This is a genomic window from Streptomyces sp. 130, from assembly GCF_007096885.1.
Taxonomy (GTDB): domain Bacteria; phylum Actinomycetota; class Actinomycetes; order Streptomycetales; family Streptomycetaceae; genus Streptomyces.
In genome coordinates this window covers 1-115343 of sequence record NZ_VJNO01000002.1, presented here as the reverse complement: position 1 = coordinate 115343, position 115343 = coordinate 1, and the positions used below count along the sequence as shown (strand labels likewise).

Here is a 115343-nt window from a genome sequence, read left to right as displayed (position 1 = left end):
AGAGGGACCGAAGGACACGTCCGGGGTGCGCGGCGCGGGCGCCGCCGCCATGCCGTGGCCCTCGCCCTGACCACCGCCCTCGCACTGGTGACCGGCGGGGCGGTCGCGGGGAGCGCCGACGCGGCCTCGGTCTGCGCCGGGCGCCCGAAGAAGACCGTCAAGTTCGCGACGGGCGAGGTGCGCGTCTACAAGTCGCGTGCCTACGCCTGCGTCACCGCCGTCGCCGCCGGACCCGGCAAGCGCCGCCCCATGGCGGTGACCATCCAGCCGCGCGGCGGCCTCCCCGTCACCGACAGCGGCCGTTACACCCGGCGGGCCGGCCCGGTGACCGTCCACGCGCTGAACCGGTGCGTGCGGGTCTCCGGCAAGGTCGACGGCAAGGGCGCGCGCACGGGGTGGATTCTGTGCTGACGGGGTGACACCTCCCGCGGCCCGGCAACGGGGTCTGGTGGTGCGCGTGCCGCCCCGCTAGGTTCACCGCGTCAGCTGTGGACCGAGAGGCGTCTCACGGGACTCCGGAGGCGGCTCAGGGGAGGACACGTATGCGCAAGGCGCTCAGAGGAATCCTGTCGCTCGCGGTGCTCATCGGCACGGTGAGTGCGACGGGTGCCTCCGCCGGGGCGGCCACCGCCGCCGTACCGGCACCGTTCGGTACCGCTGTGAGCGACAGCGGGACGAGCACGGACATCAAGGACCGCATCCTGGCCATCCCGGGCATGAGTCTCATCGAGGAGAAGCCCTACGCGGGCTACCGCTACTTCGTCCTCAACTACACCCAGCCCGTCGACCACCGCCACCCGTCCAAGGGAACGTTCCAGCAGCGCATCACCCTGCTGCACAAGGACACCTCCCGCCCCACGGTCTTCTACACCGGCGGCTACAACGTCTCGACCAACCCCAGCCGCTCCGAGCCCACCCGGATCATCGACGGCAACCAGGTCTCGCTGGAGTACCGCTTCTTCACCCCGTCGCGCCCCTCGCCCGCCGACTGGTCCAAGCTCGACATCTGGCAGGCGGCCAGCGACCAGCACCGCGTCTTCACCGCGCTCAAGCGGATCTACTCCGAGAACTGGCTGACCACCGGCGGCTCCAAGGGCGGCATGACCGCCACGTACTACGAGCGCTTCTACCCGAAGGACATGGACGGTGTCGTCGCCTATGTCGCCCCCAACGACGTGGTGAACAAGGAGGACTCGGCGTACGACCGGTTCTTCGCGAGCGTCGGCACCAAGGAGTGCCGCGACAAGCTCGGGGGCGTACAGCGCGAGGCACTGGTGCGCCGCGCGCCGCTGGAGGAGAAGTACGCCCGGTACGCCGCCGACAAGGGATACACCTTCGACACCGTCGGCTCGCTGGACAAGGCGTACGAGGCCGTCGTCATGGACTACGTGTGGGCGTTCTGGCAGTACAGCCTGCTCGCCGACTGCGACGGCCTCCCGGCCGACGCGAAGAAGGCCACCGACCAGGAGATCTGGGACTCGGTCGACGCGATCTCCGGCTTCTCCGCCTACACCGACCAGGGCCTGGCCAACTACACGCCGTACTACTACCAGGCGGGCACCCAGCTCGGCTCGCCCGACATCGAGCAGCCCTGGCTGGGGAAGCTGAGCCGCTACGGCTACCAGCCGCCGCGCAACTTCGTACCGCGCTCGATCCCGATGAAGTTCCAGCCGTCGGTGATGCGCGACGTCGACACCTGGGTGAAGCACCACGCCACGCACATGCTGTACGTCTACGGCGAGAACGACCCGTGGGGCGCCGAGCGCTTCCGGCTCGGGGCGGGCGCCCGTGACAGCTATGTGTTCACCGTGCCCGGCGGGAACCACGGCTCGAACGTCGCGGGCCTCACGCCCTCGGAGAACGCCACGGCCACCGCCGCGATCCTGCGCTGGGCGGGCGTCGCCCCGGCCGCCGTGCGGCAGGACGAGTCCAAGGCGAAGCCGCTCGCGAAGTTCGACGCGCGGCTCGACGGCAAGGAGCTGACGACCGACCACCGCCTCGGCGTCCGGCGCCCCTGACACGGACCCGCCCCGGCGGCCGTGTCACCACGGCCGCCGGGGCGGGAAGCGGTCAGTACGTCAGCCCGTACCCCACCGGATACAGCACCTGCGACGGGTCGTCCGCCCGCTGCACCGGCACCGGGAGCTTCCCCTCCGGCCGGGCCCGGCCCGCGATCACCCGGGCCGCCGCGCGCAGTTCGACGTCGGTCCAGGAGTACGCGGCCAGGTGCGCCTTGTGCCCGGTGCCCGCCAGCCGCGCGATGTCGTACGGATTGCGGATGGCGATCGTGACCACCGGGACGCCCGTCGCGGCCAGCGCGCTGACCAGGGTGCGCTGCGAGCTGGTCGCCGAGACGTTGTACGTCCCCACCACCACCGCGTCCTTGCCCCGCGCCGCCGCCACCGCCGCGTCGATGGCCGCCTTGCCGGGCGCGGTCCCGGTGGACAGCGCGGTCGCGGTGAAGCCCAGCTCGTTGAACGCCTCGGCCAGCGTCGTCGTCGGCGGGCCCGTGGTGCCCGAGGGCGAGGCCGGGTCGGCGCCCACCACCAGCAGGTTGCGGTGCGAGCGGCGCGACAGCGGCAGCAGCCCGCCCTCGTTGGCCAGCAGGGTCGTCGTGCGCTCGGCGATCCGGTCGGCGGCGGCCAGATGCGCCCGGGTGCCGACCGTACGGTCCACCCCGTGCCCGGAGACGAACGGCTGGTCGAAGAGCCCCAGCTTCGTCTTCAGGCGCAGGATGCGCAGGATCGATTCGTCGAGCCGGGCCTCGCTGACCTCACCGCTCTTCACGGCGGCCAGCAGCGCGTTCCACGAGACGTCCAGGCTCGGCGGGTTCAGCAGCTGGTCCACGCCCGCCTGGAGCGCGAGCACCGGCACCCGGTCGTCCCCGTACTTCGTGCGCACGCCCTCCATGCCGAGCGAGTCGGTGACCACGACCCCGTCGTAGCCCAGCTCCTCGCGCAGGATGCCGGTGAGGATCGGCTTCGAGAGGGTCGCCGGGTCCTCGGCCGGGTCGAGCGCGGGCACCACGATGTGCGCGGTCATGATCGAGTCGATGCCCGCCGCGATGGCCGCCCGGAACGGCGGCGCGTCCAGCTCCGCCCACTGCTCCCGGGTGTGGCCGATGACCGGCAGGCCCGTGTGGCTGTCGGTGCTCGTGTCGCCGTGGCCCGGGAAGTGCTTGGCCGTGGAGGCGATCCCGGCGCTCTGATACCCCTTCACCTGCGCGGCGACCATCCCGGCCACGGACTGCGGGTCCGAGCCGAAGGAGCGGACGCCGATGACCGGGTTGGCCGGATTCACGTTGACGTCGGCGTCCGGCGCGTAGTTCTGGTTGATCCCGATCGCCGCCAGCTCGGCGCCCGCGATCTGCCCGGCCCTGCGGGCGTCGGAGCGCGAACCGCCCGCGCCCAGCGCCATCGCGCCCGGCATCAGCGTGGCGGGCTCGCCGACGCGGCAGACGATGCCGTGCTCCTGGTCGGTGGAGATGAGCAGCGGGATGCGGGACGGGCCGGCGAGGCCCGCGCGCTGGATGCCGTTGGAGAGCTCGGCGATCTGGTGCGGGTCGCGGGTGTTGTGGGCCCAGGCGAAGTAGATGATCCCGCCGACGTGGTACTTGGCGATCAGCTCGGCGGCCGTGCGCACCCCGATCTCGGCGAGGTTGGCGTCGATGTCGGCCTGGTCGGGCTCGGTGGCGGAGTGCCCGTACACCCGCATGACGAAGAGCTGGCCGACCTTCTCCTCCAGGCTCATCCGGGAGATGAGCCGCTTCAGCCGCCGGGTCGTGGCGGCGGAGTCGTGGCTGCTGTGCGCGGAGCCCGGGGAGGCGAGGGCTCCTGGGGCGGTCGCCATGCCCGCCGCCGCCGCGACGGCGGTGGCGGCGGTGGCGGTGAGGAGGGTGCGTCTGGAGGTGCGGTGGTGCACGTGAGCTCCTTCGGCCGTTCTCGGTGACGAGGGGGTGAAAGAAACTTCCAAGGAGCACGGATATCCAGAAAATAACTTCCGGTCAAGGGTGCGGGCCGTTTCGAGCGCGTCCGGGGCCCCGCCGCCCGGCCCGTCCGGTACCGCTTACTGCTTGGGCGCGCCCAGCCGCAGCAGGTGCTCGCGCCCCGCGCCCAGCAGCCCCGGCAGCTCCGCCGCCCCCGGGTACCAGCGCTTCTCGTACTCCCAGCAGACCCAGCCGTCCGGGTCCAGCGTGTCCAGGCACGCCCGCAGCGGCAGCACCCCGGCCCCGAGCGCGAGCGGCGCGGTGCCGTCCGCCGACGCGATGTCCTTCACCTGTACGTAGCCGAGGTGCGGGGCCAGCACCGCGTGACTGGCCACCGGCTCCTCGCCCGCCAGCCAGGTGTGCATGACGTCCCACAGCGCGCCGATGCTCTTGTGCCCCACCGTGCCGGCCACCCGCGCCACGTCGGCCCCCGCCCGGTGCGAGTCATGGGTCTCCAGCAGGACGCGTACGCCCAGGTCGGCGGCGTACGGAGCGGTCGCGCCCAGCCGGCGCGCGGCGACCGCGTCGGCCTCCTCCGGGTCCTGGCCGCCGCCGCCGGGGAACACCCGGACGTACGACGCGCCCAGGTCCCGGGCCAGCTCGGTCAGCGCGGCCAGCTCGTCCAGGACCGGCTGGTCGTCGCCCCCGGCGGCGACCTTCGCGTACCCGGCGACGGCCAGGACCTCCACCCCGCCCCGCTCGAACTCCGCGCGCACGGCGGCCCGTTCGGACGCGCCGAGCCCCAGGTGCACCGGCTCCTCGGGGTGGGCGCGCAGCTCGACCCCCTGGTAGCCGTGGCCGGCGGCCAGCCGGACGACCTCGGGCATGGGCAGCCCCGGCACCCCGAGGGTGGAGAAAGCGAGCTTCACGTGCGTGGTCCTTCCGTCGATGCACGAGGGCGGTGGCCCTCACGTGTACCCCGGCACGCGGCCCGGACTCACCCCCGGGGCGCCCCCGTCGAGCCGCGCACCATCAGCTCGGCCGGGATCAGCGCGATGCCGCCCGGCGGCGGGTCCTCCTTGCCCATGGCCAGCCGGCCCGCCCGCGCCCCCGCCTCGAAGAGCGGCAGCCGCACGGTCGTCAGGGCCGGGACCGCGTCCACGGAGAACGGCAGGTCGTCGAAGCCGGCCACCGAGATGTCCTGGGGGATGCGCAGCCCCCGGTCGCGGATCGCCGCCGCCGCGCCGAGCGCCACCGTGTCGTTCGCGGCGACGACCGCCGTGATCCCCGGTTCGCGGCGCAGGAGTTCGACCGTCGCGTCGTAGCCGGAGCCCCGGTCGTACGAGCCGTGCACGGTCAGCCGGTCCTCGTCCCCGGCCGCCCCCGCCGCACGCATCGCCTCCCGGTGACCGGCCAGGCGGTGGCGGGTGGTGGTCCGTTCCAGCGGGCCCGCGGCATAGCCGATCCGGTGGTGGCCCAGGGAGAGCAGATGGTTGGTCAGGCGCCGGGCGCCGCCCTGGTTGTCGAAGGCCAGCGCGGTCGGCACGGACGCCCCGTCCGGCAGCGGGGGCCGCCCGCACAGCACCACCCGGGTCCCCGCCTCCGCGAGCTTCGCCAGCTTCGCGGCCATCGCGGCCTGGTGCTCCGGGTTCTCCACCGCGCCCCCGGTGAGGACGACGGCGGCGGCGCGCTGGCGCTGGAGCAGGGTGAGGTAGGTCAGCTCGCGGGCGGGGGAGCCCCCGGTGTTGCAGACGACCGCCAGCTTCTCGCCGCCCGCCCGCGCCGACCCGTCGCCCGGCCCGCCGATCTCGGTCTGCGCGGCGCCCGCCATGATCCCGAAGAACGGGTCCGCGATGTCGTTGACGAGGATGCCGACCAGATCCGAGGTCGCCGCCGCCAGGGCGCTGGCCTGCCCGTTCAGCACGTAGTCCAGGTCGTCCACCGCGCGCAGGACGCGCTCCCGGGTGGACGCCGCCACCGGGTAATTGCCGTTCAGCACACGGGAGACGGTGGCCGGGGACACCCGGGCGCGGGCCGCCACGTCCGCCAGGGTGACTGTCATCGCTTTCCTCCGTGGCCGGTGACCGATTGACGGGCCCCCTCTTGTCCGGGCCGCTGTCGGCAGGCTAGCGTCATCCCGCATAGAAAGCGCTTGCTACGGCTGTACGGAGGGAACTTTCGTGACACGCAGGACAGTGCGCATCGCCATGAACGGCGTGACGGGACGCATGGGATACCGGCAGCACCTGGTGCGCTCGATCCTCGCGATCCGCGAGCAGGGCGGCCTCGACCTCGGCGGCGGCGACGTGCTGTGGCCCGAGCCGATCCTGGTCGGCCGCCGCGCCCACGCCCTGGAGGAGCTGGCCGCCCGCCACGGCCTGACCGAGTGGTCCACCGACCTGGACGCGGTCCTCGCGGACGAGACCGTCGACATCTACTTCGACGCCCAGGTCACCCAGGCCCGGGTCGAGGCGATCAAGAAGGCCGTCGCCGCCGGCAAGCACGTCTACACCGAGAAGCCCACCGCCACGGACGTCGAGGGCGCCCTCGACCTGGCCCGCCTCGCCCAGGAGGCCGGCATCAAGCACGGCGTCGTCCAGGACAAGATCTTCCTGCCGGGCCTGCTGAAGCTGAAGCGCCTCATCGACGGCGGCTTCTTCGGCGAGATCCTGTCCGTGCGCGGCGAGTTCGGCTACTGGGTCTTCGAGGGCGACTGGCAGGAGGCCCAGCGCCCCTCCTGGAACTACCGCGCGGAGGACGGCGGCGGCATCGTCGTGGACATGTTCCCGCACTGGGAGTACGTGCTCCACGAGCTGTTCGGCCGGGTCACCACGGTCCAGGCGCACGTCCAGACCCACATCCCGGAGCGCCGGGACGAGCGCGGCGAGCCCTACGCGGCGACCGCCGACGACGCCGCCTACGGCATCTTCCAGCTGGAGGGCGGCGCGGTCGCCCAGATCAACTCCTCCTGGGCGGTCCGGGTCAACCGGGACGAGCTGGTCGAGTTCCAGGTGGACGGCACCCACGGCTCCGCCGTCGCCGGCCTGCGCAACTGCCGCGTCCAGCACCGCTCGGCCACCCCGAAGCCGGTCTGGAATCCGGACCTGCCGGTCACCGAGTCCTTCCGCGACCAGTGGCAGGAGGTCCCGGACAACGCGGTCTTCGACAACGGCTTCAAGGCCCAGTGGGAGCTGTTCCTGCGCCACATCGTGCTGGACGAGCCCTACACCTGGGACCTGATGGCGGGCGCCCGTGGCGTGCAGCTCGCGGAGCTCGGCCTGAAGTCCCACGCGGAGGGCCGCCGCCTGGACGTCCCGGAGCTCTCGCTGTGACCCGCCGCCCCCCTCACGGACCCCAGGAGCCGTCCCCGTGACCATCCATCTCCCGCAGGGCCCGTACGAACCCCGGGCCACCCCGCTCGACCTCGCCCCGACGGGGACGCCGCTCGCCTCCCGTACGGTCTTCTCCGCCGCGCACGTCGTGGCCGACCCGTACGCCGACACCACCCCGGACTCCCCGGCCGCCGTCGACTGGGACGCCACCCTCGCCTTCCGCCGCCACCTCTGGTCGCACGGGCTGGGCGTGGCCGAGGCCATGGACACCGCCCAGCGAGGCATGGGCCTGGACTGGGCGGGCGCCGAGGAGCTGATCCGCCGCTCGGCCGCCGAGGCGAAGTCGGTCGGCGGGCGCATCGCCTGCGGCGTCGGCACGGACCAGCTGCCGCCCGGCCCGGCGACGCTCGCCGAGGTGCGCTCCGCCTACGAGGAACAGCTCGCCGTGGTCGAGGAGAGCGGCGCCCAGGCCATCCTGATGGCCTCCCGCGCGCTCGCCGCCGCCGCGAAGGGCCCCCAGGACTACCTGGACACGTACGCCCATCTGCTGCGCCAGGCCACCGAACCGGTCGTCCTGCACTGGCTGGGCCCGATGTTCGACCCGGCGCTCGAAGGCTACTGGGGCTCCACCGACCTGGACCTGGCCACCGACACCTTCCTCCAGGTCATCGCGGAGCACCCGGACAAGGTCGACGGCATCAAGATGTCGCTGCTCGACGCGGACCGCGAGATCGACGTGCGCCGCCGGCTGCCGGGCGGGGTCCGCTGCTACACCGGGGACGACTTCAACTACCCGGAGCTGATCGCGGGCGACGACCGGGGCTTCAGCCACGCGCTGCTCGGCATCTTCGACCCGCTGGGCCCGCTGGCCGCGCACGCGGTACGGGTGCTGGACACCGGTGACACCAAGGGCTTCCGCGAACTGCTCGACCCCACGGTCGAGTTGTCCCGCCACCTCTTCCAGGCGCCGACCCGCTTCTACAAGACGGGCGTGGTCTTCCTGGCCTGGCTGGCGGGCCACCAGGACCACTTCACGATGGTGGGCGGCCTCCAGTCGGCCCGCTCGCTCCCGCACCTGGCGAAGGCGTACGAACTCGCGGACGGGCTCGGCCTGTTCCCGGACCCGGAGCTGGCGGAGTCGAGGATGCGCGCGCTGCTGACCGTGCGGGGAGGCACCCGATGAGCGACGGCCGTCTCTCCGTCAACCAGGAGACCATCAAGCAGTGGTCGCTGCCGGAGCTGGCCGAGGGCTGCGCGAAGGCGGGCATCGACAAGGTCGGCCTCTGGCGGGCCCCGGTGCAGTCGTACGGGATCGAGGCGACGGCCCGGCTCCTCGCCGACCACGGCCTGACCGTCACCAGCCTGTGCCGGGGCGGCTTCCTCACCGCGCTGGACCCGGCGGAACGGGCCCGCGCCCTGGACGACAACCGCGCCGCGCTGGACGAGGCGGCGGGCGTGGGCACGGACACCCTGGTCCTCGTCTCGGGCGGCCTCCCGGAGGGCAGCAAGGACCTCTACGGCGCCCGCGAACGCATCGCGGACGCCCTGGCCGAGCTGGCCCCCTACGCCGCCGAACGCGGGGTGCGGCTGGCCATCGAGCCCCTGCACCCCATGTTCGCCTCGGACCGCTGCGTGGTCTCGACGCTCTCCCAGGCCCTGGACCTCGCCGAACGCTTCCCGGCCGACCGGGTGGGCGTGGTCGTGGACACGTACCACCTGTGGTGGGACGACCAGGCCCCCGCCCAGATCGCGCGGGCCGGCGCGGCGGGCCGCATCCACTCCTTCCAGCTCGCGGACTGGATCACCCCGCTCCCGGCGGGCGTCCTGCTCGGCCGGGGCCAGCTCGGCGACGGCAGCGTCGACTTCCGCTTCTTCCGCGAGGCGGTGGAGGCGACGGGCTTCGACGGCCCGGTCGAGGTGGAGATCTTCAACGAGGCGCTGTGGGCGAGGGACGGCGCGGAGGTCCTGGCGGAGGTGGCGTCCCGCTACGCCGAGCACGCCTGCTGAATACGGTCGCCCCGGGGCCCGCCTGTGCGGTGCGGGTCCCGGGGCGGCCGGCACCCTCGGCTTCGGCCTTTTCGATGTCCTCGTGGACGGGCGACGAACGGCCTATGAGACCGCCAAGCAGTCGATCGAGCTGTGGCGCATCGCCACGGACCGGAAGCAGCACGACAAGGCGGCGAAGGTGGTCCGGGTGGCCTGGGACCGCCCGCTCGCGGACGTCCTGGCCGGAATGCTCCACCAGTCCGGCCATCCGGCCGCGGAGCTGCTGTTCAGCGGCGAGGAGGAAACCCTTGGGCTCCTCAGGGACCAGGAATTGCGGGAGGCGTTCCTGTCCCGCGTGTGATGGTGTCCCGGCGAATCCGGCTGTGGTGAGCGCGGGTTCGCCGGGATGTGTTGTCGCTCAGGCGCCCAGGCGGCCGTCCTTGAGGGCGGTGACGAAGGAGGTCCAGCCGCCGGCGGAGAAGACGACGGCGGGACCGTCGGCGGCCTTGCTGTCACGGACGGGGACGGAGGCGTGGCCGCGGGCGGCTTCGAGACAGTCGCCATTGTTGCCACCGCTGTAGCTGGACTTGAACCATCCGGACACGGAACGGGAGTCAGCGTAGGGGCGGTTGTGGCTGTGCATTTTCGTGCTCCTCTGCGATGGCCCGGATGAGATCGATCGAAGCCCGTTGGGGCGCCGCGTCACCCAGGGCGAGAGTGTAGGACTCCTGGCAGGCGGCCACCAACGCCGGATCATCCATCAGATTGCCCGTCTGAAGTCCCTCCACGTACGCGAGTGGAGGGCCGTCCGCGAAGTCGAGCATGTAGAGCGCGCTCTCCATGAGCGCGTGGGCCCCTACGGCAAAGGGCAGTACATGCAGACGCAGGCGCCCGGAGACTGCCATGTCCGCGATCTTGCGCAACTGCTCCGCCATGACCTGAGGGCCACCGACGCGCCGTCGGAGAGACGCTTCGTCGAGGAGCGCCCAGACGACCGGACGCGCCGACTCCGCGAGCATCCGGCCGCGCTCCAGACGGTTGACGACAAACGTGTCAAGCTCGTCCGGCTCAAAGTTGGTTCTGTACGCCTCGAAGACGGCACGGGCGTACGGGCCGGTCTGGAGAAGCCCGGGGATCAGCGACAACCCGTACAGGCGCACCTCGGTGGCCTGCCGCTCCAACTCGGCCACGAGTGCGAAGTACTGGACGAATTTGGAGTCCAAATCCTCAAGCCACCGCACGAAGAACCCGCCCGTATTCAACGCCCGGTCGATCCTCGCCGCGTCCTCCGGGGTCGGCAGCCGCCGCCCTGCCTCGTAGTGGCTGATCAGCGTGGGCGAGCAGACCACCATCTCGCTCAGCGCCTCCTGTGTCAGGTTTGCCGCGACGCGTTGCAGCCGCAGCTCCGCGCCGTACTTCTGCCGCGGTGAACGCGGCACCCGCTTCGTACCCATGCGGCTCAACTCCCCGTCTTGACGTACCCGCTGTCATCCCCGACCCCCTGGCAGCGTAGCGACGCGCGACCCCACTCTGTGATGGGTTCGCTACCGAACGCAGACCCCCGGAAGGAAGCAGGCAGACGTGAAGGAAAACGAGGCGCAGACGATCAGGCTGCTGCCATGGGAGAGCCAGGGCGGCAAGCCCTGTTACGTCCTCGGGGACGGCAACGGCTACGTCTCGCGGCTGGCCGACAACATCGAGAGCGTCCAACTCGGCATGGCCGACGACCTCCTGGGCCACGCGGCCGACCTCCTGGCCGACCGGAAGGTCACGTGGCCGGAGCTGCACTTCCTGGCGAGCCGCCTGACCGAGTCCCTGCGGGACGTCAGGCGCGTCGCGGAGAGCCGGGGCTCCCGGGCGGTGGCAGCGTCACGGCAGCACCCCGACCAGCTGTAGCGACGGCGCTGACGGCGCACTGGAGACGGCGGAGTGGGATCGGGGAGGTGGCCGCGACGGGTTTCATTCGTCTCTTCCGCCGTCCTCGGCCGTCGCCTCGGCAATGGACGCGCGGAGGCGGCGGGCGTTGGTCGGCGAGCGCAGCAGGTAGTGCGTTTCCTCCCAAAGGGAGGCTACCTCCGCCCGTTGCTCCCGGGTCAGCTCGATCTCGTCACCGGCCCATGTGAGACCGGCCTCCGCCGCGTGCTGCCTGATCCGGGCACCGACCTCGGAGCATGCTGATCGAGATCCGCTCGGTCGCCATGCCCTCACCGTAGCGCCGCCAGGCACCCGCGTACCGCTGTCGCACCCACCCGATACCGTCGCCCCATGGCCACCACCACGCCCCACACACCCAACCTGGCCGTCTTGGAAGGCGTACTCGAACGCATCACGTACGCCAACGAGGAGAACGGCTACACCGTCGCCCGCGTCGACACCGGGCGGGGGGCCAACGACCTGCTCACCGTCGTCGGGGCGTTGCTCGGGGCGCAGCCCGGGGAGTCCTTGCGGATGGAGGGGCGCTGGGGCTCCCACTCGCAGTACGGCAAGCAGTTCCACGTCGAGAACTACCGGACCGTGCTCCCCGCCACGATCCAGGGCATCCGGCGCTACCTCGGCTCCGGGCTGATCAAGGGCATCGGGCCGGTCATGGCCGACCGGATCACGACCCACTTCGGCGTGGACACCCTCGACATCATCGAGCGGGAGCCCAAGCGGCTCATCGAGGTCCCCGGGCTCGGCCCGAAGCGGACGAAGATGATCGCCGCCGCGTGGGAGGAGCAGAAGGCGATCAAGGAGGTCATGGTCTTCCTCCAGGGCGTCGGCGTCTCGACGTCCATCGCGGTGCGCATCTACAAGAAGTACGAGGACGCCTCGATCTCCGTCGTGAAGAACCAGCCCTACCGGCTGGCCGCCGACGTCTGGGGCATCGGCTTCCTGACCGCCGACAAGATCGCCCAGGCCGTGGGCATCCCGCACGACAGCCCGGAACGGGTGAAGGCGGGGCTGCAGTACGCACTGTCGCAGTCCACCGACCAGGGCCACTGCTTCCTGCCCGAGGAGCGGCTGATCGCGGACGCGGTGAAGCTGCTCCAGGTGGACACCGGGCTCGTCATCGAGTGCCTGGCGGAGCTGGCGGAGGAGCCGGAGGGCGTCGTACGGGAGAAGGTGCCGTCGCCCGAGGGCGGAGAGCCGGTCACGGCGGTGTATCTGGTGCCGTTCCACCGGGCGGAGATCTCGCTCGCCGCCCAGGTGCGGCGGCTGCTGCGGACGCCGGAGGAGCGGATGCCGGCCTTCGCGGACGTGGACTGGGAGAAGGCGCTGAAATGGCTCGGGGGCCGGACCGGGGCCACGCTGGCTCCCGAGCAGGAGGCCGCCGTGCGGCTCGCGCTCACCCGGAAGGTCGCCGTGCTCACCGGCGGCCCCGGCTGCGGCAAGTCGTTCACGGTCCGGTCCATCGTGGAGCTGGCACGGGCCAAGAAGGCGAAGGTGGTGCTGGCCGCGCCCACCGGGCGGGCGGCCAAGCGGCTGTCCGAGCTGACCGGGGCCGAGGCCTCCACCGTGCACCGGCTCCTCGAACTGAAGCCGGGCGGCGACGCGGCGTACGACAAGGACCGCCCGCTCGACGCCGATCTGGTCGTCGTGGACGAGGCGTCGATGCTCGATCTGCTCCTCGCCAACAAGCTGGTGAAGGCCGTGGCACCGGGTGCCCACCTGCTGCTCGTCGGCGATGTGGACCAGTTGCCGTCGGTGGGGGCCGGGGAGGTGCTGCGGGACCTCCTCGCGGAGGGCGGGCCCGTGCCCGCGGTCCGGCTGACCACGATTTTCCGCCAGGCCCAGCAGTCGGGCGTCGTCACCAACGCGCATCGCATCAACTCCGGCATACCGCCCCTCACTCAGGGGCTCAGTGACTTCTTCCTCTTCGTGGAGGACGAGACGGAGGACGCCGGGGTGCTCGCGGTGGACGTCGCCTCCCGCCGTATTCCGGCCAAGTTCGGGCTGAACCCGCGCCGGGACGTCCAGGTGCTCGCGCCCATGCACCGGGGCCCGGCGGGGGCGGGGCATCTCAACGGTCTGCTCCAGCAGGCCATCACCCCGGGCCGGCCGGGCGTGCCGGAGAAGCGGTTCGGTGGCCGGGTCTTCCGCGTGGGGGACAAGGTCACCCAGATCCGTAACAACTACGACAAGGGGGAGAACGGGGTCTTCAACGGCACGGTGGGTGTCGTCACCGGCCTCGACCTGGACGAACAGCGGCTGACGGTCCTCACCGACGAGGACGAGGAGATCGGCTACGACTTCGACGAGCTGGACGAGCTGGCCCACGCGTACGCCATGACGATCCACCGCTCGCAGGGCAGCGAGTACCCCGCCGTCGTCATTCCGGTGACGAAGAGCGCCTGGATGATGCTCCAGCGGAACCTGCTCTACACCGCCGTGACCCGGGCCAAGAAGCTCGTCGTCCTGGTCGGCTCGCGGCAGGCGATCGGGCAGGCGGTCCGCACGGTTTCCGCAGGCAGGCGCTGTACGGCGCTGGATCACCGGCTCCGCGGCGGCGGCGACGGAGGATCGTCGGCGGATCGTCGGTAAAAATGATCGATCAAAACGGTGGGAAACATCACGGAGGTCTTCCGGAACCGCAGTCAAGGGGGCAGGATGGCTAAGTTCGCGGCACTCAGTGCCGCGAGTAGGTCCAATGGACGACCCCGAGTGCACTCTCCTGAGCCAAATGGGGGAGGGTGGAGACAGTCAGGGAACCTCGAAGAAGAGGCACTACGTCGGTGAGGGATGACGTGAGCGAGCACACCAACAACGCTGTGGTACTGCGGTACGGCGATGGCGAGTACACCTACCCGGTGATCGACAGCACCGTCGGCGACAAGGGCTTCGACATCGGGAAGCTCCGGGCGAACACCGGTTTGGTGACGCTGGACAGCGGATACGGCAACACCGCTGCCTATAAATCGGCCATCACCTACCTCGACGGCGAACAGGGCATCCTGCGCTACCGCGGCTACCCGATCGAGCAGCTCGCGGAGCGTTCGACCTTCCTCGAGGTCGCGTACACGCTGATCAACGGTGAGCTTCCCAAGGTCGACGAGCTGTCGGCCTTCAAGAACGAGATCACCCAGCACACGCTGCTGCACGAGGACGTCAAGCGGTTCTTCGACGGCTTCCCGCGCGACGCCCACCCGATGGCCATGCTGTCCTCGGTCGTCAGCGCGCTGTCCACGTTCTACCAGGACAGCCACAACCCGTTCGACGAGGAGCAGCGCCACCTCTCCACGATCCGGCTGCTCGCCAAGCTCCCGACCATCGCCGCGTACGCGTACAAGAAGTCGATCGGTCACCCGTTCGTCTACCCGCGCAACGACCTGGGCTACGTCGAGAACTTCCTGCGCATGACCTTCTCGGTCCCGGCCCAGGAGTACGAGCTGGACCCGGTCGTCGTCTCGGCGCTCGACAAGCTGCTCATCCTGCACGCGGACCACGAGCAGAACTGCTCGACCTCCACCGTCCGCCTGGTCGGCTCCTCGCAGGCGAACATGTTCGCCTCGATCTCCGCCGGCATCTCGGCGCTCTGGGGCCCCCTGCACGGCGGCGCCAACCAGTCCGTCCTGGAGATGCTGGAAGGCATCCAGGCCAACGGCGGCGACGTCGACTCCTTCATCCGCAAGGTGAAGAACAAGGAGGACGGCGTCCGCCTGATGGGCTTCGGCCACCGGGTGTACAAGTCCTTCGACCCGCGCGCCAAGATCATCAAGGCCGCCGCGCACGACGTGCTGTCCGCCCTCGGCAAGTCCGACGAGCTGCTGGACATCGCGCTCAAGCTGGAGGAGCACGCGCTCTCCGACGAGTACTTCGTCTCGCGCAACCTCTACCCGAACGTGGACTTCTACACGGGCCTCATCTACCGCGCGATGGGCTTCCCGACCGAGATGTTCACCGTGCTCTTCGCGCTCGGCCGGCTCCCCGGCTGGATCGCCCAGTGGCACGAGATGATCAAGGAGCCCGGCTCCCGCATCGGCCGCCCGCGCCAGATCTACACCGGCGAGGTCCTGCGCGACTTCGTCCCGGTCGAGGGCCGCTGAACACTCCCTCACGCATCACCCGGCCCTGACTGACGCCGGACCCCGCGCCCCCGCCTTGCCGCGCCCTCGCCCCGAGCGACGCGGCGAGCGGGGGCGTCGGGCGTTCTGGGGGCGTACGGGAGCGGGGCTGGGCGCGTACGGGAGCGGCTGGGCGCGTACGGGGGCGGAGCGGGCGTGTACGCCGGGGTGCGCGCCGGTCTGGGAGCGCTCCCGCGTAAGAGGGAAGCGCCTCGCCATCGATCCCCCCACGGGCCGACGGCGAGGCGCTTCCCATGTCCCGGAGCGGATTCCCCCCACGGGATCCGGCCGGGCGTTCAGTGGGAGCCGTAGCTCCTGGGCTGTGCCTCGGTACTGCTGGTCCTGCTCACTGCGCTGTGGTCTGCCGGGGTACGTACCGACGGGAGGGCCGCTCAAAGCTCCCCGGTGTACGTGCCCCGGCCCACTCTTGCCCGGAGCATCCCCCAAGATGCTCCGCCGGACGTCCCCCAAGACATCCTTGGCATCGCACTCTAAGACCTACGAACCCATCGAATGGTTACCCTGAAACCGATGTGATCTGGATCTCATTGTGGATATTAAGTGAAGGAGCGCAGGCGCAGGCTGTTCGTCACGACGAAGACCGATGAGAAGGCCATCGCCGCTCCGGCAATCATAGGGTTGAGCAGCCCAAATGCCGCAAGGGGTAGGGCGGCGACGTTGTAGCCGAATGCCCAGAAGAGGTTGCCCCTGATGGTGGTGAGGGTGCGCCGGGAGAGGCGGATGGCGTCCGCTGTCACCTTGAGATCTCCACGAACCAGCGTCAGATCGCTCGCCTCGATCGCGGCGTCCGTGCCGGTGCCCATCGCCAGCCCCAGGTCCGCGGTGGCGAGTGCGGCGGCGTCGTTGACCCCGTCGCCGACCATGGCGACGACCCGTCCCTGCGCCTGGAGACCCCGGATGACGTGCGCCTTCTCTTCCGGCAGCACCTCGGCGCGGACCTCCTCGATCCCGACCTCGCGGGCCACGGACTCCGCCACGGCGTGGTTGTCACCGGTCAGCAGGATCGGTGTGAGGCCGAGTCCCCGGAGCGCGGCGACGGCCTCGGCGCTGGTGTCCTTGATCGCGTCGGCGACCTCCAGGACCGCGCGCGCCGCACCGTCCCAGCCGACCGCGACCGCTGTACGCCCCTGAGCGGCGGCGTCCGTGACGGCGGCGGCCAGGGTGTCGGGGAGGGCGATTCCGGCCTCGGTGAGCAGCCGGGGGCGCCCGACGAGGACCGTGTGGCCGTCGACCACGCCCTGGACGCCCAGGCCGGGGACGTTTGCGAAGTCCTCCGGGGTGGGAAGGGCGGTGCCCGTGCGCTCGGCGGCTCCGGTCGCCACCGCTTGGGCGATGGGGTGTTCGGAGGCGTGTTCCAGGGCGCCGGCGAGGCGGAGGACGTCGGACTCGGTGGTGTCGGGGGCGGTGTGGACGGCCTGGAGGGTCATGCGGCCGGTGGTGACGGTGCCCGTCTTGTCCAGGACGATCGTGTCGGCCCGGCGGGTGGACTCCAGGACCTCGGGGCCCTCGATCAGGATGCCGAGCTGGGCGCCGCGCCCCGTGCCGACCATGAGCGCGGTCGGTGTGGCGAGGCCGAGCGCGCACGGGCAGGCGATGATCAGGACCGCCACCGCCGCCGTGAACGCGGCCGTCACGTCGTCGGTGGCCAGCAGCCAGCCGATGAGGGTCCCGAGCGCGATGAGCAGGACGACCGGGACGAAGACCGCCGAGATCCGGTCCGCGAGGCGCTGCACCGCCGCCTTGCCGTTCTGCGCGTCCTCGACCAGCTTCGCCATCCGGGCCAGCTGGGTGTCCGCGCCGACGCGGGTCGCCTCGACGACGAGGCGGCCGGAGACGTTCACGGTGGCCCCGGCGACCCGGTCCCCCGTGCCCACGTCCACGGGGACGGACTCGCCGGTGAGCATGGACGCGTCCACGGCGGAGGCGCCCTCGACCACGATGCCGTCCGTGGCGATCTTCTCGCCGGGGCGGACGGTGAAACGGTCGCCCACGGCGAGCCGGCCGACGGGCACGCGGACCTCGGCGCCGTCGCGCAGGACGGCCACGTCCTTGGCGCCGAGGTGCATCAGGGCTCGCAGCGCGGACCCGGCCCTCCGCTTGGACTTCGCTTCCAGATAGCGGCCCAGCAGGATGAAGGTGACGACGCCCGCCGCGACCTCCAGGTAGATGGTGGCCGAGGCGTCGGCCCGGGAGGCCGTCAGGTCGAAGCCGTGCCGCATGCCGGGCATGCCGGCGTCCCCGAGGAACAGCGCCCACAACGACCAGCCGAAGGCGGCGAGGGTCCCCACGGACACCAGGGTGTCCATGGTCGCCGCGCCGTGCCTCAGGTTGGTCCAGGTGGCCCGGTGGAAGGGGAGCCCGCCCCAGACCACGACGGGCGCGGCGAGGGTGAGCGAGAGCCACTGCCAGAAGTCGAACTGGAGGGCGGGGATCATCGCCAGGGCGACCACCGGGGCGGCGAGCACGGCCGACACGACGAGCCGCTGCCGGAGGGCGGTGAGGGCGGGGCCGGGGGTGCCGTCGGGGGCGCCGTCGGGGGTGCCGTCGGGGGTGGCGACCGGGTGGGGCGGGGCCTCCGGGCCGGATTCCGCTTCCGGTTCTAGTTCCGGTTCCGGTTCCGGTCGGGGCGTGCGTGGTGCGGGCTCCGGGCGGGAGGTCCCGGCGGGCTGCGGGGCCGGGGCGGGGGTGGGCTGCGGGGCGGCGGTGGGCTCGGGGGCTTGTGGGGCGGCGGTGGGTCCGAGGGCCTGCGGGCCGGCGGCCGGCTCCGGGGTCCGGGGGGCTTCCACGGCGGCGGGGCCGGGGGCGTGTACGGCGGCCCCGGGCACCGGCTTCGCCGTATAGCCGGTCTTCTCCACCGTGGCGACGAGATCCCGCACGGAGACGGCGGCGCCGTCGTAGCTGACGCGGGCCTTCTCCGTGGCGTAGTTCACGGTGGCCGTGACGCCGTCCATCCGGTTGAGCTTCTTCTCGACGCGGGCCGCGCACGAGGCGCAGGTCATCCCGCCGATCATGAATTCGGCCCGGGAAGGCTCCGCCGCCGGGGCGGCGGCCTCCGTCGCGCTGTGGGTGTCCGATGCGCTGTGCATGTCCGAGCTCCTGGAACGCCGACCGGGCCGTACCCCACCAGTATCTGCTGGTCGGTGCGGCCCGGTCGGAACGGGGTGACGCGGATGGGGCCCCTGGCGGTCAGGCGCGCCCGGTGAGCTCGTAGCCCGCCTCGTCGACGGCGGCGCGTACGGCCTCGTCGTCCAGGGGGGCCTGCGAGACCACCGTCACCAGCCCGGTGGACGCCACGGCCTGCACGGAGGTGACACCGTCGATGGCGGAGACCTCCTTGGAGACGGCGCCCTCGCAGTGGCCGCAGGTCATGCCGGTCACCTGGTAGACGGTGGTCACGCCGGACTGCCCGGCGTCCGCGCCCGCGCTGTCGTGGCAGGAACCGCTGGGCGAGCAGCAGGAGCCGGTCGCCTGGGGGAGCTGGGTCTCGGCGGTCATCGTGTTCTCCTCTTCGACGGGCACACAGGGATGAAGGGGCGCACGCCGGTGCGCCTCCACGACCCCCACTTTATACCCCTAGGGGGTATGGCGCGAGTGGGGGCCCGGTGTCGTGTCGTCGGGGACCATGGGTTCGAGGTACCGGCGGAGGACCGTCTTCAGCTCCCGGATGTACGCCTCCCGCTCGTCCCCCTCGTGCTCCATGATCACGTCCAGTCCGGACTTGAAGATGCTGAAGATCATCGTGGCGATGCGGGTGACCTCGGCCGGCGGCCTGTCCGGCAGGTATCCGGCGAGGATCGCCTCGACGCGGCTGAGCATCGTGACGTGGACGGCGTCGTGCTCCTTGGAGGGCATGCCGGGGATCTCGGGGCCGTGCATCAGGACCGTGAAGGCCGGGTTCGCGCAGTTGAACTCGATCAGCGGGTCGAGGGTGGCGTCGAGCATCCGCTCCAGGGGGAGTTCCAGGTGGTCGGCCAGGAGGGCGGCCCCGTAGGTCTCCCGCCAGCGGGTCAGGAGGTGGTCGCCGAGCTCGACCGCGATGGCCTCCTTGTTGGGGAAGAACTGGTAGAGCGTGCCGGGGGAGACCCCGGCCTCACGCGCGATCGCGTTGGTGCTCGCCGCGGTGTAGCCGGTCGTGCAGAACACGTTGGCGGCGGCCTTGAGCAACTGCGCGATACGGGCCTCCCCCCGGGCCTGCCGCCTGCGCGGCCGGGCGGGAGCGGCGGCCTTGCCGGCCGCCCCGGCGTCTGCGGCGGCCCCGGCGTCTTGGGCGGTCCCGGCGCCTTCGGTGGCCCCGGCGTCTTGGGCGGTCCCGGCGCCTTCGGTGGCCCCGGCGTCGTGGGCGCCCGCCGCTCTGGACTGCGACACGGTGAATCCCCAGCTTTCGTGCGCGGTTGACAAACACGAGTGGTCGCTCGCATTCTAGAAAAACGCGAGCGATGACTCGTGTTTGCCAGTGTATGTGGCAATGACTGATCCATGCTGCCCTGCGCGGCTGCCTCGTGCTGCCGCCCCGTGCGCCCGGATCCGGGGGAAAAGGGGACCTCGCACCATGCCTGAAGTCAACGACCCGCAGCGACTGGGCGGCTGGACGCGCTTCGTCACCGCGCGCCCCCGGCTCTCGCTGCTGGCGGCTCTGGTGATCACCGCGCTCGCGGTCCTCGCCGGCAGCGGGGTGGCCGACCGGATGGGCAGCGGTGGCTGGGAGGCCCCGGCCGCCGAGTCGACGTACGCCACTAAGGCGCTGGAGCGCGAGTTCCCCGCCTCCCAGCCGAATCTGCTGCTGCTCGTCGACAGCGGCGGCGCCTCCGTCGACGATCCGGCCGTGGCCGCCGAGGCGGCGCGCCTGGCCGAGCGACTGGCCGGTGAGGCGGATGTGGTGGGCGTCCGCTCCTACTGGCAGGACAAGGCCCCGGCGCTGCGCGCGAAGGACGGCAAGGAGGCGCTGATCGCCGCCCGGATCGAGGGCGACGACAAGGCGTCGGGCGAGGTGCTGGACCGGATAGCCCCGGCCTACCGGGGGGACCACGGGCCGGTCCGCGTCACGGTCGGCGGGCCCGTGGCCGTGCGGCACGAGATGCAGACGATCATCCAGGACGACCTGCTGAGGGCCGAGATGATCGCCCTGCCGGTGACGCTGGTGCTGCTCGTCATGGTCTTCGGCAGCGCGATCGCCGCCCTGCTGCCCCTGGGCGTGGGCATCGTCGCCATCCTGGGGACGAACGCGGTGCTGCGCGGCATCACCGAATTCACCGATGTCTCCGTCTTCGCCCAGAACCTCACCACGGCTCTCGGGCTCGGCCTGGCCATCGACTACGCCCTGTTCATCGTGCGCCGCTACCGCGAGGAGCTGGCGGCGGGCGCCCCGACCCGGACGGCCATCGGGACGACGCTGCGCACGGCGGGCCGGACCGTGCTGTTCTCCGCGCTGACGGTCGCGGTGTCGCTCGCCGCGATGCTGGTCTTCCCGCAGTACTTCCTGCGCTCCTTCGCGTACGCGGGCATCGCCGTGGTGCTCCTCGCCGCCGCGGCCGCCCTGATCCTGCTGCCGGCCGCGCTGATGCTCCTCGGCCACCGGGTCAACTCCCTGGACCTCAGGAAGCTGCTGCGGCGGGGGCGCCCGAAGCCCCGGACGGAGGCCGGTGCGGGGTGGGCCCGGTTCACCGCACTGGTGATGCGCAGGGCTCCGGTCTTCGCGGTGGTCACGAGCGTCGGGCTCATCCTCCTCGGACTTCCCTTCCTGGGCGTGAGGTTCGGTACGGCCGACGACCGGCAGCTGCCCGCCTCCTCCGAGTCCCACGTGGTGCAGCAGCACCTGCGGGACGGCTTCCCCGGCAGCCCCGGCGGGAGCCTCGACATCCTGGTGGAGGGCGAGGCGACGCCCGCGCAGTACGCCGAATACCGCGACCGGCTCGCCGGACTTCCCGGGGTCCTCCGGGTGGACGGCCCGGTCATCGAGGGGCGGAGCGCCTACTTCAGCGTGCTGGGCGAGGGGGAGCCGGTGGGGGAGGCGTCCCAGCGCCTGGTGAAGGACCTGCGTGCCGAACCGGCCCCCTTCGACATCTCCGTGACGGGGACGGCGGCGGTGCTGGTCGACTCCAAGGCCGCCATCGGCGACCGGCTGCCGTGGGCGGTGGGCATCATCGCCGTGGTGACGCTGGTGCTGGTGTTTCTGCTGACCGGCAGCGTCCTGATCCCCTTCCAGGCCGTCCTGCTCAACGCCCTCAGTCTCACCGCGATGTTCGGGGCCGTCGTCTGGGTCTTCCAGGACGGACACCTGTCGGGGCTGCTCAATTTCACCAGTACCGGTGACATAGAGACGACGCTCCCGGTCCTCATGTTCTGCGTCGCCTTCGGACTCTCCATGGACTACGGGGTGTTCCTGCTCTCCCGGATCAAGGAGGAGTACGACCGCACCGGTGACCACGAGCAGGCGGTCTCCTTCGGGCTGCGGCGGACCGGCGGGCTGATCACCGCCGCGGCCGTGATCCTGGCGGTCGTGATGGTCGCCATCGGTACCTCGCGGGTGACCAACACCAAGATGCTCGGCCTCGGCATCGCGCTCGCCGTGCTCATGGACGCGATGGTGGTCCGCAGCCTGCTCGTCCCGACGGTGATGAAGCTGACGGGCCGGGCGAGCTGGTGGGCACCGGCACCACTGCGGAGGCTTCATCAGCGGTTCGGCCTGAGCGAGGGGGAGTCGGGGCGGCCGGAAGCGGCCCAGTCCATACCGGAGCGGGATGCCGAGGCGGAGCGGGTGCCCAGCGGGGCGTGACCCGGGCAGGGCGGAGGGGGGGCCGGCACGGGGGCGGGGGCGGGGCCCGGTACGGGGGCGGAGGGCAGTACGGGGATCCTCCGCCCGCCCGGCCCCCCGGCGGCCCCGCCTCGGCGCCCCCCGCCGTCACACCGCGCCGTCGACCGGGACGTCACCACGCCAGAGCGCGGCCCAGGTGTCCGCGTCGACCAGGCCCGTGCCGAGCAGGGGCGGGTGGTCGGCCTGGAAGCGCCGCACGGCGTCCAGGGTGCGCAGACCGAACGTCCCGTCCACCGCGTCCCACGGCAGGTAGCGCCGGTTGGCCAGCATGCACTGCACCTGGAAGGCGCGGTCGCCCTGGTCGCCGAAGACGGTCAGCCCGTCCCCGTCGTAGAAGGCGCACACGGGGCTGGAGCCGGCCGGCGGCACGTTCTCGGCGTCGGCGGCGGCCCCCGGGGCCACGGCCACCGAGGCCGCCAGCGCGAGGGCGGCCAGCAGCCCGCCGGTCAGGGCCGAGGCGCCCGCGGACCGGCGAGCGGCCCGCGGGGACTGAGCGGCCCGCGGAGACGAGGTGGACGAGGTGGACGAGGTGGACAAGGGGGTGCTGGACATGGAGGTCGCTCCTCGGTGAGTGCGGGGGGTCGGGGCCCGGGGGCCCGTTCTCACCGAGGACAACAGCCCGCACCCGCCTCACGTCACCGCCCAGGGCCGGGCGAGCCCCGGAAGGGTGTCAGGGCCGCCCGCAGGAGCGGAGGTAGTCGCGGGTGCGGCGGGCGATCGGGAAGGGCCGGTCGGGCGGGCACGGGTACATGTCCTGCTCGACGATGGCGAACAGGTCGACGTCCAGCCGGCGGGCGGCGGCGAGCACGGGCTCCAGGGCCGGGACCCCGCCCGGCGGTTCGCACATCACGCCGCGCGCCACGGCAGGACCGAACGGCACCTCGTCCGCCACCACCTGGGCGAGGACCGCCGGGTCCACCTGCTTGAGGTGGAGGTAGTCGATGCGCTCGCCGTACGTCTCGATCAGCTCGACGCTGTCGCCGCCGCAGTACGCGTAGTGCCCGGTGTCCAGACAGAGCGAGACCAGGTCCGGGTCGGTGGCGTCGAGGAAGCGGGCGACGTTCTCCTCGGTGTCGATGTGGGTGTCGGCGTGGGGGTGGACGACCACGCGCAGCCCGTACCGGTCCCGGACCTCGCGCGCCAGCCGCTCGGTCTGCGTGGTGAGGTGGCGCCACTGCCCGGCGGTGAGGACCCGGTCCTCCAGCACCTCGCCCGTCTTGTCGTCGCGCCAGAAGGAGGGGATGACCACGAGGTGGCCGGCGCCCATCGCCCGGGTGAGTGCCGCGATGCCGGCGACATGCGCCCAGGTCCGGTCCCAGACGTCCGGCCCGTGGTGCAATCCGGTGAAAACGGTGCCCGCCGAGACGGAGAGCCCCCGGCTGGCGGTCTCGTCCGCGAGGCGGGCCGGATCGGTCGGGAGGTAGCCGTACGGACCCAGCTCGATCCACTCGTAACCCGCGGCGGAGACCTCGTCCAGGAAGCGCCGCCACGGCACCTGCCGGGGGTCGTCGGGGAACCACACCCCCCAGGAGTCGGGCGCGGAGCCGATGCGGATGCAGGGCGATGCGGAAGCCGAGGAGGACGTCATGCCCAAGCCTCACCACGCGGGGAGACGGGTGTCAAGAATTAGTCACTATGTCCGTACAAATGATTGACGATGATCCAAGCGGAGATGATCCGGGTACAGGCGCCCAGTCGAAGGGATGTCGCATGCCTGAGCAGCCGTACGACGTGATCACCATGGGGCGGATCGGGGTGGACCTCTACCCCCTGCGGACGGGAGTGCCGCTCGCCCGGGTCGACACCTTCGGGAAGTTCCTCGGGGGCTCCCCGTCCAACGTGGCCGTCGCCGCCGCCCGCCTCGGCCGGCGCACCGCCGTGGTGACGCGCACCGGCCAGGACCCCTTCGGTGACTATCTGCGCGAGCAGCTGCGGGAGTTCGGGGTCGACGACCGGTGGGTGACGCCCGTCGCCGCCTACCCGACCCCGGTCACCTTCTGCGAGGTCTTCCCGCCCGACGACTTCCCCCTCTACTTCTACCGGCAGCCCAAGGCCCCGGACCTGGAGATCCACCCCCGCGAGCTGGACCTCGAAGCGGTCCGGGCCGCCCGGGTGTTCTGGATGACCGGTACCGGCCTGTGCGCCGAGCCGAGCCGTACGGCGACCCTCACCGCGCTGCGCGCCCGCGACCGCTCCGGCATCACCGTCTTCGACCTCGACTGGCGCCCGGTGTTCTGGCCGCCGGACACCTCCGGGCCGAGCCCGTCCGCCCGTTACCACGAGGCACTGGCGTACGCGACGGTCGCCGTGGGCAATGTGGACGAGTGCGAGATCGCCACGGGTGAGCGCGAACCGTACGCCGCGGCCCGCGGCCTCATCGCCGCCGGCGTCGAGCTGGCCGTCGTCAAGCAGGGCCCCGCCGGCGTCCTCGCCGTGCACCGGGACGGGACCGTCGCCGACGTGCCGCCGCTCCCCGTCGACGTGGTCAACGGCCTCGGCGCGGGGGACGCGTTCGGCGGCGCCCTGTGCCACGGGCTGCTCGCCGGCTGGGACCTCGCGCGCACCGTGCGGTACGCCAACGCGGCGGGCGCACACGTCGCCGCCCGGCTCGCCTGCTCCTCCGCCATGCCGTTCCCGCACGAGGTCGAGGCCGCGCTCGCCGAAGGCGCGGTCACCGCACACGGCGAAAGGGCATGAACATGCGAGGCGAACCGGCGTACCACCTCCCGGCGGGCTCCACCGCGCACGGCCCCTACACCCTGGACATCGGCCCGGACCAGGCCGGCTGGGAGCGGTCCGGGCTGCGCGTCCTGGAGCTGGGACCGGGAGGAGTTCACACACTTGTCACCGGGGAGAGCGAGTGGATCGTACTGCCGTTGACCGGCAGCTGTACGGTGCACATCTCAGATGAGATCTTTGAACTGCTGGGCCGTAGGAGCGTGTTCAGCGGCGTGTCCGACTTCGCCTATGTACCGCGCGACGCCCACGCACAGATCGCCTCCGGCGCAGGCGGCCGCTTCGCCCTGGCAGGAGCGAAGTGCGAGCGACGACTCCCCGCTCGCTACGGCCCCGCGCCGGAGGTACGCGTGGAACTGCGCGGCGCCGGCGACTGCTCCCGCCAGGTCCACGACTTCGCCGCCGCCGACGCCTTCGAATGCGACCGGCTCATCGCCGTGGAAGTCCTCACGCCCGGCGGGAACTGGTCCTCCTACCCGCCGCACAAACACGACGAGCACCACCCCGGCGAGGAATCCGTCCTGGAGGAGATCTACTACTTCGAGATCGAGGACGGCGGCCTCGGCTACCACCGGGTCTCCCCGTCCCGCCCCGGCGGTACGGACGTGCTGGCCGAGGTCCGCGGCGGTGACGCCGTCCTCGTCCCGGACGGCTGGCACGGCCCGTCCATCGCCCCGCCCGGCCGCACCCTGTACTACCTCAACGTCATGGCGGGCCCGGGCGAGAAGCGGGAGTGGCTGATCCGCGACCACCCCGACCACCGATGGGTGCGCGACACCTGGCCGTCCCAGCCGGTCGACCCCCGGCTGCCGTTCCACGGACCGGAGGACCACGCATGACCGCGACGCCCGGCACGACCGCACCGGCCGGACCGGCCGGGGAGGGCACCCGCCGCCTCACCACCGCCCAGGCGCTCGTCGCCTTCCTCGCGCGCCAGTACGCCGAGCGCGACGGCGAACGCCACCGGCTGATCGCCGCCACCTGGGGCGTCTTCGGCCACGGCAACGTCGCCGGGATCGGCCAGGCGCTCCTGGAGACCGGTCCCGCGATGCCGTACCTCCAGGGCCGCAACGAACAGGCCATGGTGCACGCGGCCGTGGGCCACGCCCGCCAGTCGGGCCGGCTGTCCGCCCACGCCGTCACCACGTCCATCGGCCCCGGCGCCACCAACCTCGTCACCGGCGCCGCCCTCGCCACCGTCAACCACCTCCCCGTCCTGCTGCTGCCCGGCGACACCTTCGCGACCCGCCCCGCCGCCCCCGTACTCCAGCAGTTGGAAGTGGCCTACGCGGGCGACGTCTCCGTCAACGACTGCCTGCGCCCGGTCTCCCGCTACTTCGACCGGATCACCCGCCCCGAGGCACTGATCCCGGCCGCGCTGCACGCCATGCGGGTGCTGGCCGACCCGGCGGAGACCGGCGCGGTCACCCTCGCGCTGTCGCAGGACGTCCAGGCCGAGGCGTACGACTGGCCGGCGGAGTTCTTCGCGGAGCGCGTCTGGCACGTACGCCGCCCCGCCCCCGACCCGTACGAACTCGACCGGGCGGTCCGGGCCGTGCGCGCCGCCCGCCGTCCCCTGGTCGTCGCAGGCGGCGGGGTCCACCACAGCGCGGCCGAGGACGCCCTCGCCGCGTTCGCCGGAGCCACCGGCATCCCCGTCGCCTCCACCCAGGCCGGCAAGGGCTCGCTGCGCCACGACCACCCCGCCGACGTCGGCGGCATCGGCCACACCGGGACCGCCACCGCCGACGACCTCGCCCGCACCGCCGACCTCGTCATCGGAGTCGGCACCCGCTACACCGACTTCACCACCGCGTCCGCGACCCTCTTCCAGCACCCCAACGTGCGCTTCCTCAACGTCAACCTCACCGGCTTCGACGCCCACAAGCTCGCCGCGCTCCCGCTCGTCGCCGACGCCCGCACCGCACTCGACGCCCTCACCGAGGCCCTGGCCGGACACCGTACGGACCCCGCGTACGCGGCCGAGTACACCGAGGCCAAGGCCCGCTGGGAGCGGCGCGTCGACGCCGCCTACGCCACGCCCGACCCCCGGGCACGCCCCGTCCAGACCCAGGTCCTCGGCCTCCTGGACGAGCTGGTCACCGACGAGGACATCCTCGTCAACGCGGCCGGTTCGCTCCCCGGCGACCTGCACAAACTCTGGCGGACGCGCTCCCCGCGCCAGTACCACGTGGAGTACGGCTACTCCTGCATGGGCTACGAGATCCCGGCCGCGATCGGCGTGTGCCTGGCGGCCCCGGACCGCCCGGTCTGGGCGCTCGTCGGCGACGGCACCTACCTCATGAACCCCACCGAGATCGTCACCGCCGTCCAGGAGAACCTGCCGGTCAAGCTGGTCGTCCTGCAGAACCACGGCTACGCCTCGATCGGCGGCCTGTCCGAGGCGACCGGCGGCGAGCGCTTCGGCACGGACTACCGCCACCGGTCGGCGGACGGGGAGTTCACCGGCCCCCCGCTCCCCGTGGACCTCGCCGCCAACGCCGCCTCGCTCGGCATGCGGGTCCTGCGCGCGGGGACCGTGGCCGAGCTGCGGGCGGCCCTCGCCGAGGCCCGCGCGGCGGACCGGCCCGTCTGCGTACACGTCGAGTTGGAAACGCCCGGCGACGGACAGGGCCCTCCCGAGGCGCAGGCGTGGTGGGATGTCCCCGTGGCCCGGACGGCCACCCGCCCCGCGGCGGTCGAAGCACGGAAAGAGTACGAACGACACAGCGCCGGCCGACGCCGTCACCTCTGAAGGAGCCACAGCATGAAGACCGTGAACCACTGGATCGGTGGCAAGACCGTCGAGGGCACCTCGGGCAACTACGGCGAGGTCACCGACCCCGCCACCGGCGCCGTCACCACCCGGGTCGCGTTCGCCTCGCCGGACGAGGCCGATACGGCGGTGGCCGCCGCGAAGGACGCGTACCGGACCTGGCGGGACTCCTCGCTGTCCGCCCGTACGGCGGTGCTGTTCCGCTACCACGCGCTGCTGGACGCCCGCCGGGACGAGATCGCCGCCCTGATCACCGCCGAGCACGGCAAGGTGCACTCCGACGCGCTGGGCGAGGTGGCGCGCGGCCTGGAGATCGTCGAGCTGGCCTGCGGGATCACGACGCAGCTCAAGGGCGAGCTGTCCACCCAGGTCTCCAACCGGGTCGACGTGTCCTCGATCCGTCAGCCGCTCGGCGTGGTCGCGGGGATCACCCCGTTCAACTTCCCGGCCATGGTGCCGATGTGGATGTTCCCGCTCGCCATCGCCTGCGGGAACACCTTCGTGCTCAAGCCCAGCGAGAAGGACCCGTCCGCCGCCAACCTGCTGGCCGAGCTGGCCGCCGAGGCCGGGCTTCCGGACGGTGTGCTCAACGTCCTGCACGGGGACCGGGTCGCCGTCGACGCCCTCCTGAACCACCCGGACGTCGCCGCCGTCTCCTTCGTCGGCTCGACGCCCATCGCCCGCCACATCCACGCCACCGCCTCGGCCAACGGCAAGCGCGTGCAGGCGCTCGGCGGCGCGAAGAACCACATGCTGGTGCTGCCCGACGCGGACCTGGACGCCGCGGCCGACGCCGCCGTCTCCGCCGCCTACGGCTCGGCGGGGGAGCGCTGCATGGCGATCTCGGCCGTCGTCGCCGTGGGGGCCGTCGGCGACGAGCTGGTCGCCCGGATCAAGGAGCGGGCCGGCCGGATCAGGATCGGCCCCGGCACGGACCCCGCCTCCGAGATGGGCCCGCTCATCACCGCCGCCCACCGCGACAAGGTCGCCTCCTACGTCACCGGCGCCGCCGCCCAGGGCGCCGAAGTGGTCCTCGACGGCACCGGGTTCACCGTCGACGGCTTCGAGAACGGCCACTGGATCGGCCTCTCGCTCCTCGACCACGTCTCCACCGACTCCGACGCCTACCGGGACGAGATCTTCGGCCCGGTCCTGTGCGTGCTGCGCGTGGAGACGTACGAGGAGGGCGTCGCCCTCATGAACGCCTCGCCGTACGGCAACGGCACCGCGATCTTCACCCGCGACGGCGGCGCGGCCCGCCGCTTCCAGCTGGAGATCGAGGCCGGCATGGTCGGCGTCAACGTGCCGATCCCGGTCCCGGTCGGCTACCACTCCTTCGGCGGCTGGAAGGACTCCCTCTTCGGCGACCACCACATCTACGGCAACGACGGCGTCCACTTCTACACCCGCGGCAAGGTCACCACCACCCGCTGGCCCGATCCGGCGGACGCCCCGGCGGGCGTGGACCTGGGCTTCCCCAGGAACCACTGACCCGGTGCCAACGGCCCGAGCACGGGCCGGGAGCGCCCGGCCCGTGCTCAGCCCAGCTCCAGCACCCCGACCGTCTGGCCCCCGCTCGTCTCACCCGTGGGCCGGAAGCCGAGCCCCAGGTAGAAGCCCTCCGGGCCGTCGTCGCCCGGGTGCCAGGTGACGTACATCCGGGTGCCGCCGCGCCGGCGTATCTCGGCGGCGACGGACTCGACCGCGAACCGGCCGTGGCCGCGCCCCTGTTCGTCCGCCGCGATGTTCAGGCGCCACAGCCCGGAGCGGATGTGGTGCTCCCCGGCGTCGTTCTCGAAGTGGATGTCCAGGAAGGCCATCAGGAAGCCGACGAGCCGGTCGCCGTCGAGGACGAGCCGGGGCCAGGCGACCGCCTGATGCACGTACGCCTCGGCGAGGGACGTCGCGACCGGCTCCACCAGATGCTCCTGGTCGGGCCGGACTCTGAGGGCGATCGCGGCGTCGACGTTGTCGGCGGTGATCTCGGCCAGTCTCGGCGAAGTAGTCATACGAAAACGGTAGATGGCGAGGTCAAGCGAATTCCGGGGCGCGAATGACCGCGGGGCCACTCCCTCGAAGCGGCCCCGCGGATTTCTGGTGGGCGGTCAGCTGTCAGCGGTCCGAGGCGGCGGCGGCCTCGGCCGCGATCATGTGCTCCATCGGGACGACGCCGAAGCGCCCCGAGACGAGGAACGCCAGCACCATCGTGGCGATCATGAGCACCGTCCCGGCCCACACCATCGTCTCCACCGGCACGGTGTAAGCGCCCACCGCCCGCACCGCGCACTCGGCGAGCAGCGCCCCGCCCCAGATCGCCGAGAACCGGGTCTCGGCCCTGCGGAAGTCCGGCGAACCCGCGGAGAGCCGTTCCCAGGCGGCCGTCTTGGCGGCCTCGCCCCGGGTCAGCCACGGCCGCAGGCCCGCCGACAGCATCGGCCGTCCCCGCAACGCCGTCACCAGGAACGTCAGCCCGACGATGCTGCTGACCCCGCTGTCCTTCAGGAGCATCAGCCGAGGGTCCCCGGCCACCAGACCCAGCAGCAGCGAGACCGCGTTGACCGACACCATCAGCGCCGCCAGACCGTTGAGCCGGCGCTCGCGCACCACACCCCACACCGTCCGGACCGCCGGAAGAACGCTGCTCCAGGCCAGCGCGCCGAACGTGCCGAGCCCCGCCGCCTTCAGCGCGTAGTACGCGGCGAGCGGCAGCGCGACGTCCACCAGCAGCGGCTTCAGGCTGTCCACGAGGGCCTTGCGGGGCGCGATCGGGGCGGCGCCGGCCGGGGCGTCGACGCCGGGGGCGGTGAGTGTGGCGGCCGGGCTGCTCATGTCGGTTCCTCCCGTTGCGGCGGCGCCTTCGTGGCTCCCGCTCTCGACACGTACAGACTGCCGACGCGGACCCCTTCCCCGGCAGAGCCGCGTGTACCGACCTCCGCATGACGAATGTCATGGCATTCGCATGCGGTCCAACGGTCCGAGCGCGCCGCCGGAGGAAACCGTTCGCCGTCCCCCACCGCACGGTGCTGTGATGCTCGTATGACCGCACCCACGCCCGCGTCCACACCCGTATCCACCCCGCCCCAGCACCAGATCCGCGCGCTCCACACCGCGGGCACCGTGACCGTCTACCAGGCGTACACCCCCTCGCTCGGACTGCCCGCCGCCCGCGACGGGCGTTTCCCGGCCGCCTGGAAGCGCGACCGCATGACGTGGATCAAGCCGAGCTTCCTGTGGATGATGTACCGCTGCGGCTGGGGGACGAAGGAGGGCCAGGAGACCGTCCTCGCCGTCGAGATCACCCGCGAGGGCTTCGACTGGGCGCTCGGGCACGCCGAACTCTCCCACTACGAAGCCGGCGTGCACCCGGACCGCGCCACCTGGCAGCGCGACCTGCGCCGGGCTCCCGCCCGCGTCCAGTGGGACCCCGAGCGCGACCTCCACCTGAACCGGCTCCCGTACCGCTCGCTCCAGCTCGGCCTGGCCGGGGAGGCGTCCCGGCGGTACGCGGACGAGTGGACGGTCTCGATCCGCGATGTCACCCCGCTCGCCCGGGAGATCCACGCGCTGGTCAGGGCGGGCGGGACGGACGCCGCGACCGCGCTGCTCCCCGCCGAGACGCCGTACCCGCTGCCGCGGCGCACCCCGCTGCCGGTGCCCGCTGTCTAGGACCACCACCCCGTCAGCTCCACGAGCTGCCGCGCGATGTCCGGCACCGCCCGCCCGTCGGTCGCCACCCGGACGGTGTCCGCCGGGGCCCGTGCGTCGAGCAGCCGGGCCTTGCGGTGGCTGCTTCGCAGTTCGTGCTCCAGCTCGGAACCGATCTCGCGGCCGGCGAGCCGCTGCGCGGCCGTCGCGTCGGTCGCGGTCAGCAGCACCCGCACGCACCGCACACCGGGCCCCATCGCACGCTCGAACATGGGCGCGGTGTCGGCCAGTACGCACACCGTGTTGGTGTAGACGAGGCGGCGCACGCCCAGGGCCGCGTAGTTGGCCCAGACCGCCGTCAGATTGCGTTCGGTGATCAGGGAGCGGTGCGGGTCGCCTTCCGGCGCGGGATGCACGGCGCCCATGAAGTCCCCGTCCACCACCGCGTGCACGGCCCCCGCCTCGCGCAGCCGCGCCGACACCTCCCAGGCCACCGTGGTCTTCCCGACGCCCGCACGGCCGCCTATCAGCAGTACTTCCGGCTGTTCCATGCGGGCAGCGTCCCAGAGCGCGAGGGCGTCGCGCGACGCGATCGCGGTACGGGGGCGTACCGCGTCCGGAGTACGAGGCCCGCTTCCGTACGCCTTGAGGATGCCCGGGAGTTCCGCCCGGCGGCAGGCGGGACGGGGCGGCGGGCCGCATAGGGTCGGACGCATGGACTCCCCCGACGCGCGTACGTCCCGGTGGCGGCGACCGCTGCCCCGCACCCGAGGCCGATGGGCGGCGGCCGGTGCCGCGCTCCTCGTGCTCGCCGGTGCGGGCACCTGGACGGCGGTCGCCGACGACAGCGGGCCCGCCGTGCACCGCCAGGACCGGATGATGCGCGTCGACGGAGTCTCCCTGGACACCTCTTACTTCACGGCCGGGGGCGGCGGGCGCCGGCCCGCCGTGCTCATCGGCCACGGTTTCGGCGGCAGCAAGGCGGAGACCCGGGCGCAGGCCGAGGCCCTGGCCCGCGACGGGTACGCCGTCCTCACCTGGTCCGCGCGCGGCTTCGGCAAGTCGGGCGGTGAGATCGGGCTGAACGCGCCCGACCGCGAGGTCAAGGACGTGTCCCGGCTGATCGACTGGCTCGCCGGCCGCCCCGAAGTACGGCTCGACGCCGAGGGCGACCCGCGCGTCGGCATCACCGGGGCCTCCTACGGCGGCGCGGTCTCGCTGCTCGCCGCCGGATACGACCGGCGCGTCGACGCGATCGCCCCGCAGATCACCTACTGGAACCTCGCCGACGCGCTCTTCCCGGACGGGGTGTTCAAGAAACTCTGGGCCGGGATCTTCGTCAACTCCGGCGGCGGCTGCGGCAACTTCGAGAAGGAGCTGTGCGACCTGTACGAGCGGGTCGCCGTCAGCGGCAAGCCGGACGCCGCCGCCCGCGCCCTGCTCACCGAGCGCTCCCCGAGCGCCGTGGCCGACCGCATCAAGGTTCCCGCGCTCATCGTGCAGGGCCAGACCGACTCCCTGTTCCCGCTGGGTCAGGCCGACGCCATGGCGAAGGCCATCGCCGCCAACGGCGCCCCCGTCTCCGTCGACTGGGTGGCCGGCGGGCACGACGGGGGTGACATGGAGACCGGCCGGGTACAGAAGCGGATCACCACCTGGTTCGACCGCTATCTGAAGGGGGAAGGGGGCGCCGACACCGGCCCCGCCTTCCGCGTCACCCGGACCGGCGGCATCGACTCCACGGACGGCGCCGCCCTCACCCGGGGCGCGAGCGGCGACACCTACCCGGGGCTGCACAGCGGCCCCGAGACCGTCGCACTGCACGGGCGCACCCAGAAGATCGGCAACCCCGCCGGGGCCAACCCGCCCTCGGTCTCCGCCGTGCCCGGCGCCGGAGGCTCGCTCGCCCAGCTCTCCGCCCTCGGCGTCGGCGGCCTCGCCCTCGACTTCCCCGGCCAGTACGCCCGCTTCGACTCCGCCCCGCTGCCCACCGCCCGCCGCGTCACCGGCGCCCCCACGGTCCGGGTGACGGTGAAGGCCGACCACGGCGACGCCGTTCTCTTCGGCAAGGTGTACGACGTGTCGCCGGACGGGAAGCGGCAGGTGCTGCCCGCCCAGCTCGTCGCGCCGTACCGGATCACGCCCGAGCGGCAGGGCGAGCCGGTCGAGCTGACCCTGCCCGCCGTCGACCACGAACTCGACGCCGGCCACCGCCTCCGCCTCGTCCTCGCCGCGACCGACCTCGGCTACGCGTCCCCGGCCGAGCCGGCCACGTACACCGTCTCCCTCGACGGGCCCCTCACGCTTCCCACCGCGCCCGGCCTGAAAACCGCCTCGGCCGCACTGCCCTGGTGGACCTGGGCGCTGCCGGCCGCCGCCCTGGTGATCGCCGCCGCCCTGCTGCTCACCGCCCGGCGCCGTACCGCGACGCCCGCACCCGACCCCGCGCTCGCCGACGTACCGCTCCAGATCACCGGCCTGGCCAAGAAGTACGCCAAGTCCTCCGACAGGTACGCCGTGCGCGACCTCTCCTTCCGCGTCGAGAAGGGCCAGGTGCTCGGCCTGCTGGGACCCAACGGCGCCGGCAAGACCACCACCCTGCGCATGCTCATGGGGCTCATCACCCCCGACGCCGGCGAGATCCGCGTCTTCGGGCGGGCCATCCGCCCCGGCGCGCCCGTGCTGTCCCGGGTCGGCTGCTTCGTGGAGGGCGCGGGCTTCCTGCCGCACCTGTCCGGGCGCGCCAACCTGGAGCTGTACTGGAAGGCCACCGGCCGCCCCGACGAGGACGCGCGCATCGACGAGGCCCTGGAGATCGCCGGGCTCGGAGACGCCCTGGCCCGCGCCGTGCGCACGTACTCCCAGGGCATGCGGCAGCGGCTCGCCATCGCCCAGGCCATGCTCGGCATGCCGGACCTGCTCATCCTGGACGAGCCGACCAACGGGCTGGACCCGCCGCAGATCCGCGAGATGCGGGACGTGATGATCCGGTACGCCGCCGGCGGTCGCACCGTGATCGTCTCCAGCCACCTCCTGTCCGAAGTCGAGCAGTCCTGCACGCATCTGGTCGTCATGGACCGGGGCAGGCTCGTCCAGGCGGGCCCCGTCGCCGAGATCACCGGTTCCGGAGACATGCTCCTGGTCACCGCCGCCGACCCGCTCACCGAACCCGTCGTGGAGAAGGTCGCCGCCCTGCCGGGCATCGGCTCCGCCGTCCGCACCGACGACGGGCACGGGCTGCTCGTCCGGCTCGACGGCGCGACCTCGCCGCAGCTGATCGCCGAGCTGGTCCGCCTCGACGTGCCGCTGACCGGCGTCGGCCCGCACCGCCGCCTGGAGGACGCCTTCCTCACCCTGATCTCCGGAGGCTCCGCATGAGCACCGCCGCCGGCCTCACCGAGGCCCCCGAGGCGCCCGGCTACCGGGCCCGCCACACCCTCCCGCTGCGCGTCGAGGCGGTCCGGCAGCTCCGCCGGCGCCGGACCCTGCTCATGGGCGGGGTGCTGGCCGCGCTGCCGTTCGTCCTGATCATCGCGTTCGCGATCGGCGGCACCCCGGACGGGGGGCCCGGCGGCGGCGACCGGATCACCCTGATGGACACGGCGACCGCGTCCGCCGCGAACTTCGCCGCGACCTGCCTGTTCGTCTCGGCGGGCTTCCTGCTCGTCGTCCCGGTCGCGCTGTTCTGCGGCGACACCGTGGCCTCCGAGGCGAGCTGGTCCTCGCTGCGCTATCTGCTGGCCGCGCCCGTGCCCCGGGCCAGGCTGCTGTGGAGCAAGCTCGTCGTCGCGCTGGGCTTCAGCCTCGCCGCGATCGTCCTGCTGCCGCTCGTCGCGCTCGCGGCGGGCGCGGCGGCCTACGGCTGGGGGCCGCTCCAGCTGCCGACCGGCGGAGCGCTGCCGGCCGGGGACGCGGTGCCGCGCCTCGCGCTGGTCGTCGCGTTCGTCTTCGTGTCCCAGCTGGTGACCGCCGGGCTCGCGTTCTGGCTGTCGACCAGGACGGACGCCCCGCTCGGCGCGGTGGGCGGGGCGGTCGGGCTGACCATCGTCGGCAACGTGCTCGACGCCGTGACCGCGCTCGGCTCCTGGCGCGACTTCCTGCCCGCCCACTGGCAGTTCGCCTGGGCGGACGCGCTCCAGCCCGCCATCGAGTGGGGCGGCATGGCGAAGGGCGCGGCCGTATCGGTGACGTATGCCCTGATCCTGCTCGCTTTCGCGTTCCGCGGGTTCAGCCGTAAGGACATCGTGTCCTGACCTCGGCCTTCCGCCGGCTGGCGCCCGTCGTTGCCGCATCGAGACCGTTCCGCAACGCTTTCGTCCGGTCCGGACCGCCCCCTCGCACGTCACATCCACACGTGCTGACGTGACGACACAGGGGGTACGGCATGGCACACCGCACACGGAAGTACCGGGCCGGAGCAGGGCTGCTGCTCGCGGCGGGCGTCCTGCTCACCGGCTGCTCGGGAACGGACGACGAGGGCGTGACGACCACCGACAAGCGGCGGCCCGTGGCGCCCGCGCCCCCCCTACACGGGCGGGGCGAAGAACGACGAGGGCGGCGCGGACCGGCTGAAGGAGACCGCCCGGCCCGACTACCTCTCCACCTTCGCGCTGGACGTGGACACCGCCTCGTACGGCTACGCCCGCCGCACCCTCGCCGACGGCCTGCTCCCCGGACCGGAGACCGTACGGCCCGAGGAGTTCGTCAACAGCTTCCGCCAGGGCTACCACCGCCCCGAGGGCAACGGCTTCTCGGTCTCCATGGACGGGGCCCGGGCCGCCGGCGAGGACGGTGACTGGTCGCTGGTCCGGGTCGGCCTGGCGACCAAGGCGGCGCCGGCCACCGCCGAACGGCCCCCGGCCGCCCTCACCTTCGTGGTCGACGTCTCCAGCTCGATGGACTCGCCCGACCGGCTCGGCCTGGTCAGGACCTCGCTCGGCATCCTCACCGACGAACTGCGCGACGACGACTCGATCAGCCTGGTCACCTTCAGCGACGAGGCGGAGACCGTCCTGCCCATGACCCGGCTGAGCGGCCACAGGCGCGAGATCCGCGACGCGGTCGACTCGCTGGAACCCGCCGCCTCCACCAACGTCGGGGCGGGCATCGAGCGCGGTTACGAGGAAGCGGTGGAGGGCCGCCGCAAGGGCGTCAACAACCGCGTCGTCCTGCTCTCCGACGCGCTGGCCAACACCGGCGACACCAAGGCGGACGACATCCTGGAACGGATCGCCTCGGCCCGCCGCGAGTACGGCATCACCCTGTTCGGCGTGGGCGTCGGCAGCGACTACGGCGACGCGTTCATGGAGGAGCTGACCAACAAGGGCGACGGCCACACCACGTACATCGCCGACGAGGAGCAGGCCCGCAAGGTCTTCGTGCACCAGCTCCCCGCCCACCTCGAACTGACCGCCCGGGACGCCAAGGCCCAGGTCGCCTTCGACCCGGAGACCGTCGAGAAGTTCAAGCTGCTCGGCTACGAGGACCGCGAGGTCGCCGACGACGACTTCCGCGACGACACCGTGGACGGCGGCGAGGTCGGCCCCGGCCACACCGTCACCGCCCTGTACGCGGTGCGGCTGCGCGACGGCGCCTCCGGCCATGTCGCCACCGCGACCGTGCGCTGGCTCGACCCGGAGACCCGCGAGCCGCACGAGAAGACCGGCTCCGTGGCGACCGGGGCGATCACCGGCAAGCTCTGGGGCGGCCGGAGCTCCCGCCTCCAGGTGACGGCTGTCGCCGCGTACTTCGCGGAGAACCTGCGCGGCACCGGCCTGCCGGGCACCCCGGGCCTCGGCGAACTCGCCGACCGGGCCGAGAGGCTGGCCAGGACGACCGAGGACGCCTCGGTCACGAAACTGGCCGACGCCATCGGCCGCGCGGACCGGCTGAAGAGGAGCGGTCACACCGTGGAGGACGCGGGCGAGGGCGAGATGGACTGACGGGGAGGAGCCCTGGGAGAGCGGCGCGCTCTCCCAGGGCTCCGGCGGCGTTTACGCCGTCACTACACGGTCCGCGCTAGCGTGCTGTGCCCCGCGGAAAAAGGAGCCTCCCCCGGGGGGAGGTCCGGCGCGGACGGCTGCGCCGAGGCGCCCCCGGCAGGACTCGAACCTGCGGCCAAGCGCTTAGAAGGCACTTGGTGGATGGGGGAGTGGGGTCCCTCTGACCTGGGCGAATGTGCTCAGTCGCTGGCCGCTCCCGAAAACTTCGGGCGTTTTCGGGACGGGCGTGCAAACAGTAGCGGCCATAAGCCTGCCGGGTTGGAGAGCTGCCGGTTGCTGGTAGCCCTCCTTCCTCGGCGGTGGAACGAGACTAAAATGGAGTTGCTCTTCGGTCTGCGCGGCGTCATGCAGAGCGTCGCTCAGTGCCTGCTCTGCCTTCGACTCCCCTTTCCCGGCAAATTCTTTGAGGTGGGCGTGGAGGGCGGGGACGCGGTAGTGCCGGGCCAGGCGCGCGTGGCCGCGGATCTCCTCGCGGGCCTCGGCCGGGTCGCGGGTGTATTTCAGGAGCAGTGGGCGGCCGAGGAGTCGACGGGGCTGAGCAGGTTGCGGGTGAAGCGCCGTACCGGACCCAGGCGGAGGAGAGACTGGAAGGTCATGGCCTCACCCCGTTGAGTAGTTCGATGCAGACCTGGGCCAGTGCGGCTGGCGGGAAAGCGTCCATGTGGATGTTCGTGTCCGGAGTGATGGCGTCGCGGACGGGGCAGAGGTCGCCCTGGTGCATGCGGTCGGACAGGTCGGTGGCGACGGCGTGGTGGTGCGGCAGGCCGGTGCGCCACTTGCTGTGGCTGTGGTGCGCGTACAAGCCGATGTCGGGCGGGGAGGTTCCGTCCCGGCCGGGGGCCATTGCGGCGAGGTGGGTGAGGCCAGTGTCGTTGTCGACGCTCAGGTGGCAGTGCGGGAAGAGTTCGGCGAGGTGGTCGGCCGGAGGCGGAGGACCTGCACGTGGCGTCGGGGAGCCTCCGCGGTGATGCGGAGGCCGTCGCCCGGGTTGCCGCCGATGAGCAGCAGCCGGGCTTGGGCCTGGTGGGCCTCGGCGACGTGCTCGGCGAGGGTGATGTAGCGCTGGGCGGTGTAGTCCTTGCGCTCCGGACAGCTAGTGGCGGTGATGGCGGCGAGGTTCAGGCCACCGAGCGCAGTTCCTCCACGAGGTTGTTCGGGCCGGTCGCGAGGGTCGGAGCGAAGGGTGCCGTGTCGGGCAGGCGGATGCCGAGGCGGCGCTCCAGGGCCAGGTAGTGGCGGGCCGGCAGGTCCGGGTGGGCTCGACCGTCGCTCGACCAGCACGGTGGAGCGGCCGGGTCGAGCACCAGGCTCACCGCTGCCTCCGAGCCGTGTGCCTCGATGCCGGGACGGTCGCCGATCACGGCACGCCAGCCGCTGGGCGTAGTGGCCTAAGGCTGCCGGATCAGCCCGGTGCGGGCGATGAGCCCCGCGTACGGACCCGCCGCCTGAACAGCCACGCGGACTCACCGCAGCCGTAGCCAGTCGAGGACGGCGCGGACACCCGACAGGGCGAGGAGGGTGTCGCCGAGCTTCCCCTCGAAGGCCCCCATGACCTCACCGCACCCGCTCAGGCGGTGGACGAGCTCGGCGGAGGCGGCAAGCGGGAGCGGTGCGCCGATGGGGAAGCAGTCACGGTCGTACTAGAGCGGGGTGGTGTGCACCGCCCCGGCGGGGATGACCAGGGAGCCGTGGTGGAACCGGATCCCCGCCGGGGCGACCGCTGTCACGCCGCGCCCTCGATTGTGGTGAGCGAGACCAGCGGCAGACCGAGGTCGGCGAGCAGGTCGCGGGCTCCGCGGGTGGTGTCCTCCACCAGGCAGGCCGCCGCCAGCGGAACGGCGCCGGCCTCGCGGAGGCGGCGGGTGAGGTCGGCCAGGGTCCGGCCGGTGGTGATCTCGTCGTCCACGATGACGATGCGCTGGCCGGGGGGCGATGCCGTACGCGAAGACGTCGGTGCGCATCGCGTGGGGCTCGCTGAAGCGAACTGCGCCGCCGAGCGGGAGGTGCAGTTTCCAGGCGATCTTGTACGGGAGGTGGGCGGCGCCGGCGAGGGAGACGGTCGGCAGGACGCCGCCGGCATCCAGGCCGAGGAGGAAGTCCACGGAGTTGAGCCCGTCCGGCACCTGTTCCTGGAGCAGACGCCACAGGTCGGCCCCGGTGTTGGCGAGTGCGTCGGGGTGGATCGGGTCCTCCAGGCCGTCGAGGGAGTGGATGACGCGTTCGCGGCGGCTCGTGGCTCCGACGCTCAGGCGTTCGACGATCCGGGCGGAGAAGGAGGGCACGGCGATGGTTTCGGGCATGGCGAAGCTCCTGTCGGATGGAGAGGGAGGAAGGAGAGGGGAGGCCGTTCAGGCGGCGAGCTGGGCGGCGTACCAGGGGAGGAGCTGGTCGACGGCCGCGGTGACGGGCTTGAGAATGAGTTCGGTCTCCCCGTCGCGCCGGCGCTGGGGATCTCCGCCAGGGAGGGCATACGGGAGGCCGCGGGCGAGGATCCGGTCGGGGCCCGACTCCCACTGGTTGTGCTCGCGCAGGAGGAGGCGGCAGCCGAGCACGAGGTGCTTGTAGGGCTGCCGCAGGGTAGCCGGTCCCCGCGTCGGCCCGTAGGCGACGCATGGTCAGGACGACCTGGGGAAGTTCACGGACGGCGGCGAAAGCAAGCTCGTCTCGGCTGATCGTCGGCAGTTCGAGGTCGGGTGTGGCGTGCAGGACGGGACTGTCCTGCTGGAACTGGTGGAGGACGAACGCCAGGCGCGGGGTGAGGTGCCGACCGGTCAGTTCGCCGGGCGTGACGAGGGTGGGGCCGAGGGAGGCCGCACCGTTCAAGGCAGTCCGGTACTGCTGCAGGGCCTCCTGGACCCGGCCGATGGCGTCGTGCTCGGCAACCAAGAGGAGGTCCAGGTCGGACCAGCCGGCGATCCAACCGCCCTCGCCGCAGCTGCCGGTCAGGGCGGCAAGCCGTACGCCAGGCCCGTATATCCGTACCGCGTCCGTGAAGTCGGCCGTCGCCGCCCGAAAGGCCGTCCTGCCCGAGCACGAGTACGACTCGCCCGTCGGTAAGCGCGTGTACGACCTCCGCCACACCTGCCTGACCACCTGACTCAACAACGGCATCCCGCCCGCCCAGGTCGCCGACTGGGCCGGCGACAGCGTCCCGGTCCTGCTCCCCACCTACGCCCGCTGCATCACCGGCCAAATCGCCGAACTCCAGCAGCACATCGAAGGGCCCCAGGCCCCCCGGACCACGGTTGCCTTCGAGCGTCGGCCCTGTTCGTGCCGCAGTCTCTTCGGCGAGAGACGCTCGGGCACGGTGACGCTTCGACGGACGCTTATCGTGCGTTGCCGACCGAGCGGCGCCTTGAAGGCCGTTGGGCCCGATAGGCCGTCGCGTGACGCGCCCGGTTACTGCGACCAGTGGGAAGGATGCCCAAGGAGCCTTGCAGCTGGCTGCAGGTGGCTCTGTCAGGGGCGGGTGGCACCATAACCCGCATGGATCTCGTACACCCGCTCGATGGCCTGGACGCTGTGCCCTGGGCTTCTTCCTCCCACGCGTACGGCAGCGCGGAAGACCTTCCCGACCTGCTCCGGGCTTTTACAGGTACGGACGCCGCTGCGGCGTCCGAAGCGTTGTCGGAGCTGTACGGGAGCGTGCTGCATCAGGGGACGGTCTACGCGGCCAGCGCGGAAGCGGTGCCGTTCCTCGCCAGGATCGCGGCGGCGGGCCACCGTACGGCTGACGTCCTGGGGTTGCTCGGTGGCATGGCCGAGAGCGAGGACGAGTACGGGGTGGCGCCGGGTGGTGTTCGGGCGGCCGTGGCCGCGCAGTTGGAGCTGCTTCTGCCGTTGCTGGCCGATGCCGAGTCGGACGTCCGGCAGACCGCCGCCTGGGCGGTTTCACACACCCGCGACGGCAGAACCGCCCTGCCCGCCCTGGAGATCCGCTGGGCGGAGGAGACAGAGCCCGCAGTCCGGGCCGAGGTCCTGGCCGCGATCGCTCGGCTCGACCCGGAGCGTGCAGCGGCTGAGGCGGTTTCCGTCCTGGACCCGTCCCAGCCTGCCGTGGTGCGGCTGGCCGCCCTCTTCGCCTGCCTCGACTCAGGCGCTCCGTGGTCTGATTCCCTGCACGCGACGATGCTGTCGCTCCTGCCGGCCGACTCCTTGCGCTCCGACTTCGACCTCGAACGCGGCGAGCCGCTGGCCGCTGTCGTCGAGGCTCTCCTGGGGCGGGATCACGGACCGGAGCGGGAGGCGGCGTTCGCCCTGGTCGACGCGGCCCTGCGCGACAGCCGGGCCGAGGTTCGGGCCGAAGGCACCTGGGCAGCCGACCGCGCCTGCATGCTCTCCCGCAGTGCCCCGCAGCAGTTGGCGGAGAGCCTGCGTGCGGCGGCTGTCGACGACAAGGCAGTGGTGGACATGGCGTCTCTCCTGGCGCGGCTGGGCCGCGCCGCCGAACCCGCTGCGGACGTGCTCGCCCCTCTTGCCGGACGGAACCTGGACCGGGAGGACGATCATGCCGACCGTGCTCTGGCCGCACTCGTGCTCGTCGCACCCGAGCAGGCTGCCCCGCTCCTCGCCGCCGGCCTCGGGCACCGCCCGCGTGCCCTCGACGCAGCGACCGGACTGTGGGACGCGGAGAGCGCGGCCTTCCCGTTCGACAGGGAACTCCTCGATGCCGTTCGCTCCCGCCTCTCCCAGCCCGCGGCGCTCAGCGGCAACGAACCATGGCAGCTGACCAGCCTGTTGGCCGGGTGGGGCGCCGAGGCGGCGGCTGCGCTGCCCGAGCTGTGCGCAGCGATCCCCCATATTCCCGGCCAGGCCACCCGTGCCCTTGCCTCCGTCGCGGCAGACTGCGCTCCAGCGGATCGCGACACGGCCGTCACCGCGCTGCGAGCTGCAGCACAGCGGGACGTCCTCCCGGCGGTGAAGGCCCTGTACGACCTCACGGGCGAACCCGCGCCGCTACTGCGATGCCTCGAACAGGAACTCGGCCGGGGTGGCCGCGACCCGCGCAACGCAGCCAGGACCGCTGCCGTACTCGGTTCCTGCGGAGCGGCTCTGGCACCACGCCTGCGTGAGGCGCTCAGTGATCCGGGCAAGGACACCACGCTCGCGCTGGACACGGACACGGCCCTCGCCGAAGCCCTGTGGCGCGTCACAGGAGACCCTGAACCTGTCGTCGCCGTCCTCGCGTCGGTCTTCGACCGCGCCGCGCAGAGCCAGTGGGCCCGCTGGTCGGTGGTGAGGGCCGCCCGGGCGACCGCGCTCCTCGGCCCCGCCGGCCGTCCGCTCACCGCCAGGCTGGAGGCGGCCCTCAGCGATCCGGTGCAGGCGCCGGCCGTCGTCCTGGCCCTCGTAGCCGTGGCGGACCCTGCCGCTCTGGACCACGCCGCACTCGCCTCCGCCGTCCTGGCCTCGGCCGAGTGGGACGCCGATCCGGCAGGGGCCTGCGACGCTATGGAAGCCCTCGGAGGCGCAGCCCTGAACGGCGACCACCTGCGCCGACTCGAAGTCCTCGCCGACGGCGACGCCCGTGTCGTCCGCTCGGGAGTCGAGAACCGCATCATCCGCCAGGACGAAGCCTTCCGGGGCCGCGCCCGAGCGCTCCTCGCCACGTTCAGGAACGCCGCGACGTCCTGAGCGGACGACCACGAGCGTCGTGCCGGCGGCGCGGGACGTTCCCCTGCGCCCCGGCCTACTCGGGCGCCCCGGTCGACTTGGGTTCCGGCATGTGAACGGGTATGACGCCGAGAACGAGGTTCTCCATGGCCTCGGGCATCCGGCCGAATCGGGCCGGCCAGTCGTCGACGACGTACAGTTCACCAGGTACGCGCAGTGCATCAGTGGCCAGGAGCAAGACCTGCGGCGGCGGCCCGACGAGATGCGGAACGCCTCGGCCACCTTGGCGGCATGACAATCGAGAATGGGTGGGTCACCGCTCTCGCCGGTAGGGATCCGTGTACGGCTCCATGGACTGGCGGACCTCGTCCCGGACCGGGTCCATGAGGGGCCCGGGGGCGTAGTAGCGGGCGCGCGCCTTGCCATGGGGGATGAGCCAGCCGCGGGTGACGAGCTCGCGGATGTCGCGGATGGCCTGTTGGTCGCTGAGGTCGGCGTCCTGCTGGTAGACCGTGCGGCGGACCTTCGCGTCCGAGAAGGCGGGTAGGAGGGCGTAGACGACACGCTCGTCCATGCCCGTCGCTTCGACGGATTCGACCAGACGGGTCCAGGCGCGGGACATCACGTCGAAGCGCCGCTGGGCCTGCTGGGCCTGGCGGTGGTGAGCGGTCAGGCAGAACCGGATCCAGGGGCGAGTGTCCCGTTCGGGGCTCCAGTGCGGGCCGCCCACATCCTCCAGGACCTGGTAATAGGCGTAGGTGTTCTGCCCCCGGCCGAGCCATTCCTCGATGGAGGAGAATTCGGGCGGCATCAGGGCCTCGCGGGAGAACACGAGGGTGGACAGGGCACGGGACATGCGTCCGTTGCCGTCCTTCCATGGGTGGATCTTGACGAGGTTGAGGTGGGCCATGGAGGCGCGGACATGGACGGGGGCGTGGAGGTCGCCCTCGTTGAGCCAGTCGATGAACTCCGACATCAGCGCGGGGACGTCTGCATGGTCCGGAGCGGTGTACGCCGGGACCAGCGGATCGTCGGGGCTGGTGACGTAGACGGGTCCGTCGCGCCAGCGGCCGGGGCGCTTGTCGAGGTGGTGGCCTTGGAGCATGAAGTGCAGGCCGTTGAGTAGGCCGGCGTCGTAGCGGAAGTCGTCTCCTGCGTCGGCGAGGGCCTGGATGTAGGTCATGCCGCGCTGGTAGCCCTCCAGCTCGGCGCGGGTCCGTTCGCCGGTCTCCAGCGGTTCCTCGCCGGACATGAGGGCTTCTACGTCGTCGACCGTCGCGGCGTACCCCTCGATGGTGTTCGACCCGGCGATCGCGCGGGCGGTGAGGTTGCGGCGCAGCTGGCGGGTCCAGCGAGGGGTGGCGCGGAGCATGTGGCGCAGGGAGCGGCGCATGCTCTCGATCTCGTCGAGGGCTCGCTGGTCGTCGGCGTCCAGGGAGGGAGTCGCATACAGCATGACTCAATGACATGATAATTGTGTCACGAAGTCAACCTGGCGCTGATGTGAGGCTTTGCCCGGGTCCGCAGCTCCGTCGCTGCTGTGAGCTTCTGGCTGTGGCGTGCAGCCTCCCCTTCTTCCGCAGCGCAGGTGGTGGATGCAGGCATTAGCCCGGCTGACCCGGTCGTGAAGGTCTTGCCCATGAGCGGACCGGACGTGCATTCGGCCCCATCGGGTGACGGAAGGGGCGCAGTGGGTCGACCTCGGCCCAGGGAGTGAGTGCAGCTGCCGGGGCGCCGCGTTTGGGGAGCCAGGTGGCAAGCCGCCGCCAGACCCCGCCGGCGTGGAACGGGCGGTCGTCCGGCGTTTTGGAGAGAAGTTCGAGCGCGGGTTTCCAGGTCCCGAGGGGTGTCGGGACACGGGTTGCGCAGAGGGGCCGCAGCCCAGCCGTGCTGTCTGTGGATCTCCTGCCCACCGAGCGCCGCTCGCGTACGTCACGGCCGGACAATACGCGTACAAGTCAGGCCGACCACCCGGACGGCCTGCCCGCACCGCCGGACGGCCATGCTCCCCACGGAAGATCGGGCACGTCGGGGCCGTGGCCCCCAAATCAGGCGCGCATGCCGACCTCTGGAGCTTCACGTCTCTCTACGCCACCACACGTCGCGGCGCCCGGGCGTCCGCCGCGTCGCCGGGGACTGGCTCGCCGTGCCCCAGTCTCCGTACGATCTTCGAGACGGCGGCCTCATCACCACTGTCACCTTCCTCATCGCCGAGCCGACCGCGAACGCCTGGGCGACAGGTGACCGACGCCACAACACCCCGGTAGTACTGGCGAGTCGGGGCGTGGATTGTGCCTCGTCGAGGCGCTCGCTGACGACTGGCGGGACACGGCCCGCACCACCCCGGAGACAAGATGGTGTGGGTCGTGTGCTGCCAGTGAGGGGCGATGGTCGAGTCAGAAGCGAAACCCGAACAGTCCGCCTTCGTCGTAGGCGTCGGTCAGGCGGGGCTCGATGAGGTAGGGGGAGGGGTCGAAGCCGCCCAGGCGGGCGCGTTCCAGCTTGTCCGAGTTGAACGTCACGATGTACTGGAGACCTTCCTCCTCGGCGACCTCGGACGCCAGCATCAACGCCTCAGTCACCTGGCGGTCGTCCACCCCGTCGAAGAGATGGCTGTCGTGGACTAGGAAGCCGGGCCCACGGTCGTGGCGGAGGGCGATCACCGCGGTCGTGAGATCAAGGCAGAAGATCACCATTTTGTTGATGCCGACGCTGCCTTGACTGTCGACATGTGCGGAGATTTCCAAGCTGCTGGTGCCGGCCCTGATGGTGAGGTATGCCTGTCGGTCCTGTCCGTAGAGGCGGCGAGCGAAGCGAGCGAAGAGCCAGGTGGCCTCCCGGGTCTGCTCGCCGCGCTCCTCCAGGTCGAGCTCCAGTTCCTCCTGGAGCTCGACGCGCTGCGCCGTGATCTCCCGCTGGCTGGCCTCCATGAACTGCGCCGTCTCATGCTGTTTGCGCAGCGCTTCGAGCGCCGCCTGTTTCTGGGCAAGCAACTGCTGGAGCGCCGTGAGGCCGTCGAGGGCACCTCCGTCGCGCAGTGCGCTCAGTGTCTCGGTGAGCTCCTCACCGAGACGGGCGCGCTCGTGTTCGCGCGCCGTGAGTCTGGCCTGCGTCTCCTCGATCTCGTCGGCGAGGTAGCGGCGGCGGTTGCGGACGATGGACGCGTGGAAGCCGCGTACGTCCTCGAAGGAGCGGTGTACCCGGTCGGGCAGAACAACGCCCATTTCCCGGTACATGGCGTCCACGTACGCCGTGTCTGGTTCGTTTGCCTCCTCCACCGCCCGCCGTAGTTCCGCCAGGTTCCGACGGTCGATCACGTCCTGCTCCGGGAGCGAGCGGACTCTCTTGTCCAACCCGTCGGCACGCGCCTGAAGTTCTGCGTAAGCGGGCACAACGCGGAAGGAGGCAATTTGCTCGCGGAGCCGGTTCACGTCACCCTCCGCGACGATGATCCGGCCGCGCAGGTCCGCCGTCGTGCCAACGACCTGGTGCCAGGACGGGTCGTTCATCGCTGACCGCAGCTGCCGTCGGGTCGCTTCCCGTGCGGCGATGTCGCGGTAGCCGGCGGCGAGCCGCCAGTCCAGGCCGAGGAGGTAGGCGAGGTTGGCCGCAGCCTCGGCTGTCGGCTGCTGCGGATAGGTCCGCACCGGGTCGTTGAAGGCGTGTGATCCGACGCGGCGTACGAGAAGCGACAGCAGGGCGCGCCCCGAGATGCCGGGGTGGTCGGCGGGCAGCCGGAAGAGGTTCGTCTCGATCCGTGTTCTCCACTCCGTCACAGGCATCTCACGGGTGAGGTTGAACGCGAAGAGCCCTCCGGCCTCGCCCTCGATGCCGTCTGGAGCGTCGGTCAGGACGATGCCCTGCTGGGCACCGCGCCTGCTCACTCGTACCGGCTCCTCGTGCCCGGGCCAGTCCATGGTCAGCGTGAAGAGAGTGCGCCGAAGCCGGGTGTGGCCGGGCAGGCTGCGTTTACCGGCCTGAGCCCCCAGGGTGAAATGCAGCAGCTCTACCAGGCTGGACTTGCCGGTGCCGTTGCGACTGTCCGTCTTTCTCGACCCGGGGTGGGCCTCGGCGACCAGAAGATTGAGACCGCGCCGGAACTCAACGGGGCGGAACCGAGGATCGTCAGCGCTCAGACGACGCAGCATCGTCCCTCCTTCTGGTCGGCGAGTCGGCTCGCCTTCTCGTCAGCAGATCGTCGCGGAATTCGATCACACCGAGCGTGTACAGCACATCGAGCCCGAGGACGAACCACTGGAAGGAGACCGGAGAGTGGTGGCCGAGCCGGACACGTTCGGCGCGGAATCTCGACCAGGTCTGGGTAACGGTCATCGGCATGTCGAGGACCCGCAGGATCTGCGCACCGACGGCGAGCAGGGAGCGGTCCGGGGAGATGCCCTTCGTCGGCGTGATCACGCAGCGCTCCGGTCCACCGCGCCCGGAATCCAGCCGTCGGGTGGTACGTCGAAGACGTCGCACCGCTGGAAGAAGTGGGCGATGACGATCCAGGCGCAGTACATCGAGTTCAGGCTCGGTGCGGCGTTTCCGAGGATGTACTCCTGCAGTGCGGCCCACAGCCTGTCCTGGTCATCGGTGTCGGCTCGGACCTGGTCGTAGTACACCCGGAACCCCTGGGCGACCCGGTCCGCCTCGTCCGGTGCACCGAGCCCGGCGTAGTACCCCTCGACGAGGTGGCTATGCCCGATCCCCTGGATCAGCGCGCCGCGGACGTCACCGGACAGACCGTTCCACTCGATCTTGTACTTGTTGACTTCAGGGAGGGCCGCGAGCGGCTGCGACGTGCGCCGCTGCTCACCGAGCCGGGCAAGCAGCGCCTCGAGATCGGTGAGTCCGATGCCGTACGTCTTGTCCTGGACCGGCAGCTCACAGCCGAGGAGATCTTCCGTGGCGATTCTGTCCAGTCGCATGACGTCGTTCCACAGGCGGTGCCAGCCGTAGTGCTCCACCCGGCGCGGGCGCAGCTTTTCCTGAGCCTCGGACATCATCACGCTCAACTCCGGATGCACGCCCTTGAGATCGTTGACCGCGAAGCGGAAGATGTCGAAGGCATCCGGCCGTTTCACGAGCGCCTTCTCCAGATCCGAGGCGAACTTGCGCTTGACCCGGGCGATGTCGTCGGTCTGCGGTGAGTAGCACGCCCAGAGCACTCGGTCCCACAGGAGCAGCCCGTCGGCGCCCATGTCGCCGAGATTTCCGTGTGTGCGTACGGGCACGAAGTCGGGGTGCCGCAGGCTCAGAAGCTTGTGGATCAGCTGCTCGAAGCTCTCGCCCGGTATATCCGTGAGCTGCTGGCGCAGGGTGAGCTGTGCCAGCATGCGCTGAGTGAAGTCCACGTGGTCGATTCCCCCGTCGAAGTGGTCAGACTCTGCCGCGAAGAGCGCTCAAGGAAGTGCCTTCGTCCGTGTGCCAGGCATCCCAGCCGTTGGCCTTTGCTCCGGTCACCGCCTCGCACGCACCGGACGGCGAGGTGCAGATCCGACCGTCCTCCAGGCGAAGGCTTCCCTCGGCGGTGATGTGTGCGTGGTGCTCCTGGCCGAGGTTGCGGCGGCGCCAGGTCAGCCGCTGCCCCGGCCGTAGCAGTCCTGATGTGATCAACTTGGCGAGCGCGCCTGGCTGGATCGTCACCTCGTCCAGGGCAAGCAGGCGTCTCAGCACGCTGTTCGGTGTGTCGATCAGCGGCTTGGCCTCGCGCTGCAGGCGCGCGAAGACTTCTGCGTCAACGGTAATGCTGTGCTCGGGCACCCCTCCTCCTTTCTTCGGAGCATTTCTCTCTCCGATTTATGTCGAGAAAAAAAGTTGTACCGGCCTCGCGATGGGTTGTCAACCCTCGGTGTGCGGAGTGCGGGCTATGGCTTGTCTGATCCTGAGCTGAAAGGCGGTCAGTGGTCACGAACAGAGCAGGCGCCACTTTGACGCTCGCTCTGTGTGTGCCCGATGGGCCATCAGGATGGCTCTGACCAGGTATTACTCTCTCGCGGTTGGAGACTGACCGTGAAATGTCCCCCGAGTGGGGGGGGTGTATGTGGGACGGGCGGCTCGCAACGAAGGTGTAAAACGGTACAAAATTTGCCCTCAGGCAACGTAAAGCCCTCTGCAAGTGATCTTGCAGAGGGCTTTACGTTGCCTTTGACCTACATAAACGTGCGCCCCCGGCAGGACTCGAACCTGCGGCCAAGCGCTTAGAAGGCGCCTGCTCTATCCACTGAGCTACGGGGGCCGGGTGGTGGCTGCGGTGGTCAGGAGCCCCGGGGCCCGGGCGGTCCGTGACCTTGCCGGGACAAGGATAGGGCTCCGATCGGCTCGACCTCATTGCTTCACCTGCGTGGCACGATGTGGAGGTTCGGTGAAGCGAAACGATAATCGCAGGTAGGTGCGGATCACGCACCGCTTTTGACGCTTCACGCCTCGGGTGTTGTGCACTCGTTATGCCTGCGCCCCACTCGTCCCCTCTGTCGGACGGAGGAACCGGCGCGCAGAGGTGGCTATACGCTTCAAAAAGGCTCCAAAATTGGGCATTCTTCGCATGTGGTGACCTTGGACGTACGGCCTCAGCTCATCGACGCACTCTCCGCCCTGCGCGACCGTGTCGCCGCCGTGCGTCTCCCACTCCCGCTCCCAGGGGCCCCCCGCGCCAGGCAGACCCGGACCGAGCTGCTCGCCCAGCTGGACGACTACCTGCTGCCCCGGCTCAAGGACCCCGACGCGCCCCTGCTCGCCGTCATCGGCGGCTCGACCGGCGCCGGCAAGTCGACGCTCGTCAATTCCCTGGTGGGGCGCCGGGTCAGCGAGGCAGGGGTGCTGCGGCCCACCACCCGCACGCCCGTCCTCGTGTGCCACCCGGACGACCAGCACTGGTTCGCGGGCGTACGGGTGCTGCCGCAGCTCACCCGGGTCTGGCTGCCGCCCGAGGAGTACGCCGAGCCCGGCCAGTGCGACGACTTCGACGGCCCCGACGGCCACGCGGCCGAGGAGGGCACCGCGCTGCGCGTCGAGACCGCGGCCGGGCTGCCGCGCGGGCTCGCCCTGCTGGACGCCCCCGACATCGACTCCCTCGTCGTCCGCAACCGGGTCCTGGCCGCCGAACTCATCTGCGCCGCCGACATCTGGGTCATGGTCACCACGGCCTCCCGGTACGCCGACGCCGTGCCCTGGCACCTCCTGCGCACCGCGAAGGAGTACAACGCCTCGCTCGTCACCGTCCTCGACCGCGTCCCGCACCAGGTGATCGCCGAGGTCTCCCGCCAGTACGGCGCCCTGCTCGCCAAGGCCGGGCTCGGCGAGGTGCCCCGCTTCACCATCCCCGAGCTGCCCGAGTCGGCGGGCGGCGGCAGCGGGCTGCTGCCCACCACCGCCGTCGCCCCGCTGCGCGCCTGGCTCGCGCACCGCGCCCAGGACCCGGCCGCCCGCCAGCAGGCCGTCGGCCGGACCGCCGCCGGGGTCATCGACTCCCTGGACGTCCGCATGCCCGCGCTCGCCGGAGCCGTCGCCGCGCAGTACGCCGCCGCCGTACGGCTTACGGGTGTGGTCGAGGAGGCGTACGGGAAGGAGGGCGCCCGGCTGCGACGCCGGCTGAAGAACGGCGGCGCGCTCGCCGGCGACGCCCGGACCAGGTGGCGCGGCTACCCCACGTACAGCACCTCCGAGGAGGTGCTCGACGCGCTGGTCGAAAGCCTGGCCGCGCTCCTGGAGTGCGGCGTCGCCGCCGCCGACGAGCAGATCCGCGCCGTCTGGCGCAAGGAGCCCGCGGCGGCGGCCTTCGCCTTCGAGGCGGCCGGCCGCGAGGAGGGCGGCTGGGGACCGGCCGAGGACATCCGGGGCCGGATCGCCATGACCGTACGCAGATGGCGCCGCATCCTGGAGGAACTGGCCGAGGAGGAGCTGCGCCTGCTGGAGCGCAACACCGCCCCGGACCCCGAGACCGTCGCCACCCTGCTGGCCGCCGCCCTGCTCGGCGGACGCCGCGCCCGCACCGCCGGCGAACAGCTCGCCGAACGCATCGGGGCGCAGGGCGCGCTGCGGCTGCGCGACAAGGGCGGCGCGCTGCTCACCAACTGCCTCGACCACGTCCTGAACGGCGAGCGCGACCGGCGGCTCGCCCCCCTGGACGCCCTCGACGTGGCCCCCGAACCGCAGGCCGAACTGATCGCCGCGCTGTCCCTACTGCAGAAGGAGAGGTGGCAGCGATGACTGCCGTCACTGACGAGAATCCGGGGCAGGGCGGGACCGGGGAGCAGCTGTCCGAAACCTCCCCCTCCGCGGCCTCCCCCTCCGCGGCCTCCCCTTCCGGCACTTCCGGCACTTCCGGCACTTCCGGCACTTCCGGCACTTCCGGCGTCTCCGGCGCCTCTGGCACTTCCGGCCGTTCCGGCGCTTCCGGCTCCTCTGGTGCCTCCGGCCCCACCAGCCCCAACGGCTCCTCCGGCTCCTCCAGCCCCTTCGGTCCCACCGGCCCCTCCGACACGTCCTCCCATTCCGGCACCGGCTGGGACGACGGGCTGATCGCCCGGCGGGCGCGGGCCGCCCGGAAGGAGGCCGAGCGGACCCCGGACCAGGCCCCCGCGGAAGAGGACGACGGACGGCCGCAGGTCGAGGCGTACGTGGACTCCGGCAGCCCGCTCCGGCCGCGCCTGGACGCCCTGCGCGAGCTCGTCGGCCTCTCCCGGGCCCGCCTGGACCGCGCCGCGCTCGCCGAGGCGGGCCGGGTGCTGGACGAGGCGGCGGCCCGGCAGCGGCTCTCCTCCCGGCACACCGTCGTGGCCATCGCCGGGGCGAGCGGCAGCGGGAAGTCGGCCCTCTTCAACGCGCTCGCCGGCGCCCAGCTCTCCGAGACCGGACTGCGCCGCCCCACCACCTCCTCCCCGCTCGCCTGCTCCTGGACCGACGGGGCCGCCGGACTGCTGGACCGCCTCGCCGTGCCCGGGAGGCTCCGGCGCAGGCCGCAGCCGGGCGCCGCGGCGGACGACGAGGCGCTGCAGGGCCTGGTCCTGGTGGACCTGCCCGACCACGACTCGGCGGCGAAGGGCCACCGCGAGCAGGTGGACCGGGTGCTCGCGCTGGTCGACGCGGTGATCTGGGTGGTGGACCCGGAGAAGTACGCGGACGCCGCCCTGCACGAGCGCTACCTGCGGCCCCTCGCCGGCCACGCCGAGGTCACCTTCGTGGTGCTCAACCAGATCGACCGGCTGCCCGGAGAGGCCGCCGACCAGGTCCTGGACGACCTGCGCCGGCTGCTGGACGAGGACGGCATGGCGCTCGGCGAGCACGGCGAGCCCGGCGCGACCGTCCTGCCCCTGTCCGCCCTCACCGGCGAGGGCGTCGGCGAACTGCGCGAGCTGCTGGGCCGGTTCGTCCAGGAACGCACGGCGGCGACGCGGCGCCTGTCCGCCGATGTGGACGCGGCGGCGGCCAGGCTCCGCCCGGTGTACGTCGCCGAGGGGCGGCCGGGTCTGGGGGAGCGGGCCCGGGAGGAATTCGCGGACCGGCTCGCGGAGGCCGTGGGCGCGGCGGCGGCCGGCCAGGCGGCCGAACGCGAGTGGCGCCGCAACGCCGGACGGGCCTGCGGCACGCCGTGGCTGCGGCTGTGGCGCTGGTACGAGGCCATGCGGCAGCCCGGCAGCCGGGACCGCGTGCCGCTCGCCGCCCCGCCCGAGGAACGGCTCACCGCGCGCCAGCGCGTCGAGCAGGCCGTGCGCACGGTCGCGGACGACGCCGCGGCCGGACTGCCCGGGCCCTGGGCGCAGGCGGTGCGCGAGGCCGCGGTGCACGGGGCGAAGGGCCTGCCGGACGCGCTGGACGAACTGGCGGGGCGCGTGGCGGGCGGGGGTGCGGAGGCGGCCGGGGCCGTACGGGGCGCGGGCGGCGCCGCGGTGTGCGCGTCGGCCTCGGAGGCCGCGGGCCGTACGCCGGGCAGGGGCGAGGGCCGGGGCGGGCGTGCGGCCGGGAAGCCGCCGCGCCCCGCGTGGTGGCCGGCGGCGGTGCTGGCGCAGGTCGCGATGACGCTGCTGCAGATCTTCGGCGGCCTGTGGCTGGCCGGGCAGATCATCGGGGTGGTGGAGCCGGGACTGCTGACGCCCGCGCTGGTGATGCTCGGGGGCATCGTGGGCGGCCCGCTGGTCGAGTGGTCGTGTGCCGCGGCGGCCCGGGGGCCCGCCCGGCGGTACGGGCAGGAGGCCGAACGGCGGTTGCGCGAGGCGGCGGCGGCCTGCGGGCGGGCCAGGGTGCTCGACCCGGTCGCGGCCGAGCTGATGCGCTACCGCGAAGTGCGGGAACGCTATGTGGCGGTGACGGAGTTTTCCACAACGGGCCGTTAGTCCACAGCCTCCGGCAGGATTTCCGCCTCCCCTCCAGCATGGGACCGGTGACCGCGCGCACGGCGCGGCCACGGGACCCGGGCGAAGGGGAGGCGGAGTCATGAACGAGACCTTGGTGACGCTGGTGGGCAACGCGGCGACGGCGGTGGAGTTCCGGGAGACGGCGAGCGGGGGGATGGCCCGGTTCAGGTTCGCGGTGACGCCCCGGCGGTGGGACCGGGTGAAGGAGGTCTGGGCCGACGGGCACACGAGCTTCTACACCGTGTGGGCGTGGCGCACGCTGGCCGCGAATCTGACGGGCTCGGTCGCGGTGGGGGAGCCGTTGGTGGTGCACGGCAGGCTCAAGGTGCGCGAGGAGGAGTTGGAGGGGCGGCGCCGGACCTTCGTGGACATCGAGGCGGTGGCGGTGGGCCACGATCTGACCCGGGGCACGGCCGCGTTCCGCCGGGTGGTCAGGGGCGAGCCGGGGCTGACGTCGAGGTACGGACCGGCGCCGGCCGCGGCGGGCCCCGATCCGTGGGCGGTGCGGGAGGCGCCGGAGGAGCGGGCCGCGGGCGGCGAGGCGGAGGAGGCGGGCGGCGGCGTGGAGCCGGGCGGGCCCGACGGGACGGCGGAGGAGCGGCCGGTGGCACGGCCGGCGGCGCGGCGGCGGACGGCGCGTCAGAAGAGCGGCGCCGCGACGGCGAAGACCGGGCCCGGGCTGGTGACCGCGTGACGAGGGGGAGTGCCGGGTGGCCGGCGGGCGCACGGGGAACGGCAGTTACCCGTGATAACGATTCCGAGTCGGAATGGTTGTCGGGTGGTATGACGGGGGACTGTCCTTGGCTCGCTCCATAGGATCTCACCGTACTCACAAGGCACTTGAGTAGCAGGCGGGACAATCCCCACACGCGTACCGGGCGCGAGTGTCTCGCCCGGAGGGGAAATTAGTGTTTTCTGCTTCTTCAGCGACCGCCTCGTCATCCAAGGCGACGGCCCCGACCGCACGGCGCGGGCGAATAGCCCGGCTGACCGCTTCCGCGATGGCGTCCGGCCTGGTCGTGGCCGGGGCACTCGTCGGCGCCGGCAGCGCGACCGCCGACGAGGTGCCCGCGCACCAGGGCGGGGCCACCGCCGTACTGGACGGGCTGAAGACCTACGGCACCGCGCTGCTGAACGACGGCGGCAAGAAGCGCAAGGTGTCCGCCGGTCTGTTCGAGATGAACGTCGACGGCGGCGGCACGCTCAAGACGTACTGCATCGACATCCACAACCCGACCCAGGACCGGGCGAAGTACCTGGAGACCCCCTGGAAGCAGACCTCGCTCGGCGGCAACGACGACGCCGGCAAGATCCTCTGGATTCTCCAGCACTCCTACCCCCAGGTGAACGACCTCTCGCAGCTCGCCGAGGCGGCCGGTACCGGGACGCTCACCGACGAGACCGCGGCGGCGGGCACCCAGGTCGCGATCTGGCGCTTCTCCGACCACGTCGACGTGACCGCCCAGGACGAGCAGGCGGAGAAGCTCGCGGACTGGCTGGAGAAGTCCGCCACCGGCATCGCCGAGCCCGAGGCGTCCCTGACGCTCGACCCGGTCGCGGTCTCCGGCCGCTCCGGCGAGCGCGTCGGCCCGGTCACCGTCCGCACCAACGCGGCCCAGGCCACGGTGACCCCGCCGGCGGACCTCGCCAGCGGTGTGAAGGTCACCGACAAGGCGGGCAAGCCCGTCACCACGGCCTCCGACGGCGACCAGCTCTACTTCGAGGTGCCCGCCGGCTCCGAGGAGGGCACCGCCGCGCTGACCGTCCAGGCCGCCACCTCAGTCCCGGTCGGCCGCGCCTTCGCCGGCGTCACCAAGAGCCAGACCCAGATCCTGGCCGGCTCCAGCGAGTCGACGGTCTCCGCGGCCGCCACCGCCACCTGGGCCAAGAAGGGGCCGATCCCGACGGCCACCGCCGAGAAGAACTGCGCCAAGGGCGGCGTCGACATCACCGTCGGCAACAAGGGCGACGAGGCGTTCACCTTCGCGCTCGACGGCAAGGAGAACACCGTCGAGGCCGGCAAGACGGTGACCGTCACCGTCCCGGTCGCCGAGGACCAGGCGTACGACGTCACGGTCACCGGCCCGGGCGGCTTCTCCAAGACCTTCAAGGGCGTCCTGGACTGCAAGACCACCAGCAGCGGCACCGGTGGCACGGAGACCCAGACCGCTGGCGGGGAGCCCACCCCGACCACCGCCACGGCCGGCGGCAGCACCACGGGCGGCGACGACACCAACCTCGCCGAGACCGGCAGCTCCAGCGCCACCCCGATGATCGCGGGCATCGCCATCGCCCTGGTCGTCGTCGGCGGCGGCGCGGTCGTCCTCCTGCGCCGCAAGGGCCACACCAGCAGTGAGTGACCAGCGGTAGCGCACCGTCCCACGCAGTGATCAAGGCCCCGGCGGGCTTCGTCCCCGCCGGGGCCTTCGCGCACCCCCGCCGCACGACCCCGTCCGGCCCGCACGTACCGCGACCCGGGACCGCGCGTATCGCGCACCGGACCGGTTTCCGTCAAGAGGCGGCCGTCAGGCAAGATGGGGTGTATCTGCCCACACATCGATTGCCGGACGGTTTCTCTTGGCTGAGTTCATCTACACCATGCGCAAGACGCGCAAGGCGCACGGCGACAAGGTGATCCTCGATGACGTCACCCTGAACTTCCTGCCCGGCGCGAAGATCGGTGTCGTGGGGCCCAACGGCGCCGGTAAGTCCACGGTGCTGAAGATCATGGCGGGCCTGGAGCAGCCGTCCAACGGTGACGCGTTCCTGTCGCCCGGCTTCAGCGTGGGCATCCTCATGCAGGAGCCGGAGCTCGACGAGAACAAGACGGTCCTGGAGAACGTGCAGGACGGCGCCGCCGAGGTCATGGGCAAGCTCAAGCGCTTCAACGAGGTCGCCGAGCTGATGGCGACCGACTACTCCGACGCGCTCATGGACGAGATGGGCAAGCTCCAGGAGGACCTGGACCACGCCAACGCATGGGACCTGGACGCCCAGCTGGAGCAGGCCATGGACGCCCTGGGCTGCCCGCCCGGCGACTGGCCCGTCGTCAACCTCTCCGGTGGCGAGAAGCGCCGCGTCGCGCTCTGCAAGCTGCTCATCGAGGCGCCCGACCTGCTGCTCCTCGACGAGCCCACCAACCACCTCGACGCCGAGTCGGTGAACTGGCTGGAGCAGCACCTCTCCAAGTACGCGGGCGCCGTCGTGGCCGTCACCCACGACCGCTACTTCCTCAACAACGTCGCCGAGTGGATCCTCGAACTGGACCGCGGCCGCGCGCACCCGTACGAGGGCAACTACTCCACGTACCTCGACAAGAAGGCCGCCCGCCTCAAGGTCGAGGGCCGCAAGGACGAGAAGCGCCAGAAGCGGCTCAAGGAAGAGCTGGAGTGGGTGCGGTCCAACGCCAAGGGGCGCCAGACCAAGTCCAAGGCCCGTCTCGCCCGGTACGAGGAGATGGCGGCCGAGGCGGACAAGATGCGGAAGCTGGACTTCGAGGAGATCCAGATCCCGCCGGGGCCGCGGCTCGGTTCCATCGTGGTCGAGGTCGAGAACCTCTCGAAGGCGTTCGGCGACAAGGTCCTCATCGACGACCTGTCGTTCACGCTGCCGCGCAACGGCATCGTCGGTGTCATCGGCCCGAACGGCGCCGGCAAGACCACGCTGTTCAAGATGATCCAGGGCCTGGAGACGCCGGACAGCGGCTCCATCAAGGTCGGCGAGACCGTCAAGATCAGCTACGTCGACCAGTCCCGGTCCAACATCGACCCGAAGAAGACCCTCTGGGCCGTCGTCTCGGACGAGCTGGACTACATCAACGTCGGCCAGGTCGAGATGCCCTCGCGGGCGTACGTCTCCGCGTTCGGCTTCAAGGGCCCGGACCAGCAGAAGCCGGCCGGGGTCCTCTCCGGTGGTGAGCGCAACCGCCTCAACCTGGCGCTGACGCTCAAGGAGGGCGGCAACCTGCTGCTCCTCGACGAGCCCACCAACGACCTCGACGTCGAGACCCTGTCCTCGCTGGAGAACGCCCTGCTCGAATTCCCGGGCGCGGCCGTGGTCATCTCCCACGACCGCTGGTTCCTGGACCGCGTCGCCACGCACATCCTGGCGTACGAGGGCGACTCCAAGTGGTACTGGTTCGAGGGCAACTTCGAGTCGTACGAGAAGAACAAGGTCGACCGCCTCGGCCCGGACGCGGCACGTCCGCACCGCGCCACGTACAAGAAGCTCACGCGAGGCTGATCGTCTTGGCTCGGCACATCTACAGCTGCCCGATGCGCTGGTCGGACATGGACGCCTTCGGGCACGTCAACAACGTGGTCTTCCTCCGCTACCTGGAGGAGGCGCGGGTGGACTTCATGTTCCGGCTGGCGCCGGGGGAGGGCTCGCCGTCCTTCGCGGGCGGCTCCGTCGTGGCGCGGCACGAGATCGACTACGTGCGCCCCCTGGTCCACCGGCACCGGCCGGTGACCGTCGAGTCCTGGGTCACGAAGATCGGCGCCGCGTCCCTGACGATCGCCTACGAGATCAAGGACCCGGACCAGGTGTACGTACGCGCCTCGACCGTCGTCGTGCCGTACGACCTGGCCGCCGAGCGCCCCCGGCGGCTCTCCCCGGAGGAGAAGCGGTTCCTCCAGGAGTACCTGGCCGAGGAGCCCGCCGCGGTATGACCGTGTCCGTACAGTCGCTGCGGTTCGCCGACGCGAGGGAGGCCGCCGATCTCGGCGCCTTCCTCGGACGGCTGCTCCACTACGACCGCGCCGCCGCCGTACGCCTCCAGGCGGGCGGCGGCGCGCTCGCCGTGTTCGGCAGGCCCCCGTCCTTCGACGTGCTGGCGATCCGCACGGCACGGCTCTTCGACGCCTGCGACCTCGACGTCACCGTGTCGGCCGGCGACCTCCTGGAAGCCCTGCCGGACGAGGGCGCCGACGCCGCCGCCCTGCCCGCCCCGGTCACCGGACCGCCCTGGGCCGGTGTCCTGCCCCCGCGCGGCGGCTGGCGGGAGCGGTCCGGGCTGCCAGGGCCCGCCGCCCTGCGCGCCGCGCTCACCGCCGCCGTCACCGAATTCCGGGACCGCGACGAGGCCCTGCCCGAGGACCGGCGCACGCGTACCGAGCGGGACCGCATCGGCCACGACATCTGGTCGCGCACCCTCGCGGACACCGAACTCCCGCTCCGCGCGGTGCACGCCGCGCAGTCCCTCGGCTTCCTGCGCGCCGCCCCCGACTTCCCGGTCGCCCTCCTGACGGCCGGCAGCTGGCTGCGCCTGCGCACCCCGTACGGCTCCGTCGCCCTGCGCCGGGCCGGCGCGGCGGGCGGCCTGGGCAGCCTCGCGGTCTCCGTCACCGGCTGAGAGCCGGCTCACCACCGCATCCGCACGTCCTCCGCCCACCCCAGCAGGCGCTCCACCGCGATCCGCGTCCCGTCGTCCGCGCGGACGGTGCCGTCGTAGTGGCCGAACAGCTGATCGGTCCGATTGGCCAGCGCCCCCGCCTCGGTGCGGACGCGGCGGTTGTGGAACGGGGTGAACGTCAGGTCGACCTGCCCGGTCAGCGGGGTGCGGACCGTCCACGGGCGCAGCGGGTCCGAGGCGGACCAGCGCCAGTCCAGCTCCTCGCCGATCTTGCTGAGCCGGCCGTCCACGCAGAGCGCGTTCTCCGTGGAGCCGGTGCCCAGCGTCCACTGCCCGCCGAGCTGGACGCCCAGGGTGTGCCCGTCGGTGCGGCCGGACGCGGCGCCCCAGTTCCAGCGGACCGTACGCGGCCAGCGGCCCCGGCCGTGGTCCAGGACGGCCCAGGTGTCGTCCCCGCCGAAGTCCAGGAACTCCCCGCCCACCCTGACCCGGCCGGACGCGGGCAGCGCGGTCTGCTTGGAGGTGTACTGGAAGCGCCGGCTGCTCCACGGGACGACCACGGAGAGCGACTCATGGCCCTCCGGCCGGGCGACCAGGAGGTCCACCTCCACCGGCACCCGCTCCGGGGTCAGGCAGCGGGCCCGCAGCCGGGTCCCGCCGGGCTCGTCGCGGATCTCCACGCGCACCTTGCCGCCCGTCGGGCGCGCCGGGCCCGCCACCACGTCCGGGGCGCCGGGGGTGCCGGCCACCCTGTCGGGGAGGCGGGCGCCGAGACCGCCGGGCAGGATCGCCGTACGTTCCAGCTCAAGGCCGCCGGGCGCGTATTCGAGCAGGTAGACGCTGTTCAGGGCGAGGAAGTCCAGATCGCTGACGGTCAGCGCGACCAGGTGGGTGGGCGTCGTCACGCACCAGTACTCCCATCGCTTCGTCCGGCCCCAGCCGCGCAGATTGGCGCGGTGCAGCGGGGTCCGCGACCAGCCGACCGCCGCCGGGTCGAGACGGCCGTCGGGCAGGCACAGGTCGACCGGCTCGGTGATCTCGCGTTCGAACGTCGTCATGGCCGGATACTAACGGCCGGTCACACGGCTCTCCGGGGCCGGTCACCCGCCCTCCAGGGCCGGTCACCCGCCCTCCAGGGCCGGTCACCCGCCCTTCGGGCCGTCCGGCCACACCCCGATGTGGTCCTGTTCCAGCTCCAGCATCACCCGGTGCTCCATGCCGAGCGCCTCGGTGTAGTCGGCGGGCAGTTGCAGCCGGCCCGCGCGGTCGAGCATCGCGTACTCGCGGGCGACCTGGGACTCCTGTCCGGTCGCCGCGTCGACCTCGGTGCGGCGCAGCACCTCGAAGGACGTGCGGCCGTCGCGGATCGCGACCGTACGGCGTACCTCGTCGGCTACCGCCTGGTCGTGGGTGACGATCACGATCGTCGTGCCCAGCTCCTCGTTGGCGCGGCGGAACGCGGCGAACACCTGCTCGCCGGTGGCCGAGTCGAGTTCGCCGGTCGGCTCGTCGGCGAGCAGCACCGAGGGGGAGTTGGCGAGCGAGACGGCGATGGCCACCCGCTGCTGCTGGCCGCCCGACATCTGCCGCGGACGCCGGTCGCGGCAGTCCTCGACCTCCAGCATCTTCAGCAACGCCTCGGCGCGCGCGGCCCGTTCGCGGCTGCGGCCCCGGCCGCGCAGCTGCATGGGCAGGGTGATGTTCTGGATCGCCGTGAGATACGGCAGCAGGTTGCGGGCGGTCTGCTGCCAGACGAAGCCGACGACGTCCCGGCGGTAGCGGAGGCGCTCCTTCGGCCCCATGGACAGCAGGTCGCAGCCCGCCACCTTCGCCGCCCCGGCCGTCGGCTCGTCCAGGCCCGCCAGGATGTTCATCAGGGTCGACTTGCCGCTGCCGGACGCGCCGACCAGCGCCAGCAACTCGCCCTCCTCCACCAGCAGATCGAGGCCCTGGAGGGCCTGCACCTCCACCCCGTCCGTGGTGAAGATGCGCACCAGCCGGTCGCAGGCGATCAGCGCGTCGTGGCCGTAGGAGGGGCGGTCGCGCCGGGCGGTGGCCCGCTGTTCGAGCTCCGCCAGCGTGGAATCGGTCGACGGCGTCGTCATCGGGAGTCTCCTGCCCTGAGTTCGGTGATCGATCCGCGGCGGCCCGCCCACCACGCCTGCACCCCGGCCACCGCCCCGGTCAGCACGATGACGCCGAGCGCCGGAAGGACCAGCGACCACGGATCGGTACGCAGCGGTGCGGTGTCCAGCGGGCCGGTGCCGGCGCCGGACGAGAGTGCGAGGCGTACGAGGTCGACCCCCGGGGCCAGCAGGGCGATGGTCGCCCAGCCGGCCAGGAGCCCGCCGCCGGCCGCCAGCAGCGCCTGCGGCAGGGCCTCGAAGCCCAGGAGCCGGCCGCCCTGCCGGGAGGTCAGGCCCATGGTGCGCAGCCGGGCCAGCAGCGTGGTGCGCTCCGGCGCGGTCTGGAGCAGCGAGAGCAGGACGGCGAGCAGGGCGTATCCGGCGCCGGCGACGATCGCCGCCAGATAGATCCGCTCCGCCCCGGACTGCATCGGGGTGTCGACGTACGTGGCCCGCTCAGCGGAGCGCAGCTGTACGGCGATCTTCTCGTCCGTGTGCCGGGCCGCCGCGCGCAGTTCCTTCGCGTCCAGCCCGGACCCGGTCAGCAGCAGTGCCGTGGTCTGCCGGTGGGTGAACGCGGCGGCGTCCACGACGATGAAGGAGCTGCCGTCCACGGCGGGCGTACGCGTGACCGTGGCGGCGGCCCTCACCTTGAAGTTCCCGGCCAGCGACCGCAGGCCCAGCGGCCGGTCGCCGAGGCGTTCGGCGACGGACGGCGAGACCAGGGCCGGCACGACCCGGTCCTCGTCCGGCCGCGCACCCTCGCGGACCGCCGCCCCCTTCGCCCGCAGCCGGTCCGCGGGGAACGGGCCGAGCCCGGTGGAGCGGGCCAGCTCGGCGTACGCGGCGGGGTCGACGCCGATCAGGGTGGTGCCCTTGGTGTCCTGGGCGCCGCCGCCCGCGGCCGGCAGGGCCACCCCGTACTCGACCTGGACCCGGACCGAACCGCGTACGCCGTCGGCCTTCTCCACCGCGCGGACCAGCGCGGCCGACAGCGGTACGGCGTCGGCCTCGCCGGTGACCCGGGCGTCCGCGCCGGTGGCCCGGACCGCGGCGTCGTCGCGGGCGTCCGCGACCCCCGCGAGCACCGAACCGCCGAACGCGGCCGTGGTCAGCGCGACCAGCAGGGCGAGCAGCGGCAGGGTGCCGGCGGCCGAGGTGCGGCCGGCCCGGGCCAGCGACAGGAAGCCGATCGCGCCGCGCAGCCGGGACACCGAGCGCAGGGCCAGGCGCAGCGGCAGCGGGTAGAGCCGGACCAGCGCCACCGCCGCGATCAGGGCGACCAGCACCGGTGCGGCGCTGACCAGCAGGTCGGTGCCGCCCTCGGCGTCCGTGCCGCGCCGGCGCAGCGCGAGGACCGCGCCCACGGCCAGGACGAGCAGGGTGAGTTCGGCGACGGTGCGCCGCCGGGACGGGCGGGCGGTCGCCAGGTCGTCCCGGTCGATGTGGGTCCGCGGGGTGCGGTGCTGGAGGGCGGTGCGCAGCGGGAGCGCGGTGCAGACCAGCGCGACGACGGCGCCGGCACCGACCGTCGCGGGCCACAGCCGGGCCTGGCCCACGGCGAGCACGGCGAGCAGCAGGCCCAGCGCCCCGGCGGGCACGGCGGTGACCGCGGTCTCGGCGAGCAGCCGGCCCCCGATGCCCCGCAGGGAGCCGCCCCGGGCCCGCAGCAGGGCGAGCTCGGCGTGTCTGCGGCTCGCCAGGAGCCCGCCCGTCATCAGGAGGACGACGACCGCGACCGCGCCGATGCCGACGGCGGCGACGGTGACGACGGGCTGGACCGCGGACCGCATCCCGTCGTAGTCCGTCAGGATCTCGTCCAGGTCCGTCGCCGTGTTGACCGTGGCGCCGGCCACGTCGCGCATGGCCAGCAGCCCCGGACCGCCCTCCAGCGACGCCACGGAGGTCCGCAGCCTCGGCACGTCCAGCGCGGTGAGGCCGGAGACGTCCGGCGCGATCCGCCAGTACAGCTCGGGCTGCCCCGCGGTGGAGAGCAGGGCGGGCGCGGCGTCCGGCGGCAGCAGCAGCGCGGCGATCCAGTAGTAGCGGGGCGTGTCCTTGGTCGGCTTGGCCACCAGCGAGGGCGTCCGCAGCAGCGGCTCGGCCGACCAGTAGGAGCCCTCCGGGCTCTTGGGGGCGACGATGCCGGTGATCCGTACGGTCAGCGTGTCCTCGCCCCGGGTGGGGACGGCGACGGTCGCGCCGGCCGTGATCCGCAGCGCCTTCGCGGTCGCCTCGGTGACGGCGGCCTCGACTTCCCTGGTGGTCAGGGACACCGTGCCGTGGGTGGCCGGCCAGCGCCCGGCGCGCAGGGTGGCGTGGTCGGAGAGACCGGACTGGGTGACGTACGTCAGTGTCGGGTCCAGGCCGTACGGGCGCGGGAACCACGGCTCGCCGGCCGCGATCGGCGTCGAGGTGCGCACCCCGTACGCCGACTCGGCGGTGTCGGCGCGCAGTGGTGCGGGCAGCCGCTTCAGGACCTGTGCGTGGACGGAGGCCATCGTGTCCTCGCGCACCGCGGCCTCGCGCGCCGCCGGGCGCAGCTCCAGGCCGGGCTGCGGACCGCTCAGCTGGAGCACGCTGCGCGCCGGGGCCGCCGTCCCGAGGTCGTGGCGCAGCCCCTTCGTCCCGTACGAGTCGACGGAGCGGGGGAAGGCGGCGGCGAGGAAGGCGGTCACCAGCACCAGCAGGGCGAACGCGCAGGCGGCGCCGGGGGCCGTGCGCAGCCGGGTGCGCACCCAGGGGGCGCAGGGGGTCGCGGGGCGGGCACTCATGTCAGTTGTCCCCCTGGGTGCGCAGCGAGGTCGCGGGGTCGGCGCGGCGCAGGGCCAGCACGGCGACGATGAGCAGGGGCAGCGCGGCGACTCCGGCCAGCAGCGCGGCGACCTGCCCGGGCGGCAGCCGCACCAGGACCGGCGGCACCGGCTGGGCGGCCTGCCCGGTCAGCACGATCAGCGGCACGACCGCCCGGGTCAGCAGGGCCCCGAGCAGGGCCCCGACGAGCAGCGCGATGGCGATCAGGACGCCCTGTTCGGCGGCGGTCATCCGGGCCAGCTGGCGGCGCGGGGTGCCCAGCGCCCGCAGTACGGCGAATTCGGCGGAACGTTCCCGCTGCGAGCCGACCGCGGTCACCGCGAAGCCGACCGCGGCCAGCGCGGCGGCGATCACGGCGACCGCGAGGAGCGCGGACTGCGGGCCGGCGCCCAGCGGGTCGGTGACCAGCTCGTCGGCGATCTCGTCGCGCACCCGCACCTGGCCGGGGTCGGTGTCCGGCAGCGCGCGCAGCGCCGCGGCCACCTGGGCCGTCCGGCCGGGCTCGGTGCTCAGCCACCACTCCGTGGCGGTCAGCCGGGCGGTCGGGCGGGCGGCGAAGACCTCGCCCAGGGAGCGCAGGTCCAGCAGGAGCGCCCCGCCGTCCCTGGCCCGCTGGGACTCGGCCGACGCCGTGGAGGAGCCCGAGCCGGGGCCGGTGGTGGGCAGCCGGTGCACGGTGCGGGTGATCTTCACCCGGACCGTCTCGCCCGCCAGGGTCACATCGGTCTTCTGGCCCGGTCCGGCACCGGTCGCCTCGAGGTACGCGTCCGTGGCGACGGCGTTCAGGACCGGTGTCCCGGGCCGGGCCGCGGTGACCCGCACGGCGACCGAGGGGGCCGCGTCCGCGTCCTCGGCGGTGACCGATCCGGTGGAGTAACCGACGGAGAGGGGGGTGGTGGCCGACGCGGCGGGGGTGAGCGGCGCGCCCGGCTCCGGCTCGTCGAGGAGGGAGTCCTCGGTCCTCTCGCCCTGCCAGCGGAAGCCGTCGGGGACCGGGACGGGACGCTCGGTGCCGTCGGCGGCGGTGGTCCGCAGCGCGCTCACGGCCAGCCGGTGCGACTCCGCCCGGTCCACGGGCTGCTTGCCGCTCAGCTCGATCCCGGTGAGGGCGAACCCGCCGGCGGCCGATACGGCGACGGAGACCGGATGCGCCTTCCCGTCGACCGGGACGGACCCGGCGGCGACCTGGTAGGGCAGGCCGTAGCGGTCCTCCAGGAGGACGGAGACCCGGGGGGTCATGCCGGACGGCGAGACCTTGCCGGGGGCGTCGTCGGCGGATATCCGTACGTCGAAGCGGAGACGGGTGCTGTGCTCCGGCAGCGGCAGTCCGGCGCGGGCGGCCTTCGGCGGGGTCAGCGTGTCGAAGAGCCCCGCCACCGGGCCGTTGCCGAGGTCGTCGCGCATCAGCATCCGCTCGTCGGCGTGCGCGGTGTCCAGGGCCAGGACCTCGGCCGTGCGCTCGCCGGAGAGCTCCACGGTCGTCCGGAAGGCGGGCGCCGCCTCGCGGACGCCCGGCAGTTCGCCGTACGCCGGGGCCTTCGCCGGGTCCGCGCCGGCGCCGGCGGTCATGCGGACCGAGGCGCCCGAGCGGAAGTCGGCCTGGTCGCTCTGCGAGCGGTTCCACGACGCGCTCTGCCCGATCGCCAGCATGCCCATCGCCACGGACAGGACCAGCAGCAGCACGGGCCCGGCGCCCCGCAGCGGCCGGCGGCTGAACTGCCAGCCCGCCAGCGCGGTCGTCAGCCCCCGCCCGCCGGAGGCGCGCCGCTCCGCGAGCCTGGCGGCGGGCGGCAGCAGACGCAGCGTCAGTACGGTGCCGGCGAGCAGGCCCAGCGCGGGCGCGGCCACCAGCAGCGGGTCGATCCCGAGCCCGCCGGAGCGGTCCCCGCTCAGCGCGCCGCCCCCCGAGCCCTTCGTCTGCCGGTCCAGCTGCCAGTAGGCCACCGCCGCGACGAGCAGCAGCGCGAGGTCGGCGCCCGCCCGCACCGGTCCCGGCAGCGCGGCGGAACGCGTGGTGCGCCGGCCCCCGCCGCCGGCGGCCAGGGCTGGCGCCACGACGGCGAGCGCGCAGGCCAGCGCGGTGACGGCGGCGACCAGCCACACCTGGCCGGTGACGCCGGTGTCCAGGCGGAGCCCGATGCGGGAGAGCTCGCCGCGGTCCGCCAGGAGCCGGGTCAGCGGACCGGACAGCAGCGGCGCGACGACGGCCGCGGGCAGCGCGAGCAGCAGGGCCTCGACGGACGCGAGCCAGGTGATCCGGGCCCGGGAACCGCCGCGCGCCCGCAGCAGTTCGGTCTCGCCCGCGCGCTCGCTGCTGAGCAGCCGGGCCACGAGGAGCAGGGCGTATCCGGCGAGCAGGACCAGCTGCACCGCCACGATGGTGAGCGTCGAGCGGGAGACCAGCAGGGCGCGGTCGATCTCTTCGAGGACGGTGGGCAGCGAGGTCCGCGCGGTGCCGCCGTCCTCGAACCCGGGGCCGGCCAGCAGCTTCTTCGGGCCGGAGACCGCCGCGTCGTGCAGCGCCGCCATCCGGTCCGTGGTGACCGAGCGGAAATCGGCGGACGCCAGCCAGGACACCTCGTCCGAGCTCGTCCGGCCCGAGCCGAGCACGGCCGGGTCGGTGAGCAGGGGACCGTACGTGGTGAAGACGACCTTGCGGACGCCACGCCCGCCGAGCGCGTCCAGCTGCCAGTACGGATCGGCCTGGTCGGCCGCCTTGTAGAGCCCGGTGATCACGACGTCCACCGGCTCGCCGCCCAGCCGGTCGGTGAGCTTCAGCCGGGCGCCGGGCTTCAGCGACAGCGCCTCGGCGGCGGACGCGGGCAGGGCCACCTCGACGGGGGCGTCGCTCTTCCCCGCCCCGGCGGCGGGCATGCGGCCGGCGGTGAGGCGGACGCGGCTGCGGTCCAGCGAGGCGAAGTGGGCGAGGTCGGGGTCACCGCGCCGGGCGGCCGGGTCCTGGAGGCTGCGCGGCAGCGCGTAGGGTCCGGACGCCTCCAGCTTCCGTACGGTCACCGGCAGCCCGTCGAAGGTCTCCCGGGCGGCCTCGCGCGCCGCCGCGTCGGCCGCTTCCCGCTCGTCCGGTTCCAGCCGGGCGGAGACCACCAGGGAGGCGGGGACGGCGGAGCGGTGGGTGAGCGTGTGGCGCAGCGCGGCGTCGCCGACGGAACCGGAGAACGCGGTGAGCGCGGCCAGGACCGAGGTGGTCAGGAGTACGGCCAGCAAGGCCGCCGCGAGGAGGAGCCGGTGCGCCCTCACCCGCAGAAAGACGAACCCCGTCACCTGGCCCCCCTAGTCACCACTCACCGCGCGCCCGCCCCCCGGCGTCGCTCAGGATGCTTTCAGACGGCTGTGTCCGTGGAAACCGCTTACGGGTACAACTTGATGCATTCGTGACCGGTATCCGGCCCTGGAACACCGGATTCCGCACGCATGTGGGCGATCCGTGACCGGTGGTCAGCCGTCGGTGTTCACCATGGAGGCCGCGGCGTAGGTGAGGTAGTCCCACAGCTGCCGCTCGTGCTCCGGGGCGAGGCCCAGCTCGTCCAGCGCCACGCGCATGTGGCTCAGCCAGGCGTCGTGCGCGGCGCGGTCCACCCGGAACGGCGCGTGCCGCATCCGCAGCCGGGGGTGCCCGCGCCGGTCGCTGTAGGTGCGCGGCCCGCCCCAGTACTGCATGAGGAACAGCGCGAACCGCTCCTCGGCCGGCCCGAGGTCCTCCTCCGGGTACATCGGCCGCAGCAGCGGGTCCTCGGCGACGCCCTGGTAGAAGCGGTGGACCAGGCGCCTGAAGGTCTCCTCGCCGCCGACCTGCTCGTAGAAGGTCGGCTCCTGCACCGTGTCGCGCGGAATCTCAGTCACCCGTCCATGGTCGCAGACGTGCGGCACGGCGGAGCGGCCGGTGAGGGGCTTCCCTCCGCACCGGCCGCTCCGCCGCGCACCGTTGATCAGTCCCGGCGGACCGTGATCGTCGTCCACGCGCCGACGTGCACCCGGTCGCCGTCCTGCAGCGGGACGGGGACGTAGGGCTGGATCGGCTCATCGGAGCCGTTGACCGTCGTCCCGTTGGTGGAGTTCTGGTCGACCACGGCCCAGCCGCCGTCCGGCTGCTGCACCAGCACGGCGTGCTGGTGGGAGACGCCCGGGTCCTCCGGCGGCACCGACAGGTCGATGTCCGGGGACTCGCCCGTGCTGTGCCGGCGGCGGCCGATCGTGATCTGCCCGCCGGTGAGCGCGAGCTGCTGCTCCGGGGAGTACGCGGGCAGGTTGAGCCCGGTCGCCTCGGGGCCGCTGCGCTGCATCATCGCGAGGAAGTACTCACGGTCGGGCGCGATGAACGCGGTCCAGTTGTCGGACAGCGGGGGCCGGCCGGGGCCGGGACCGTGCTGCGGACCGGGGCCGCCGTGCTGCGGGCCGGGGCCCTGCGGGCCGGGGCCCTGCGGGCCGGGGCCGCCGTGCTGCGGGCCGGGGCCGCCGTGCTGAGGGCCCGGTCCCTGCTGACCCGGTCCCTGCTGACCCGGGAACGGCGGCTGCGGGCCCGGGCCCGGCGGGGGCGCGGGCTGCGAGGGCGGGGAGAGCAGCCAGTCGTCGCCGTCGGTGCGCGGCGGGGCCGGCGGCGGCGCCGTCTGCTGCTGGAAGGCGGGCGGCGCGCCCTGCTGCTGGAACGGCGGCGGCGCGCCCTGCGGGCCACCCTGCGGACCCTGCTGGTACGGAGGCGGGGGCGGCGGACCCGGCCGGCCCTGCGGACCGGGGCCGGGGCCCTGCGGACCGGGGCCGCCCTGGCCGAACGGCGGCGGGCCGCCCTGCGGGCCCTGGCCGAACGGCGGCTGGCCCGGGGCGCCCTGGTGTCCGGACTGGCCCGGGCCCGTGGACAGGGGCTCGGCGGACCGGTTCATCTGCGAGGGGCGGGAGCCCTGGTAGTCGAAGGGGTCACGCGACTGCGGCGGACCGGGCGGCTGCTGCGCCGGGAAGCCCGGCGGCCGGTTGCCGGCGGGGCCGGGGTCGCCCGGGATGTTGTGCCGGGGCGCCAGCGGGGTGTAGGACGTCGCCGTGTTCGTGAGGAAGTTCCAGCGGCACTCCTCGCAGAACGGCGCCATCGCCTCACGCGGCGTGCGGCACTGCGGGCACAGCTCGGCCTGGGCGGTCGCGTCCGGGTCGTGCGGCCGGGGGTATCCGTAACCGTGGGCGGGCGGCGGGGGAGGCGGCGGGGGAACCGCACCCGCAGGCGCGCCCGCCCCGGTCATGCGGTGGCCGCAGACCTCGCACCAGTCCTCGGAACCCGACTGGTGTCCGTTCGGGCAGGTCGGCATGTCGGCGCTTCCCCCTCTCCTTCTCCGGCCCGCAGGCCGTCATGTGGCGTGCTCCGCCGCCCGGCGGACCTGTAACCGGCGGGCGGCTGCTCGTTGCGGATATGTGGTTATTTCTTTACGCGAACCGTCTTCGTGGAGCGTGTTTCGAGAGTCATCTCGTCCGCTTCCGCGACCTTCGCCTTCAGTCGCACAGTACCCGTCGCCGCATCGACGACGTCTACCACCTTCGAAAGCAGTTTCGCAGTGTCCTCGTTCCCGGACGCCGACGCCAGCTGCACCGCCCGGCCGAGTTTGGCCGTGGCTCCGTCGAAGTCTCCCGACTTGCGGGCATCGAGTCCCTGCTGGATGACTTGTGCCAGTTCGGCCTGGCCCGTGTAGTGCGCGACCTGCGGATTGATGGAGGTCGAGGCCACCATGTCGTCCGTCCACACCGCCCGTACCAGCCCCTGCGAGAGGGTCTGCGGGGCCCCGCCCGACGGGTCGGGAAGGATCAGCGAGACCCGGGCGGCCAGCATCTCCTGCCCGATGCCGGCCTCCGGCACCCGGACGCACACGTGGTAGTCGCGGGACTCGTCGCCCCAGGAACCGGTCGGGTAGTCCCCGGCGCGGGGGCCCGCCTCGGTGCGGCGGCCGGTCAGGTCGGCGACCGTCGGCGCCACCTGCTTCACGAACTGGATCTCCACGCCGACCGGGGTCCACAGCCGCAGCGCCACGTCCGCGACCTCCTTGCCCATGGCGTTCTCCATCATCCGCGTGAAGTCCGCCGCCAGTCCGGCCGGGTCGGCGACGATGTCGGCGGTGCCCAGGAGGGCGGAGGCGATGGCTGTGACTTCTTTCACCTCCCAGTCGGTGCCGACCCCGCGGGCGTCACAGGTGAACCGGCCCGCGCAGGCGTCGAGCGCCGCGCGCAGGTCCTCGGGCGACTCGTGCTCGTTGCGCCCGTCGGTGAGCAGGATGCCGTGCCGGATGTCCACGTCCGCCGCGCCCAGCAGCCGGTCCGCCAGCCGCAGCCAGGTCCCGATCGCCGTACCGCCGCCCGCGCTCAGCCGGCGCAGGGCCTGCTTGGCCTCGGCCCGGGTCCGCGCGTCGGCGACCGCGAGCCGGCCGTTGCCGGGATAGACCTCCTTGGCCACGTGCGTCCCGGCGACCACGGCGAACGAGGTGCCGTCGCGCAGGGTGTCCACGGCCGCCGCCGTCGCGTCGCGGGCGTTGCGCATCTTGGTCGGCGGGTAGTCCATCGAACCCGAGCAGTCCACCATGATCACCACCGCGGCGCCGGCGGCCCGCACCGGCGTCCCCGGCAGCGGTACGCCCCCGGTGGTGCCGCCCCCGGTCGAGGTGACCGTGATGATGCCGTTGACCTCCCGCCCGCCCTCGGGCAGGAACTCGTTCTGGTACACCTCGACGGAGAACTGCGGCACGTTCGACTTGGAGAAGTTGGCCATCTGATCGGCTCCTTGAGGCTCCACGTCTCGGATGAAGCCAGAGGTACGGACAAAGGCGTAGGAGGACGGAAAACCGCCCGTGCGTCAGGCGGAGCCTGCCCCTTGCGGTGACACGGCGAACGGGAGCAGCGCCACTGTTACGTTGTCGTGGCCGCCGCCGTCCAGGGCGTGGCCGACCAGGACCTGGGCGCCGTGCAGCGGGCGGGCGTAGGCGTCCGCGGGCACCGCGGCGGCCATCTCGGCGGCGGACTCCGCGTAGTTCCACAGGCCGTCCGTGCAGACCACCACGATCCCCGGCCGGTCCGGCTTGAACGAGGCCGTGTGCGGCTCCAGTTCGTACGCGTCGGCGCCGAGCCAGCCCGTGATGGCGTGGGCGCGCTCGTCCGCGTACGCCTCCGCCTCGTTCATCAGGCCGGTCGCCACCATCTGCGCGGCCCACGAATCGTCCTCGGTGAGCCGGGCGGGCGCGGTGGAGCGGTCCTCGGGCACCCAGTACACGCGGCTGTCGCCGACCCAGCCGACGACGAGCAGGCCGCTCGCCATGACCGCGCCGACCAGGGTGCACGCCGGGGAGTTCTGGTGGCGGTGCGCGTCGCGCTCCGGGCCCCCGGGCTCCAGGGCCAGCCGGTTGACCGACTCCGAGGCCGCCACGATCGCCTCGTGCATCGCCTGCTGGGGATGCGTGCCGCGCGGCAGCGACTCCAGCAGGGACTCGTTGGCCGCGCTCGCCGCCGCCGCCGACGCCTCGTCGGGCCGGCTGGCCGACGACACCCCGTCGCAGACGATCGCCACGACGGCCGCCGAGCCGTCCGGCAGGGCCGTCGTGGACACCGCGAACGAGTCCTCGTTGCGGTGGTGGCGCAGCCCCCGGTCGCTCACCGCGGCGACCGAGCCGAGCTCCTGCTCCATGTGGTCGCGCTCGCGCGGCTGCGCGTGGCCGCAGTTCTCGCAGTAGCCGTCGCCGTCGACCCGCCCGGCCCGGCAGGCCACGCACACCTTGGCACCGGCCGCCGGGGCGGGGGCCGGCGGGGGGCCGGGGACCGCACGGGGGTCGGGCGCCGCGCCCGGGGCGGCCAGCTCGAAGTCGCCCGAGGCGCCGGGCCCGTCGTGGCGGAACCCGGGCGCCGGGGCCGGGGCCGGGGCCGCCGCGCCCGGGGTGCCGATGGCGACCGTCGGGCGGTCGCGGGGCGGCTCGGGGACGGCCGACAGGTCGTACCCGCAGGCACCGCAGAACAGGTCGCCCCGCTCCAGCGGCTCCTCGCAGCCCGGGCACCTCGGCAGGGCCGTCTCCTGGTCGTTCTGCGACATGTTCACACCCACGTTCGGGGGCGGAAGCGGTTGGCCCGCTCCACCAGTTCGATCCTCTCGGCCCCGGGCTCCGCGAGCCGGGCGAGCATCCGGTAGGCACGCTCCAGGCCGAACCGCAGTCCGCGCTCGTCCAGCTCGCTGCCGAGCAGCTTCCCCGGGCCGCGCGTCCCGGCCGGCTGCGGGCCCGAAGGGCTACCGGAGAGTACCCAGTCGAGCGCCGTCCCCAGCACCTCGGTCGTGAGGCGCTCCCGCCGGACCGCGTCGAGCCCCAGCCCCGACAGCGCCGACACCTGGGCCGAAGCGGCCGTCAGGTCCGCCATCAGCGGCTCCTGCGGGGCCCGTTCACGCAGCCGGGCCCGGACGGCGGCGATCCGGGCCGCCGTGTAGTGGATCGACGCCTCCGGCACCGACTCCAGCGTCCGGACCGCCGCCCCCCGGTCACCGGCCGCGATCTGCACCCGGGCCAGGCCGAAGGCGGCGCTCACGAAGCTCGGGTCGGTCAGCCACACCAGCCGGTAGTACTCGGCGGCGTTGTCCAGCTGCCCGAGGACCTCCGCGCAGACGCCGAGGGCCAGCTTCGGCGCGGGCTCCCCGGGAAACGCGTCGTACACCGCGTCGAACGACAGCGCGGCGTTCTCCTTGTCGCCGCTCACCAGCGAGGTGAGGCCCCGGTACCAGACGACGCGCCAGTCGTCGGCGTGCTGCCCCTCCAGCGCGGACAGGGTCTGCGCGGCGGCGGCGAGGTCGTCCATCTCCAGGTGCGCGCGCAGCTCGCGCAGCCGGGTCTCCAGGGAGGCGGCCGGCACCGACTGCAACGCGGCGATCAGCTCGGCGGGCGCCGACGCCATCACCCCGGCCAGGAACCCCGCGTTCGGGTCGCTCGCGTCGACCCGGGGCACGGGCAGCGCGAGCGAGGTCCCCCGCACGTCGAGCCCGGCCAGCCGGGGCACCCCGGCGGCCGGCGGCACCGGGGCGGCGGCGGGGGAGGGGACCGGGCTGCGCGGAGCGGGGACGCGCGCGGCGGGCGCGTACGGCCGGGGGCCCGGGCCGGGGCCCGGGCCGCCCGGCGTACGGGCGTGGGGGGCGGCCGAGGGCACCGGGGCGGCGCCCGGCGGGGCGGCGGGGGGCGGCCCGGCGGGCAGCGCGCCCGGTATGCCCCCGGGCGGCGGCGCGGCGGCGGGCGCCGCGACGCCGGCCCCGCTCCCGCGCCGGCCGAAGAGGCCCCCGGGCCCGGCGGCGGCCCGCGCGCCCAGGCGCGACACCTCGTCCGCCCCGTCCGCGAACAGCTCCGTGTCCGTGACCCGCAGCTCCGCGCCGAACAGCGTGGACAGCGCCGGACGCGGGCGCCCCGTCTGGAGCGAGACCACCTCGCGCAGGACGCCCGTCAGCTGCTCGGCCATCTCCGCCGCCGAGGCGAACCGGCGGGCCGGGTCGGGGTCGGTGGCGCGTACCAGGAGCCGGTAGAACGACTCGTAGCTCCGGAACACCTCGATGTTGTCCGGGTCCGGGAGCGAGTCCACGAAGACGTTCGTGTACCCCTGGAAGTCGAAGGTGAGGACCGCTAGCGTGCGGGCCACCGTGTACAGGTCGGAGGCGACCGACGGGCCCACCTCCGCGACCTCGGGCGCCTGGTAGCCGACGGTGCCGTAGATCGCCGACTCCTCGTCGTCCATCCGGCGGACCGCGCCCATGTCGATCAGCTTCAGCTGGTCCTCGGTCTGGATCGCGTTGTCGACCTTGAAGTCGCAGTACAGCAGGTTGCGGCTGTGCAGATGGCCCAGCGCCTCCAGGGCCTCGATGCCGAACGCGCACGCCTGCTCGACCGGCAGCGGATCGCGCTTCCCGGCCGGGGTGCGGCGCTCGTTGGCGATCTCCTTGAGCGACTTGCCGCCGACGTACTCCATGACGATGTAGCCGTCGAGCGAACCGGTCCGCTGGTCCAGGTGCTCCACGAAGTTGTAGATCCGGACGATGTTGGAGTGTTCGATCTCCGCGAGGAACCGCCGCTCCGAGATCGCCGCCGCCATGGCGTCCTGGTCGCCCGTGTCGAGCAGGCCCTTGAGCACCACCCAGCGGTCCGAGACCGCCTTGTCCACCGCGAGGTAGACCCAGCCGAGCCCGCCGTGCGCCAGACAGCCCGCCACCTCGTACTGCCCGTGGACGACGTCGCCCGCCTCCAGCTTCGGCACGAAGGAGTACGGGTGGCCGCACTTGGTGCAGAACCCCTCGGTGCGGCCCGGCCGGTCGCCCCGGGCCCGGCCCACCGGCGCCCCGCAGTCGGAGCGCGAGCAGAACCGCTTGCGCTCGGGCACCTCCGGATTCTCCATGACGGCGGTACGCGGATCGGGCCGCGGCACGTCCGGGACCTGCACCAGGCCCGCGCCCAGCCGGTTGCGGCCCGAGGCGTTGGCCGACTTGGCGGAGGAGCGCACCGACACCGAGTGCGTGCCGGTCCGGCCGGCCGGCGACAGGGACCGCGAGAGCCGCCCCGACACCGAACGCCGCGAGGTCGAGGAACGCGACGAGGACCGCTCGGACGCCTGCGACGAGGACTGCTGCGAACTGCTGCGCGCCGACGAGCTGTTGGACCCCCGGCTGCCCCGGCTGCCCCGGCCGCCGCCCGCCACCCCGGTCGGCGGTGAACTCACCATGCCATTCGGGGAGACGACCGGCGCCAGACCGCAGGTGTCGCAGTACAGCTCACCGCCGCCCATGTCCTCGTAACTGCCCTCGCACGCGGGGCGCTGGCACTGCGTACTCATGTCCGTTCCCCCTCATCGCCCCGCCGCCACGACGGTCCGTCACCTCTGTCCAGCAGCTCCAGCGCCGCGTCCTGGTAGCGCTGCACCGCCTGCGCCGCCACCCGCAGATCACAGGGCGCGCTCCACAGCATCCGCCGCGCCGCGTCGTACCGCTCGATCAGGAACGGGTCCTCCGCCAGGCCGTTGCGGGCCACCTTCGCCTTGTACGCGTCGAGCCGGCCGCGCAGCTCCGCCCGGACGGCCAGCGGCGCGGTCACCGCCGTCAACTGCTCGCGGGCCCGCAGCAGCTCCTCCTCGGCCTCCCGCTCCAGGGCCTCCAGAAGCGGCGAGAGGCGGTGCCAGCGGGCGTGCCTGCGGTGCTCCGACGCGGCGGCCAGGCGCTCCTGGAGGGCGGTCGGCGGTCCGTTGACCACCGGCACCTCCGACGCGGCGATCTTGGCCAGCACCTCGCCGCGCGCCACCCGGGCCTCGGCCAGCGTGCGGTCGGCCCGGGACAGCACGTCGCGCAGGTGCACCAGCCGCTGCTCGGCGTCCTGCCGCACGGCGAGCACCGCCTCGACCTCGCGCCGCACGTCCTCCAGCGCCCGGGCCGCCCGGTCGTAGCGCGTCGTGTCGGGGCGCCCGCCGCCGGGCGCCGCGCTGCCGGGCCCCGGCAGCCAGAACGCCAGCGGGTCCGAGATCACCTGCTCCCGCAGCGTGGCCAGCTCCGCGGTGATCGCCTCCAGCTCGTCGCCCGCCGGGTGCTCACCGGGCCGGACGCCCACCGAGTGGGCCAGCGAGTGGGTGCGGCGCAGCTCGGCGGCGAGGAGGTCTATGCGGGCGGGCATCGCCGACCACACGGTGTCCGAGGCCACGACCATGTCCAGGGCGCTCGCGTACAGGCCGTTCATCCGGGAGACCAGCTCCTCCAGCGTGAACCGCTCGGAGAGGCGGGCCGGGCCGGTGACGGACGGGTCGTGCCCGGCGGCGGCGTGCGCCACGGTGACGCCCTCGCCGCGCAGCAGCTCGGTCAGGACCGTCAGGTCCTCGCGGTTGGGGTGGCGGCGCCGGGCCCGCACCTCGCGGGCCCGCTCCAGCACCCCCGTATACGCGTCGAAGTAGCTCCACAGCAGCGTGACCGACCGCTCGGTGACGGCCCACCGCTCCCTGGTGACACCGGACAGCTCGGCGCCCTCCAGGAGCCTGCGGCCCGCGTGGTCCTGGAGGGCGAGGAGCGAGGTCTCGATCGCCTCGTGCTCCGCGCCGAGCCGGGCCAGCGCACGGTCGGCCTCGTCCCGGTCCATGACCGGACCGGGGGGCCGGGCCGCGTAGCTGGGGAAGGGGCCAGCGACGCCCATCGATCACCTCTCCGCTTCTCCCCGCCGGGCCTGGGCCCGGCGGGATCAGTGCCGCCACCCCGCGGGGCGGGGCCGCGCTAGTCCCGGTACTTCGGCTCCGGCGGACCCTGGACCCCCGGCAGGCCCTCCTGGAGCCAGGCGCGGTACGACTTCATCCAGAGGCTGTCCGCGCCGCCGGCCCGGTAGTCGGCCAGGACCTTGTTGACCCGGGACACCAGGTCGTCCGCGCCCTTCTTCGTGGCCACGCCGTAGTACTCGGTGGTGAACGGGTCGCCCTTGAGCTCGACCGCCGGGTCCTGGGCGGCCTGCCCGGCTGCCAGCGCGTTGTCCGTGACGACCGCGTCGACCTCGCCCAGCTGCAGCCGCACCAGGCAGTCCAGCTGGTTGGGGACGGTCAGCCGGTCCTCGTCGGCCGCCGTACCGTCGTGCTCGTCCTTGAAGACCGAGCCGAACGACTCCCTCTCCAGCGCCTCGTACGCCGTGGAGCCCTCGGCGGTGCATATGCGCTTGCCGCCCAGCGTGGAGTTGAAACCGGTGATCGAGTGGTCCTCCTTCGCCGCGAGGACCTGCTGGCCGGCCTGGAAGTAGGCCGTGGAGAAGGAGACCTGCTCGAGCCGGGCGCAGTTGATCGTCATCGTCCGCACGACCACGTCGACCTTGTCGTTCTCCAGCGCGGCGATGCGCTGATTGGTCGGGATGGCCCGGAAGATCACCTTGCCGCCGTCGCCGAGGATGTCCTTCGCGAGGGCCCGGACCAGGTCGATGTCAAAACCTTCGAGGTCCCCGGTCGCCGGATTGCGGAAGCCCCACTGGAAACTGTTCTGGTCGACGCCCGCGATGAGCTTGCCGCGTTCCTTGATCTTGCGGACCGCGTCCCCGTCCGCCTTGCCCGGCCGCAGACTGGCCTCCGGGTCCGTGCAGGCGTCGGCCTTCGCCTGGAGGGCGTGCGCCGCGCCGGGCCCCGTCGCCCGGGGGCCGAAGACGTCGTCGCCCGGGTGGGACAGGGGCAGCAGGGTCAGCGACGCGGTCAGCGCGCAGGCGGCGGCCATCGCGGTCACCCCGCCCCAGCCGCGCAGCCGGCCGATGCCCCTCGGGTTCTTCGCTGTCATCGCTCCCCCTGTCACCGGAACTCCGAGAGCCTGCGGTTGACCCCGACGATCGCCGCGACCGCGCCCAGCACGGCCAGGACCGCCGCGCCGGCCGGCAGGCCGCCCAGGGCGCCGCGCCCGTCCCGCGCGGCCCGGGTGAAGTCGTCCTGCTCGTGCGCCAGGGCGTCGCGCAGCGCGTCGTCCACCTTCTTGAAGGACTCGCCCGTGGAGTTCTCCCGGCCGATGATCTGTTCCAGGGCCGATTCGTAGTCCCCGGCGTCGTCGGTCCTGCGGGCCGTACGGTGGCGGCCCTGCCACTCCTCGACCGCCCGGGCCGCCGCGGCGACCGGTTTGCCGCCCTCGCCGTCCCCGGTGTCGGCGGCCAGCTTCGCCGCCGCGGCCAGCTCCTCGTCGAGCGCCTTCATGCCCGCGGTGTAGTCGGTCTCGTACTTGTCGTTCTTGCCGTCCGCGGTGAGCACCGCGCCCCGGGCGACCACCGTCAGGTTCTCGTCGGCGCGCGCCTTCAGCGAGTCGATGCGCGCCCGGTTGAGCACGTCCATCGGCCGCTGGCCGTGCGAATCGGCCTCGGCCAGGCCGGACCGGGCCACCGTGTGCCCGACCGCCAGCCAGAGCAGCAGCACCGTCGTCGCGGCCGTCGCGGCCAGCAGACCGTGGTTGAACACCCGGTTCGTCCGGCGGTAGTTGCGGCGCTGCGCCCAGACCAGCACCGCCAGCGCCACGACACCGGCGGCGAGCGAGAACAGCGGCCACCCGCGTGCGGAGCCCTGGTCCTCACCGAGCCGGCCGGTCTCCGCCTCGTACAGCCGCTCGGCGGCCGGCAGCAGCTCGCCGGACATCGTCTGGTTCGCGTACCGCAGGTAGGCGCCGCCCAGCGGGAGCCCCTGCCGGTTGTTGGCCCGGGCGCGCTCGATCAGGCCCGTGTAGCGGGGGAGGCCTTCGTTGAGCGTGGCGATCTCGCGGCCGGACGCGGTGGCCGCGTCCGTGTTCGCCGCGGCCCTCACCAGCAGCCGGGACGCCTCCTCGATGTCCTTCACGTACTGCTCGTGCACCGCGCGCGGCTCCTGCGGTCCGGCCAGGAAGCCGCTCGCCGCCGCGGCGTCCGCGTCCGCGAGCGAGCGGTAGATGCCCGCCGCGTCCGCGCTGAGCGGCTGGCTGCGCTCCACCACGTCGTCGGCGGCGGCGGCCCGGTCGCTGATCTCCAGCGCCGTCACCGCCCCGAACGCCAGGACCAGGAGCGCCAGGACGGCCCCGATGACGCGCAGCCGGCCCGGTTCGGTCGTCGCGGCGGCACGCAGCCGGCCCGCGACGGCGGCCGGGGTGCTCGGCTGCTGCGGCACGGGCACGGGCACGGGCGCGGGTGCGGCCTCCGGCGCGGGCTGCTGCCCCAGGGCGCGTTGCAGCGCCTCACGCGCACTCGGCGGGTGTGTCACTCGACCTCCCCCTCGGTCACTGACGACGGCCCGCCCCCCGGACGATCGGGGGACTGGTGCCCGGCCAGAAGTATGGCCTCGGGGACCGGCACCCACATCCAGAACGCCTGGATCGGACACCGGACCACGCGGCCCGCCGGCCGCGACCGGCCGCGGCCAACCGCATTCGATCAAGACCGGCGCCGTTGATCAAGGCGAACGGCACGATCCCCCGTCAGGGCCTGCCCGGCGGACCTTCGCGGGCCCCCGGAGATCCGCCGGACAGCCCCTGACCGTTCTCCCCATCAACAACACGACCGGGGCGCCCGATCGGTTCCCGTACGCGCAAGACGCCCCGCAACCAGCAGGTTACGGGGCGTCTTCGGCGGGCGGCCACTCAGGCGTACCGCGCCCGCAGCCTCGCGTGCACCTCGGGCGCCGCGCCCGTGCGGTCCAGGCCCAGGAGCCCGGCGCCGAGGACCGGCGACTCCCGCACCACGCGCACCACGGCCTTCGGGGCCCGGACCGCGAGGAGTTCGCGAATCCGGTCGTCCAACTGCGGGTGGCGCGCCGCCAGGACGCTGCCGCCGAGCAGCACCGGCGCCTCCTCGTCCAGCAGCCCGAGGCGGGTCAGCGCGACCGAGGCCAGCGCCACGACCTCCTCGGCCAGCCGGTCCACCAGGGCCCGCGCGACCGGGTCGCCGGCCGCGGCCGTCGCGAAGAGCACCGGGGCCAGCTCGTGCCGGCGCTCCGGCGCGACGCGGCCCAGGTGCAGCGCCTCGATCAGCGCGTACATCGAGCCGAGCCCGAAGTGCGCGGGGAGCGTCCGGGCCAGCTCGGTCGGCTCGCCCCGGCCGTCCTCGGCGCGCGCGGCGAACCACAGCGCCTCCTCGGACAGGCCCGAACCGCCGCCCCAGTCACCGGAGATCCGCCCGATCGCCGGGAAGCGCGCGGTGCGCCCGTCCGGGACCATGCCGACGCAGTTGATGCCCGCGCCGCACACCACGGCCACGCCGCGCGGCTCGTCCACCCCGGCCCGCAGGATCGCGAAGGTGTCGTTGCGCACCTCGACGGTCCGGCCCCAGCCGCGCGCGGCCAGCGCCGCCGTCAGCTGCTCCTCCTCGACCGGCAGGTCCGCGTTGGCGAGGCAGGCGGACACATGGGCGACCTGCCCGGCGTCCGCCCCGGCCGCGGTGAACGCCCGCCCGACCGCCGCGCCGAGCACGTCGACGGCCGCGTCCACGCCGACCACCGGCGGCTGGAACCCGCCGCCCCTGGCCGTGGACAGCACCGTGCCGTCCGCACCGATGAGGGCCACATCGGTCTTGCTGTTCCCCGCGTCGATCGCGAGGACGCAACCGTTCACGCCCACGCGAGGTGCTCCCGGTTGTGCGCGATCAGCTTGCCGGTCAGCGCCTCGGCGTACTCGAACTGGCCGATCAGGGGGTGCGCGAGCAGCGCCTTGAACACCCGGTCCCGGCCGCCGTGCAGCGCGGCCTCCAGGGCGAGGTCCTCGTACGCCGTGACGTTGGCGACGAGCCCCGCGTACAGCGGGTCCAGGGCGGGCACGGCGAGCGGCGTCGCGCCCGAGCCGTCGACCTTCGCCTGGACCTCGATCACCGCGTCGTCCGGCAGGAAGGGCAGGGTGCCGTTGTTGTACGTGTTGACCACCTGGTGCGCCGAGCCGCCGCCGCCCAGGAGCGCCGCCGCCAGGTCCACGGCCGCCTCCGAGTAGAAGGCGCCGCCGCGCTTGGCGAGCAGCGCGGGCTTCTCGTCCAGCGCCGGGTCGCCGTACATCGCCAGGAGCTCCTTCTCCATGGCGGCGACCTCGGCGGCCCGGGAGGGCTTGGTGCCGAGCTCGCGGACGACCTCGTCGTGCGCGTAGAAGTACCGCAGGTAGTACGAGGGGACGACGCCGAACCGGTCCACGACCGCGCGCGGCATGTGCAGGTCGTCCGCGATGGCGTCGCCGTGCTCGGCGATCAGCCGGGGCAGCACGTCCTCGCCCCGCGGGCCGCCGAGGCGCACCCCCAGCTCCCAGGTCAGGTGGTTCAGCCCGACGTGGTCGAGGTGCACCTCGCCGGGGGCCACGCCGAGCAGCCGGGCGAACTTGCGCTGGAAGCCGATGGCCACGTTGCACAGGCCGACGGCCTTGTGCCCGGCCTGCAGCAGGGCGCGGGTGACGATGCCCACCGGGTTGGTGAAGTCGATGATCCAGGCGTCCGGGTTGGTGCGCCGGACCCGCTCGGCGATGTCCAGGACGACCGGGACGGTGCGCAGGGCCTTGGCGAGACCGCCGGCCCCGGTGGTCTCCTGGCCGACGCAGCCGCACTCCAGGGGCCAGGTCTCGTCCTGCTCGCGGGCGGCCTGGCCGCCGACGCGCAGCTGGAGCAGGACGGCGTCCGCTCCGGCGACGCCCGCGTCGACGTCCGAGGTGGTGACGATGCGGCCCGGGTGGCCCTGCTTGGCGAAGATCCGCCGGGCGAGGCCGCCCACGAGGTCGAGCCGGCCGGCGGCCGGGTCGACGAGGACCAGCTCCTCGACCGGCAGCGTGTCCCGTAGCCGGGCGAATCCGTCGATCAGTTCGGGGGTGTAGGTGGACCCGCCACCCACTACAGCGAGCTTCATGGTTCAGCCCTTTACTCCGGTCAGTGTGACGCCCTCGACAAAGGCCTTCTGTGCGAAGAAGAAGACGACGATCACGGGGGCCATGACCAGAACGGTCGCGGCCATGGTCAGGTTCCAGTCGGTGTGGTGCGCGCCCTTGAAGGACTCCAGTCCGTAACTCAGCGTCCAGGCCCCCGGGTTCTCGGAGGCGTAGATCTGCGGGCCGAAGTAGTCGTTCCAGGCGTAGAAGAACTGGAAGAGGGCGACGGCGGCGATTCCCGGCCTGGCCATCGGCACCACCACGCGCAGCAGGGCGCGCAGTTCGCCGCAGCCGTCGACCTTCGCCGCGTCGAGGTATTCGTCGGGGATGGTCAGCAGGAACTGCCGCAGCAGGAAGATGGAGAACGCGTCGCCGAAGGCCATCGGGATGATCAGCGGCCACAGCGTGCCGGACAGGTCCAGCTGCTTGGCCCAGAACAGGTACATCGGGATGACCACGACCTGCGGCGGAAGCATCATCATCGAGATGACGAGCATCAGCGACAGCCGCCGGCCCCGGAAGCGGAACTTGGCGAGCGCGTACGCCACGGGCAGCGAGGACACGACCGTGAGGACGGTGCCCAGACCCGCGTACAGCAGGGTGTTCCGCCACCAGGTCAGGAAGCCCGGGGTGTCGAACACCCGCTGGTAGTTGGCCCACTGGAAGGGGTGCGGCCACAGGTCCCGGGTGAGGGCCTGCTGGTCGCTCATCAGCGAGGTGAGCACCAGGAAGACGAACGGCAGCACGAAGAAGAGGGCCGCCGCCACGCCGAGCGCGTGCACGGCGATCCAGTTCAGCAGCGCCTTGCGGCGCGCGGCGCGCTGGGCGGGGGAGACGGGCGGGTCCGCCGGGCCCGCCGTCGCCGGGGTGTCGAGAACCTGCGCCATGTCACTCACCTGCCTGGATCAGTCCGCTGCGGCGCCGCATCAGCAGTGCGGTGAACGCCATGGCGAGGACGAAGAGTACGAGCGCGACCACACAGGCGGAGCCGTAGTCGAAGCGCTGGAAACCGAGGTTGTAGACCAGCTGCGGAAGCGTCAGTGTCGACTTGTCGGGATAGCCGGGCTCGAACTGCTGGCCCGAGCCGCCCATCACACCGGACGCGACCTTCCCGGCCACCAGCGGCTGGGTGTAGTACTGCATCGTCTGGATGATGCCGGTGACCACGGCGAACATGATGATCGGCGAGATGTTCGGCAGTGTGACGTACCGGAACCGGTGGTACGCGGTCGCCCCGTCCAGCTCCGCCGCCTCGTACTGCTCCTTCGGTACGTCGAGCAGCGCGGCCATGAAGATCACCATCAGGTCGCCCACCCCCCACACCGCGAGCGCGGTCAGCGCCGGTTTGGACCAGGCGGCGTCGGTGAACCAGCCGGGGGTGCCCATCCCGAGGTCGCCGAGGACCGAATTGACCGGCCCGGTGCCGGGGTTGAGCAGGAAGACGAAGCCCAGCGTGGCCGCGACCGGCGGAGCCAGGTACGGCAGGTAGAACAGCGTCCGGAAGACGCCCGTGCCCGTCTTGATCCTGGTGATCAGCAGCCCGACGCCGAGCCCGAAGACCACCCGGCAGGCGACCATCACGACGACCAGCCAGAGCGTGTTGCGCAGCGCCGGCCAGAACAGCGGGTAGTCCTCGAAGACGTACGACCAGTTCTTGAAGCCGCTGAACTCGGGGGCGGCGAACCCGTCGTAGCTGGTGAAGGAGAAGTAGACCGTGGAGACCAGCGGGTAGGCGAAGAAGACGCAGAACCCGATCAGCCAGGGCGACATGAAGGCCGCCGTGCGCAGCGCCGACCTGCGGCGCTTCGCACGGAGTGTGTACGTGCTCATCGTGGCGGCTCTACTTCGCCTGGGCGATCGCCGCGTCGATTTCCTTCGCGGTCTTCTCCAGGCCCGCCCCGATGTCCTTCTGCTCGCCCTTCTCGACGGCGTAGCCGAGGTTCTGCAGGGACGTCAGGTACGCGCCGCCGTTCACCGAGGGCGGGGTGGTGGTGGACTTCGGGTTCGCCGCGATGTCCAGGAAGGTCTTGAAGCGCGGGTCGTACTTCAGCTTCGGCGACTTCAGCGCGGCCAGCGTGGAGGGCACGTTGTGGATGGCGTTGGCGAAGTCCACGACCGCGTCGGTGTCGGTCGTCATGAACTTGACCAGCTCCCAGGCGGCGTTCTGCTTGCCGGAGGTCGACGCGATGCCCGCGATGGTGCCGGTCAGATAGCCCTTGCCGTACGTGTCGGCCTCGTCGTCCGCGACCGGCATCGGGGCCACCCCGATCTCGAATCCCGGCTTGGCGTCCTCGGCCATGCCGAGCCGCCACTCGCCGTCCAGCTGCATGGCCACCTGGCCGGTGTGGAACGGGTGCTTGGCGCCCCACTCGTCACCGAAGCCGGTACGGAACTTCTCCAGCTTCGCGTAGCCGCCGAGCGAGTCGACCAGCTTCTTCTGGTTGGTGAGCATCGCGGCGAAGGCCGGGTCCTTCGCGATGTTCGACTTGCCGTCCGCGTCGAAGTAGGTGGGGTTCCAGCCGCCGAGGTAGTGCTCGGTGGTCGACTCGTAGCCGTGGTAGGTCGGCATGAAGCCCAGCTGCTCGTACGAGTCGCCCTTGGTCTTCGTCAGCTTCTTCGCGTCGGCCGCGAACTCGGACCAGGTCTTCGGCGGGTTCGCGATCCCGGCCTTCTCGAAGGCGTCCTTGTTGTAGTAGAGCCCGTACGCGTCACCCAGCAGCGGGACCGTGCAGCGCACCCCGTCGTACTGCGTGTACTCGTTCATCGCCTTCGGGAAGGTCGCCTCGGGGTCGATGCCGTCCTTCTTCAGGAACGGGTTGAGGTCCACGAACGCCTTCGACGAGCAGAACTTGCCCACGTTGTTCGTGGTGAACGACGAGACCACGTCCGGCGCCTTGGAGCCGCCGGCCCGCAGCGCCTGGTTGATCTTGTCGTCGGTCATGTTGCCGACGGTCTTCACGTGGATGTTGGGGTGGGCCTTCTCGAAGGCGGCGATCGTGGCGTCGATGGCCTTCACCTCGCCCGGCGCGCTCCAGCCGTGCCAGAAGGTGATGGTCGTCTCCTTGGACGCGTCGTCGTTGGCCCCGGAGCCGCTCTGCCCGGTACAGGCGGAGGCGAACAGGGCTATCGCGGCGGTCGCGGCGAGTGCGACGGCCGGCTTCCGGCGGTTCTGGGACATGGTGGTGTCTCCCGGTGAGCGGTGAGCGGTGAGCGGTGAGCGGTGGCGGCGTGGAAGGGAAGGTGAGAGGTCAGCGCGAGGTGTCGAACACTTCGTCGCGGGTGGTGGCGAGCGCACTCTCCAGCGCGCCGCGCAGAACGGGCCGGTGGGTGACGGCCCCGGCGAGCAGCCGGGGCCTGGACGCGGCGAGCTCGGCCAGCTCGGCCGCGACCCGGCCGCGCAGCTGCTCCCCGCCGCGCGAGAACAGCTCGCCGGAGAGCACGACGACCTCCGGGTCGAGGACCGCGACCAGCGAGGCGAGGCCGGTCGCGAGGCCGGTGGCGAACCGGTCGAGCAGCGCGGCGTACGGCCCGCTCCCGCTCCCGCCCCGCTCCACGGCCTCGGCGGCCCGGCCCACCAGCGCGGCGGCGGTCTCGTGATGGGTGCCGGCGGCCGGCGCCTCCTCGATGCCCAGCTCCCGGGCCAGGCGCGCGAGCACCTGGGCGCCCGCCAGCTCCTGGAAGCCGCCCGCGTTGGCCTTGGTGACCTGGCGGACCAGCGGCGCCCCCGGCACCGGCAGGAAGCCGACCTCGCCGGCGCCCCCGGTGAAGCCGCGGTGCAGCCGGCCGTTGATGACGAGGGCGGCGCCCAGACCCTCCTCGTTCCACAGGAGCACGAAGTCGTCGTGGCCCCGGGCCGCGCCCCGCCGCTGCTCGGCCACCGCGACGAGGTTGACGTCGTTCTCGTACTCGACGGGCATCGGCAGCACGGCCGCCAGCTCGTCGAGCAGCGTGGTGGAGTGCCAGCCCGGCAGGTGCGAGGCGTACCGCAGCCGGCCCGTGTTCGGGTCGAAGGCGCCCGGCGTGCCGATGACCACCCGGTGCACGTCGGCCCGGGTCAGCCCGGCGGCAGCCACCGCGCCGTCCAGCGCCTCGGTCACCTCCCGCACCACGCTGTGGGCGCGCCGCCCGGGGGTCGGCAGCTCGAACTCCCCGACCGTCTCGCCGGTCACATCGGCGACGGCGGCGACGATCCGGTGGGCGTTCACATCGAGCCCGGCCACATGGGCGGCGGAGGCGTTGACCGCGTACAGCTGGGCGTTGGGGCCGGGGCGGCCCGCGGCGGTCCCAGTGGCGACGACGAGACCGGCGGCTTCGAGGCGGACCAGCAGCTGGGACGCGGTGGGCTTGGAGAGCCCGGTGAGCTTCCCGATCCGGGTCCGCGACAGGGGGCCGTGCTCCAGGAGCAGATCGAGGGCGGCGCGGTCGTTCATGGCGCGCAGCACCCTCGGGGTGCCCGGCGTGTTCCCGGCCATGAGCGTGGCACCTGCCCTCTGTTAGGAAAGTTTCCTGTTCGGTGAGAGGAAGGTAGGGCCCTGGCCGCCGGGGCGTCAATGACCTGACCGCCGGCGGCAACCAAAGCGTTACCCGGACGCGGACCGGGCCGGGAACGACGACGGCCGGGGACCGCTCGGGTCCCCGGCCGGGCCGGCTACTTCGTGGTGGCCGGCGGCGGGATCGGGGTCGCGGCCAGGGACTGCGGGGAGGTCGCCGACGCGTACGCGGAGGGGGCGGCCATCCCGGCCGTGGGATCGGCCTCCGGCGCGTCCTCCGGGGCACCCGCCACCATGCTGATGCCGGCCGCGTCCAGCGCCACCTTGATCCGCCAGCGCAGCTCGCGCTCCACGCCGACCGCCTGGCCCGGCATGGTCTTCGCGCTCACCCGCACCGTCATCGACTCCAGCAGCACCGTGTCCAGGCCCAGGATCTCCACCGGGCCCCACAGCCGCTCGGACCAGGGCTCCTCCTTGGCCATCTCCTGGGCGGCCTCGGTGATGACGGCACGGATCTTCTCCAGGTCCTCCGTCGGGCGTACCTGCACGTCGACGCCGGCCGTGGACCAGCCCTGGCTGAGGTTGCCGATCCGCTTGACCTCGCCGTTGCGGACGTACCAGATCGCGCCGTTCTCGCCGCGCAGCTTGGTGACGCGCAGGCCCACCTCGATCACCTCGCCGGAGGCGACGCCCGCGTCGATCTGGTCGCCGACGCCGTACTGGTCCTCCAGGATCATGAAGACCCCGGACAGGAAGTCGGTGACCAGATTCCGGGCGCCGAAGCCGAGCGCCACCCCGGCGACCCCGGCGGAGGCCAGGAGCGGGGCCAGGTTGATCTGGAACGCGCCGAGGATCATCAGCGCCGCGGTGCCCAGGATCAGGAACGAGGCCACCGAGCGGAGCACCGATCCGATCGCCTCCGACCGCTGGCGGCGGCGCTCCGCGTTGACCAGCAGCCCGCCGAGCGCGGTGCCCTCCACCGCCTGTGCGCTGCGGTTCATCCGGTCTATGAGCTTGGTCAGGGCACGGCGGACCGCGATGCGCAGGACGACCGCGACCGCCGCGATGAGGACGATCCGCAGCCCGGTGTTCAGCCAGGTGGACCAGTTCTCCTCCACCCAGCCCGCGGCGTCTCCGGCCTGCCTCGCGGCTTCGTCCAGCGAGCCGCCGGGCTCCGGCGACGGGGCTGCGGCCAACAGGGCGGACAGGGACACGGCGAAACCTCCAGGGGGCGAGCGCTGAGCGGGAGAGCGCTGAACAACCACACTAACGGGGGACCCGTGCGGGAAAAATTCCTTCCGTCCCGTTACCCGCACGTGGTGGCGCTACGACCAGGCGTGAGGGGAGACTGAGGGCGGAGATCGTCCCGGCGCGAGCCACGCGCCGCCGGCGTACAAGGAGGCATCCGTGCCGCATGTCCTGGTTCTCAACGCGTCGTACGAGCCGCTCGGCGTCGTACCGCTCCGCCGCGCACTCGTCCTCGTCCTCGAGAACAAGGCCATCTGTCTTGAGGAGTCCGGCGTCCTCATGCACAGCGCAACCCGGGCCGTCCCGGCCCCCAGCGTCGTCCGTCTCAAACGGTTCGTCCGCATCCCCTACCGCGGTCCGGTGCCGCTGACCCGGCGGGCCCTGTTCGCCAGGGACGGCGGACGCTGCATGTACTGCGGGGCCGCCGCGACCAGCGTCGACCACGTCATCCCGCGCAGCCGGGGCGGCCGGCACGCCTGGGACAACGTGGTGGCGGCCTGCCGCCGCTGCAACCACGTCAAGGCCGACCGCCATCTGCCCGAGCTCGGCTGGCGGCTGCACCAGCAGCCCGCCCCGCCGACCGGACTGGCCTGGCGGATCATCGGCACGGGGCACCGCGACCCGCGCTGGCTGCCCTATCTGCAACCGTTCGGCGCGGAGGACGCGATGGCCCGGATCGACGGCGTCTCAGCCTGAGACCGGGCCCGTGTGCTTTCCGGGGCGGCCCGCCGCCGCCCCGGGGCCCCGGCCTGCCGCGGGCCGCGCGCCCTCAGCGGTCCTCCGCCACCGCGTACGCCTCGGCCGACCAGAGCGAGATCCCGTACTTCGTGGCCCGCTCGTCGCCCACGACGCGCACGAACCGGGTGTCCTCCGCGTCCATCCGCACCGACTCGCGCCCGCCCCCGCCCTCGCGGACGGTCGCCGCGGTGCGCCAGGTGCGGCCGTCCGACGAGACCTGCACGCGGTAGCGCGACGCGTACGCGTCCTGCCAGTGCAGCACCACCCGGCCGAGGCGGACCGGGGCGGGCAGTTCCGCCTGCCACCACGCCCCGTCCTCGGCCGGTGAGGACCAGCGGGTCTCCGGGTCGCCGTCGGACGCGGCGGACGCCGGGAAATCGGCGGTCTCGTCGCCCGACGAGGAGGCGGCGGCCCCGCGCAGCAGGTCGGGCCCGGCGGTGCGCGGGTAGGCCCGCACGGTCAGGGTGGTCCGCTCGTCCCCGAAGGCGAACGGCACCTCGTACTCCCCGGCCGGGGTGTCCTGCGGGACCGTGATCTCCACCGGGACCTCGGTCCGCGTCCCGCGCGGCACGGTCGTACGCTCCGGCACCCGGACCTCGATGCCCTCGGGCGCCTTCGCGGTCAGCCGGCCGCGCACCTCGGCCGGACGCCGGCCGGACAGCCGGGCCCGGACCTCCTGCGGCCCGCCGCCGATGACCGCGTCGGTCTCGCCGCGCGCCAGGTCCAGCCGGGCGGCCGGTTCGTCGCCGAACCAGGGCACCAGGGAGCGCACGTCCGGGGCGGCCCCCGCGCGGACGGCGGCGCCGGCCAGCGGCGGGATCACCAGGGACGGCGCCCCGCCCGCCAGCGGGGTCGCGGCCGGCCAGCTGATCCGGACCGCGTCCGCCCGCACCCCCTCGCCGGCCGCCTGGGTCCACCCGCTCGCCGACAGCGGCCCGAGCGCGCGCCACCCCTCGCCCGGCACGTGCGCCTGGACCGTCGCGCCCACCGCCGCCCCGTCGTCGGGCACCGTGGTCGCGGTGACCGCCTCCAGCGGGCGGGCCCGGTCCAGGCGCACCGTGTAGCTGCCCGGCGCCTCGGCCACCTCGCCGCCCGGCCGGTCCGTGCCGGTCCAGGAGCGGGCCGCCTCGCGCACGTGGTCGAGGAACGCGTCGAGGACGCCCTCGCCGACCTTCGCGCCGCCCGCCGCGATGTCCTTCCGGACCGGCTCCAGCGCCAGGGACGCCCGCCAGGCGGCGGCTCCGTCGCCCCGGGCCTGGGCGCTCAGCAGGTCCACGGCCAGCTCGCCCGCGTGCCCGTAGCGGGACAGCTGCGCGCTCCACGGGCGGACCTCGGCGCCGAGCCGCCCCCCGGCCACGCCCGCGAGCCGGGCCGGGGCCGCCCGCATCTCGCCGAACGCCTCCCGCAGCCGGTCAGCCGCCGTGCCGAACGCCTTGCCGTCGCCGTCCGCGTACGCCGTGCGGAAGGCGGCGATCAACGGCCGCAGATACGCGGACTCGGTGGAGCCGAGCACCGAGCCCGCGCTGTTGCCCGCGAGCGCCCGCAGCGCGTCGCCGCTCCGGCCGTCGCCGCCCGCGAGGTCGTCGATCGCGGCCTCCCAGGACTTCGCGGGGTCGTAGTCCCGCGGGTTCCACGCGAAGTCGGCGATCGTGAAGAGCGCGACGCGCGACGCGGCGGGCTGCTCCATCGCGTTGGCGAGGAGCGCCGCCGAACCGGACGCCACCGCCGGGTCCCGGCCGGTGTACGGGCCGAGGAAGAGCCGGTCCTGCGCGTAGTCGTTGACCGGGTAGTTGTCCATGGTCACCAGCGGGTGCCCGAACGCGGCCCGGGCCCCGGCCAGTTCCCCTCCGGTGATGGTCCTCGGCACGACTCCGACGCCCGTCCAGGCGACCTCGGTCCCGTCCGCCAGCTCCCGGGCGAGCGCCGTGCGGTACGCGGTCGCGCCGTCCTGGTAGTACTCCGTCGGCATCACCGACAGCGGCAGGGCGTCCGGGTGGCGCTCCGCCAGGTGCCGGGCCACGCCGTTCACGACGCGGGCCTGTGCCCGGGCCGCCGCCGCGGGGCCGCTGCCGAAGGCGTCCGCGTCGGCCGAGCAGTGCCACTCGCTGTAGCTGACGTCCTGGAACTGCACCTGGAAGACCCGTACGCCCAGGTCCCACATCGCGTCGATCTTCCGCGTCAGCGCCTTGAGGTCGCGGTCCGACGACAGGCACATGGACTGCCCCGGCGCCACCGCCCAGCCGAGCGTCACATGCTCGGCCGCGGCCCGTTCGGCCAGCGCCCGGAAGCCGGCCGCGCGCGCCGCCGGGTACGGGTCGCGCCAGCGGGCCTGGCGGTACGGGTCGTCGCCCGCCGCGTACAGATAGCGGTTCTGCTTGGTGCGGCCCAGGAAGCCGAGCTGGGCGAGCCGGTCCTCCTGGCTCCACGGCTGCCCGTAGAACCCCTCGGTCAGCCCGCGTACGGCGGCGGCCGGCCAGTCCCGGACGGTGACCCCGGCGACCTTCCCGCCCCGGACCAGCTGGCGCAGCGTCTGCACCGCGTGGAACAGGCCGTCCTCGCCGACGCCGTCGAGGGCCACCGTGTCCCGCTTCGCGATCCGCCCGGCCGCCAGCCGGTAACCGCCCGCCGGCAGATCCGCGCGGTCCGGGGCGCCGAGCCCGCGCAGCGCGTCCGCCGCCCCGTCACCGCCCAGCAGCAGGACGGGCCCGGCGCCCGGCAGCGTCCCGTGGACCGTGCGCACCCCGGCGCCCTCCAGGACCTCGCGCAGCGCCTTCACGGCGTACGGGTCGGCCTCCGCGTCCGCGACCAGGGTGACCTCGCGGCCCAGGGCGATGTCCGGCCCGGCCGCGACCATGCTCTGCGGGCGCGGCCACACGGCGGGGAGCGCGGAGTCCGCCGCGCGGCTCCGGTCGGCCGCGGACCTGGCGGCCGGGTCCGGGGGAGCGGCGAGCGCGGGCGGGGGCGCGGCGGCGAGCAGCCCGCCGAGCACGGCCACGGCGACGGCCGCCGCCCGCGTCCTGCCACTGAGCCGCATCCCTGTCTCTCCCCTCGCCCCACCAGTGGGTTCCGAGCCCACCACCCCGCGTGCGAGGGTGTCAATGCGCGAGGGTTTGAGGACGGAAATGCCCTGGTATGACCGATGTGATGAGCGGGGCGCGCGGGACGGGTGCTACGCGAAAGACAGCGCCGAGTGGCCGAAAAAGACGAACGTCTTGCGGGCAACCGGCCCTTCGGGAACGGAATGTGACCCGGGACACGTTGAACTCGTTGTTGTAACGCCTACGTCTGCGGCCGCGCCCGTTGGGTAGGCCGTCACTGTCCTGTTCTCCACGGCCAGGAGGCCACCATGCCCGCCACCGCGCAGCGCCCGCTCTCCGCCCTCTCCAAACAGGCATCAGGTCCCGCCCCGCTGATCAGCGCGTCCCCCGCCACCGTGCCCGGCCCGCTCACGAGCGAAGCACCGCTCGCCGACGCCATACCGCTGACCAGCGAGCCCCCGCTCGCCGAGGCCACCCCCCTGACCAGCGAGCCCCCGCTCGCCGTCCTCGCCCCGCTGACCAGCGAACCGGCCGCGTCCGGCCGCGCGTGGGGCACGGAGTCCCCAGGAGTCTGAATGGGCTTGTCCCGGCTCGCCGCACTGCACGGCGTCGCCACCTCCTTCTCCCCGTCCGCCGGCGTCACCGAGCCCGTCCCCGAGACCACGGTCGTCGCCGTGCTCGGTGCGCTCGGCGTCGACGCCACGACGCCCGAAGCGGTACGCGACGCCCTCGCCGCCGCCGAGTCGGCCGCCCGCACCCGGCTCCTCCCGGCCACGCTGGTGGTGTGGTCCGGCGACCCGCTGCCGCCCGCGCTGACCGGCCTGCCCCCCGGCACGGAGCTGGACCTCCGGCTGGAGGAGAGCGACGAGGGGGCGGAGCCGGCCAGGATGCGGGTGCCCTCCGGGGAGCCGGATCCGGCCGGACCGGGCGGCGTCCCGGGTGCCACAGGAGGGCCCGGGCCGGCCCGGCCGGGCGGCGCCCCCCGCTGGTGGGCCGAGCCCCCGCTCGGCGTGCACCGGCTCACCGTCCGCGCACCGGACCGCGCGCCCCAGGACTGCACGCTCGTCGTCGCCCCGGACCGGGTCCCGCAGCCGCCCGGGCGCACCCACGGCTTCCTCGTCCAGCTCTACTCCCTGCTCTCCGCCCGGTCCTGGGGCATGGGCGACCTCGGGGACCTCGCCGACCTCGCCGCCTGGTCCGGCCGCCGACTCGGGGCCGGCTTCGTCCAGGTCAACCCGCTGCACGCGGCGCTGCCCGGCGACCCCACCGACCCCTCGCCCTACCGCCCGTCGTCGCGGCGCTTCCCCGACCCGGTGCACCTGCGCGTCGAGTCCGTCCCGGAGTACGGGCACGTGCCCGACCCGGTGGCGCTGGACGCGCTGCGCCGCAAGGGCGCCGAGCTGCGGGAAGCCGTCCTGGACAAGGGCGCCCTCATCGACCGGGACGCCGTCTGGGCGCTCAAGCGGCAGGCCCTCGACCAGATCCTCGCGGTCCCGCTCACCCCCGGCCGGCACGCCGAGTACTGCGACTTCCTCGCCGCCCAGGGCCGCGCCCTGGAGGACCACGCCCTGTGGTGCGCGCTCGCCGAGGTGCACGGCCCCGACTGGCACGGCTGGCCGGACGAGCTGCGCGACCCCCGCTCCGACGCCACCGCCCGCGCCCGCGCCGAGCTGCTGGACCGGGTCGACCACCACTGCCGGCTCGCCTGGCTGACCGCCACCCAGCTCGCCGACGCCCAACGGGCAGCCCGGCAGGCGGGGATGCCCATCGGCGTCGTCCACGACCTCGCGGTCGGCGTGCACCCCGGCGGCGCCGACACCTGGGCCCAGCAGGACGCCTTCGCCCACGGCATGTCCGTCGGCGCGCCCCCGGACGCGTTCAACGCGCGCGGCCAGGACTGGGGCCTGCCGCCCTGGCGCCCCGACGCCCTCGCCGCCTCCGGCTACGCCCCCTACCGCGGCCTCCTGCGCGGCGCCCTCGCCCACGCGGGCGCCCTGCGCATCGACCACGTGATGGGCCTGTTCCGGCTCTGGTGGGTGCCCGAGGGCCGCCCGCCCACCGAGGGCACCTACGTCTCGCACGACGCCGAGGCGATGCTCGCCGTCCTGGTCCTGGAGGCGCACCGGGCCGGCACCGTGGTCGTCGGCGAGGACCTGGGCACGGTCGAGCCGGGCGTCCGCGAGGCGCTGGCCCGGCGCGGCGTCCTCGGCACCTCGGTGCTCTGGTTCGAGCGGGACTGGGCGGGTGACGGGCGCCCCCTGGCCCCCGAGCGGTGGCGCCGGGACTGCCTGGCCACCGCGACCACCCACGACCTGCCGTCCACCGCGGCCCGGCTGACCGGCGACCATGTGACGCTGCGCCACCGCCTCGGCCTGCTCGCCCGCCCCCTGGACGAGGAGCTGAGGGAGGACCGCGCGGAGACCGCCGAGTGGCTGGCCCTGCTCACCCGGCTCGGGCTGCTGCCCGAGGGCGGCGCGCTCGCCGAGGGCGGCGGCGACGAGGAGGCGGCGGTCCGGGCCGTCCACCGCTTCCTGCTGCGCACCCCCGCCCGGATGACCGGGATCTGGCTGCCCGACACCGTCGGCGACCGCCGCCCGCAGAACCTCCCGGGCACCTGGGACCAGTACCCCAACTGGCGGCTGCCGATCGCCGACGCGCAGGGCGCCCCGGTCACGCTGGAGCAACTGGCCGCCTCGCCCCGGCTGCACCGCCTGATGGAGGTCCTGCGCGCCCCGCGGGAGCCCGGGGAGGGCCGCACGCCGTGAGGGGGCCCCGTACGGCACCCCCGGGCGCGCGGCCCGCGCGGGCGTTCGCTACGTTTGCACCGTGGACAAGAAGAACGCTATGCGCGCCGGCGCCGTCGCCGCCGGAACGACGCTGATGATGCTGCTGATGTCGTCCCCCGCGCTCGCGCTCACCCGCGACGACGGCGACGACCCGGGTACCGGCCTGAGCGTGATCGACACGCTCGGCCTGTTCGTCCTGGCGCCCCTCGTCCTGTTCGGGGTCATCGCGGGCCTGGTCATGGTGCTCGACAAGTCCAAGAAGCAGGCCTGACCCACCTGCCGGCGACCGGGACCACGCCCCGGCCCGCCCCGCACGCCACGGGTGCGCCGCACGGTGACCGTCACCGCGCGGCGCACACGCGTGTCCGGACCCGGGTGCGGCGGTAGGTTGCGCGCATGACCGAGTGGGACGTCAAGAAGCTCCGCATCCTGCGCACCCTGCGCGACCGCGGCACGGTCACCGCGACCGCCGACGCCCTGCTGATGACCCCGTCGGCGGTCTCCCAACAGCTCTCCAACCTGGCCAGGCAGCTCGGCGTGCCGCTCCTGGAGGCCCAGGGCCGCCGGGTCCGCCTCACCGACGCCGCCCATCTCGTCCTGCGCCACGCCGAGGCGGTCTTCGCCCAACTGGAGCGCGCCGACGCCGAACTGACCGGCTACCTGCGCGGCGAGGCCGGCGAGGTCCGGGTCGCCGCGTTCGCCACCGCCGTGCCCGCCCTCGTCGTCCCGGCCGTGCAGCGGCTGCGCGCCGACCCCCGCCCCGGCCCCGAGATCCGGCTGCGCGAGGCGGAGGCCGCCCAGGCGTACGAACTGCTCGCCGCCGCCGAGGTGGACCTCGCCCTGTCGCTGGCCGCCGACGCCCCGACGGCCCGCGACCCCCGGTTCACCGTCCTGCCGCTGCTCGCCGACCCGCTCGACGTGGCGCTGCCGGCCGGCCACCGCCTCGCCGACGCGCCCGGGCTGCGCCTCGCCGACCTGTCCGCCGAGCCCTGGATCTACGGCGGCTCGGGCCCCTGGTCGGAGATCACCGTCTCCGCGTGCCGGGCGGCGGGCTTCGTACCCGAGCAGGCGCACAGCGCGTCCGGCTGGACCGCGATCCTCGCCATGGTCGCCGCGGATCTGGGGATCGCCCTGGTCCCGCGCCTGGCCTCGGCGGAACGGCACGGCCGGGAGGGCGTGGTGATGCGGGTCCTCGACGCGGACCGGCCCCGCCGCCATGTCGTGGCCGCCGTCCGGCGCGGGGGAGAGGACGCCCCGGCGGTGGCCCGGGTCCTCGCGGCGCTGCGCGAGGCGGCGGAACCGTACGGCGACGAGACGACCGTTCAGCCCGGCTGAACGATGCGTGCGGAAACTTTCGATGGACCTACCGGCTTGCCGCGTACGACAGTGAACGCATGACCATCGAACAGAATGAGACCGGGCACGACGACCCCCACGCCAACGACGCGGCACCGTACGGCGGCGGCGACCCCTACGCCGACTACCGGACCGCCGACCTCCCCTTCACCGACCTCGTGGACCTCGCCGACCGGCGGCTCGGCGCGGGCGTGATCGCGGCCAACGACGAGTTCTTCGCCCAGCGCGAGAACCTGCTCGTCCGGGAGCGCGCGGTCTTCGACCCCGAGCACTTCGGCCACAAGGGCAAGATCATGGACGGCTGGGAGACCCGCCGCCGGCGCGGCGCGGACGCCGAGCACCCCTTCCCGGCCCCCGACGAGCACGACTGGGCGCTGATCCGGCTCGGCGCCCCCGGCATCATCCGCGGCATCGTCGTGGACACCGCCCACTTCCGCGGCAACTACCCGCAGCGCGTCTCCGTCCAGGCCACCTGCGTCGAGGGCGCGCCCGGCCCGGAGGAACTGCTCGCCGACGACGTGAAGTGGGAGGAGATCGTCCCCCCGACCCCCGTGCGCGGCCACGCCGCCAACGGCTTCGAGATCACCGGCGGACGCCGCTACACCCACATCCGCCTCTGCCAGCACCCCGACGGCGGCATCGCCCGCCTCCGCGTGCACGGCGAGGTGGTCCCGGACCCGGCCTGGCTGGCGGCGCTCTCCACGTTCGACCTGATCTCGGTCCTGAACGGCGGCAGTTACGAGGACGCCTCGGACCGGTTCTACTCCTCGCCGACCCAGATCATCCTGCCGGGCACCTCCCGCAAGATGGACGACGGCTGGGAGAACCGCCGCCGCCGGGTCCGCGACACCAACGACTGGGTCCGCTTCCGGCTGCCGGCCCAGGGCGCCGTCCGCGCGGTCGAGATCGACACCGCCTACCTCAAGGGCAACGCGGCCGGCTGGATCGCCCTGCACGGCCGCGACGGCGAGAGCGGCGACTGGTTCGAGATCATCCCGCGCACCCGCCTCCAGCCCGACACCCCGCACCGCTTCGTGCTGCCGGCTCAGGCCGTGGTCACCCATGTGCGCCTCGACGCCTTCCCCGACGGCGGCGTCGCCCGGATGCGCCTGCACGGCTCCCTGACCGAGGCCGGCGCGGCCGACCTCAGGGCCCGCTTCGAGGCGTCGGCCGCGTAGGGCCCGTCCGGCCCCCCGGCCCCCGCCCGGCGGACGGCTGCGCTTCAGCGCCTGTCCGCCGGGCGGTTTCCAGTTACGCGGTCGCGGCCGCCGCGTCCGCCGCGCGGGCCCGCAGGGCGCGCTCCACGCCCGAGCGGGACTCCGACATCAGCCGGCGCAGCGCCGCACCCGGCTCGGCCGAGGCCAGCCAGGCGTCCGTGGCGTCCAGGGTCTCCTGCGAGACCTGGAGCGCCGGGTACAGGCCGAGCGCGACCTGCTGGGCCATCTCATGGCTCCGCGAGTCCCAGACGCCCTTCACCGCGGCGAAGAACTTCTCCGTGTACGGGGCCAGCAGCTCGCGCTGGTCCGTCTGCACGAAGCCGGCGATGACCGCCTCCTGGAGGGAGTTCGGCAGCTTGTCGGACTCCACGACCGACGCCCACGCCTCGGCCTTCGCCTCCTCGCTGGGCCGCGCCGCCCGTGCCGAGGCCGCGTGGCGCTCGCCCGCCGCCGTCCGGTCCCGCGCGTACTCGGCGTCGATCTCCTCCTCGTCGATGAGCCCGGTGGCGGCCAGCCGCAGGACGAACGCCCAGCGCAGCTCGGTGTCCACGGCCAGGCCCTCGATCGCCTCGGCGCCGTCGAGCAGCGAGCGGAGCAGGTCGAGCTGCTGCGGGGTGCGGGCGGTGGCCGCGAAGGCGCGCGCCCAGGCCAGCTGGTGGTCGCTGCCCGGCTCCGCCGCACGCAGGTGCGCGAGCGTCGCGTCGGTCCACTGCGTCAGGCCCGCCTCACGCCACTCCGGCGTCGCGTACAGGTCGATCGCCGTCTTGACCTGGCGGTGCAGCGACTGCACGACGCCGATGTCCGACTCCTTGCCGATCCCCGACAGGACCAGGGCGAGGTAGTCGCGGGTGGCCAGCTCGCCGTCGCGGGTCATGTCCCAGGCGGACGCCCAGCACAGGGCGCGCGGCAGCGACTCGGTGAAGTCGCCCAGGTGCTCGGTGACGACCCGCAGCGACTCCTCGTCCAGGCGGACCTTCGCGTACGAGAGGTCGTCGTCGTTGAGCAGGATGACGGCCGGGCGCGCGGTGCCGGCCGGGAACGGCACGGTGGTGCGCTCGCCGTCGACGTCCAGCTCGATCCGGTCCGTGCGCACCAGCTTGCCGGCCTCATCGAGGTCGTAGCAGCCGATGGCGATCCGGTGCGGGCGCAGCGTCGGCTCGCCCTTGGCGCCGGCGGGCAGCGCGGGCGCCTCCTGGAGCACGGTGAACGAGGTGACGTGGCCGTTCTCGTCGGTCTCGATCTCCGGGCGCAGGATGTTGATCCCCGCCGTCTCCAGCCACGCCTTCGACCAGGTCTTCAGGTCGCGGCCGGAGGTCTGCTCCAGCGCGCCCAGCAGATCGGCCAGCCGGGTGTTCCCGAAGGCGTGCGCCTTGAAGTACGCCTGGACGCCCTTGAAGAACTCGTCCATGCCGACGTACGCCACCAGCTGCTTCAGGACCGAGGCGCCCTTGGCGTACGTGATGCCGTCGAAGTTGACCAGGACGTCGTCCAGGTCGCGGATGTCGGCCATGATCGGGTGGGTCGAGGGCAGCTGGTCCTGCCGGTAGGCCCACGTCTTCATGGAGTTGGCGAACGTGGTCCAGGAGTGCGGCCACCCCGAGCCCTCGGCGTACGCCAGGCAGGCGATCGAGGTGTACGTGGCGAACGACTCGTTCAGCCAGAGGTCGTTCCACCACTCCATCGTGACGAGGTCGCCGAACCACATGTGGGCCAGCTCGTGCAGGATGGTCTCGGCGCGCGTCTCGTACGCCGCGTCCGTCACCTTGGACCGGAAGACGTACTGGTCGCGGATGGTGACCGCGCCCGCGTTCTCCATCGCGCCCGCGTTGAACTCCGGCACGAAGAGCTGGTCGTACTTCGCGAACGGGTACGCGTAGTCGAACTTCTCCTGGAACCAGTCGAAGCCCATCCGGGTCACGTCGAAGATCGCGTCCGCGTCCAGGTACTCGGCGAGCGAGGGCCGGCAGTAGATGCCCAGCGGGACGGTCACGCCGTCCTTCTCGTAGCTGCTGTGCACCGAGTGGTACGGGCCGGCGATCAGCGCGGTGATGTACGAGGAGATGCGCGGCGTCGGCTCGAACGACCAGACGTCGTCCTTCGGCTCCGGGGTCGGCGAGTTGGAGATCACGGTCCAGCCCGACGGGGCCTTCACGGTGAACCGGAAGGTCGCCTTCAGGTCGGGCTGCTCGAAGCTCGCGAAGACGCGGCGCGCGTCCGGCACCTCGAACTGCGTGTACAGGTAAGCCTGCTGGTCGACCGGGTCGACGAAGCGGTGCAGGCCCTCACCGGTGTTGGTGTAGGCGCAGTCCGCGACGACCTTCAGCTCGTTGGCCCCGGCCTGCAGGTGCGAGAGCGTGATGCGCGAGTCGCGGAACACCGCCGCGACGTCCAGCGCCCTGCCGTTCAGCTCGACCTCGTGCACCGCGGGGGCGACCAGGTCGATGAAGGTCTCCGCACCGGCCTCGGCGGAGTCGAAGCGCACGACGGTGACGGACCGGTAGGTCCCGCCCTCCTGCGCCCCGGAGAGGTCGAGATCGATCTCGTACGCGTCCACGGTCAGCAGGCGCGCCCGCTCCTGTGCCTCTTCGCGGGTCAGATTCGTGCCAGGCACGCGGTCATCTCCTTGCTCTGTGATGTTTCCCGCCATCCTTCCACGGGACCCGCACCCAGGGCGATGTCCGATTTCCGCCGGACCGGGGCGATTCCGCGCGGCACGCTCGGCACATGACCACTTACGAGGCACGCGCCATCGAACCGGACGCGCTCGGCGGACTCCGGAAGACCGACGACGCCGGGCAGCCCTGCGTCCCGTACACCGCCACCGAGGGCGGCGCCCCGCTGCGGTGCTGCCTGCGCGGCGCCGAACCGGGGGAGCGCATCGCCCTCGTCTCGTACGCCCCGCTGCGCCGCTGGGCGGCGGCGACCGGGGCCCGCCCGGGGGCGTACGACGAGCAGGGCCCGGTCTTCATCCACGCCGACCCGTGCGACGGGCCGGAGCCCGGCCGGAAGGGCTACCCCTTCTCCCGCGCGGGCGCGCTGCGCACCGTGCGCCGCTACGACGCGCGGGGCCGCATCGTGGGCGGCCGGCTCCTGGAGATCCCCGGGGACGAGGAGCGGGGCTTCGACGAGGCGTTCACGGAGGCCTTCGCGGACCCGGCGGTGGCGCTGGTGCACGTACGGGCCCTGGAGTACGGCTGCTGGCACTTCGAGGTGCGCAGGCCGGCCTCGGCCGGCGCCTGACCCCTTCAAGCGCCGGCCGAGGCTCGCATTTCTCAGCCGCGCAGCTCCGCCGCGACGAGCTCCGCGATCTGGACCGCGTTCAGCGCGGCCCCCTTGCGGAGGTTGTCGTTGGAGACGAACAGCGCGAGACCGTTCTCCACGGTCTCGTCGTTGCGGATGCGCCCCACGTACGACGCGTCCTGCCCCGCGGCCTGCAGCGGCGTCGGGATCTCGGACAGCTCGACGCCCGGCGCGTCCTTCAGCAGCTCGTAGGCGCGCTCCACGGAGACCGGGCGGGCGAAGCGGGCGTTGACCTGGAGGGAGTGGCCCGAGAAGACCGGGACGCGGACGCAGGTGCCGGAGACCTTCAGCTCCGGGATCTCCAGGATCTTGCGGGACTCGTTGCGGAGCTTCTGCTCCTCGTCCGTCTCGAAGGAACCGTCGTCCACGATCGAGCCGGCCAGCGGCAGCACGTTGAAGGCGATGGGGCGCTTGTAGACGCCGGGCTCCGGGAAGTCCACGGCCGATCCGTCGTGCGTGAGCTTGTCCGCGTCGGCGACGACCTTGGACGCCTGGCCGTGCAGCTCGGCGACACCGGCGAGGCCGGACCCGGAGACCGCCTGGTACGTGGCGACGGTCAGCGCTTCGAGACCCGCCTCCTCGTGCAGCGGGCGCAGCACGGGCATGGCGGCCATCGTGGTGCAGTTCGGGTTGGCGATGATGCCCCTGGGGCGGTTGGCGACCGCGTGCGGGTTGACCTCGGAGACGACCAGCGGGACCTGGGGGTCCCTGCGCCAGGCGGAGGAGTTGTCGATCACGACGGCGCCCTGCGAGGCGACCTTCTCGGCGAGCGCCTTCGAGGTCGCGCCGCCGGCCGAGAACAGCACGATGTCCAGGCCCGTGTAGTCGGCCTCGGCGGCGTCCTCGACGGTGATCTCGCGGCCCTGCCACTCGATGACGGAGCCCGCGGAGCGCGCGGAGGCGAACAGCCGCAGCTCGTCGACCGGGAACTTCCGCTCGGCCAGGATGCCGCGCATGACTGTGCCTACCTGACCGGTGGCGCCGACGATTCCGACCTTCACAGGAACTCCCTCAGACGTACGAACGGGCACGGTTGCCGGTCCATGATGCGTATGTCCACGGCCGCCTTGTCCAATCCATTGTCCGGCCTGCGGACGAGTGGCGCGCAGCACAGTGGGGCGGGTGCCCGGTGAGCACCCGCCCCACTGCCGTACGGATCACATGTTCAGCACCGTGTGGTTACGGCACGACCTTTTCGATCACGACGCTGCCGGTGCCCGCCACGATGCCCCGGGCGTTCACGAGACCGACCTCGCCGAAGAACCGCCGGCCCTCGGGGGCCGCACCGGCCACCTTCACCTCGGCGCCGACCTCGGCCGACGCGCCGGGGGCCAGCTTCACGGCCTTCGACTCGTCCACGGAGAGCGTGCCGAGCGACGCGGAGTAGTACACGTCGCGGTAGTCGTACTCGGTCGTCCCGGCCGGGACGTCGTACCCGTCGATGAGGACGGTGTACGTGCCGGCGGCCGGCTTCACCAGGCTGACCGACTCCTCGGAACCGGCCGTGGTGGAGGCGCCGACCTGGGCGCTCCCCCGGTACACGTACAGGTCGAGGTCCGCGTTGGCGTCGCTGGTCCCGCCGATGGCGACGTCCAGCTTCTCGACGCCCTCACCGATGGTGACCTGCTTGGTGTACGAGCCGCCGGTGGAGATCGACGGGCGCTCGACGTCGGCCGAGCCCAGCGAACCGCCCTTGAGGGTGCCCTCCAGGGCGCCCGCGTTGTTGGTCACGGTCCAGTCGACCGAGGCCGGGGTGCCGATCTTCGCCTCGGCGATGGTCCGCACCGCCGGGTCGAAGGTCGCGCCGAGCAGCGCCACGTCCAGCTTGTACGGGTTGTCCAGCAGCGGCGACGTGCGCCGGGCCTCGACCTCGATCTCCCAGACACCGGGCTGCGGGTCCGCGTAGGAGCGCGCGTCCGGGCGGCAGGTGTTGGACGGGTTCTCGTAGTTCGGGTAGCAGAACGGCGTACCGCTGTCCTCCATCTGCACCCCGTACGGGTGGATGGAGATGAAGCGGGTCTGGCTGCCCGAGCGCAGGGCGCTCATCGCGACCTCGAGGGTCTTGGCGCCCTCCGGCACGGTCACGAAGTACGACGTGGTGCCGTTGCGCTGCACCGAGCCGGACGCCTTGAACGCGTAGGACGGCTTCGCCAGCTCCTTGGAGACGACGACCGTCGTCAGGATCTGCTGGTCCGTGCCGGCGGTCTTCTTGTCGTCCAGCTGGAGGATCGCGCTGTGCACGCCCGCGGTCCGCGGCTTCGCCTGGACCTTGACGGTGACGGGCTTGCCCAGCGGCAGCGCGACCTTCTTGGGGCCGGCCAGCGAGAAGGTGCCGTCGTCGTACTTCCAGGAGAGCGTGTGCTCGACCTTCTTGTCCGGGCCCGTGGTGCGGGTGACCGTGACGTCGTAGGTCTTCTTCTGGCCGGCCCGGAGGCCGCCCTCGCGGTCGTACAGGCCGGTGCCGAAGCCCGGGGTCTTCAGCGCGAAGTCGATCGCGGTGTCGACGGGGGCCTTGACCGTGTACTCGTGCGCCGGGGCGCCCTTCTTGGAGATCAGCTTCCAGGCGTCCACGACGTTGATCAGACCGGCGCCCTGGGCGTGCGCGGGCACGTCCTTGATCTTGGTGGCGGTGCTGGTCAGCGCGGTGCGCAGGTCGGCCGGGGGCAGCTCGATGTGCTTCTGCTTCGCGGCGGACAGCAGCAGCGCGGCCGCTCCGGCGGCCTGCGGGGAGGCCATCGACGTGCCCTGCAGCATGGAGTAGCCGGCCGGGAGGGAGTAGCCCGCCTCCTTGACCGGCGCGCCGGGCAGCCAGGTCTGCGTCGAGTTGATCGCCGCGCCGGGCGCCGTCAGGGTCGGCGCGAAGCCCCCGTCCTCACGCGGACCGCGCGCGGAGAACGGCATCATGTCGTACTTCTTGGTGACGGCCGAGCCGTAGTCGGCGGCCCAGGTCTCCTTGGAGACCGACGCGCCGACCGAGATGACGTGGTCGGCGAGGCCGGGGTCGCTGATGGTGTTGACGCCGGGGCCGTCGTTGCCGGCCGAGATGATCAGCTGGACGCCGTAGATGTCGACCAGCCGCTTGTACAGCTCGGCGCGGGCGTTGTTGCCGTCGTTCAGCGGCGGCAGACCGCCGATCGACATGTTGACGACGTCGACGCCGCGGTTCACGACGAGGTCGATCATGCCCTCGGTGAGCGCGATGTTGGTGCAGCCGCCGGACCAGGTGCAGGCGCGCGAGGAGACGATCTTCGCGCCGGGCGCGGCACCGTTCATCTTGCCGCCGAAGAGGCCGTTGGCGGCGGTGATGCCCGCGACGTGCGTGCCGTGCTCGGACTCGATGACCCCGATGGAGACGTAGTCGGCGGTGTCGCCGGCCGCGTTGTAGACGACGTCCTCGCGGTTCTCGACCACGAACGGGATGCGCTCGACGACGTCGGTGCGCGGGTCGTCCTCGCCGAAGTAGGAGACCTGGTGCTTCTCCTTGTACGGCTTGAGGGCGGTGTCGTCGCGGAAGTCGCCGTTGTTGTTCAGGTCCACCCGGGAGGCGCCGCTGACCGGGTCGTAGAGCACGGCCCAGGTGTCGGTGGTGTCGCCGTCGCGGTTCAGGTCGCCCGCCATGTCGCCGCCCTTGGTGGCGGCCTCGGCGAACAGGCTGATCCGGTACGAGCCCTTGGGCGCGTTGTACGTACGCCCCTTGTAGGTGAACACCGGGCCGGAGACGGCGTCCGTCATCCGCAGCCAGGTGCCGTCGCCGTCGCTCACCGGGTCGGTGGCGGTCACCCAGTCGGTGATCTTGCGCTCACCGGTGGTGGTCTTCTGGAGCGCCGGGTGCGCGATGTCGACGCCCGCGTCCAGGACGCCGATGGTGATCCCGCGGCCGTCCGCCTTCGGGTGCTGCTGCACGAAGTCGACCGCGCCCGTCTCGAAGGACGGGTTGTACGGGTTCTTCGCCGGCGTCTTCTTCCCGGGGGCCGGGTAGCTGCCGGTGGACTTCGCCTTGGTCCTGGCGCCGGCCGCCCGGTCCGCGGCGGGCGTCGGGTCGTCCAGCATGATCTCCTGCTTGAGATCGATGCCGTGGACGGAGCTCAGCTTCGACGCCGCCTTGATGGTGGCCTCGGCGGTCGCGGTCGGCACGGTCGCCCGTACGTAACCCAGCTTGTCGTAGGCGCGTCCCAGCACGGAGCCCTTGACGGCGTCCAGCTGCTTGGTGACCTGCTCGGTCGCGCCGGGGGCGGTCGCGACCATCATCGTGACGTTCTTCTCGCCCTTGGCCTTGGCCTTGGTCAGGACCTCGGCGTCGGCGGAGCCCAGCTTGTCCGCGGGAGCGGTGCGGGTGGCCTTGACGGGTGCGGTGGCCGGGTCGTCGGCGGCGAAGACGGGGGCGACACCGGTGGCGGCCAGCGCGGCCACCAGGCCGGCGGCGGCCGCCACCCGGGCCGCGCGTCTCGCTCCGGATATGGAACCGGGGGATTCGGAGGTCATCAGCTTCCCTGTATGTGAAAGAGAGAGTCCGGAAATCGGTACCGGATGACCGCTCACCCTTTCGTAAATGACAGGGGTTTGTGGAGAGTTGTGGGGGGCTTGTTGAGGACATGGCGGCATCTCGCCACCGGTGCCGAAGCGTCAGCGGGGACGAAAAGGTGGATACGGGGCATGAATTCAGCCATGTGAGGCGTGAGGTGTGGGCCCCCGGTTCAGCGGGGAAGGATCATCACGTACGCCGCCGGCTCCCGGTCCGCCGCGGCCGTCAGCGCTGTCCGGACCACGGCCGCCTGCTGCCCGGGCGCGTCCCGCAGCTTCTCCGGCGCGAGGTGGACGACGGTGACCCCGAGCCGTTCCAGGTGCTCGCGCCGCGTCGCGTAAGCCGCCCACTCGGCCCGGTGCCCCTCGTCGTCCCGGCTGTGGCGCGGCGCCCTGGTGTCCAGCTCCACCGCGACCGCCTCGTCGGGCCAGTAGGCGTCCACACGGCCCAGGTGCGGGCCGCCGGGCAGCCGCAGGTCCACGTTCCACAGCGGCTCCCCGAGCCCATGGGCGCGCACCACGGCGTACAGCCGCTCCTCCGCCATCGCCCGGCCCTCGGCGAGCAGCGCATCGACCGCGTCGGCCACCTGCGGCCGGCCGAGCACCTTGGCCCGGCTCAGCTCGCCCACCAGCGCGCCCGGCTCGCAATGGCCGCCGCGCACCGCCTCGGTCAGCAGCCGGCGCACCGTGACCGCGTCCCCGAGCCGGGCCGCCGCGGCCGCCCGCGCCCGTGCCACCGGGGCCACCGGCAGCCCGTCCACCAGCTCCGGGCACGGCGGTCGCGCGGTCCGCAGCAGCCGGGCGTACCCGGCCGAGCGCGACCGCCGCACCCGGGGCACCAGCACATCGACCCGCTCCACGGAGGCGGCGGGCGGCGCGGCGGCGAAGCCGTGCAGCGAGAGCGCGGCGAGTCCGGTGAGCACCGCGTCGCCGTACTCCGGGTCCCCGGTCCGCGGGGGGGCCGGGCGCCGCCCGGGGGCCGGGGGGCGCCCGGCGTACAGCAGGGCGGCCCGCAGCCGCTCCCGGCCGCTGAGCGGGCCGGGGTGCAGGACGAAGACGCCGGGCAGCGGACGCTGCCACGGACCACCGCCCCGGCACCGCTCCGCGGCCCGCCCGAGGGGCACGCCCATCGCCTTCAACTGGGCGGCGGAGACGACGCGTTGACGCCCGTGAGCGGGCACGGGACGGCCGGAGTGAAGCGGGGTGTTCTGGGTCATGCTCCGGTGTACCCCGCCGACGGGCGCGGCCTTGACCCCTGTTACAGGGTCGTCGACATACCCGGACAAGGACACCGTCCTGGAGCAGGGACGCCCGGCACGGCCGTCTTCCGTCCCGCACCACGACCGAGCCCGTCCGGCGTTCGAGGACGGCACCCTTGCCCGGGACCGGGGCAACCGGGCCAGGGCCGCCCCGAGCCGGACGCCCTCCGCCTACGCCACCGCGTCCGTGGCCTGCGCCCGCAGCGCCCGGGCCAGGTCGTCCCGGGCCTCCAGCACCAGCCGCCGCAGCGCCGGGGCCGCGTCCGCCCGGGACTCCAGCCACGCGTCGGTCGCCTCCAGGGTCGCCGGGTCGTCCTGGAGGGACGGGAACAGCCCCCGGACCACGGCCATCCCGATCTGGATCGACCGCTCGGCCCAGACCCGCTCGATCGCCTCGAAGTACCGCGGGGCGTACGGCGCCAGCAGCTCCCGCTGGGAGGACTGCGCGAAGCCCGCGATCGTCGCCTCCACCAGCGCGTTGGACAGCGCGTCCGACTCCACGACGTCCGCCCACGCCCTGGCCTTCACCCCGGCGGACGGCCGGGAGGCCAGGCACCGCACCTGGTGGCGCTTGCCGGAGGCGGTGTCGTCCCGGGCCAGCTCCGCGTCGACCGCCGCCTCGTCGGCCGCGCCGTGGGCGACCAGCGGCGACAGGAACGCCCAGCGCAGCTCCTGGTCGACGTCGAGCCCGTCGATCCGGGCGGTGCCGTCGAGCAGCCCGGACAGCAGCTGGAAGTCGGTGCCGGACGTGGCGACCGACGCGAAGAACCGGGCCCAGGCGAGCTGGTGCTCGCTGCCCGGCTCGGCGAGCCGCAGTTCGCCGAGCGCGCCCTCGGCCAGCGCCCGGCCGCCCTCCTCGCGCCACGCGGGAGCCGCGTAGTTCACCAGCGCGCCGCGCGTCCAGGCGTGCAGCATCTGCAGGACGCCGATGTCCGTCTCGCGCCCGGCGAAGGCCAGGACCAGCGAGACGAAGTCGCGGGCCGGCATCAGCCCGTCGCGGGTGAGGTTCCACAGCGCCGACCAGCACAGCGCCCGGGCCAGCGGGTCCGTGATGTCGCCCAGGTGCGCGCGCAGGGTGGCGAGCGACACCTCGTCGAAGCGGACCTTGCAGTACGTCAGGTCGTCGTCGTTGACGAGGATCAGCTCGGGCCGCTCGGCCCCCGCCAGCTCCTCGATCACGGTGCGCGGACCCGACACGTCCGCCTCGGCACGCGCGTAACGCACCAGCTCGCCCTCGGTGTTGCGGCTGTAGAGGCCGATGGCGACCCGGTGGGGGCGCAGCTCCGGGTGGGACTCGGCGGCCTCCTGGAGGACGGCCAGCTCGGTGATCCGGCCGGCCGCGTCGTAGGTCGCGACCGGGGTCAGCGAGTTGACGCCCGCGGTCTGGAGCCAGGAGCGCGACCACGCGGTCATGTCACGGCCGGACGTCTCGGACAGCACCGACAGCAGGTCCCCGAGCCGGGTGTTGCCGTAGGCGTGCTTCTTGAAGTAGCGCCGGGCGCCCTCCAGGAACGCCTCCCGCCCCACGTACGCCACGAGCTGCTTGAGGACGGAGGCGCCCTTGGCGTACGTGATGCCGTCGAAGTTCAGCTTGGCGTCCTCCAGGTCACGGATGTCGGCCGTGATCGGGTGGGTGGAGGGCAGCTGGTCGGCGCGGTACGCCCACGACTTGCGGTTGTTGGCGAAGGTGATCCAGCCGTCCTCGAAGCGGGTCGCGCCGGTCATCGCGAAGACGCCCATGAAGTCCGCGAAGGACTCCTTCAGCCACAGGTCGTCCCACCACCGCATGGTCACGAGGTCCCCGAACCACATGTGCGCCATCTCGTGCAGGATGACGTTGGCCCGGCCCTCGTACGCCGCCTGCGTCACCTTGCCGCGGAAGATGTACTCCTCGCGGAACGTGACACAGCCCGGGTTCTCCATCGCGCCGAGGTTGTACTCCGGCACGAACGCCTGGTCGTACTTCCCGAACGGGTACGGGTAGTCGAAGTTGTCGTGGAAGAAGTCCAGGCCCTGCTTGGTGATCAGGAAGACGTCGTCGGCGTCGAAGTGCTTGGCGAGCCCCTTGCGGCACATCGCGCCGAGCGGGATCTCCAGCGTCGTGCCGTCCTCGGAGGTCCGGCTGTAGGAGTCGGTGACGTAGTGGTACGGACCGGCGACGACCGCCGTGATGTACGTCGAGATCGGCTCGGTCTCCGCGAACCGCCACACCCCGCCCTCGCGGGACTCCTCCGCGCCGTTGCTCCACACCGTCCACCCGGCGGGCGCGGTCACCCGGAAGCGGAACGGGGCCTTGAGGTCGGGCTGCTCGAAGTTGGCGAAGACGCGGCGGGCGTCGGCCGGTTCGTACTGGGTGTAGAGGTAGACCTCGCCGTCCTCCGGGTCCACGAACCGGTGCATGCCCTCGCCGGTCCGGCTGTACGCGCACTGGGCGTCGACCACCAGGACGTGCTCGCCCTCCGCCAGGTCCGCCAGCGCGATCCGCGCCCCGTCGAACACGGCCGCCGGGTCCAGCGCGGTGCCGTCCAGCGTCACGGCGTCGACGGACGGGGCGATCAGGTCCGCGAAGGTCGACTCGCCGCCGCGCGCCGCGCGGAAGCGGATCGTCGTCACCGAGCGGAAGGTCAGCGGAGCGTCCGCCATGTCGTCCCCGCCGGTCGCGGAACGCACGTCGAGTTCGACGTCGTAACCGTCGACGGTCAGCAGCTCGGCCCGCTCACGGGCCTCGTCTCGGGACAGGTTCTCGCCGGGCACGGCACACTCCTTTGTGTCACGTTCGAATAGTTTGATCCTCCCATGCCGTCTTCCGGACTCGCGGGCGGGAATGGCCGGAGCGTCGTCCGGTGTTGTCGGGCACAGACTTGTCCACCGACGCGATCCGCCCGTTCGAGGAGAGAGATGCCTGACAACAGCACGGCGACCGGCAGGACCCCCGTCGACTTCTGGTTCGACCCGCTCTGCCCCTGGGCCTGGATGACCTCCCGCTGGATGCTGGAGGTGGAGAAGGTCCGCGACGTCGAGGTCCGCTGGCACGTCATGAGCCTGGCCGTGCTCAACGAGGACCGGCTCGACGAGCTGCCCGCCGAGTACCGCGACATGCTGGAGAACAAGGCGTGGGGCCCGGTCCGCGTCGTGGTCGCCGCCCAGCAGCTGCACGGCGACGAGGTCGTCGGCCCGCTCTACACCGCGCTCGGCACCCGCTTCCACAACCGCGGCGAGGGCCCGACCCGCGAGGCCGTCGAGAGCGCGCTCAAGGACGTCGGCCTCCCCGTCGAACTCGCCGGCCACGCGGACTCGGACACCTACGACGCCGAGCTGCGCGCCTCCCACAAGGAGGGCATCGAGAAGGTGGGCCAGGAGGTCGGCACCCCGGTCATCGCCGTCCCCGGCGCCGACGGCGAGCAGATCGCCTTCTTCGGCCCGGTCGTCACCCCGGCCCCCAAGGGCGAGGAGGCCGCCAGGCTCTGGGACGGCACCCTGATGGTCGCCTCGATCCCCGGCTTCTACGAGATCAAGCGCACCCGCACCCAGGGCCCGATCTTCGACTGACGGCCGGTCCGGCGGCGGGGCACCCTCCCCGCCGCCGGCTGTGACGCCACCGTGACGCGATATGTGACCTGGCACACAGCCCGCCCCGGGCGCTCTTTGATCTTCTGGGCGGATGCGCCCCGTCACCGCCCTCGCCCTGTGTGCCGCCCTCGCGAGCACCGCGCTGCTCACCGGATGCGGGAAGGAGACCGCCGGGGCCTCCGCCTCGCCCGGGGCGACCTGCGCCTCCCTCGCCCCGCTTCCCGACCCCGCCGGGCGGACCTGGGACGACGTCCGGGTCATCAGCGGCGGGTGCGGCCCGTCCGGCGCCCCGTCCACCGGGTTCGAGGTCACCAACACGGACGACGAACCGCTCACCTACACCATCACGTTCACCCTGGTCAACGGGTTCGGCGAGGCCAGGGACAGCACCACGCGCACCGTCGAGGCGGTCAAGCCCGGCCAGACCGTGCGGCGGCCCCTGGACGCCGAGGACGGACCGGGCTCGGCCCGCGCGTACCGGGCCCGGATCACCAAGGTGCGGGCCGTCCCCGCCGAGGGGACGTCCGGCGCCTGCCCGCCCTCCGGGGTCCGCGTCACCAACGACCGGGGCGACGCCGCGATGGGGCTGCGGGTCGTCGGCATCCACCTCACCAACTGCTCCACCACCGACTACCAGCTGAACGGCTACCCGGCGCTCCGGCTCCTCGACGAGGACCGCGACCCGGTGACCGGGGTCGAGATCCTGCACGGCACCTCCGACATCTCCAGCGGCCTCGGCGGCGACGCCGCACCACGCCCCGTCACACTGCGCCCCGGCGAGAGCGCGTACGCCAACCTCGCCTGGCGCAACACCACCACGGACGGCGTCCCGGTCAACGCCCCCTATGCCGAGGTCACCGCGAAGCCCGGCGCCCGGCCGGTGACGGTCACCCCGGAGCTGGACCTCGGCACCACGGGCCGGCTCGGCGTCAGCCCGTGGACGAAGACCCCGGCGGACGCGGGCGCCCCTCAGGAGTAGAAGTTGCGCGGCCAGCCGTGCTCGGCCAGGACCGCCAGCTGCTCCGCGGTGAGCGGCCGTCCGTCGCTCAGCGCGGTGTTGCGCTCCACGTTCCGGACGCTGCGCATCCCCGGGATCACCGTGGAGACCGCCGGGTGGCTCAGGACGAACCGCAGCGCGTGCTCCGCGATCGCGTCCGGCTCGATGCCCAGGTCCGCCACGATCGCCGCGACGCGCCGCTCGACCTGGGCCGGGCGGTCGCCCCGGAAGTAGCGGTTGCGGAAGTCGCCCTCGGGGAACGTCGAGTCCGCGGTGATCCGGCCGGTCAGCCCGCCCTCGTCCAGCGCGACCCGGACGATGACGCCGACCCCGTGCTCCGCGCAGGCCGGCAGCAGCTCCTCGGCCGGGGACTGGTCGAACACGTTGTAGATGACCTGGACGCTGTCCACGACCCCGCTGCGCACGAGCGCCACCGCGCTCTGCGGCGAGTGGTCGTTGACGGAGACCCCGAACAGGCGGATCTTGCCCTCCCGCTTCAGCTCCGCCACCGTCTCCAGCCAGTCCCCGCGCCCCAGCCACTCGTCGTTCCAGACGTGGAACTGGAGCACGTCGAAGTGGTCGAGACCGGAAGCGGCGAGGCTGGTCTCCAGGCTGCTGCGGATGTGCTCCCCGGGGAACGCGTCCGCCGGGTCGGTGCCGTCCGCCGCCGGCCAGACGCCGTTCTTCGGCGGCACCTTGGTCGCGACCAGCACCTCCTCACCGGCCCGTTCGCGGACCACCTGCCCGACGATGCGCTCGCTCTCTCCGTAGCCGCGCGCGGTGTCGATCAGGTTCACCCCGAGGTCGACGGCCCGGTGCAGGGCGCGCAGCGACTCGTCCCGCGTCGCCCCCACCCAGCTGGACTCCCCGATGCCCCAGGCTCCGTAACCGATCTCGGACACCGAAAGTCCGCTGCGTCCCAGCTCGCGGTAGCGCACAGTCATCCTCCACGTCGTCGTCCCGTTCCGGGCGGATCAGCACGACGATAGGAGAGTCCTACCGGCGGGGCAGCCGGTTTTACGGGTCGCTCAGCCGCCCACCGGGCTGTGGACGGACACCGGGTCGCCGACCCGCACCACGCCCTCGCGGACCACCGCGTTCTTCACGCCGAAGCTGAGCTTGCCGCCGAACTCCGGCTCCCTGCGGTACGTGGCCAGCGTGCGCACCGGCTCCGGTCCGGCGCGGCGCCCGGTCCGCTGGTCGACGAGCGGGACGTTGCACCGCAGCGCCCGCACCGAGTAGGCGAGTTCGGCGGTGCCCACGGTCATCCGTGTCACCCGGTCCTCGAAGTGCGGTTCGTCGTCACCGGTCAGCACGATGTTCGCCCGGAAGCGGTCCATGGGCACGGGCGCGGCGTCGCCCCGGGCCGCGATGCGGGCGTTGAGACCGGCCAGCGAGGCGGTCGAGGCGACCAGGACCGCGTGCGCGTCGGCGAAGTTGAGCTTGCCGGGGGTCTCGCCCCAGCCGTCCCGGTCGAAGCCCGGGCGCACCCGTACCAGCCGGGAGGCGGCCCCCAGCGCCTCGGAGAACCACTCCGCGGCCTCGTCCCCCTGGTCGACGGCCTCCCCGAGGTCCCGGCCGAACATGCTGACCTCGCGGCGCGGCCCGTCCGGGGCGACGTCGAAGCGCAGCGTCCCGGTGCCGTCGGCGGACAGGGCGAGGGCCGCTCCGGAGTCCAGGACCCGGACGCCGACCGCCGCCATCGCGGGGTGGGCGCGCTGGCTGCGGAACGTGCCGTCGGCCGCGTCGACCACCATGAACGTCCGGTCGTGTTCCAGGCCGGTGGTGGTGACCCGCGCGGAGTCGGCCCGGGTGCCGGCGCAGCCCTTGACCGGGTAGTACACCAGCTCGTGGACGGTGATCGTCATGACGTGCTCCTCATGCCGGACATCATGACAGCCGGGGGCGGACGGCAGAGAGGCCCTCGCCTGTCACGTCCAGGCGGGGGCCTCTCCTTCTTCCGCCTGCCGGGTGAAGGGTGAGAAGACGATCACGAGGCAGGACGTCCGGTGCGCCCCGGGCGGGGCGCCGGCTCAGGGCGCGAGCAGCAGCACGTCCGCGCGCTCCTTGGCGGCGGCGTAGCGCTTGGCCACGTCCTGCCAGTTGACGACGGCCCACATCGCCTCGATGAAGTCGACCTTCTGGTTCTTGTACTGGAGGTAGAAGGCGTGCTCCCAGGCGTCGAAGACCAGGATCGGGGTGGAGCCCTGGCCCACGTTGCCCTGGTGGTCGTAGACCTGCTCCACGATCAGCCTGCCGCTGACCGGCTCGTAGGCGAGGACGCCCCAGCCGGAGCCCTGCGTGGTGGCCGCGGCCTTCGTCAGCTGGGACTTGAAGCCGGCGAAGGAGCCGAAGGACTCGGTGATCGCGTCCGCGAGGTCGCCGACGCCGTCCGCGGCGAGCGGCTCGCCGCCGCCGTCACCGGTCATGTTGTGCCAGTAGATCGAGTGCAGGATGTGGCCGGAGAGGTGGAAGGCGAGGTTCTTCTGGAGGCCGTTGACCGCTCCCCACGCCTCCTTGTCCCGTGCCTCCTCCAGCTGCTCCAGGGTGTCGTTGGCGCCCTTCACGTACGCCGCGTGGTGCTTGTCGTGGTGGAGCTCGATGATCTGCGGATTGATGACCGGTTCGAGCGCGGCGTAGTCGTACGGGAGTTCCGGGAGCGTGTACGTGGCCATTGGTGTCGAACCCTCCAACTGCTGACAAGTTGTTATTGCAACCTCTATGCAAGAGCAGGCTAACAGCAGAAACGCGAAACACCGGGTCAGCCCTTCGGCTTAGGACCCGGTGTTTCGTACTGCTTTGCGAGGATTCGGCTCAGACCTCCGCGCGCCTGCGCCGGCGTACGGCCCCGATCACCGCCAGGGCCACCGTCAGCGCACCCGACGCCAGGAGCTGGTCCCGGGTGGAGGGCTGGCGGAGCATCAGCACGAAGATGCCGGCCATGGCGAGCAGCGCCACCACCGTCAGCCCCGGGAACAGCCACATCCGCACCACGAGCTTCTCGGGTGCCTCGCGCTCCAGGCGCGCCCGAAGGATCAGCTGGGAGACGGCGATGAAGATCCAGACGACGAGGATCACCGCACCGGTCATGTTGAGCAGCCAGGGGAAGACGTCGTCCGGGCGCCAGTAGCTCAGCAGCACGCAGAGGAAGCCGAAGACGGACGAGACCAGGACCGCCGTGCGCGGCACCCCGCCGGAGACCCGGCCCAGCCGCCTCGGGCCCTGGCCGCGCGCCACCAGCGAACAGGCCATGCGCGAGGCTCCGTAGATGTTGGCGTTCATCGCGGAGAGCAGGGCGACCAGGATCACGACGTTCATGATCTGCGCGGCCTGTCCGATGCCGAGGTGGTCCAGCGCCGCGTAGAACGGCCCGACCTCCACGACCTTCGCCTCGTCCCAGGGGACCAGCGTGACGACGACCGCCATCGAGCCCACGTAGAACAGCGCGATCCGCCACATCGCCGTCCGCACGGCCTTCGCGACGCCCCGCACCGGGTCCTCGGACTCCGCGGCGGCGATGGTGACCGTCTCCAGACCGCCGTACGCGAAGACGGAGGCGAGCAGCCCGATCACCAGGCCGTCCGGGCCGTTCGGCAGGAAGCCGCCCTCCCCGGTCAGGTTGGCGGTGCCCGGCGCGTCGGTGCCGGGCAGCACGCCCAGCACCGCCAGCACGCCCAGCACCAGGAACAGCGTGATCGCGGTGACCTTGAGCGCGGCGAACCAGAACTCGAACTCGCCGAACTTCGTCACCGAGGCCAGGTTCGTGCCCAGGAACACCAGCATGAAGAGCGCCACCCAGGCCCACTCCGGGGTCCCCGGCAGCCAGCCCGTCACGATCTTGGCGGCGCCGATCCCCTCCAGGCCCACGGCCGTGCACAGCAGCACCCAGAAGGCCCAGCCCGCCGTGAACCCGGCCCACGGCCCGATCGCCCGCTCCGCGTGCACCGAGAAGGAACCGGACGCCGGATTGGCCGCCGACATCTCGCCGAGCATCCGCATCACGAGCATCACCAGCAGCCCCGAGACGGCGTACGCGATGACGATCGAGGGCCCCGCGGCGGCGATGCCCGCGCCGGAGCCGACGAAGAGCCCGGCGCCGATGACACCGCCCAGGGCGATCATCGAGAGATGGCGCTGCTTCAGTCCGTGCGACAGGGGCGCATCGGGGCCGGTGTCCGGCGCGGTGGCCGGGGAGCCGGAGCCGGTGGGGGAGGGCGCGGAGGTCCGGGACATGGACGGGCTCTGTTCGGTCGGTGAGACGGGGGGACGTTTTCCCAGTCTGGACACGTGATCCGCTCGCCGGTAACCGCCGTCCGCCATACGGTCACCGGGTCCACACCGGGCATGCACGCGGCGGCGGGCGACGGGCCACCGTCACGTCCCGCGCTTTTAGAGGGAGTTCACAGTCCCGCTTCCGCTCTCCATCCCGGACCGCCCCGGACGCATCCGGGCCCACCTCAGTGACCAGCATCACGCTTCGCGATGATTGCGCCGCCCCCCTTGTGTGAATCCCACCAACGCCCCGATCACCGCTTTGTGGGCCGCTGATGGTGATCGGGCGCGGCCCGGTCGGATAGCGTCACGGTCAGTCCCTCTCCACCCTCACCCCCGCGGAGTCCCCGATGAGCACTGCTGCCGCCCCCGCCCGCACCGGAGCGGTCCTCGCCGACCTGCTGCCCGCCGCCCGGCACCGCTACGCCGTGGACACCGCCCTGGTGCTCGGCGGCGCCGCGCTCACCGGCATAGCCGCCCAGATCGCCGTGCCGGTCCCGGGCTCCCCGGTCCCGGTCACCGGCCAGACCTTCGCGGCCCTCCTCGTCGGCACCGCGCTCGGCGCCCGCCGCGGCTTCCTCTCCCTCGCCGTGTACGCCCTCGTCGGCATGGCGGGCATGCCGTGGTTCTCGGCCGGCACCTCCGGCCCGGGCGGTGCCTCCTTCGGCTACGTCCTCGGCATGCTCCTGGCCGCCACCGTCGTCGGCGGCCTGGCCCGGCGCGGCGGCGACCGCTCCGCGCCGCGCACGGCCGGAACGATGGTCCTCGGCTCGGCGATCATCTACGCGGTCGGCGTGCCGTACCTGGCCCTGTCCACCGGCATGTCGGCGAGCGCCGCGATCGCCGCCGGCCTGACCCCGTTCCTGCTCGGCGACGCCCTGAAGGCGGCGCTGGCCATGGGCGCGCTGCCGGCCTCCTGGAAGCTCCTGGGCCGCCGGGGCTGACCCCGCGACACCTCTCGGAGGCCCGCCGGACCGCACCGCGGAACGGCGGGCCTCCGCGCGTCCGCCCGGCACCGGACGGGCCCTGGTCCCTGTCCGGGCACCGCACGTGCCACACTCCTCCCATGCGCGTGTACCTCGGATCCGACCATGCCGGTTACGAACTCAAGAACCACCTCGTCGAGTGGCTCAAGGCCCAGGGCCACGAGGCCGTCGACTGCGGTCCCCACATCTACGACGCCCAGGACGACTACCCGCCGTTCTGCCTCCGCGCCGCCGAGAAGACGGCCGCCGACCCGGACAGCCTCGGCATCGTGATCGGCGGCTCCGGCAACGGCGAGCAGATCGCCGCCAACAAGGTGAAGGGCGTCCGCGCCGCACTGGCCTGGAGCGAGCAGACCGCCGCGCTCGGCCGCGAGCACAACGACGCCAACGTGATCTCCATCGGCGGCCGCATGCACACGGTCGAGGAGTCCACCAAGTTCGTGGAGATCTTCCTCTCCACCCCGTACTCCGGCGAGGAGCGGCACACCCGCCGCATCGACATGCTCACGGCGTACGAGAACACCGGCGAGCTCCCCCCGATCCCGGCCCACCACCCGCAGCAGGGCTGACCTCCGCCCCCGTCCCGTGCCGCCGGCCCGCGCCGCGGGCCGGCCCAGGGGGGCCCCCCCCCCCCCCCCCCCCCCCCGCGCCCCCGGCCCCGGGGGGCCCGCGCCCCCCCCCCCCCCCGGGCCCCCCCCGCCCG

At 72.9% G+C, this 115343-nt stretch carries 88 protein-coding genes and 2 tRNA genes (1 of these 90 running past the window's edge); 37 read left to right on the top strand and 53 right to left on the bottom strand.

What is annotated here, in order from left to right:
- On the top strand, positions 1 to 411 hold the 3' portion of the coding sequence (locus FKN01_RS02740) for a hypothetical protein (protein WP_143616076.1). It extends 6 nt beyond the left edge of the window; the window shows 411 of its 417 coding nt (coding positions 7–417); its start codon lies beyond the left edge, outside the window; the stop codon is at positions 409 to 411.
- Positions 412 to 542: 131 nt separating this feature from the next.
- Complete coding sequence (locus FKN01_RS02735; protein ID WP_143616075.1) at positions 543 to 2018, top strand: S28 family serine protease; 1476 nt, start codon at positions 543 to 545, stop codon at positions 2016 to 2018.
- Between the two features lie 52 nt (positions 2019 to 2070).
- Here the strand turns inward: FKN01_RS02735 and FKN01_RS02730 are convergent, their stop codons facing one another.
- From FKN01_RS02730 to FKN01_RS02720, 3 genes are all read right to left on the bottom strand, one after another.
- The gene (locus FKN01_RS02730; RefSeq protein ID WP_143616074.1) at positions 2071 to 3921 is read right to left on the bottom strand and encodes a glycoside hydrolase family 3 protein; all 1851 of its coding nucleotides are present in this window, start codon (positions 3919 to 3921) and stop codon (positions 2071 to 2073) included.
- Between the two features lie 144 nt (positions 3922 to 4065).
- A complete protein-coding gene (locus tag FKN01_RS02725) occupies positions 4066 to 4854 on the bottom strand; it encodes a sugar phosphate isomerase/epimerase (RefSeq protein ID WP_143616073.1) in 789 nt (262 codons plus the stop codon).
- 68 nt (positions 4855 to 4922) lie between these two features.
- Positions 4923 to 5987 (bottom strand): LacI family DNA-binding transcriptional regulator, encoded by a 1065-nt coding sequence (locus FKN01_RS02720; protein WP_143616072.1) that lies wholly within the window; start codon positions 5985 to 5987, stop codon positions 4923 to 4925.
- Positions 5988 to 6105: 118 nt separating this feature from the next.
- Here FKN01_RS02720 and FKN01_RS02715 point away from each other — a divergent pair, with 118 nt between their 5' ends.
- The 4 genes from FKN01_RS02715 (at position 6106) to FKN01_RS02700 (ending at position 9604) form a co-directional block, all read left to right on the top strand.
- The gene (locus tag FKN01_RS02715) at positions 6106 to 7257 is read left to right on the top strand and encodes a Gfo/Idh/MocA family protein (RefSeq protein WP_143616071.1); all 1152 of its coding nucleotides are present in this window, start codon (positions 6106 to 6108) and stop codon (positions 7255 to 7257) included.
- Between the two features lie 37 nt (positions 7258 to 7294).
- Positions 7295 to 8440: a dihydrodipicolinate synthase family protein gene (locus tag FKN01_RS02710; RefSeq protein WP_143616070.1), complete on the top strand. Its 1146-nt coding sequence runs from the start codon at positions 7295 to 7297 to the stop codon at positions 8438 to 8440.
- Positions 8437 to 9264, top strand: coding sequence for a sugar phosphate isomerase/epimerase (locus tag FKN01_RS02705; RefSeq protein WP_143616069.1), 828 nt, complete (start codon positions 8437 to 8439; stop codon positions 9262 to 9264). The genes FKN01_RS02710 and FKN01_RS02705 overlap by 4 nt, the downstream gene beginning before the upstream one ends.
- 82 nt (positions 9265 to 9346) lie before the next feature.
- Positions 9347 to 9604: a hypothetical protein gene (locus tag FKN01_RS02700; protein WP_185992718.1), complete on the top strand. Its 258-nt coding sequence runs from the start codon at positions 9347 to 9349 to the stop codon at positions 9602 to 9604.
- A 57-nt stretch (positions 9605 to 9661) separates the two neighbouring features.
- Here FKN01_RS02700 and FKN01_RS02695 read toward each other — a convergent pair whose 3' ends face one another.
- Together FKN01_RS02695 and FKN01_RS02690 are read right to left on the bottom strand one after the other, a co-directional pair.
- On the bottom strand, positions 9662 to 9886 hold the full coding sequence (locus FKN01_RS02695) for a DUF397 domain-containing protein (RefSeq protein ID WP_143616068.1): 225 nt from the start codon (positions 9884 to 9886) through the stop codon (positions 9662 to 9664).
- A complete protein-coding gene (locus FKN01_RS02690; protein WP_143616067.1) occupies positions 9858 to 10697 on the bottom strand; it encodes a helix-turn-helix transcriptional regulator in 840 nt (279 codons plus the stop codon). Before FKN01_RS02690 ends, FKN01_RS02695 begins: the two co-directional genes overlap by 29 nt.
- 127 nt (positions 10698 to 10824) lie before the next feature.
- Between FKN01_RS02690 and FKN01_RS02685 the strand changes: the two genes are divergently transcribed.
- The 3 genes from FKN01_RS02685 to FKN01_RS02675 all read left to right on the top strand — a co-directional run bounded on the left by FKN01_RS02685 (position 10825) and on the right by FKN01_RS02675 (position 15269).
- Positions 10825 to 11139 (top strand): hypothetical protein, encoded by a 315-nt coding sequence (locus FKN01_RS02685; protein ID WP_260696746.1) that lies wholly within the window; start codon positions 10825 to 10827, stop codon positions 11137 to 11139.
- Positions 11140 to 11508: 369 nt separating this feature from the next.
- A complete protein-coding gene (locus FKN01_RS02680; protein ID WP_143616066.1) occupies positions 11509 to 13767 on the top strand; it encodes an ATP-dependent RecD-like DNA helicase in 2259 nt (752 codons plus the stop codon).
- A 203-nt stretch (positions 13768 to 13970) separates the two neighbouring features.
- Positions 13971 to 15269: a citrate synthase gene (locus FKN01_RS02675; RefSeq protein ID WP_018552758.1), complete on the top strand. Its 1299-nt coding sequence runs from the start codon at positions 13971 to 13973 to the stop codon at positions 15267 to 15269.
- A gap of 575 nt (positions 15270 to 15844) precedes the next feature.
- Here FKN01_RS02675 and FKN01_RS02670 read toward each other — a convergent pair.
- The 3 genes from FKN01_RS02670 to FKN01_RS02660 form a co-directional block, all read right to left on the bottom strand.
- Entirely contained in the window at positions 15845 to 18394 is a 2550-nt protein-coding gene (locus FKN01_RS02670) for a cation-translocating P-type ATPase (protein WP_143616065.1), read from the bottom strand.
- A gap of 100 nt (positions 18395 to 18494) precedes the next feature.
- Positions 18495 to 18803, bottom strand: coding sequence for a heavy-metal-associated domain-containing protein (locus FKN01_RS02665; RefSeq protein WP_185992717.1), 309 nt, complete (start codon positions 18801 to 18803; stop codon positions 18495 to 18497).
- Positions 18804 to 18881: 78 nt separating this feature from the next.
- On the bottom strand, positions 18882 to 19673 hold the full coding sequence (locus FKN01_RS02660; protein WP_143616063.1) for a TetR/AcrR family transcriptional regulator: 792 nt from the start codon (positions 19671 to 19673) through the stop codon (positions 18882 to 18884).
- Positions 19674 to 19857: 184 nt separating this feature from the next.
- Between FKN01_RS02660 and FKN01_RS02655 the strand changes: the two genes are divergently transcribed.
- On the top strand, positions 19858 to 22080 hold the full coding sequence (locus tag FKN01_RS02655; RefSeq protein ID WP_143616062.1) for an MMPL family transporter: 2223 nt from the start codon (positions 19858 to 19860) through the stop codon (positions 22078 to 22080).
- 126 nt (positions 22081 to 22206) lie between these two features.
- Here FKN01_RS02655 and FKN01_RS02645 read toward each other — a convergent pair whose 3' ends face one another.
- Together FKN01_RS02645 and FKN01_RS02640 are read right to left on the bottom strand one after the other, a co-directional pair.
- Entirely contained in the window at positions 22207 to 22671 is a 465-nt protein-coding gene (locus FKN01_RS02645) for a peptidoglycan-binding protein (RefSeq protein WP_143616060.1), read from the bottom strand.
- Positions 22672 to 22789: 118 nt separating this feature from the next.
- The gene (locus tag FKN01_RS02640) at positions 22790 to 23707 is read right to left on the bottom strand and encodes a sugar phosphate isomerase/epimerase (RefSeq protein ID WP_143616059.1); all 918 of its coding nucleotides are present in this window, start codon (positions 23705 to 23707) and stop codon (positions 22790 to 22792) included.
- Positions 23708 to 23829: 122 nt separating this feature from the next.
- On the opposite strand from FKN01_RS02640, the gene iolC reads away from it, so the two are divergent.
- Genes iolC through FKN01_RS02620 form a run of 4 tightly spaced genes read left to right on the top strand, consistent with a single transcriptional unit; the run spans position 23830 to position 29122 of the window.
- Positions 23830 to 24816: a 5-dehydro-2-deoxygluconokinase gene (gene iolC, locus FKN01_RS02635; protein WP_143616058.1), complete on the top strand. Its 987-nt coding sequence runs from the start codon at positions 23830 to 23832 to the stop codon at positions 24814 to 24816.
- On the top strand, positions 24813 to 25694 hold the full coding sequence (gene iolB, locus FKN01_RS02630; protein ID WP_143616057.1) for a 5-deoxy-glucuronate isomerase: 882 nt from the start codon (positions 24813 to 24815) through the stop codon (positions 25692 to 25694). The genes iolC and iolB overlap by 4 nt, the downstream gene beginning before the upstream one ends.
- The gene (gene iolD, locus FKN01_RS02625; protein WP_143616056.1) at positions 25691 to 27610 is read left to right on the top strand and encodes a 3D-(3,5/4)-trihydroxycyclohexane-1,2-dione acylhydrolase (decyclizing); all 1920 of its coding nucleotides are present in this window, start codon (positions 25691 to 25693) and stop codon (positions 27608 to 27610) included. The genes iolB and iolD overlap by 4 nt, the downstream gene beginning before the upstream one ends.
- Before the next feature lie 12 nt (positions 27611 to 27622).
- Positions 27623 to 29122 (top strand): CoA-acylating methylmalonate-semialdehyde dehydrogenase, encoded by a 1500-nt coding sequence (locus tag FKN01_RS02620; protein ID WP_143616055.1) that lies wholly within the window; start codon positions 27623 to 27625, stop codon positions 29120 to 29122.
- Between the two features lie 47 nt (positions 29123 to 29169).
- On the opposite strand, the gene FKN01_RS02615 is transcribed toward FKN01_RS02620, so the two are convergent.
- Positions 29170 to 29640, bottom strand: a complete 471-nt coding sequence (locus FKN01_RS02615) for an N-acetyltransferase (RefSeq protein WP_143616054.1) — start codon at positions 29638 to 29640, stop codon at positions 29170 to 29172.
- 103 nt (positions 29641 to 29743) lie between these two features.
- On the bottom strand, positions 29744 to 30460 hold the full coding sequence (locus tag FKN01_RS02610; protein ID WP_143616053.1) for a VC0807 family protein: 717 nt from the start codon (positions 30458 to 30460) through the stop codon (positions 29744 to 29746).
- 207 nt (positions 30461 to 30667) lie between these two features.
- Here FKN01_RS02610 and FKN01_RS02605 point away from each other — a divergent pair, with 207 nt between their 5' ends.
- Complete coding sequence (locus tag FKN01_RS02605; RefSeq protein ID WP_143616052.1) at positions 30668 to 31297, top strand: DUF4291 domain-containing protein; 630 nt, start codon at positions 30668 to 30670, stop codon at positions 31295 to 31297.
- Here the strand turns inward: FKN01_RS02605 and FKN01_RS02600 are convergent.
- Complete coding sequence (locus tag FKN01_RS02600; protein WP_143616051.1) at positions 31294 to 31827, bottom strand: AAA family ATPase; 534 nt, start codon at positions 31825 to 31827, stop codon at positions 31294 to 31296. The genes FKN01_RS02605 and FKN01_RS02600 overlap by 4 nt on opposite strands.
- Before the next feature lie 163 nt (positions 31828 to 31990).
- Between FKN01_RS02600 and FKN01_RS02595 the strand changes: the two genes are divergently transcribed.
- The 3 genes from FKN01_RS02595 to FKN01_RS02585 all read left to right on the top strand — a co-directional run bounded on the left by FKN01_RS02595 (position 31991) and on the right by FKN01_RS02585 (position 37218).
- On the top strand, positions 31991 to 34654 hold the full coding sequence (locus tag FKN01_RS02595; RefSeq protein ID WP_185992716.1) for an alpha/beta fold hydrolase: 2664 nt from the start codon (positions 31991 to 31993) through the stop codon (positions 34652 to 34654).
- Positions 34651 to 35529 carry an ABC transporter permease gene (locus tag FKN01_RS02590; protein ID WP_143616050.1) on the top strand — a complete coding sequence of 293 codons (879 nt, stop codon included), beginning with the start codon at positions 34651 to 34653 and terminating at the stop codon, positions 35527 to 35529. The genes FKN01_RS02595 and FKN01_RS02590 overlap by 4 nt, the downstream gene beginning before the upstream one ends.
- 363 nt (positions 35530 to 35892) lie before the next feature.
- On the top strand, positions 35893 to 37218 hold the full coding sequence (locus FKN01_RS02585) for a von Willebrand factor type A domain-containing protein (protein ID WP_260696745.1): 1326 nt from the start codon (positions 35893 to 35895) through the stop codon (positions 37216 to 37218).
- Positions 37219 to 37366: 148 nt separating this feature from the next.
- Here the strand turns inward: FKN01_RS02585 and FKN01_RS32410 are convergent.
- The 5 genes from FKN01_RS32410 to FKN01_RS32925 form a co-directional block, all read right to left on the bottom strand.
- Positions 37367 to 37449 (bottom strand) — tRNA-Arg (locus FKN01_RS32410).
- A gap of 421 nt (positions 37450 to 37870) precedes the next feature.
- A complete protein-coding gene (locus FKN01_RS32940) occupies positions 37871 to 38164 on the bottom strand; it encodes a hypothetical protein (RefSeq protein ID WP_260696753.1) in 294 nt (97 codons plus the stop codon).
- 232 nt (positions 38165 to 38396) lie between these two features.
- Entirely contained in the window at positions 38397 to 38639 is a 243-nt protein-coding gene (locus FKN01_RS32935) for a hypothetical protein (RefSeq protein ID WP_260696744.1), read from the bottom strand.
- A 362-nt stretch (positions 38640 to 39001) separates the two neighbouring features.
- Positions 39002 to 39358: a phosphoribosyltransferase family protein gene (locus FKN01_RS32930; protein WP_260696743.1), complete on the bottom strand. Its 357-nt coding sequence runs from the start codon at positions 39356 to 39358 to the stop codon at positions 39002 to 39004.
- Between the two features lie 268 nt (positions 39359 to 39626).
- Positions 39627 to 39830 (bottom strand): hypothetical protein, encoded by a 204-nt coding sequence (locus FKN01_RS32925; RefSeq protein WP_260696742.1) that lies wholly within the window; start codon positions 39828 to 39830, stop codon positions 39627 to 39629.
- Positions 39831 to 40764: 934 nt separating this feature from the next.
- Between FKN01_RS32925 and FKN01_RS02555 the strand changes: the two genes are divergently transcribed.
- On the top strand, positions 40765 to 42912 hold the full coding sequence (locus FKN01_RS02555) for a hypothetical protein (RefSeq protein WP_143616049.1): 2148 nt from the start codon (positions 40765 to 40767) through the stop codon (positions 42910 to 42912).
- Positions 42913 to 43204: 292 nt separating this feature from the next.
- Here the strand turns inward: FKN01_RS02555 and FKN01_RS02550 are convergent, their stop codons facing one another.
- From FKN01_RS02550 to FKN01_RS02520, 6 genes are all read right to left on the bottom strand, one after another.
- Positions 43205 to 44347: a Fic family protein gene (locus tag FKN01_RS02550; RefSeq protein ID WP_185992715.1), complete on the bottom strand. Its 1143-nt coding sequence runs from the start codon at positions 44345 to 44347 to the stop codon at positions 43205 to 43207.
- Positions 44348 to 45287: 940 nt separating this feature from the next.
- Positions 45288 to 47039 (bottom strand): ABC-three component system protein, encoded by a 1752-nt coding sequence (locus tag FKN01_RS02540; RefSeq protein WP_143616048.1) that lies wholly within the window; start codon positions 47037 to 47039, stop codon positions 45288 to 45290.
- Positions 47017 to 47307 (bottom strand): ABC-three component system middle component 6, encoded by a 291-nt coding sequence (locus FKN01_RS02535; RefSeq protein WP_143616047.1) that lies wholly within the window; start codon positions 47305 to 47307, stop codon positions 47017 to 47019. Before FKN01_RS02535 ends, FKN01_RS02540 begins: the two co-directional genes overlap by 23 nt.
- The gene (locus FKN01_RS02530; RefSeq protein WP_143616046.1) at positions 47304 to 48245 is read right to left on the bottom strand and encodes an ABC-three component system protein; all 942 of its coding nucleotides are present in this window, start codon (positions 48243 to 48245) and stop codon (positions 47304 to 47306) included. Before FKN01_RS02530 ends, FKN01_RS02535 begins: the two co-directional genes overlap by 4 nt.
- Before the next feature lie 25 nt (positions 48246 to 48270).
- Positions 48271 to 48654 (bottom strand): DUF4357 domain-containing protein, encoded by a 384-nt coding sequence (locus tag FKN01_RS02525; protein WP_185992713.1) that lies wholly within the window; start codon positions 48652 to 48654, stop codon positions 48271 to 48273.
- A 402-nt stretch (positions 48655 to 49056) separates the two neighbouring features.
- A tRNA-Arg gene (locus FKN01_RS02520) sits at positions 49057 to 49129 on the bottom strand.
- A 317-nt stretch (positions 49130 to 49446) separates the two neighbouring features.
- On the opposite strand from FKN01_RS02520, the gene FKN01_RS02515 reads away from it, so the two are divergent.
- The 7 genes from FKN01_RS02515 (at position 49447) to FKN01_RS02485 (ending at position 58596) form a co-directional block, all read left to right on the top strand.
- Positions 49447 to 51099: a dynamin family protein gene (locus tag FKN01_RS02515; RefSeq protein ID WP_143616338.1), complete on the top strand. Its 1653-nt coding sequence runs from the start codon at positions 49447 to 49449 to the stop codon at positions 51097 to 51099.
- Positions 51096 to 53222, top strand: coding sequence for a GTPase (locus FKN01_RS02510; RefSeq protein WP_398930750.1), 2127 nt, complete (start codon positions 51096 to 51098; stop codon positions 53220 to 53222). Before FKN01_RS02515 ends, FKN01_RS02510 begins: the two co-directional genes overlap by 4 nt.
- 100 nt (positions 53223 to 53322) lie before the next feature.
- The gene (locus tag FKN01_RS02505; RefSeq protein ID WP_143616043.1) at positions 53323 to 53937 is read left to right on the top strand and encodes a single-stranded DNA-binding protein; all 615 of its coding nucleotides are present in this window, start codon (positions 53323 to 53325) and stop codon (positions 53935 to 53937) included.
- A 307-nt stretch (positions 53938 to 54244) separates the two neighbouring features.
- Positions 54245 to 55603, top strand: a complete 1359-nt coding sequence (locus FKN01_RS02500; RefSeq protein WP_143616042.1) for a Cys-Gln thioester bond-forming surface protein — start codon at positions 54245 to 54247, stop codon at positions 55601 to 55603.
- A 217-nt stretch (positions 55604 to 55820) separates the two neighbouring features.
- Positions 55821 to 57485 carry an energy-dependent translational throttle protein EttA gene (gene ettA / locus FKN01_RS02495; RefSeq protein WP_143616041.1) on the top strand — a complete coding sequence of 555 codons (1665 nt, stop codon included), beginning with the start codon at positions 55821 to 55823 and terminating at the stop codon, positions 57483 to 57485.
- Positions 57486 to 57490: 5 nt separating this feature from the next.
- Positions 57491 to 57913: a thioesterase family protein gene (locus FKN01_RS02490; protein WP_185992711.1), complete on the top strand. Its 423-nt coding sequence runs from the start codon at positions 57491 to 57493 to the stop codon at positions 57911 to 57913.
- Complete coding sequence (locus FKN01_RS02485) at positions 57910 to 58596, top strand: hypothetical protein (RefSeq protein ID WP_143616040.1); 687 nt, start codon at positions 57910 to 57912, stop codon at positions 58594 to 58596. Before FKN01_RS02490 ends, FKN01_RS02485 begins: the two co-directional genes overlap by 4 nt.
- 8 nt (positions 58597 to 58604) lie before the next feature.
- Here FKN01_RS02485 and FKN01_RS02480 read toward each other — a convergent pair whose 3' ends face one another.
- The 19 genes from FKN01_RS02480 to FKN01_RS02390 all read right to left on the bottom strand — a co-directional run bounded on the left by FKN01_RS02480 (position 58605) and on the right by FKN01_RS02390 (position 86566).
- The gene (locus tag FKN01_RS02480; protein WP_143616039.1) at positions 58605 to 59654 is read right to left on the bottom strand and encodes a DUF2804 domain-containing protein; all 1050 of its coding nucleotides are present in this window, start codon (positions 59652 to 59654) and stop codon (positions 58605 to 58607) included.
- Positions 59655 to 59738: 84 nt separating this feature from the next.
- Positions 59739 to 60701 (bottom strand): ABC transporter ATP-binding protein, encoded by a 963-nt coding sequence (locus FKN01_RS02475; protein WP_143616038.1) that lies wholly within the window; start codon positions 60699 to 60701, stop codon positions 59739 to 59741.
- Positions 60698 to 63496, bottom strand: coding sequence for an FtsX-like permease family protein (locus tag FKN01_RS02470; protein WP_143616037.1), 2799 nt, complete (start codon positions 63494 to 63496; stop codon positions 60698 to 60700). Before FKN01_RS02470 ends, FKN01_RS02475 begins: the two co-directional genes overlap by 4 nt.
- 1 nt (position 63497) lies before the next feature.
- Positions 63498 to 66818 carry an FtsX-like permease family protein gene (locus tag FKN01_RS02465; protein ID WP_143616036.1) on the bottom strand — a complete coding sequence of 1107 codons (3321 nt, stop codon included), beginning with the start codon at positions 66816 to 66818 and terminating at the stop codon, positions 63498 to 63500.
- Positions 66819 to 66992: 174 nt separating this feature from the next.
- Positions 66993 to 67397 carry a globin gene (locus FKN01_RS02460; RefSeq protein WP_143616035.1) on the bottom strand — a complete coding sequence of 135 codons (405 nt, stop codon included), beginning with the start codon at positions 67395 to 67397 and terminating at the stop codon, positions 66993 to 66995.
- An 86-nt stretch (positions 67398 to 67483) separates the two neighbouring features.
- Complete coding sequence (locus FKN01_RS02455) at positions 67484 to 68845, bottom strand: FHA domain-containing protein (protein WP_143616034.1); 1362 nt, start codon at positions 68843 to 68845, stop codon at positions 67484 to 67486.
- 107 nt (positions 68846 to 68952) lie between these two features.
- Positions 68953 to 70290, bottom strand: coding sequence for a VWA domain-containing protein (locus FKN01_RS02450; protein ID WP_143616033.1), 1338 nt, complete (start codon positions 70288 to 70290; stop codon positions 68953 to 68955).
- 84 nt (positions 70291 to 70374) lie between these two features.
- Complete coding sequence (locus FKN01_RS02445; protein WP_185992710.1) at positions 70375 to 71598, bottom strand: protein phosphatase 2C domain-containing protein; 1224 nt, start codon at positions 71596 to 71598, stop codon at positions 70375 to 70377.
- Positions 71599 to 71600: 2 nt separating this feature from the next.
- On the bottom strand, positions 71601 to 74360 hold the full coding sequence (locus tag FKN01_RS02440; RefSeq protein WP_143616031.1) for a tetratricopeptide repeat protein: 2760 nt from the start codon (positions 74358 to 74360) through the stop codon (positions 71601 to 71603).
- Complete coding sequence (locus tag FKN01_RS02435) at positions 74357 to 75697, bottom strand: hypothetical protein (RefSeq protein ID WP_143616030.1); 1341 nt, start codon at positions 75695 to 75697, stop codon at positions 74357 to 74359. The genes FKN01_RS02440 and FKN01_RS02435 overlap by 4 nt, the downstream gene beginning before the upstream one ends.
- Positions 75698 to 75774: 77 nt before the next feature.
- A complete protein-coding gene (locus FKN01_RS02430; RefSeq protein ID WP_185992709.1) occupies positions 75775 to 76806 on the bottom strand; it encodes a glutamate ABC transporter substrate-binding protein in 1032 nt (343 codons plus the stop codon).
- A gap of 11 nt (positions 76807 to 76817) precedes the next feature.
- The gene (locus tag FKN01_RS02425) at positions 76818 to 78143 is read right to left on the bottom strand and encodes a hypothetical protein (RefSeq protein WP_143616334.1); all 1326 of its coding nucleotides are present in this window, start codon (positions 78141 to 78143) and stop codon (positions 76818 to 76820) included.
- A gap of 469 nt (positions 78144 to 78612) precedes the next feature.
- Positions 78613 to 79587 (bottom strand): N-acetylglucosamine kinase, encoded by a 975-nt coding sequence (locus FKN01_RS02420; protein WP_143616029.1) that lies wholly within the window; start codon positions 79585 to 79587, stop codon positions 78613 to 78615.
- A complete protein-coding gene (locus tag FKN01_RS02415; protein ID WP_143616028.1) occupies positions 79578 to 80843 on the bottom strand; it encodes a 6-phospho-beta-glucosidase in 1266 nt (421 codons plus the stop codon). Before FKN01_RS02415 ends, FKN01_RS02420 begins: the two co-directional genes overlap by 10 nt.
- Positions 80844 to 80846: 3 nt before the next feature.
- Complete coding sequence (locus FKN01_RS02410; RefSeq protein ID WP_143616027.1) at positions 80847 to 81749, bottom strand: carbohydrate ABC transporter permease; 903 nt, start codon at positions 81747 to 81749, stop codon at positions 80847 to 80849.
- Position 81750: 1 nt separating this feature from the next.
- Positions 81751 to 82692, bottom strand: coding sequence for a carbohydrate ABC transporter permease (locus tag FKN01_RS02405; protein WP_143616026.1), 942 nt, complete (start codon positions 82690 to 82692; stop codon positions 81751 to 81753).
- Positions 82693 to 82702: 10 nt separating this feature from the next.
- Positions 82703 to 84040: an ABC transporter substrate-binding protein gene (locus FKN01_RS02400; RefSeq protein ID WP_143616025.1), complete on the bottom strand. Its 1338-nt coding sequence runs from the start codon at positions 84038 to 84040 to the stop codon at positions 82703 to 82705.
- A 70-nt stretch (positions 84041 to 84110) separates the two neighbouring features.
- Entirely contained in the window at positions 84111 to 85334 is a 1224-nt protein-coding gene (locus tag FKN01_RS02395; RefSeq protein ID WP_143616024.1) for an ROK family transcriptional regulator, read from the bottom strand.
- Between the two features lie 176 nt (positions 85335 to 85510).
- On the bottom strand, positions 85511 to 86566 hold the full coding sequence (locus FKN01_RS02390) for a mechanosensitive ion channel family protein (RefSeq protein WP_143616023.1): 1056 nt from the start codon (positions 86564 to 86566) through the stop codon (positions 85511 to 85513).
- A gap of 193 nt (positions 86567 to 86759) precedes the next feature.
- On the opposite strand from FKN01_RS02390, the gene FKN01_RS02385 reads away from it, so the two are divergent.
- Entirely contained in the window at positions 86760 to 87296 is a 537-nt protein-coding gene (locus FKN01_RS02385) for an HNH endonuclease (protein ID WP_143616022.1), read from the top strand.
- 73 nt (positions 87297 to 87369) lie between these two features.
- Here the strand turns inward: FKN01_RS02385 and FKN01_RS02380 are convergent, their stop codons facing one another.
- Positions 87370 to 90372: a beta-N-acetylglucosaminidase domain-containing protein gene (locus FKN01_RS02380; protein ID WP_143616021.1), complete on the bottom strand. Its 3003-nt coding sequence runs from the start codon at positions 90370 to 90372 to the stop codon at positions 87370 to 87372.
- A 312-nt stretch (positions 90373 to 90684) separates the two neighbouring features.
- On the opposite strand from FKN01_RS02380, the gene FKN01_RS02375 reads away from it, so the two are divergent.
- From FKN01_RS02375 to alc, 5 genes are all read left to right on the top strand, one after another.
- Positions 90685 to 90951: a hypothetical protein gene (locus FKN01_RS02375; protein WP_143616020.1), complete on the top strand. Its 267-nt coding sequence runs from the start codon at positions 90685 to 90687 to the stop codon at positions 90949 to 90951.
- On the top strand, positions 90952 to 93141 hold the full coding sequence (gene malQ, locus FKN01_RS02370) for a 4-alpha-glucanotransferase (RefSeq protein WP_143616019.1): 2190 nt from the start codon (positions 90952 to 90954) through the stop codon (positions 93139 to 93141). It begins immediately after the preceding gene.
- A gap of 61 nt (positions 93142 to 93202) precedes the next feature.
- The gene (locus tag FKN01_RS02365) at positions 93203 to 93433 is read left to right on the top strand and encodes a hypothetical protein (protein ID WP_143616018.1); all 231 of its coding nucleotides are present in this window, start codon (positions 93203 to 93205) and stop codon (positions 93431 to 93433) included.
- A gap of 125 nt (positions 93434 to 93558) precedes the next feature.
- Entirely contained in the window at positions 93559 to 94497 is a 939-nt protein-coding gene (locus FKN01_RS02360; protein WP_143616017.1) for a LysR family transcriptional regulator, read from the top strand.
- A 59-nt stretch (positions 94498 to 94556) separates the two neighbouring features.
- Positions 94557 to 95696, top strand: coding sequence for an allantoicase (gene alc / locus FKN01_RS02355; protein ID WP_143616016.1), 1140 nt, complete (start codon positions 94557 to 94559; stop codon positions 95694 to 95696).
- 73 nt (positions 95697 to 95769) lie between these two features.
- Here the strand turns inward: alc and pepN (FKN01_RS02350) are convergent, their stop codons facing one another.
- Positions 95770 to 98346 carry an aminopeptidase N gene (pepN, locus tag FKN01_RS02350; protein ID WP_143616015.1) on the bottom strand — a complete coding sequence of 859 codons (2577 nt, stop codon included), beginning with the start codon at positions 98344 to 98346 and terminating at the stop codon, positions 95770 to 95772.
- A gap of 113 nt (positions 98347 to 98459) precedes the next feature.
- Between pepN (FKN01_RS02350) and FKN01_RS02345 the strand changes: the two genes are divergently transcribed.
- A complete protein-coding gene (locus FKN01_RS02345) occupies positions 98460 to 98975 on the top strand; it encodes a DUF1203 domain-containing protein (protein ID WP_143616014.1) in 516 nt (171 codons plus the stop codon).
- Between the two features lie 32 nt (positions 98976 to 99007).
- Here FKN01_RS02345 and FKN01_RS02340 read toward each other — a convergent pair whose 3' ends face one another.
- The 4 genes from FKN01_RS02340 to pepN (FKN01_RS02325) form a co-directional block, all read right to left on the bottom strand.
- The gene (locus FKN01_RS02340) at positions 99008 to 100036 is read right to left on the bottom strand and encodes an aspartate-semialdehyde dehydrogenase (RefSeq protein WP_143616013.1); all 1029 of its coding nucleotides are present in this window, start codon (positions 100034 to 100036) and stop codon (positions 99008 to 99010) included.
- A gap of 178 nt (positions 100037 to 100214) precedes the next feature.
- Entirely contained in the window at positions 100215 to 103517 is a 3303-nt protein-coding gene (locus tag FKN01_RS02335; RefSeq protein ID WP_143616012.1) for a S8 family serine peptidase, read from the bottom strand.
- A 212-nt stretch (positions 103518 to 103729) separates the two neighbouring features.
- A complete protein-coding gene (locus tag FKN01_RS02330) occupies positions 103730 to 104773 on the bottom strand; it encodes a hypothetical protein (protein ID WP_185992708.1) in 1044 nt (347 codons plus the stop codon).
- Positions 104774 to 104986: 213 nt separating this feature from the next.
- Positions 104987 to 107569, bottom strand: a complete 2583-nt coding sequence (gene pepN, locus FKN01_RS02325) for an aminopeptidase N (RefSeq protein ID WP_143616011.1) — start codon at positions 107567 to 107569, stop codon at positions 104987 to 104989.
- Positions 107570 to 107713: 144 nt separating this feature from the next.
- Here pepN (FKN01_RS02325) and FKN01_RS02320 point away from each other — a divergent pair, with 144 nt between their 5' ends.
- Together FKN01_RS02320 and FKN01_RS02315 are read left to right on the top strand one after the other, a co-directional pair.
- Complete coding sequence (locus FKN01_RS02320) at positions 107714 to 108364, top strand: DsbA family protein (protein WP_143616010.1); 651 nt, start codon at positions 107714 to 107716, stop codon at positions 108362 to 108364.
- Between the two features lie 112 nt (positions 108365 to 108476).
- Positions 108477 to 109364, top strand: coding sequence for a DUF4232 domain-containing protein (locus tag FKN01_RS02315; RefSeq protein ID WP_143616009.1), 888 nt, complete (start codon positions 108477 to 108479; stop codon positions 109362 to 109364).
- Here FKN01_RS02315 and FKN01_RS02310 read toward each other — a convergent pair.
- The 4 genes from FKN01_RS02310 to FKN01_RS02295 form a co-directional block, all read right to left on the bottom strand.
- Positions 109355 to 110320, bottom strand: a complete 966-nt coding sequence (locus FKN01_RS02310; RefSeq protein WP_143616328.1) for an aldo/keto reductase — start codon at positions 110318 to 110320, stop codon at positions 109355 to 109357. The genes FKN01_RS02315 and FKN01_RS02310 overlap by 10 nt on opposite strands.
- 90 nt (positions 110321 to 110410) lie before the next feature.
- Positions 110411 to 111250, bottom strand: coding sequence for an MOSC domain-containing protein (locus tag FKN01_RS02305; RefSeq protein ID WP_143616008.1), 840 nt, complete (start codon positions 111248 to 111250; stop codon positions 110411 to 110413).
- Between the two features lie 165 nt (positions 111251 to 111415).
- Positions 111416 to 112057: a superoxide dismutase gene (locus FKN01_RS02300; RefSeq protein ID WP_143616007.1), complete on the bottom strand. Its 642-nt coding sequence runs from the start codon at positions 112055 to 112057 to the stop codon at positions 111416 to 111418.
- 139 nt (positions 112058 to 112196) lie between these two features.
- On the bottom strand, positions 112197 to 113615 hold the full coding sequence (locus FKN01_RS02295) for an amino acid permease (protein WP_143616006.1): 1419 nt from the start codon (positions 113613 to 113615) through the stop codon (positions 112197 to 112199).
- Between the two features lie 389 nt (positions 113616 to 114004).
- Between FKN01_RS02295 and FKN01_RS02290 the strand changes: the two genes are divergently transcribed.
- Complete coding sequence (locus FKN01_RS02290; RefSeq protein WP_143616005.1) at positions 114005 to 114598, top strand: biotin transporter BioY; 594 nt, start codon at positions 114005 to 114007, stop codon at positions 114596 to 114598.
- A 122-nt stretch (positions 114599 to 114720) separates the two neighbouring features.
- Entirely contained in the window at positions 114721 to 115209 is a 489-nt protein-coding gene (locus tag FKN01_RS02285) for a ribose-5-phosphate isomerase (RefSeq protein ID WP_018103175.1), read from the top strand.
- Positions 115210 to 115343 lie beyond the last annotated feature (134 nt).

Bases quoted from the DNA above. Each gene is read 5' to 3' on its own strand.
- iolC (WP_143616058.1), top strand. From the start codon at position 23,830: ATGCCTGAGCAGCCGTACGACGTGATCACCATGGGGCGGATCGGGGTG.
- FKN01_RS02540 (WP_143616048.1), bottom strand. From the start codon at position 47,039: ATGCTGCGTCGTCTGAGCGCTGACGATCCTCGGTTCCGCCCCGTTGAG.
- FKN01_RS02475 (WP_143616038.1), bottom strand. From the start codon at position 60,701: ATGACGACGCCGTCGACCGATTCCACGCTGGCGGAGCTCGAACAGCGG.
- FKN01_RS02655 (WP_143616062.1), top strand. From the start codon at position 19,858: ATGCCTGAAGTCAACGACCCGCAGCGACTGGGCGGCTGGACGCGCTTC.
- FKN01_RS02605 (WP_143616052.1), top strand. From the start codon at position 30,668: ATGACCGCACCCACGCCCGCGTCCACACCCGTATCCACCCCGCCCCAG.
- FKN01_RS02735 (WP_143616075.1), top strand. From the start codon at position 543: ATGCGCAAGGCGCTCAGAGGAATCCTGTCGCTCGCGGTGCTCATCGGC.
- FKN01_RS02470 (WP_143616037.1), bottom strand. From the start codon at position 63,496: ATGAGTGCCCGCCCCGCGACCCCCTGCGCCCCCTGGGTGCGCACCCGG.
- iolB (WP_143616057.1), top strand. From the start codon at position 24,813: ATGAACATGCGAGGCGAACCGGCGTACCACCTCCCGGCGGGCTCCACC.
- FKN01_RS02555 (WP_143616049.1), top strand. From the start codon at position 40,765: ATGGATCTCGTACACCCGCTCGATGGCCTGGACGCTGTGCCCTGGGCT.
- FKN01_RS02690 (WP_143616067.1), bottom strand. From the start codon at position 10,697: ATGGGTACGAAGCGGGTGCCGCGTTCACCGCGGCAGAAGTACGGCGCG.
- FKN01_RS02290 (WP_143616005.1), top strand. From the start codon at position 114,005: ATGAGCACTGCTGCCGCCCCCGCCCGCACCGGAGCGGTCCTCGCCGAC.
- FKN01_RS02645 (WP_143616060.1), bottom strand. From the start codon at position 22,671: ATGTCCAGCACCCCCTTGTCCACCTCGTCCACCTCGTCCACCTCGTCT.
- FKN01_RS02610 (WP_143616053.1), bottom strand. From the start codon at position 30,460: ATGAGCAGCCCGGCCGCCACACTCACCGCCCCCGGCGTCGACGCCCCG.
- FKN01_RS02640 (WP_143616059.1), bottom strand. From the start codon at position 23,707: ATGACGTCCTCCTCGGCTTCCGCATCGCCCTGCATCCGCATCGGCTCC.
- FKN01_RS02695 (WP_143616068.1), bottom strand. From the start codon at position 9,886: ATGCACAGCCACAACCGCCCCTACGCTGACTCCCGTTCCGTGTCCGGA.
- FKN01_RS02620 (WP_143616055.1), top strand. From the start codon at position 27,623: ATGAAGACCGTGAACCACTGGATCGGTGGCAAGACCGTCGAGGGCACC.
- FKN01_RS02615 (WP_143616054.1), bottom strand. From the start codon at position 29,640: ATGACTACTTCGCCGAGACTGGCCGAGATCACCGCCGACAACGTCGAC.
- FKN01_RS02500 (WP_143616042.1), top strand. From the start codon at position 54,245: ATGGCGTCCGGCCTGGTCGTGGCCGGGGCACTCGTCGGCGCCGGCAGC.
- FKN01_RS02670 (WP_143616065.1), bottom strand. From the start codon at position 18,394: ATGCACAGCGCATCGGACACCCACAGCGCGACGGAGGCCGCCGCCCCG.
- FKN01_RS02315 (WP_143616009.1), top strand. From the start codon at position 108,477: ATGCGCCCCGTCACCGCCCTCGCCCTGTGTGCCGCCCTCGCGAGCACC.
- FKN01_RS02445 (WP_185992710.1), bottom strand. From the start codon at position 71,598: ATGTCGCAGAACGACCAGGAGACGGCCCTGCCGAGGTGCCCGGGCTGC.
- FKN01_RS02705 (WP_143616069.1), top strand. From the start codon at position 8,437: ATGAGCGACGGCCGTCTCTCCGTCAACCAGGAGACCATCAAGCAGTGG.
- FKN01_RS02320 (WP_143616010.1), top strand. From the start codon at position 107,714: ATGCCTGACAACAGCACGGCGACCGGCAGGACCCCCGTCGACTTCTGG.
- FKN01_RS02595 (WP_185992716.1), top strand. From the start codon at position 31,991: ATGGACTCCCCCGACGCGCGTACGTCCCGGTGGCGGCGACCGCTGCCC.
- FKN01_RS02430 (WP_185992709.1), bottom strand. From the start codon at position 76,806: ATGACAGCGAAGAACCCGAGGGGCATCGGCCGGCTGCGCGGCTGGGGC.
- FKN01_RS02335 (WP_143616012.1), bottom strand. From the start codon at position 103,517: ATGACCTCCGAATCCCCCGGTTCCATATCCGGAGCGAGACGCGCGGCC.
- FKN01_RS02295 (WP_143616006.1), bottom strand. From the start codon at position 113,615: ATGTCCCGGACCTCCGCGCCCTCCCCCACCGGCTCCGGCTCCCCGGCC.
- FKN01_RS02455 (WP_143616034.1), bottom strand. From the start codon at position 68,845: ATGCCGACCTGCCCGAACGGACACCAGTCGGGTTCCGAGGACTGGTGC.
- FKN01_RS02435 (WP_143616030.1), bottom strand. From the start codon at position 75,697: ATGGGCGTCGCTGGCCCCTTCCCCAGCTACGCGGCCCGGCCCCCCGGT.
- FKN01_RS02480 (WP_143616039.1), bottom strand. From the start codon at position 59,654: ATGACGACGTTCGAACGCGAGATCACCGAGCCGGTCGACCTGTGCCTG.
- FKN01_RS02440 (WP_143616031.1), bottom strand. From the start codon at position 74,360: ATGAGTACGCAGTGCCAGCGCCCCGCGTGCGAGGGCAGTTACGAGGAC.
- FKN01_RS02665 (WP_185992717.1), bottom strand. From the start codon at position 18,803: ATGACCGCCGAGACCCAGCTCCCCCAGGCGACCGGCTCCTGCTGCTCG.
- FKN01_RS02600 (WP_143616051.1), bottom strand. From the start codon at position 31,827: ATGGAACAGCCGGAAGTACTGCTGATAGGCGGCCGTGCGGGCGTCGGG.
- FKN01_RS02345 (WP_143616014.1), top strand. From the start codon at position 98,460: ATGACCACTTACGAGGCACGCGCCATCGAACCGGACGCGCTCGGCGGA.
- FKN01_RS02330 (WP_185992708.1), bottom strand. From the start codon at position 104,773: ATGACCCAGAACACCCCGCTTCACTCCGGCCGTCCCGTGCCCGCTCAC.
- FKN01_RS02375 (WP_143616020.1), top strand. From the start codon at position 90,685: ATGCCCGCCACCGCGCAGCGCCCGCTCTCCGCCCTCTCCAAACAGGCA.
- malQ (WP_143616019.1), top strand. From the start codon at position 90,952: ATGGGCTTGTCCCGGCTCGCCGCACTGCACGGCGTCGCCACCTCCTTC.
- FKN01_RS02450 (WP_143616033.1), bottom strand. From the start codon at position 70,290: ATGGCCAACTTCTCCAAGTCGAACGTGCCGCAGTTCTCCGTCGAGGTG.
- FKN01_RS02405 (WP_143616026.1), bottom strand. From the start codon at position 82,692: ATGAGCACGTACACACTCCGTGCGAAGCGCCGCAGGTCGGCGCTGCGC.
- FKN01_RS02395 (WP_143616024.1), bottom strand. From the start codon at position 85,334: ATGGCCGGGAACACGCCGGGCACCCCGAGGGTGCTGCGCGCCATGAAC.
- FKN01_RS02510 (WP_398930750.1), top strand. From the start codon at position 51,096: ATGACTGCCGTCACTGACGAGAATCCGGGGCAGGGCGGGACCGGGGAG.
- FKN01_RS02590 (WP_143616050.1), top strand. From the start codon at position 34,651: ATGAGCACCGCCGCCGGCCTCACCGAGGCCCCCGAGGCGCCCGGCTAC.
- FKN01_RS02680 (WP_143616066.1), top strand. From the start codon at position 11,509: ATGGCCACCACCACGCCCCACACACCCAACCTGGCCGTCTTGGAAGGC.
- FKN01_RS02285 (WP_018103175.1), top strand. From the start codon at position 114,721: ATGCGCGTGTACCTCGGATCCGACCATGCCGGTTACGAACTCAAGAAC.
- FKN01_RS02415 (WP_143616028.1), bottom strand. From the start codon at position 80,843: ATGAAGCTCGCTGTAGTGGGTGGCGGGTCCACCTACACCCCCGAACTG.
- FKN01_RS02485 (WP_143616040.1), top strand. From the start codon at position 57,910: ATGACCGTGTCCGTACAGTCGCTGCGGTTCGCCGACGCGAGGGAGGCC.
- FKN01_RS02410 (WP_143616027.1), bottom strand. From the start codon at position 81,749: ATGGCGCAGGTTCTCGACACCCCGGCGACGGCGGGCCCGGCGGACCCG.
- FKN01_RS02550 (WP_185992715.1), bottom strand. From the start codon at position 44,347: ATGCTGTATGCGACTCCCTCCCTGGACGCCGACGACCAGCGAGCCCTC.
- iolD (WP_143616056.1), top strand. From the start codon at position 25,691: ATGACCGCGACGCCCGGCACGACCGCACCGGCCGGACCGGCCGGGGAG.
- FKN01_RS02360 (WP_143616017.1), top strand. From the start codon at position 93,559: ATGACCGAGTGGGACGTCAAGAAGCTCCGCATCCTGCGCACCCTGCGC.
- alc (WP_143616016.1), top strand. From the start codon at position 94,557: ATGACCATCGAACAGAATGAGACCGGGCACGACGACCCCCACGCCAAC.
- FKN01_RS02720 (WP_143616072.1), bottom strand. From the start codon at position 5,987: ATGACAGTCACCCTGGCGGACGTGGCGGCCCGCGCCCGGGTGTCCCCG.
- FKN01_RS02400 (WP_143616025.1), bottom strand. From the start codon at position 84,040: ATGTCCCAGAACCGCCGGAAGCCGGCCGTCGCACTCGCCGCGACCGCC.
- FKN01_RS02380 (WP_143616021.1), bottom strand. From the start codon at position 90,372: ATGCGGCTCAGTGGCAGGACGCGGGCGGCGGCCGTCGCCGTGGCCGTG.
- FKN01_RS32930 (WP_260696743.1), bottom strand. From the start codon at position 39,358: ATGCCGGCGGCGTCCTGCCGACCGTCTCCCTCGCCGGCGCCGCCCACC.
- FKN01_RS02300 (WP_143616007.1), bottom strand. From the start codon at position 112,057: ATGGCCACGTACACGCTCCCGGAACTCCCGTACGACTACGCCGCGCTC.
- FKN01_RS02305 (WP_143616008.1), bottom strand. From the start codon at position 111,250: ATGACGATCACCGTCCACGAGCTGGTGTACTACCCGGTCAAGGGCTGC.
- FKN01_RS02505 (WP_143616043.1), top strand. From the start codon at position 53,323: ATGAACGAGACCTTGGTGACGCTGGTGGGCAACGCGGCGACGGCGGTG.